The organism is Kordia sp., assembly GCF_050633145.1.
Taxonomy (GTDB): domain Bacteria; phylum Bacteroidota; class Bacteroidia; order Flavobacteriales; family Flavobacteriaceae; genus Kordia.
This window is the reverse complement of sequence record NZ_JBOEFY010000012.1, coordinates 1-115,343: the sequence shown is the minus strand read 5'-3', so window position 1 is coordinate 115,343 and position 115,343 is coordinate 1. Positions and strand designations below refer to the sequence as shown.

The 115,343-nt window shown below is 33.4% G+C and carries 112 protein-coding genes, 3 tRNA genes and 2 pseudogenes (1 of these 117 running past the window's edge); 58 read left to right on the top strand and 59 right to left on the bottom strand.

The genetic code is table 11. The annotated features are described in order from the left end of the window. From ACRBBL_RS06655 to ACRBBL_RS06595, 13 genes are all read left to right on the top strand, one after another. Positions 1-74, top strand: the end of a protein-coding gene (locus tag ACRBBL_RS06655) for a cytochrome C oxidase subunit IV family protein (protein WP_431368239.1). 325 nt of this gene lie to the left of the window's left edge; 74 of the gene's 399 nt are visible here — the last part of the coding sequence; the start codon falls outside the window, past its left edge; it ends in the stop codon at positions 72-74. 299 nt (positions 75-373) lie between these two features. Beyond that, complete coding sequence (locus tag ACRBBL_RS06650; RefSeq protein WP_431368238.1) at positions 374-1,072, top strand: hypothetical protein; 699 nt, start codon at positions 374-376, stop codon at positions 1,070-1,072. A gap of 4 nt (positions 1,073-1,076) precedes the next feature. After that, positions 1,077-1,781, top strand: coding sequence for an SCO family protein (locus ACRBBL_RS06645; protein ID WP_431368237.1), 705 nt, complete (start codon positions 1,077-1,079; stop codon positions 1,779-1,781). An 8-nt stretch (positions 1,782-1,789) separates the two neighbouring features. Beyond that, positions 1,790-2,350 carry a DUF420 domain-containing protein gene (locus ACRBBL_RS06640; protein WP_431368236.1) on the top strand — a complete coding sequence of 187 codons (561 nt, stop codon included), beginning with the start codon at positions 1,790-1,792 and terminating at the stop codon, positions 2,348-2,350. Then, positions 2,350-2,583 carry a hypothetical protein gene (locus ACRBBL_RS06635; protein WP_431368235.1) on the top strand — a complete coding sequence of 78 codons (234 nt, stop codon included), beginning with the start codon at positions 2,350-2,352 and terminating at the stop codon, positions 2,581-2,583. The genes ACRBBL_RS06640 and ACRBBL_RS06635 overlap by 1 nt, the downstream gene beginning before the upstream one ends. 132 nt (positions 2,584-2,715) lie before the next feature. Then, entirely contained in the window at positions 2,716-3,417 is a 702-nt protein-coding gene (locus ACRBBL_RS06630; RefSeq protein ID WP_431368234.1) for an ABC transporter ATP-binding protein, read from the top strand. Then, positions 3,410-4,642, top strand: coding sequence for an ABC transporter permease (locus ACRBBL_RS06625; protein WP_431368233.1), 1,233 nt, complete (start codon positions 3,410-3,412; stop codon positions 4,640-4,642). The genes ACRBBL_RS06630 and ACRBBL_RS06625 overlap by 8 nt, the downstream gene beginning before the upstream one ends. A gap of 19 nt (positions 4,643-4,661) precedes the next feature. Next, positions 4,662-5,921: an ABC transporter permease gene (locus ACRBBL_RS06620; RefSeq protein ID WP_431368232.1), complete on the top strand. Its 1,260-nt coding sequence runs from the start codon at positions 4,662-4,664 to the stop codon at positions 5,919-5,921. 36 nt (positions 5,922-5,957) lie between these two features. Beyond that, a complete protein-coding gene (locus ACRBBL_RS06615) occupies positions 5,958-7,115 on the top strand; it encodes an efflux RND transporter periplasmic adaptor subunit (protein WP_431368231.1) in 1,158 nt (385 codons plus the stop codon). 24 nt (positions 7,116-7,139) lie between these two features. Then, the gene (locus ACRBBL_RS06610; protein WP_431368230.1) at positions 7,140-8,573 is read left to right on the top strand and encodes a TolC family protein; all 1,434 of its coding nucleotides are present in this window, start codon (positions 7,140-7,142) and stop codon (positions 8,571-8,573) included. Positions 8,574-8,657: 84 nt separating this feature from the next. Next, positions 8,658-9,335 carry a tRNA (adenosine(37)-N6)-threonylcarbamoyltransferase complex dimerization subunit type 1 TsaB gene (gene tsaB / locus ACRBBL_RS06605; protein WP_431368229.1) on the top strand — a complete coding sequence of 226 codons (678 nt, stop codon included), beginning with the start codon at positions 8,658-8,660 and terminating at the stop codon, positions 9,333-9,335. After that, entirely contained in the window at positions 9,332-10,012 is a 681-nt protein-coding gene (locus ACRBBL_RS06600; RefSeq protein WP_431368228.1) for a hypothetical protein, read from the top strand. Before tsaB ends, ACRBBL_RS06600 begins: the two co-directional genes overlap by 4 nt. Positions 10,013-10,024: 12 nt before the next feature. Next, positions 10,025-10,471, top strand: a complete 447-nt coding sequence (locus ACRBBL_RS06595) for a hypothetical protein (RefSeq protein ID WP_431368227.1) — start codon at positions 10,025-10,027, stop codon at positions 10,469-10,471. 138 nt (positions 10,472-10,609) lie between these two features. Here the strand turns inward: ACRBBL_RS06595 and ACRBBL_RS06590 are convergent, their stop codons facing one another. The 4 genes from ACRBBL_RS06590 to ACRBBL_RS06575 all read right to left on the bottom strand — a co-directional run bounded on the left by ACRBBL_RS06590 (position 10,610) and on the right by ACRBBL_RS06575 (position 13,257). After that, complete coding sequence (locus tag ACRBBL_RS06590) at positions 10,610-11,446, bottom strand: mechanosensitive ion channel family protein (RefSeq protein ID WP_431368226.1); 837 nt, start codon at positions 11,444-11,446, stop codon at positions 10,610-10,612. Between the two features lie 150 nt (positions 11,447-11,596). Beyond that, complete coding sequence (locus ACRBBL_RS06585; protein ID WP_431368225.1) at positions 11,597-11,968, bottom strand: DUF1304 domain-containing protein; 372 nt, start codon at positions 11,966-11,968, stop codon at positions 11,597-11,599. A gap of 103 nt (positions 11,969-12,071) precedes the next feature. Then, positions 12,072-12,272, bottom strand: a complete 201-nt coding sequence (locus ACRBBL_RS06580) for a dodecin family protein (protein ID WP_431368224.1) — start codon at positions 12,270-12,272, stop codon at positions 12,072-12,074. A gap of 79 nt (positions 12,273-12,351) precedes the next feature. Continuing rightward, positions 12,352-13,257 (bottom strand): NifU family protein, encoded by a 906-nt coding sequence (locus ACRBBL_RS06575; RefSeq protein ID WP_431368223.1) that lies wholly within the window; start codon positions 13,255-13,257, stop codon positions 12,352-12,354. Positions 13,258-13,690: 433 nt separating this feature from the next. Between ACRBBL_RS06575 and ACRBBL_RS06570 the strand changes: the two genes are divergently transcribed. Continuing rightward, positions 13,691-14,695: a PorP/SprF family type IX secretion system membrane protein gene (locus ACRBBL_RS06570; protein WP_431368222.1), complete on the top strand. Its 1,005-nt coding sequence runs from the start codon at positions 13,691-13,693 to the stop codon at positions 14,693-14,695. A 77-nt stretch (positions 14,696-14,772) separates the two neighbouring features. Here ACRBBL_RS06570 and ACRBBL_RS06565 read toward each other — a convergent pair whose 3' ends face one another. The 3 genes from ACRBBL_RS06565 to ACRBBL_RS06555 all read right to left on the bottom strand — a co-directional run bounded on the left by ACRBBL_RS06565 (position 14,773) and on the right by ACRBBL_RS06555 (position 18,142). After that, on the bottom strand, positions 14,773-15,612 hold the full coding sequence (locus ACRBBL_RS06565) for a toxin-antitoxin system YwqK family antitoxin (protein WP_431368221.1): 840 nt from the start codon (positions 15,610-15,612) through the stop codon (positions 14,773-14,775). Positions 15,613-15,865: 253 nt separating this feature from the next. Continuing rightward, the gene (locus tag ACRBBL_RS06560; protein ID WP_431368220.1) at positions 15,866-17,038 is read right to left on the bottom strand and encodes a VWA domain-containing protein; all 1,173 of its coding nucleotides are present in this window, start codon (positions 17,036-17,038) and stop codon (positions 15,866-15,868) included. A gap of 87 nt (positions 17,039-17,125) precedes the next feature. Continuing rightward, positions 17,126-18,142 (bottom strand): SIMPL domain-containing protein, encoded by a 1,017-nt coding sequence (locus ACRBBL_RS06555; RefSeq protein WP_431368219.1) that lies wholly within the window; start codon positions 18,140-18,142, stop codon positions 17,126-17,128. A gap of 208 nt (positions 18,143-18,350) precedes the next feature. Here ACRBBL_RS06555 and ACRBBL_RS06550 point away from each other — a divergent pair, with 208 nt between their 5' ends. From ACRBBL_RS06550 to ACRBBL_RS06540, 3 genes are all read left to right on the top strand, one after another. Next, positions 18,351-20,588 carry a tetratricopeptide repeat-containing sensor histidine kinase gene (locus ACRBBL_RS06550; RefSeq protein WP_431368218.1) on the top strand — a complete coding sequence of 746 codons (2,238 nt, stop codon included), beginning with the start codon at positions 18,351-18,353 and terminating at the stop codon, positions 20,586-20,588. Then, the gene (locus ACRBBL_RS06545; RefSeq protein ID WP_431368217.1) at positions 20,589-21,320 is read left to right on the top strand and encodes a LytR/AlgR family response regulator transcription factor; all 732 of its coding nucleotides are present in this window, start codon (positions 20,589-20,591) and stop codon (positions 21,318-21,320) included. A gap of 168 nt (positions 21,321-21,488) precedes the next feature. Further along, a complete protein-coding gene (locus tag ACRBBL_RS06540; RefSeq protein ID WP_431368216.1) occupies positions 21,489-22,016 on the top strand; it encodes a gamma carbonic anhydrase family protein in 528 nt (175 codons plus the stop codon). Here the strand turns inward: ACRBBL_RS06540 and murI are convergent. Then, positions 22,013-22,792 (bottom strand): glutamate racemase, encoded by a 780-nt coding sequence (murI, locus tag ACRBBL_RS06535; protein ID WP_431368215.1) that lies wholly within the window; start codon positions 22,790-22,792, stop codon positions 22,013-22,015. The genes ACRBBL_RS06540 and murI overlap by 4 nt on opposite strands. Before the next feature lie 223 nt (positions 22,793-23,015). On the opposite strand from murI, the gene ACRBBL_RS06530 reads away from it, so the two are divergent. After that, positions 23,016-24,170, top strand: coding sequence for a hypothetical protein (locus ACRBBL_RS06530; RefSeq protein ID WP_431368214.1), 1,155 nt, complete (start codon positions 23,016-23,018; stop codon positions 24,168-24,170). 65 nt (positions 24,171-24,235) lie between these two features. Here ACRBBL_RS06530 and ACRBBL_RS06525 read toward each other — a convergent pair whose 3' ends face one another. From ACRBBL_RS06525 to ACRBBL_RS06495, 7 genes are all read right to left on the bottom strand, one after another. Then, entirely contained in the window at positions 24,236-24,748 is a 513-nt protein-coding gene (locus tag ACRBBL_RS06525; protein ID WP_431368213.1) for an OmpH family outer membrane protein, read from the bottom strand. A gap of 44 nt (positions 24,749-24,792) precedes the next feature. Next, positions 24,793-25,677: an OmpH family outer membrane protein gene (locus ACRBBL_RS06520; RefSeq protein ID WP_431368212.1), complete on the bottom strand. Its 885-nt coding sequence runs from the start codon at positions 25,675-25,677 to the stop codon at positions 24,793-24,795. Between the two features lie 47 nt (positions 25,678-25,724). Next, positions 25,725-28,346, bottom strand: a complete 2,622-nt coding sequence (gene bamA / locus ACRBBL_RS06515) for an outer membrane protein assembly factor BamA (protein WP_431368211.1) — start codon at positions 28,344-28,346, stop codon at positions 25,725-25,727. A gap of 7 nt (positions 28,347-28,353) precedes the next feature. Then, positions 28,354-29,094: an isoprenyl transferase gene (locus ACRBBL_RS06510; protein WP_431368210.1), complete on the bottom strand. Its 741-nt coding sequence runs from the start codon at positions 29,092-29,094 to the stop codon at positions 28,354-28,356. Positions 29,095-29,114: 20 nt separating this feature from the next. After that, the gene (locus tag ACRBBL_RS06505) at positions 29,115-29,783 is read right to left on the bottom strand and encodes a DUF6089 family protein (protein WP_431368260.1); all 669 of its coding nucleotides are present in this window, start codon (positions 29,781-29,783) and stop codon (positions 29,115-29,117) included. Positions 29,784-29,901: 118 nt separating this feature from the next. Then, complete coding sequence (locus ACRBBL_RS06500; RefSeq protein ID WP_431368209.1) at positions 29,902-30,786, bottom strand: NAD kinase; 885 nt, start codon at positions 30,784-30,786, stop codon at positions 29,902-29,904. Between the two features lie 3 nt (positions 30,787-30,789). After that, complete coding sequence (locus ACRBBL_RS06495) at positions 30,790-31,446, bottom strand: acetoin utilization protein acuB (protein ID WP_431368208.1); 657 nt, start codon at positions 31,444-31,446, stop codon at positions 30,790-30,792. Positions 31,447-31,541: 95 nt separating this feature from the next. Between ACRBBL_RS06495 and ACRBBL_RS06490 the strand changes: the two genes are divergently transcribed. The 11 genes from ACRBBL_RS06490 to ACRBBL_RS06440 all read left to right on the top strand — a co-directional run bounded on the left by ACRBBL_RS06490 (position 31,542) and on the right by ACRBBL_RS06440 (position 42,669). Beyond that, positions 31,542-32,258, top strand: a complete 717-nt coding sequence (locus ACRBBL_RS06490) for a pyridoxine 5'-phosphate synthase (protein ID WP_431368207.1) — start codon at positions 31,542-31,544, stop codon at positions 32,256-32,258. Beyond that, entirely contained in the window at positions 32,258-33,028 is a 771-nt protein-coding gene (locus ACRBBL_RS06485; protein ID WP_431368206.1) for an alpha/beta fold hydrolase, read from the top strand. Before ACRBBL_RS06490 ends, ACRBBL_RS06485 begins: the two co-directional genes overlap by 1 nt. A gap of 127 nt (positions 33,029-33,155) precedes the next feature. Further along, positions 33,156-34,409, top strand: coding sequence for an OmpP1/FadL family transporter (locus ACRBBL_RS06480; RefSeq protein ID WP_431368205.1), 1,254 nt, complete (start codon positions 33,156-33,158; stop codon positions 34,407-34,409). A gap of 19 nt (positions 34,410-34,428) precedes the next feature. Beyond that, positions 34,429-35,943, top strand: a complete 1,515-nt coding sequence (locus tag ACRBBL_RS06475) for a G-D-S-L family lipolytic protein (RefSeq protein WP_431368204.1) — start codon at positions 34,429-34,431, stop codon at positions 35,941-35,943. 231 nt (positions 35,944-36,174) lie between these two features. Next, positions 36,175-37,503, top strand: coding sequence for a trigger factor (gene tig / locus ACRBBL_RS06470; RefSeq protein ID WP_431368203.1), 1,329 nt, complete (start codon positions 36,175-36,177; stop codon positions 37,501-37,503). A gap of 79 nt (positions 37,504-37,582) precedes the next feature. Continuing rightward, positions 37,583-38,275: an ATP-dependent Clp endopeptidase proteolytic subunit ClpP gene (clpP, locus tag ACRBBL_RS06465; RefSeq protein WP_405298978.1), complete on the top strand. Its 693-nt coding sequence runs from the start codon at positions 37,583-37,585 to the stop codon at positions 38,273-38,275. Positions 38,276-38,304: 29 nt separating this feature from the next. After that, a complete protein-coding gene (clpX, locus tag ACRBBL_RS06460; RefSeq protein ID WP_431368202.1) occupies positions 38,305-39,537 on the top strand; it encodes an ATP-dependent Clp protease ATP-binding subunit ClpX in 1,233 nt (410 codons plus the stop codon). A 25-nt stretch (positions 39,538-39,562) separates the two neighbouring features. Further along, entirely contained in the window at positions 39,563-39,724 is a 162-nt protein-coding gene (locus tag ACRBBL_RS06455) for a hypothetical protein (RefSeq protein WP_431368201.1), read from the top strand. A 131-nt stretch (positions 39,725-39,855) separates the two neighbouring features. Continuing rightward, positions 39,856-40,560 (top strand): LytTR family DNA-binding domain-containing protein, encoded by a 705-nt coding sequence (locus ACRBBL_RS06450; protein WP_431368200.1) that lies wholly within the window; start codon positions 39,856-39,858, stop codon positions 40,558-40,560. Between the two features lie 118 nt (positions 40,561-40,678). After that, positions 40,679-41,956 (top strand): serine hydrolase domain-containing protein, encoded by a 1,278-nt coding sequence (locus ACRBBL_RS06445; protein WP_431368199.1) that lies wholly within the window; start codon positions 40,679-40,681, stop codon positions 41,954-41,956. 173 nt (positions 41,957-42,129) lie between these two features. Beyond that, the gene (locus tag ACRBBL_RS06440; RefSeq protein ID WP_431368198.1) at positions 42,130-42,669 is read left to right on the top strand and encodes a hypothetical protein; all 540 of its coding nucleotides are present in this window, start codon (positions 42,130-42,132) and stop codon (positions 42,667-42,669) included. Positions 42,670-42,740: 71 nt separating this feature from the next. Here the strand turns inward: ACRBBL_RS06440 and ACRBBL_RS06435 are convergent, their stop codons facing one another. Next, positions 42,741-44,372, bottom strand: a complete 1,632-nt coding sequence (locus tag ACRBBL_RS06435; protein WP_431368197.1) for an OmpA family protein — start codon at positions 44,370-44,372, stop codon at positions 42,741-42,743. Positions 44,373-44,563: 191 nt separating this feature from the next. Beyond that, a complete protein-coding gene (locus tag ACRBBL_RS06430; RefSeq protein ID WP_431368196.1) occupies positions 44,564-46,078 on the bottom strand; it encodes a GH3 auxin-responsive promoter family protein in 1,515 nt (504 codons plus the stop codon). A 133-nt stretch (positions 46,079-46,211) separates the two neighbouring features. On the opposite strand from ACRBBL_RS06430, the gene ACRBBL_RS06425 reads away from it, so the two are divergent. After that, on the top strand, positions 46,212-47,006 hold the full coding sequence (locus ACRBBL_RS06425) for a DUF2797 domain-containing protein (RefSeq protein ID WP_431368195.1): 795 nt from the start codon (positions 46,212-46,214) through the stop codon (positions 47,004-47,006). A gap of 533 nt (positions 47,007-47,539) precedes the next feature. Here the strand turns inward: ACRBBL_RS06425 and ACRBBL_RS06420 are convergent. Both ACRBBL_RS06420 and ACRBBL_RS06415 read right to left on the bottom strand, forming a co-directional pair. Then, positions 47,540-50,188 (bottom strand): AsmA-like C-terminal region-containing protein, encoded by a 2,649-nt coding sequence (locus tag ACRBBL_RS06420; RefSeq protein WP_431368194.1) that lies wholly within the window; start codon positions 50,186-50,188, stop codon positions 47,540-47,542. A gap of 79 nt (positions 50,189-50,267) precedes the next feature. After that, on the bottom strand, positions 50,268-50,996 hold the full coding sequence (locus tag ACRBBL_RS06415; protein WP_431368193.1) for a queuosine precursor transporter: 729 nt from the start codon (positions 50,994-50,996) through the stop codon (positions 50,268-50,270). A 180-nt stretch (positions 50,997-51,176) separates the two neighbouring features. On the opposite strand from ACRBBL_RS06415, the gene ACRBBL_RS06410 reads away from it, so the two are divergent. Next, a complete protein-coding gene (locus ACRBBL_RS06410) occupies positions 51,177-51,338 on the top strand; it encodes a hypothetical protein (RefSeq protein WP_431368192.1) in 162 nt (53 codons plus the stop codon). A gap of 80 nt (positions 51,339-51,418) precedes the next feature. On the opposite strand, the gene sppA is transcribed toward ACRBBL_RS06410, so the two are convergent. Both sppA and ACRBBL_RS06400 read right to left on the bottom strand, forming a co-directional pair. Then, on the bottom strand, positions 51,419-53,185 hold the full coding sequence (sppA, locus tag ACRBBL_RS06405; protein ID WP_431368191.1) for a signal peptide peptidase SppA: 1,767 nt from the start codon (positions 53,183-53,185) through the stop codon (positions 51,419-51,421). Between the two features lie 309 nt (positions 53,186-53,494). Then, positions 53,495-55,153 carry a serine hydrolase domain-containing protein gene (locus ACRBBL_RS06400; protein ID WP_431368190.1) on the bottom strand — a complete coding sequence of 553 codons (1,659 nt, stop codon included), beginning with the start codon at positions 55,151-55,153 and terminating at the stop codon, positions 53,495-53,497. 373 nt (positions 55,154-55,526) lie between these two features. Here ACRBBL_RS06400 and folK point away from each other — a divergent pair, with 373 nt between their 5' ends. After that, positions 55,527-56,648, top strand: coding sequence for a 2-amino-4-hydroxy-6-hydroxymethyldihydropteridine diphosphokinase (folK, locus tag ACRBBL_RS06395; RefSeq protein ID WP_431368189.1), 1,122 nt, complete (start codon positions 55,527-55,529; stop codon positions 56,646-56,648). 321 nt (positions 56,649-56,969) lie between these two features. On the opposite strand, the gene ACRBBL_RS06390 is transcribed toward folK, so the two are convergent. Beyond that, the gene (locus ACRBBL_RS06390) at positions 56,970-57,500 is read right to left on the bottom strand and encodes an RNA methyltransferase (RefSeq protein WP_431368188.1); all 531 of its coding nucleotides are present in this window, start codon (positions 57,498-57,500) and stop codon (positions 56,970-56,972) included. 119 nt (positions 57,501-57,619) lie between these two features. On the opposite strand from ACRBBL_RS06390, the gene mutS reads away from it, so the two are divergent. The 4 genes and pseudogenes from mutS to ACRBBL_RS06370 form a co-directional block, all read left to right on the top strand. Beyond that, the gene (gene mutS / locus ACRBBL_RS06385) at positions 57,620-60,193 is read left to right on the top strand and encodes a DNA mismatch repair protein MutS (RefSeq protein ID WP_431368259.1); all 2,574 of its coding nucleotides are present in this window, start codon (positions 57,620-57,622) and stop codon (positions 60,191-60,193) included. 124 nt (positions 60,194-60,317) lie between these two features. Then, positions 60,318-60,390, top strand: a tRNA-Gly gene (locus ACRBBL_RS06380). Positions 60,391-60,405: 15 nt separating this feature from the next. Then, positions 60,406-60,489: transfer RNA gene (locus ACRBBL_RS06375), tRNA-Leu, on the top strand. Positions 60,490-60,582: 93 nt separating this feature from the next. Next, positions 60,583-60,714, top strand: a pseudogene (locus ACRBBL_RS06370) (transposase); the annotation flags it as partial. Between the two features lie 178 nt (positions 60,715-60,892). Here the strand turns inward: ACRBBL_RS06370 and ACRBBL_RS06365 are convergent. The 4 genes from ACRBBL_RS06365 to ACRBBL_RS06350 form a co-directional block, all read right to left on the bottom strand. Then, positions 60,893-61,225: a hypothetical protein gene (locus ACRBBL_RS06365; RefSeq protein ID WP_431368187.1), complete on the bottom strand. Its 333-nt coding sequence runs from the start codon at positions 61,223-61,225 to the stop codon at positions 60,893-60,895. A gap of 9 nt (positions 61,226-61,234) precedes the next feature. Further along, complete coding sequence (locus tag ACRBBL_RS06360) at positions 61,235-62,350, bottom strand: UvrD-helicase domain-containing protein (protein ID WP_431368186.1); 1,116 nt, start codon at positions 62,348-62,350, stop codon at positions 61,235-61,237. Then, positions 62,347-63,987 carry an ATP-dependent nuclease gene (locus tag ACRBBL_RS06355; RefSeq protein WP_431368185.1) on the bottom strand — a complete coding sequence of 547 codons (1,641 nt, stop codon included), beginning with the start codon at positions 63,985-63,987 and terminating at the stop codon, positions 62,347-62,349. The genes ACRBBL_RS06360 and ACRBBL_RS06355 overlap by 4 nt, the downstream gene beginning before the upstream one ends. 415 nt (positions 63,988-64,402) lie before the next feature. Continuing rightward, complete coding sequence (locus ACRBBL_RS06350) at positions 64,403-64,861, bottom strand: JAB domain-containing protein (RefSeq protein ID WP_431368184.1); 459 nt, start codon at positions 64,859-64,861, stop codon at positions 64,403-64,405. Between the two features lie 250 nt (positions 64,862-65,111). Between ACRBBL_RS06350 and ACRBBL_RS06345 the strand changes: the two genes are divergently transcribed. Together ACRBBL_RS06345 and ACRBBL_RS06340 are read left to right on the top strand one after the other, a co-directional pair. Further along, positions 65,112-66,656 (top strand): hypothetical protein, encoded by a 1,545-nt coding sequence (locus tag ACRBBL_RS06345; RefSeq protein ID WP_431368183.1) that lies wholly within the window; start codon positions 65,112-65,114, stop codon positions 66,654-66,656. Between the two features lie 7 nt (positions 66,657-66,663). Further along, a complete protein-coding gene (locus ACRBBL_RS06340) occupies positions 66,664-67,266 on the top strand; it encodes a DUF6705 family protein (RefSeq protein ID WP_431368182.1) in 603 nt (200 codons plus the stop codon). Positions 67,267-67,315: 49 nt separating this feature from the next. On the opposite strand, the gene ACRBBL_RS06335 is transcribed toward ACRBBL_RS06340, so the two are convergent. Together ACRBBL_RS06335 and ACRBBL_RS06330 are read right to left on the bottom strand one after the other, a co-directional pair. Further along, on the bottom strand, positions 67,316-67,732 hold the full coding sequence (locus ACRBBL_RS06335; RefSeq protein ID WP_431368181.1) for a hypothetical protein: 417 nt from the start codon (positions 67,730-67,732) through the stop codon (positions 67,316-67,318). A gap of 367 nt (positions 67,733-68,099) precedes the next feature. Continuing rightward, positions 68,100-69,740 carry a recombinase family protein gene (locus ACRBBL_RS06330; RefSeq protein WP_431368180.1) on the bottom strand — a complete coding sequence of 547 codons (1,641 nt, stop codon included), beginning with the start codon at positions 69,738-69,740 and terminating at the stop codon, positions 68,100-68,102. Positions 69,741-70,214: 474 nt separating this feature from the next. Here ACRBBL_RS06330 and ACRBBL_RS06325 point away from each other — a divergent pair, with 474 nt between their 5' ends. Beyond that, positions 70,215-70,478: a type II toxin-antitoxin system ParD family antitoxin gene (locus tag ACRBBL_RS06325; RefSeq protein ID WP_431368179.1), complete on the top strand. Its 264-nt coding sequence runs from the start codon at positions 70,215-70,217 to the stop codon at positions 70,476-70,478. A 30-nt stretch (positions 70,479-70,508) separates the two neighbouring features. Continuing rightward, on the top strand, positions 70,509-70,790 hold the full coding sequence (locus ACRBBL_RS06320) for a type II toxin-antitoxin system RelE/ParE family toxin (protein WP_431368178.1): 282 nt from the start codon (positions 70,509-70,511) through the stop codon (positions 70,788-70,790). A gap of 4 nt (positions 70,791-70,794) precedes the next feature. Here the strand turns inward: ACRBBL_RS06320 and ACRBBL_RS06315 are convergent, their stop codons facing one another. The 5 genes from ACRBBL_RS06315 to ACRBBL_RS06295 all read right to left on the bottom strand — a co-directional run bounded on the left by ACRBBL_RS06315 (position 70,795) and on the right by ACRBBL_RS06295 (position 73,919). Then, positions 70,795-71,196, bottom strand: a complete 402-nt coding sequence (locus ACRBBL_RS06315) for a hypothetical protein (RefSeq protein ID WP_431368177.1) — start codon at positions 71,194-71,196, stop codon at positions 70,795-70,797. Continuing rightward, complete coding sequence (locus tag ACRBBL_RS06310) at positions 71,193-71,930, bottom strand: N-6 DNA methylase (protein ID WP_431368176.1); 738 nt, start codon at positions 71,928-71,930, stop codon at positions 71,193-71,195. The genes ACRBBL_RS06315 and ACRBBL_RS06310 overlap by 4 nt, the downstream gene beginning before the upstream one ends. After that, entirely contained in the window at positions 71,914-72,834 is a 921-nt protein-coding gene (locus ACRBBL_RS06305) for an ArdC family protein (protein WP_431368175.1), read from the bottom strand. Before ACRBBL_RS06305 ends, ACRBBL_RS06310 begins: the two co-directional genes overlap by 17 nt. A gap of 73 nt (positions 72,835-72,907) precedes the next feature. After that, positions 72,908-73,339, bottom strand: a complete 432-nt coding sequence (locus ACRBBL_RS06300) for a single-stranded DNA-binding protein (protein WP_431368174.1) — start codon at positions 73,337-73,339, stop codon at positions 72,908-72,910. A gap of 262 nt (positions 73,340-73,601) precedes the next feature. After that, the gene (locus ACRBBL_RS06295; RefSeq protein WP_431368173.1) at positions 73,602-73,919 is read right to left on the bottom strand and encodes a hypothetical protein; all 318 of its coding nucleotides are present in this window, start codon (positions 73,917-73,919) and stop codon (positions 73,602-73,604) included. 288 nt (positions 73,920-74,207) lie between these two features. Here ACRBBL_RS06295 and ACRBBL_RS06290 point away from each other — a divergent pair, with 288 nt between their 5' ends. Further along, positions 74,208-76,082: a hypothetical protein gene (locus tag ACRBBL_RS06290; RefSeq protein WP_431368172.1), complete on the top strand. Its 1,875-nt coding sequence runs from the start codon at positions 74,208-74,210 to the stop codon at positions 76,080-76,082. Between the two features lie 50 nt (positions 76,083-76,132). On the opposite strand, the gene ACRBBL_RS06285 is transcribed toward ACRBBL_RS06290, so the two are convergent. Continuing rightward, complete coding sequence (locus ACRBBL_RS06285; protein WP_431368171.1) at positions 76,133-76,474, bottom strand: type II toxin-antitoxin system PemK/MazF family toxin; 342 nt, start codon at positions 76,472-76,474, stop codon at positions 76,133-76,135. Further along, entirely contained in the window at positions 76,475-76,696 is a 222-nt protein-coding gene (gene mazE / locus ACRBBL_RS06280) for a type II toxin-antitoxin system MazE family antitoxin (RefSeq protein ID WP_431368170.1), read from the bottom strand. Positions 76,697-76,840: 144 nt separating this feature from the next. On the opposite strand from mazE, the gene ACRBBL_RS06275 reads away from it, so the two are divergent. Further along, positions 76,841-77,638, top strand: coding sequence for a hypothetical protein (locus ACRBBL_RS06275; RefSeq protein ID WP_431368169.1), 798 nt, complete (start codon positions 76,841-76,843; stop codon positions 77,636-77,638). Here the strand turns inward: ACRBBL_RS06275 and ACRBBL_RS06270 are convergent. Then, complete coding sequence (locus ACRBBL_RS06270) at positions 77,635-78,084, bottom strand: hypothetical protein (RefSeq protein ID WP_431368168.1); 450 nt, start codon at positions 78,082-78,084, stop codon at positions 77,635-77,637. The genes ACRBBL_RS06275 and ACRBBL_RS06270 overlap by 4 nt on opposite strands. Beyond that, a complete protein-coding gene (locus ACRBBL_RS06265) occupies positions 78,081-78,458 on the bottom strand; it encodes a hypothetical protein (RefSeq protein WP_431368167.1) in 378 nt (125 codons plus the stop codon). Before ACRBBL_RS06265 ends, ACRBBL_RS06270 begins: the two co-directional genes overlap by 4 nt. A gap of 609 nt (positions 78,459-79,067) precedes the next feature. Here ACRBBL_RS06265 and ACRBBL_RS06260 point away from each other — a divergent pair. Next, a complete protein-coding gene (locus ACRBBL_RS06260; protein WP_431368166.1) occupies positions 79,068-79,673 on the top strand; it encodes a tyrosine-type recombinase/integrase in 606 nt (201 codons plus the stop codon). Between the two features lie 230 nt (positions 79,674-79,903). Here the strand turns inward: ACRBBL_RS06260 and ACRBBL_RS06255 are convergent, their stop codons facing one another. The 6 genes from ACRBBL_RS06255 to ACRBBL_RS06230 all read right to left on the bottom strand — a co-directional run bounded on the left by ACRBBL_RS06255 (position 79,904) and on the right by ACRBBL_RS06230 (position 85,044). Next, a complete protein-coding gene (locus tag ACRBBL_RS06255) occupies positions 79,904-80,353 on the bottom strand; it encodes a hypothetical protein (protein ID WP_431368165.1) in 450 nt (149 codons plus the stop codon). 26 nt (positions 80,354-80,379) lie between these two features. After that, positions 80,380-80,802, bottom strand: coding sequence for a hypothetical protein (locus ACRBBL_RS06250; protein ID WP_431368164.1), 423 nt, complete (start codon positions 80,800-80,802; stop codon positions 80,380-80,382). Between the two features lie 69 nt (positions 80,803-80,871). Beyond that, positions 80,872-81,639 carry a hypothetical protein gene (locus tag ACRBBL_RS06245; protein ID WP_431368163.1) on the bottom strand — a complete coding sequence of 256 codons (768 nt, stop codon included), beginning with the start codon at positions 81,637-81,639 and terminating at the stop codon, positions 80,872-80,874. Positions 81,640-81,697: 58 nt separating this feature from the next. After that, positions 81,698-82,414, bottom strand: coding sequence for a hypothetical protein (locus ACRBBL_RS06240; protein ID WP_431368162.1), 717 nt, complete (start codon positions 82,412-82,414; stop codon positions 81,698-81,700). A gap of 14 nt (positions 82,415-82,428) precedes the next feature. Beyond that, the gene (locus ACRBBL_RS06235; protein ID WP_431368161.1) at positions 82,429-83,631 is read right to left on the bottom strand and encodes a hypothetical protein; all 1,203 of its coding nucleotides are present in this window, start codon (positions 83,629-83,631) and stop codon (positions 82,429-82,431) included. Positions 83,632-83,766: 135 nt separating this feature from the next. Further along, the gene (locus tag ACRBBL_RS06230) at positions 83,767-85,044 is read right to left on the bottom strand and encodes a hypothetical protein (protein WP_431368160.1); all 1,278 of its coding nucleotides are present in this window, start codon (positions 85,042-85,044) and stop codon (positions 83,767-83,769) included. A 165-nt stretch (positions 85,045-85,209) separates the two neighbouring features. Here ACRBBL_RS06230 and ACRBBL_RS06225 point away from each other — a divergent pair, with 165 nt between their 5' ends. Next, the gene (locus tag ACRBBL_RS06225) at positions 85,210-85,929 is read left to right on the top strand and encodes a hypothetical protein (RefSeq protein WP_431368159.1); all 720 of its coding nucleotides are present in this window, start codon (positions 85,210-85,212) and stop codon (positions 85,927-85,929) included. A 3-nt stretch (positions 85,930-85,932) separates the two neighbouring features. Here the strand turns inward: ACRBBL_RS06225 and ACRBBL_RS06220 are convergent, their stop codons facing one another. The 5 genes from ACRBBL_RS06220 to ACRBBL_RS06200 all read right to left on the bottom strand — a co-directional run bounded on the left by ACRBBL_RS06220 (position 85,933) and on the right by ACRBBL_RS06200 (position 91,246). After that, entirely contained in the window at positions 85,933-86,244 is a 312-nt protein-coding gene (locus tag ACRBBL_RS06220) for a hypothetical protein (protein ID WP_431368158.1), read from the bottom strand. Positions 86,245-86,375: 131 nt separating this feature from the next. Then, positions 86,376-89,102, bottom strand: coding sequence for a MobF family relaxase (gene mobF, locus ACRBBL_RS06215; RefSeq protein ID WP_431368157.1), 2,727 nt, complete (start codon positions 89,100-89,102; stop codon positions 86,376-86,378). Positions 89,103-89,123: 21 nt separating this feature from the next. Beyond that, complete coding sequence (locus tag ACRBBL_RS06210; protein WP_431368156.1) at positions 89,124-90,656, bottom strand: type IV secretory system conjugative DNA transfer family protein; 1,533 nt, start codon at positions 90,654-90,656, stop codon at positions 89,124-89,126. A 21-nt stretch (positions 90,657-90,677) separates the two neighbouring features. Next, positions 90,678-90,962, bottom strand: coding sequence for a hypothetical protein (locus tag ACRBBL_RS06205; RefSeq protein WP_431368155.1), 285 nt, complete (start codon positions 90,960-90,962; stop codon positions 90,678-90,680). Between the two features lie 11 nt (positions 90,963-90,973). Then, positions 90,974-91,246 carry a helix-turn-helix domain-containing protein gene (locus ACRBBL_RS06200; RefSeq protein WP_431368154.1) on the bottom strand — a complete coding sequence of 91 codons (273 nt, stop codon included), beginning with the start codon at positions 91,244-91,246 and terminating at the stop codon, positions 90,974-90,976. Between the two features lie 141 nt (positions 91,247-91,387). On the opposite strand from ACRBBL_RS06200, the gene ACRBBL_RS06195 reads away from it, so the two are divergent. Continuing rightward, positions 91,388-92,029: a hypothetical protein gene (locus ACRBBL_RS06195; protein WP_431368153.1), complete on the top strand. Its 642-nt coding sequence runs from the start codon at positions 91,388-91,390 to the stop codon at positions 92,027-92,029. Positions 92,030-92,174: 145 nt separating this feature from the next. Here ACRBBL_RS06195 and ACRBBL_RS06190 read toward each other — a convergent pair whose 3' ends face one another. Next, the gene (locus ACRBBL_RS06190) at positions 92,175-93,395 is read right to left on the bottom strand and encodes a phage integrase SAM-like domain-containing protein (RefSeq protein ID WP_431368152.1); all 1,221 of its coding nucleotides are present in this window, start codon (positions 93,393-93,395) and stop codon (positions 92,175-92,177) included. 407 nt (positions 93,396-93,802) lie between these two features. On the opposite strand from ACRBBL_RS06190, the gene ACRBBL_RS06185 reads away from it, so the two are divergent. The 3 genes from ACRBBL_RS06185 to ACRBBL_RS06175 all read left to right on the top strand — a co-directional run bounded on the left by ACRBBL_RS06185 (position 93,803) and on the right by ACRBBL_RS06175 (position 95,982). Beyond that, positions 93,803-95,491 (top strand): helix-turn-helix domain-containing protein, encoded by a 1,689-nt coding sequence (locus ACRBBL_RS06185; protein ID WP_431368151.1) that lies wholly within the window; start codon positions 93,803-93,805, stop codon positions 95,489-95,491. 86 nt (positions 95,492-95,577) lie between these two features. Further along, positions 95,578-95,775 (top strand): hypothetical protein, encoded by a 198-nt coding sequence (locus ACRBBL_RS06180; RefSeq protein ID WP_431368150.1) that lies wholly within the window; start codon positions 95,578-95,580, stop codon positions 95,773-95,775. Between the two features lie 24 nt (positions 95,776-95,799). Next, on the top strand, positions 95,800-95,982 hold the full coding sequence (locus ACRBBL_RS06175; RefSeq protein WP_431368149.1) for a hypothetical protein: 183 nt from the start codon (positions 95,800-95,802) through the stop codon (positions 95,980-95,982). Between the two features lie 749 nt (positions 95,983-96,731). Here the strand turns inward: ACRBBL_RS06175 and ppk2 (ACRBBL_RS06170) are convergent. The 8 genes from ppk2 (ACRBBL_RS06170) to ACRBBL_RS06135 all read right to left on the bottom strand — a co-directional run bounded on the left by ppk2 (ACRBBL_RS06170) (position 96,732) and on the right by ACRBBL_RS06135 (position 103,310). Continuing rightward, positions 96,732-97,517 carry a polyphosphate kinase 2 gene (gene ppk2, locus ACRBBL_RS06170; protein ID WP_431368148.1) on the bottom strand — a complete coding sequence of 262 codons (786 nt, stop codon included), beginning with the start codon at positions 97,515-97,517 and terminating at the stop codon, positions 96,732-96,734. A gap of 3 nt (positions 97,518-97,520) precedes the next feature. Next, positions 97,521-98,372 (bottom strand): polyphosphate kinase 2, encoded by an 852-nt coding sequence (gene ppk2 / locus ACRBBL_RS06165; RefSeq protein WP_431368147.1) that lies wholly within the window; start codon positions 98,370-98,372, stop codon positions 97,521-97,523. Between the two features lie 135 nt (positions 98,373-98,507). Further along, positions 98,508-99,686: an acyl-CoA dehydrogenase family protein gene (locus ACRBBL_RS06160; protein WP_431368146.1), complete on the bottom strand. Its 1,179-nt coding sequence runs from the start codon at positions 99,684-99,686 to the stop codon at positions 98,508-98,510. A 102-nt stretch (positions 99,687-99,788) separates the two neighbouring features. After that, the gene (locus ACRBBL_RS06155; protein ID WP_431368145.1) at positions 99,789-100,502 is read right to left on the bottom strand and encodes a tRNA1(Val) (adenine(37)-N6)-methyltransferase; all 714 of its coding nucleotides are present in this window, start codon (positions 100,500-100,502) and stop codon (positions 99,789-99,791) included. A 2-nt stretch (positions 100,503-100,504) separates the two neighbouring features. Continuing rightward, complete coding sequence (locus tag ACRBBL_RS06150) at positions 100,505-101,014, bottom strand: GTP cyclohydrolase (protein WP_431368144.1); 510 nt, start codon at positions 101,012-101,014, stop codon at positions 100,505-100,507. 12 nt (positions 101,015-101,026) lie between these two features. Then, positions 101,027-101,554, bottom strand: coding sequence for a ribosome maturation factor RimM (rimM, locus tag ACRBBL_RS06145; protein ID WP_431368258.1), 528 nt, complete (start codon positions 101,552-101,554; stop codon positions 101,027-101,029). A gap of 69 nt (positions 101,555-101,623) precedes the next feature. Continuing rightward, positions 101,624-102,127 carry a 30S ribosomal protein S16 gene (locus tag ACRBBL_RS06140; RefSeq protein WP_431368143.1) on the bottom strand — a complete coding sequence of 168 codons (504 nt, stop codon included), beginning with the start codon at positions 102,125-102,127 and terminating at the stop codon, positions 101,624-101,626. A gap of 121 nt (positions 102,128-102,248) precedes the next feature. Then, positions 102,249-103,310 carry a lactonase family protein gene (locus ACRBBL_RS06135; RefSeq protein WP_431368142.1) on the bottom strand — a complete coding sequence of 354 codons (1,062 nt, stop codon included), beginning with the start codon at positions 103,308-103,310 and terminating at the stop codon, positions 102,249-102,251. A 134-nt stretch (positions 103,311-103,444) separates the two neighbouring features. Here ACRBBL_RS06135 and dnaE point away from each other — a divergent pair, with 134 nt between their 5' ends. Together dnaE and ACRBBL_RS06125 are read left to right on the top strand one after the other, a co-directional pair. Continuing rightward, a complete protein-coding gene (dnaE, locus tag ACRBBL_RS06130; protein ID WP_431368141.1) occupies positions 103,445-107,827 on the top strand; it encodes a DNA polymerase III subunit alpha in 4,383 nt (1,460 codons plus the stop codon). 127 nt (positions 107,828-107,954) lie between these two features. Continuing rightward, positions 107,955-108,614, top strand: coding sequence for an HAD family hydrolase (locus tag ACRBBL_RS06125; protein WP_431368140.1), 660 nt, complete (start codon positions 107,955-107,957; stop codon positions 108,612-108,614). A 67-nt stretch (positions 108,615-108,681) separates the two neighbouring features. Here ACRBBL_RS06125 and ACRBBL_RS06120 read toward each other — a convergent pair whose 3' ends face one another. Together ACRBBL_RS06120 and ACRBBL_RS06115 are read right to left on the bottom strand one after the other, a co-directional pair. Beyond that, positions 108,682-109,008, bottom strand: a complete 327-nt coding sequence (locus tag ACRBBL_RS06120) for an ArsR/SmtB family transcription factor (RefSeq protein WP_431368139.1) — start codon at positions 109,006-109,008, stop codon at positions 108,682-108,684. Next, entirely contained in the window at positions 108,998-109,423 is a 426-nt protein-coding gene (locus ACRBBL_RS06115; protein ID WP_431368138.1) for an SRPBCC family protein, read from the bottom strand. The genes ACRBBL_RS06120 and ACRBBL_RS06115 overlap by 11 nt, the downstream gene beginning before the upstream one ends. A gap of 382 nt (positions 109,424-109,805) precedes the next feature. On the opposite strand from ACRBBL_RS06115, the gene ACRBBL_RS06110 reads away from it, so the two are divergent. The 8 genes and pseudogenes from ACRBBL_RS06110 to ACRBBL_RS06075 form a co-directional block, all read left to right on the top strand. Further along, complete coding sequence (locus ACRBBL_RS06110; RefSeq protein WP_431368137.1) at positions 109,806-110,213, top strand: carboxypeptidase-like regulatory domain-containing protein; 408 nt, start codon at positions 109,806-109,808, stop codon at positions 110,211-110,213. Between the two features lie 26 nt (positions 110,214-110,239). Next, the gene (locus tag ACRBBL_RS06105) at positions 110,240-111,256 is read left to right on the top strand and encodes a transglutaminase domain-containing protein (protein ID WP_431368136.1); all 1,017 of its coding nucleotides are present in this window, start codon (positions 110,240-110,242) and stop codon (positions 111,254-111,256) included. A 176-nt stretch (positions 111,257-111,432) separates the two neighbouring features. Further along, positions 111,433-111,753: a thioredoxin gene (gene trxA, locus ACRBBL_RS06100; RefSeq protein WP_431368135.1), complete on the top strand. Its 321-nt coding sequence runs from the start codon at positions 111,433-111,435 to the stop codon at positions 111,751-111,753. Positions 111,754-111,940: 187 nt separating this feature from the next. Then, positions 111,941-112,870: a DUF58 domain-containing protein gene (locus ACRBBL_RS06095; protein ID WP_431368134.1), complete on the top strand. Its 930-nt coding sequence runs from the start codon at positions 111,941-111,943 to the stop codon at positions 112,868-112,870. An 86-nt stretch (positions 112,871-112,956) separates the two neighbouring features. After that, positions 112,957-113,030, top strand: a tRNA-Asp gene (locus tag ACRBBL_RS06090). 321 nt (positions 113,031-113,351) lie between these two features. After that, on the top strand, positions 113,352-114,590 hold the full coding sequence (locus ACRBBL_RS06085) for a hypothetical protein (protein WP_431368133.1): 1,239 nt from the start codon (positions 113,352-113,354) through the stop codon (positions 114,588-114,590). A 113-nt stretch (positions 114,591-114,703) separates the two neighbouring features. Continuing rightward, positions 114,704-115,072, top strand: coding sequence for a BlaI/MecI/CopY family transcriptional regulator (locus tag ACRBBL_RS06080; protein ID WP_431368132.1), 369 nt, complete (start codon positions 114,704-114,706; stop codon positions 115,070-115,072). Then, positions 115,069-115,343: pseudogene (locus ACRBBL_RS06075) on the top strand (M56 family metallopeptidase); the annotation flags it as partial. The gene ACRBBL_RS06080 and the pseudogene ACRBBL_RS06075, both read left to right, overlap by 4 nt.

Genomic DNA, 115,343 nt, shown 5'->3' with positions numbered 1-115,343 from the left:
TGTTTATCTTATTACAAGAAGGAACATATATTGAAGGTGTAAAAACAAATGGATATATAAAGTGGAATTTTTAAAATGACACAAAACATATAGAGGAAAGGCAGTAATTAATTACTGCCTTTTTTTATACATGAATTTTTAAAGAACGAATTAAGCTAGTAAAAAAAACATCAACTTCTATATCATATCTAAAACAACAGATGTTAATTCTTGCTGAAAAGCAATCAAAAAATAAAAAAAACGAAAGATTATAGCTGTAAATAGCGAATCGATTTTTATTTTTGCACTAAGAAAATTTTAGCAGAAAAAAACACTGAAAATCAGCTACTTTGTAATTGCTAGATCACTGACTTATAAACATTAATACGCACAGATGAAAAAAAAGGCCATTTTAGGAATTTTATTCTTATTACCTATAACAATCGTATTAATTCTCCTGTTTACGAAGCACAACTATACGCCGCTTCCTGTTATTAAAAATAATGTAGCCGAATTGGTGAATTACAAATCTTATGAAGAGAAAGACACAATTCAATTTGATGAAAAAATTACCGTTCTAGGATTTTTAGGTGCTAGTGTAAAAGAGAGAGGTTTCAATATATTAACGCTCAATCAAAAAATATACAAGCGCTTTAGTGGCTTTAAACACTTTCAATTAGTAATGCTTGTGCTACCTGGACAAGATGAAGAAATAAAAAGCTTAAAACAACAAATTAGCCGTTTTGCAGACGAACTTAAATACTGGAACTTTGTCATTGTAGAAAAAGAAGAACTTGAACGTATCTTTTATGGATTAGAATCTCCGTTACAATTGGACGAAAATTTGAGTTCTGAATATGTGTATGTTATTGATAAAGATAAAAACTTGCGTGGGCGCTTTGATGATCGATCAAAAGTTGAATTGCGTGAAGGTGGAGTAGCGCCATACATGCTCTACGGTTACAATACAGCGATGGTTTCAGAACTTTCAGGTAAAATGACGGATGATATTCGAATTCTATTTGAAGAATACAGAGGGAAATCTAAAAGTAAGGGATCAGACAAAAGAAGAGAAAAGGATTTGAAAAAATAAAGCAATGCAAAAAAAGAACTATTCATATATTGGAATCGCGTTTATCATCTTGGTTTTTGGAATTATATTCATTCCTAAAATTGTAGACAAAATAAGCAAAGGCGAAACAACCGAAAAAGATCGTTTGAATATTGTCGGAAAAGAACGAAATTCAAAACTAAAATACCTCAAAATTGAAGGGAAAGCGAAAAGTGTTCCTGAGTTCTTATTTACAAATCAAGACAATTTACAAATTTCAAATCTAGACTTTAAAGGGAAAGTAACCGTAATGGAATTCTTCTTTACAAGTTGTCCTACAATATGTCCTGTAATGAATAATAATATGCGTCTACTAGACGATGAATTTCATGAAAGAGACGATTTTGCTATAGCTTCATTTACGATTGATCCAGAAACAGACACACCGAAAAAATTAAAAGAATATGCAGAACTTTACGGTGTAAAATCACTCAACTGGCATTTCTTAACAGGTGATTTAAAAAAAATACACGAACTCTCAAACAAAGGATTCAACATATTTGCAGGAATCAATCCAGAAGTGGCTGGCGGATTTGAACATCAAGGTTACTTTGCTTTAATAGACAAAAACGGATTTATTCGTTCGCGTAATAACGAGCAAGGAAGTTTAATGGTGTATTATCAAGGAACAGAACCAGCAGAAGTAGAAATGCTAAAACAAGATATTAAAAACTTACTAGAAGAAGAATAGTAAAACCTATGGAAGCGACAAACGACATTGAAAAGAAATATAAAAAGTTAATCATTGCACTATCTGTAGCAATTCCTGTAGTAGTTGCTATCTTATTCCGTGTAAAACTAGAAGGTGTAAAACCATTAACGTTTTTACCACCAATATATGCAACCATTAATGGGATTACAGCAATTGTATTAATAGCAGCTGTAATTGCTATCAAAAACAAAAAAGTAAAACTGCATGAAACTTTAATGAAAATATGCATTGGACTTTCTGTAGCATTCTTGGCAATGTATGTAGCGTATCACATGACTTCTGAATCCACAAAATTTGGAGGAGAAGGATTTATCAAAGGAATCTATTTATTCATCTTAATTACACATATTGTATTAAGTATCGCTATTATTCCATTGGTATTAATTACTTATGTAAAAGCACTAGCAAAGCGTTTTGATAAGCACAAAAAAATAGCAAAAATTACCTTTCCAATTTGGTTGTACGTTGCAATAACAGGAGTTGTTGTCTACTTGATGATTTCTCCGTATTATAAAACAGCTGAAGAATTATTAAATGCCGCTCAATAATGAAAAAGAAATATAGTGTCTTACTTATTTTAGTTTTTTTGGCGGTACTTCCGTTAGATGCGCAATGCGCCATGTGTAGAGCTGTATTAGAATCGGAAGAAAATGTATCTCAAGCCAAAGGTGTCAATAATGGAATTGTATACCTTATGGCAATTCCATACATTCTTGTGGCGCTTACAGGATTCTACTTGTACAAAGTGTACAGTAAGAAAAAGACAGTGAAAAAAACATAATTTTTTGTAACGAAATCACGTTTAGGTAGTCTTATATATAGTTTTATCAATCAAAAATAAGATTAACAGAATATTAATAACACTTGTAGCCGCAAATATGTAATATTGTGTTAAACTAATACCTAACCAATTATGATTCAAATCGAGGAATTGCACAAGTCCTATCGAATGGGAAGTAATGAACTTCACGTGCTAAAAGGAATCAATCTTGATATAAAAGAAGGTGAATTTGTATCCATAATGGGTTCTTCAGGTTCAGGGAAATCTACTCTACTAAATATTATTGGAATGCTTGATGAAGCCGATAAAGGCTCGTATGTCTTAGATGACGTTCCAATCAAAAATTTAAGCGAAAAAAAAGCAGCTATATATCGTAATAAATTCTTAGGATTTATTTTTCAATCTTTCAACTTGATCAATTATAAAAATGCAGCCGAAAATGTTGCGTTGCCATTATACTATCAAGGAATTCCGCGAAAAATTAGAAAAGAAAAATCATTATACTATCTAGAAAAAGTTGGACTTGCAGATTGGGCACACCATTTGCCAAGTGAACTTTCTGGTGGACAAAAACAACGTGTGGCAATTGCGCGTGCGCTGGCTTCAGAACCAAAAGTATTACTAGCCGATGAGCCAACAGGAGCATTAGATACCAAAACGTCTTACGAAGTGATGGACTTTCTTCAAGGCATTAATGATGAAGGGAAAACCATTCTTGTAGTAACGCATGAACATGATATTGCCGATATGACAAAACGTATTGTAATGCTGAAAGATGGTGTCATAGAAGAAGATAAATTTGTACAACAAGTAAGAGCTTCGGAATATGTTTGATTTAGACCGTTGGCGGGAAATATTACAAACAATCAATAAAAACAAGCTAAGAACGCTTTTGGCAGGTTTCACGGTAACGCTTGGAATTTTAATTTTTACCGTTCTCTTCGGAATGGGAAATGGTCTCAAAAACACATTTTACGAAGCGTTTCAAGATGACGCACAAAATACCATCTTTATAGAGCCTGGTTTTGCTAAAAAACCATTCAAAGGTTTCAAAAAAGATAGACTCATTGAATTTGAAAATGAAGATTTAGAATTCCTAAAAGAAAAATTCTCAGGACGTATTCAGCATATTACAGCTCGTGTTTACAAAGGAGTCGTGGCAAAATATAAAAGTGAATACGGAAACTATACGGTGCGTGCTGTGCATCCATCACATCAATATTTGGAACAAACCGATATCGAAAAAGGACGTTATGTTAATGAAAACGATATCAAAACAGATGCTAGAGTTGCGGTAATAGGTCGTTTGGTTGAAAAAGATTTATTTGGGACAGAAGATGCTGTTGGGAAATATTTCAGCATGAATAAAATCGTGTATCGTATAGTTGGAGTATTTAGCGACAAAGGTAGTGGCGATCGAGAGGAACGTACAATATACACACCTGTAAGTACAACGCAGCTTATCCATAAAAACACCGAAAAAATTGATCAAATCAATTTAATGTATGATATAAATATAGGAGCTGCTGGTGCCGATAGACTTTCTAAAGAAATAGAAAGAGCATTAAAAAAGAGACACAATATTGCCCCTAGCGACCGAAATGGTATCCATGTTGAAAATAAAGTTGAAGACCTGAATGATACATTGCAAGTTGCCAATGTGTTACAAATCATAGTACTCTGGATTGGGATTGGGACGTTACTTGCGGGTGTTATCGGAATTAGTAATATAATGGTATATATCGTAAAAGAACGTACCAAAGAACTCGGAATTCGAAAAGCATTAGGAGCAAAGCCAAGCGCAGTAATTGGGATGATTTTACAAGAAACCATTGTGGTTACGCTCATATTCGGATATATTGGACTACTGATTGGAAATTTTGTGCTCAACTCTATGGGAGACAAATTGAAAGATTGGTTCATTACCAATCCTAGTGTAAGTCAAGGGACAATTATTGCGGCAACAATCATTTTGGTTTTATCAGGATTAATAGCCGGATATATTCCTGCAAGAAGAGCTGCTAGAGTGAAACCAATTGTAGCATTAAGAGACGAATAAAAAAGAACCAAGAAATACAATGAAATTTATATTTACAAGAGATACTTGGCAAGAAATTTTCGGAACAATTCGTAAAAACAAACTACGAACTGCAATTACTATTATTGGTGTTTTTTGGGGGATTTTACTTTTTGTAGCATTGCAAGGAGCTGCAAAAGGAATGGAAAATGGATTTGACGATCGATTCAAAAACTTGGCAACAAATAGTATGTTTTTGTGGTCTGAGCAAACAGGAATTCCGTATGGAGGTTACAAAAGAAATCGTAGAGTACGTTTAGAACTTAATGATACCTACAGAATTACAAATCAAATAGAAGGTGTGCAATTTGTAGCGCCACGAAATGCCAAAGGAGTTTTTGGTGATCCACCACCATTAGTTATAAATAAATTGAAATCTGGAAACTATAAAATATTTGGTGACTATCCAATTATTGATAAAGTATCAAAGAAAAAACTAAGGAAAGGACGTTTCTTAAATCAAAAAGATATTCAAGAGAATCGAAAAATATGTGTCATTGGAGAGCGTATTGAAAAAGAACTCTTTGAGGAAGGTGAAAATCCAATAGGGCAATATATTAGAATTAGTAATATTTACTTTCAAGTAGTTGGCGTGTACAAAAGGAATAATACAGATTTTTTTGAAAGAGATAACTCGATATTCATACCATTTACCACATATCAAAAAATATTTAATACAGGAAATAGAATTGGTTGGATGTTAATTTCTGGTTATCCTGATGCGGATATTGTAGCGATTGAAGAAAAAGCAAAAACATTACTAAAAAGAAAATATACAGTACATCCAAATGATGAGCGTGCTTTTAGAACAGCTAACTTTGGAGAAATGTTTGGTAAAATAACAGGTTTTGTCAAAGGATTAAAATTTACGGCTTTAGTTGTAGGAATCGCAACAATTTTAGCAGGAGTTATTGCCATTGGAAATATCTTATTAATTACCGTAAAAGAACGTACCAAAGAAATAGGAATCAGACGTGCATTAGGTGCAAAGCCAGGAGAAATTCGTGGGCAAATCATCTTAGAATCTGTATTTTTAACACTAGTAGCAGGGCTTTTAGGAATGACCGTTGGCGGATTATTATTATCATTTTTAAATGATTTTGCCAAAAATTGGGATTTCCCATTTCTGAATCCAACAGTAAGTTTGCCATACATCGGATTTGCTATTGCCATTATGGTCATATTAGGAACATTAATTGGGTTGATACCGGCGCAACGTGCAGTAAGTATACGACCTATAGAAGCATTACGAGAAGAATAAGAACATCAATCATATATTAAATAAAGAATTAAAAAAATGAAAAAAGTTTTAAAAATCCTATTATTAATTATACTTCTAGCAGGGGCATTTTTTGCAGGATCATACTTTGTGAGTTCAAATGAAACCAATATAGAAACCTTTGAAACTACAACAGCATTTAAAGCTACAATTATTGAAAAAACAGTAGCAGCTGGAACAGTAATTCCTGAAGACGAAGTGGAAATAAAACCACAAATCTCTGGAATTATTGAAAAAATATTTGTGGAAGAAGGTGATAAAATAAAAACAGGAGATTTGATTGCTCAAATCAAAGTTGTGCCAAATGAACAATCATTAAACAGCGCCAGAAACAGAATCAAAAATTCGAAAATTGTATCAGATAATGCTAAGGTTTCGTTCGATAGAAATAAAACACTTTTTGACAAAGGAATTATTTCTAGTCAAGAATTTGAACGTGCCGAACTTTCATACAATCAAGCAAAACAAGAAGTACGTAATGCGCAAAGCGACTTGCAAATCATCAGAAAAGGTTCTGTAGGTGGTTCTGCTGCAAATACAAACATTAGAGCAACTGTATCGGGAACTATCTTAATTATTCCTGTAAAAGAAGGAGACCAAGTAATTGAAAGTAATACATTCAATGCAGGAACAAGCATTGCTACAATTGCCGATTTAGGAAAAATGATTTTCGAAGGAAAAGTAGACGAAGCAGAAGTTGGTAAGTTGCAACCAAATACAGAACTTACTGTAAACTTAGGAGCAATAGAAAATAAAGACTTCGCTGCAAAACTAACATTTGTTGCGCCAAAAGGAGTAGAAGAAAGTGGCGCTGTGCAATTCAAAATAAAAGCAGATGTAGCTTTAGATGATAATTATTTTATAAGAGCTGGGTATAGTGCCAATGCAACTATTGAATTAGGAAAAAAAGATGATATCTTAGTCCTCGATGAAGGATTGCTTAGATTCGATTCTAAAAATGATGACAAACCGTATGTTGAAATAGAAATTGGTGATCAAAAATTTGAGAAAAAATTCATTGAAGTTGGAATCTCGGATGGAAAAAACATTGAAATCCTTTCTGGTTTAAAAGAAGATGATAAAATCAAAATTTGGAACAAATACGCTGTTAAAAAAGAAGATAAGAAAAAATCTGAAGGAGAAGATGACGAAAGTGAAGACGAAACAAACGATTAAAACCGAAATATTATAACCATCAACATGAAAAAAGTTTATATACTCATACTACTTATTGCGGGGACAATAAGCACTGTGCAAGCACAAAAGAAATGGACACTCAAAGAATGTGTCGACTATGCATTAGAAAATAACATTGCTATCAAACAAGCGCAATTAGATAGGCAAAACACAGAAATAGATAAGAAGGATGCAGTTGGAAGTTTTTTGCCAACATTAAATGCAAATACTTCACACTCCTGGAATATAGGTTTAAACACCAATATTACTACAGGTGTTTTACAAAACCAAACCACTCAGAATACATCTGCTGGATTGAGTATGAATGTGACCTTATTTGATGGTTTGCAAAATGTAAATAGATTGCACAGAGCAAATTTAGCATTGCTAGCAAATCAATATCAGCTAGATGATATCAAAGACAATACTTCATTACAAGTAGTACAAGCATTTTTGCAAATCCTTTTCAATAAAGAATCATTGAAAGTATTGAAAACTCAGTACCAAGTAACAAAAGAGCAATTAGATCGTACAAACGAATTGGTAAAAGAAGGTGTTTTGGCGCCTGGTGAAGTATTAGAAATTGAAGCGAATATAGCTACACAAGAGCAACAAATTGTAAATGCAGAAAATACATTACGTATCTCTAAAATATCATTGGCACAACTTTTATTATTGAATGATTACGACAATTTTGATATTGCAGAAGGGAACTATATGATTCCTTCAATAACAATCATGAACAATACACCAAAGCAAATTTTTGAAAAATCATTAGAAGTACGTAATGATGTGAAAATTTCTGAAACAAGTATCAAATTAGCAGAATACGACTTAAAAATTGCACAAGGACAAAGATATCCAACACTTTCAGGGTTCTATAGCTTTAATACCAGAGCAAATAATTCAGATATCTTTGCAGGACTTGCTCCAAATACAGAAGAGCCACTTAGTCAAGTAGGTTTTGTGCAAGGAACTGAAACACCTGTATTGAGAAGGAACTTTATATCGCTTTCGGAAAAGTCAGATGCACTATTTGAACAGTTTAATGATAACAAAGGGCATTCTTTCGGATTACAACTGAGCATTCCAATCTTTACAGGATTTAGAATCAGTAATGGTATAAAACGTTCTAAAATTGCTATTGAAAGGGCACAATATAACTTAGAGCAAACAAAAAATAACTTAGAAGCAACGGTAAATCAAGCGTACAATGATGTAAAGGGCGCTTTAAAAGCGTATGAAGCTGCAGAAAAGACATTAACTTCTAGAAAAGAAGCACATCGATATGCTACAAATCGTTTTGATGAAGGTATTATGAACTCATTTGATTTTAGCCAGTCAAAACAACGTTTAGAAAGTGCTGAATCGGATGTAATACGTACTAAATACGATTATATCTTCCGCTTAAAAATATTAGAATTCTACTTTGGATTGCCACTTACGGATTTGAACTAGAAATAAAATAAAACACATAAAAAAGCATCAACACTTTCCATAAGGTTGATGCTTTTTTTATTTTTGTCAAAAATTAGCAATCCAATGGCGATACGATTATACATAGAAACTTCTACAACGAACTGTTCGGTGTGTTTGGCAAATGACGATGCGGTTTTATATTTCAAAGAAGAAAACGACAAAAACTACTCGCATTCAGAAAAGTTACACGTATTCATCAAAGAAGCCTATGAAACTGCACAAATTCAACCAGCAGATGTAGATGCTGTCGTAGTAGGAAAAGGTCCAGGATCGTATACAGGATTGCGTATTGGTGTGTCTACGGCAAAAGGGTTGTGTTTTGCTTCTGATGTAAAATTAATGGCGATTGAAAGTCTAGAAATTTTAGCACGTGCTATCGCTGTGGCGGATGGAATCATAGTTCCGTTATTGGATGCGCGTCGTATGGAAGTATATTCGGCAGTATTTGATGATACATATACGCAAATCAGAGAAACAAAAGCAGAAATCATTACAGAAGCTTCTTTTGCAGAGGAGTTAGTCAAAGGAAAAGTACATTTTATAGGAAATGGAGCAGAAAAATGCAAAGGTGTCATTACTCATGAAAATGCTGTTTTTTATGATGAAATTTACTTTCCGTCTACTCAAAAAATGATTCCAATTGCTATGGATAAACATCAAAAAAACGATTTTGAAGATGTCGCTTATTTTGAACCGTATTATTTAAAAGATTTCGTGGTTACGAAGCCAAAGAAAAAATGAGGAATCTAACTGTAATTTTACTAGCATTACTATGTGTAAGTTGCTTTCTTATTACCGATTGGAATATTGAATTATGGGAACAAAAAATTGAAAATTCTAATTATTCAATCTGCAAATTTGATGCTTGGGGAGGACGCGATTCACATGTTTCTGGAATGAAACTAATAAATTCTGCAGAAGGTTTTAAACAAAGTGATGTTATGAGCGGACATCAAATCTCATACCTTACTTCAATTCCTAGTAAACACAAAATCGACGGAGTATTTAGAAATAGAATTGGCGCCAGAGAAAAGCCATTCCCTAAAATTAAAAATGCCAAAATTAATATAAAAAGCTACGAAGATTTTAATACAGTAAATACAAAATGTTTATATAAAGGCTACCAGTTTAAGTCGTTTAAAGAAAATAGAAATAGTATTATCTTTTATTCAAATGAGTCTGTATTTGTTGATGGAAAAGATTATGATGAAATTTCTATTCCGAAAGGAAACATCTATATAATGACCGATAAGACTAATGCAATTGTAAAAAGAATCACTTGTGAAGAAGTTAAATTTGTTAAAGATTCAGTTACCGGAGAAGTAAGAGTGTGCATAGATACAAAGTACTTTGACCCAATCAATGAAATAAAATTATCAGAATTCACAGATTATGGAATTTATAAACCTGTAAAGTAAATTTCCCCAAAAATGTTATTCAAGAAAAAACATAATCTCGTTATTGAAAAGCCAATCCATATTGTTAGAGGTGAATTGAAGTCACCAACAGATAAAATAAATATCACAGAATTGAGCGAAACGAAATTACACGGATTAATGAAAAACAAATACGGAAGCGGACTTGATATAATTTCAGATATTCGTTTAACAGCCATTTCGTCAAATAAAACAGCTGTAAAAATTAAAAACAAATTTGATTTGTATACAAACCTTTTTCTAATTGCAACGTTTATAGTACTTTGGGGAGTTTCAATATATCAATTCATAAACGGAGCGGCGTTTTTAAGTTTTGAACCGATGATGAAATTAGTTTTTCCAATCATTGGCGCTTTAATCGCAAAAATTTCTTTTGATATATATGACAAGCGCATCCTGAAAATTTATACTGCGTTATTAACGAACAAAGCACCGAATTAGAAAAATAGAACATACACTAATGATTTAAAATCTATTTCAAATAAAAAAACGACATCAATGATGTCGTTTTTTTGTACTATTTTATTTTGTCTAACAGTCTAACAGTCTAACAGTCTAACAGTCTAACAGTCTAACAGTCTAACCTTCTTTCTGTATTTCAACACTATGTGGATAAGGAATTTCGATTCCAGCAGCATCTAAGGCAACTTTGGCATCTTCTAAAATATCAAAATATACATCCCAATAATGTTCCGTTTTTGTCCAAGGACGAACTGCAAAATTTACCGAGCTATCTGCCAATTCAGAAACATTAACTGTTGGAGCTGGATCTTTTAATACTTTGTCATGAGCTTCCATAATTTTCATCAACACTTCTTTTGTTTGTTTGATGTCTGCATCATAAGATACACCTATTACGTGATCTACTCTTAAAACTCCTTCCGCTGAATAGTTAATGATGTTTCCATTAGATAAAGTACCATTTGGAATAATTGCTAACTTATTTGTTGGCGTATTTAATTGTGTAGTGAAAATTTCAATTTCTTTAACCACTCCAATAACACCTTGCGCTTCAATTAAATCACCAATTTTAAATGGCTTGAAAATCATGATTAAAACACCACCTGCAAAGTTTGATAACGATCCTTGTAGCGCTAAACCAATTGCCAAACCAGCGGCACCAATAATAGCAGCAAACGAAGTAGTTTCTAATCCTAATTTAGAAGCAACAGCAACAAACAATAAAATTTTAAGTACCCAACCGAGTAGGTTTCCTAAAAACTTTTGTAAAGTTGCATCGATACCACGTTTTTTCATGATCTTTCTCGATACGCGCACAATCATTTTTATAACAAATAAACCAATGATTAAAATGGCGAGCGCGGCAACTATTTTCAGTCCGTAGTCCACAATAATTGTTTCAAAATCAAAACTCCCAAACCAACCTGTTTCAGTAGTTGTATTTTCTTCTTGCATAATATTAGATTTTTATAATGATGCAAAATTAAGAAATAGGATGATTTCAAAATAGATTTATAGCTGAATTTTTAAGCATTCCACAAACAGTAAAAAAATCTGTTAACTGACATTTTTTACTGTTTAGAAGTTTAATAAATACTCTTTAAGTTAGCTCTTAAGAAACATTCGTGTTAAAATAACTGCTAAAGTTAAAAAAGCTGGTGTTCCTTGTACAATTAAAATGCGGTTACTTTTTGTAGAATAAGCACCATAAAGTGCAGCAACACATACGCAAATAATAAAAAATAAACTTACCGAAATATCTTTGGTGTATAAAGACCAAAATAATCCTGCGGCTAAAAAACCGTTGTACAATCCTTGGTTTGCGGCAAGTGTTTTAGTCTCTTCGGCAAAGTCTTTTGATTTTAATCCGAAGGTTTTTATACCTTTTGGAGTTGTCCACAAAAACATTTCTAAGACTAATATATATACATGCTCAATAGCGACAAGTGCAATAAGGATCGTTTCTAAAGTTTTCATAGGTAAGTTTTATAATTTTTAAAAAGATATGGAAAATCTATGAGTATAAAAAAAAGCGTTATCAATTGCTGATAACGCTTTTTATATATGATAGGTGTTTTTGTTAGTTTACTTGAAACGTAAGTTTTAAGTTTACGCGGTACTCAACTACAGCTCCGTTTTCAACGATCGCACTCTGATCTTGAACATAAACTGATTTAATATTCTTAACTGATTTAGAAGCCTGTTTTACAGCTTTTGCAGTTGCATCTTCCCAACTTTTCTTTGAATTTGAAAGAACTTCGATAACTTTCATTACTGCCATGATATTACGTGTTTTTAAAGGTTAAATAATAATTTAGACCTTCAAATTACGGCAATTCTTTCAATTATAAAAACAAGATTTATCCGTTAATTGCAACAACTTCGTTAATCTGTCCTTTTAATAGGCTCTTTAACGTATTTTCAATTCCACTTTTCAATGTCAATGTAGAAGAAGGGCAACCACTGCAAGCTCCTTGTAATACTACTTTTACAACTTTAGATTTTGGATCGTATGAATCGAACATAATATTTCCTCCGTCACTCGCTACTGCTGGTTTAATATATTCTTCTAAAATATTCACAATTTCTTTTGAAATATCGTCTAAGGCTTCAAAGCTTTCTTCCGAAAGTTCAATTTTTTCTTTCTGCTCTACTGGAATATCTTTTGAAATGACTTCTTTTCCTTCTTGAATATAATTGCGGATAAATTCACGAATTTCCATCGTAATATCATTCCATTCAACCATATCATACTTCGTGATTGAAATATAGTTTTTATCTAAAAAGACTTCTTTTACAAACGGAAAGTGAAATAATGACTGTGCAAGTGGTGCATATTTCGTTTCGTCAATATTCTTAAATTCAAAAATACGCTCAACCACTTTTTTATTAGCAACAAACTTCATTACTGTCGGATTTGGTGTGCTTTCCGCATAAATAGTTACAGGAACTACTTTTTGTGGTGTAGCAGACTCGCTAATCACTTCTTTTCCACTATTAATATATTCTTGAATTTGTTCAGAAACTTCTTCCTGTACATCTTCCCAAGAAACAATATTGTAACGCTCAATTGCAATAAAATTTCCTGAAATAAAAATTGTTTTTACAAATGGCAAGTAAAATAATTGCTGTGCTAAAGGAGAATCCTTGGCGTCGTCAATGTTTTTAAATTCATAACTATTGTGACGCGTAAGAAACGTGCTAGCTTCAAACTTTATAATTGCGGGGTTGCTTGTTTTCTCTATACTTATAGTAATACCACTCATGGGTTTATTTTTTTACAAAAGTAACCATTATCGTTGTATTCTGTAAATGGAGTGAGGTAAATTATTTGATTCTTGAGGTCAGTTTCAAAGAAATTTATTTTTTGTGTTAAAATAATTAATAAATAATTACGTTTTTAATAAATTGACGCCTGAAACAAAACCGTACTGAAAACTCATTTTTATAAAAATGAAAATCTAGAGGAAAACATCAATAATAAATTTAGATAAGCATGACATACTTATCAAATAATTTATATATTTGACCAAATGTGTGGCATTTTACGCTATGGAAACGCCTATTTTAATGGAGTATTGCATATAACTAACTGAAACACAATGATTAAAAGCCTCGTTATCAAATAATAAGTTGCATTGAATCTCGATACGACTCATACTCGTGTCGATTATTTTTTACACAAAAAGATAAACACTAATGAAATTTAAAAAATACTTAGCTATTGTTGCCATGGCATTTGGAGTACAGTGCTCTTTTTCGCAAGATGGACTTCCTGTTTATGTAGACTATCTTTCTGATAATTTATACCTAATTCATCCTTCAATGGCTGGAGCATCTAATGCTTCTAAAATTCGATTAACAGCTAGACAGCAATGGTTCGACGTAGATAATGCGCCATCATTACAAACCTTAAGCTTTAATACTCGCGTAGGAGATAAAGTAGGAGTTGGAGCTATTTTGTACAACGATGAAAATGGTAACTTTTCGCAACAAGGAGCATATTTAACCTTTGCATACCACTTATTACTTTCAAGAAATACAGTAGATTTAAATCAATTATCTTTTGGAATTAGTACAGGGTTTACACAAGGAACTTTAGATGAAACTGGTTTTGACATTATTAACAATCCAGATCCTGCAATTTTAGGAACAGAACTAAATACTACATACTTTAATGTAGATTTTGGAGCATCTTATTATTTCTTGGATTTCTATGCTCACTTTACAATTAAGAATGCATTGCCAACGAAAAGAGATTTATTTTCTCAAGAATTTGAATCAAAAAATCAACGTCGTTACTTAGCATCTGCTGGATATACATTCGGAGAATATGGTGGCGATTGGAAATACGAGCCATCTTTTATGTTTCAATACACCGAAGAAACACAAGAATCTTCTATTGATGCAAATATTAAAGTATATAGAAGCTTAGAATTCGGTTCTGTTTGGGGAGGATTATCATATAGAAGAAGCTTAGACGGAGCAGAATTTGTAAATGGTACACAAGTAGACAATCAAAAGCTACAATATATTACACCTTTTATCGGAGTAAATTATAACAAGTTTATGTTTGCATACACGTATTCGTACCAAGCAAACTCTTTAGTGCTTTCTAATGGAGGTTTTCACCAACTTACTTTAGGGTATGACTTTGGAAGTCAAAGAGAACCTTACCACTGTAACTGTCCTGCAATTAACTAAGACATACACAAAACAATATATACGAAAGGCTTGCAAAATCATTGCAAGCCTTTTTCTTTTGAGTATAATTATAATGTTTACTTCTTGTATTCTGTGTTAATAAGTCTGTCTTTGTCCCAAGATTCTATTTTAGTCATTTCTCCTGCGCGATCATAATAGTGATGCTTTTTAACGCGTTCTTCATCAATATATTCGCCTTCATATTTCTTATGACCGTTGTCATAAAATTCTTTGTATACACCTTCTCGGAAATCGTTTACAAGTTCTTCGCTGATCTTTAAAAAACCGTTAGGATAATATTCTTTGTAAATTCCTTTTTCATTAGAAGAATCACTGTCAGTCACTCTTTTGATGCTTTTTATAGTTGAATCATCTCTAAACTCAGTTTTTGTATAGGAAACAACTTCGCGACCACTATCTTTATTCTCGTCGTACACATAGGTATATTGAATTAATATTTTTAAAGTGCCATTTTCATGATATTCTCTTTCTGTAATTAAACTCCCTTCATGATAAAACTCACTGTGTTTTAATATTCCATCTGTACGATAGGTTATAAAATTTCCTTGCTTAAAACCACAATGATAATTAGAAACAAATTTTAAACTTCCATCTTTGTAGTAAAAAGTCCATTTTCCGTGTTTTCTACCTTCTAGTACTTTATTTTTCAGGTTATAATATACACTAACACAACGTATTTTAGATTGAAGCATTTTAATATAGTTGGTGTCATATTCACACTTTTTGTATTGCATTTTCGATTGTATTTTTCCGTTTTTATAATACTGCGTAAATGTGCTATCCAATGTATTATTCTTTACAAAATACCTACTAAGAATTTCTCCACTGTCATAATATGTTGTGACAGGTGTTTGTGCAAATACTAGGAATGGAACTAATAAACATAAATATTTCATGTGTGTAGTAGTAAAAAAAGTTTGGTGTTAGCTTGTTTATGTGGAGAACTAGTTCTTATAAATGTCAAATCGAGTGCAGTCGAGATTCCATAAAAACAGTTCTGTTCTTTAGTTTCTCGACTGCACTCGAAATGACAATGATTAATTCTAACTCAAGTTAGATTTTCGTAGCGTCTAAGAAGTCTAAAAGCAACGCGAGTCCAAGAGATTCCTGCCTGCGCAGGAACAAGTCTAACCGCGAAGCGGTCTAAACCTACCATGTATAATTTTTACGAGCAGCCTGTGTTTTAATAGCTTTAATCATAGCGCTTTCCAAATCGTCTTTACCTTCTTTTTTATTCTCTTTAGAAATGTATTGTTTGCGTTTTGCATTCAGTTCACGAATATTACGTTGAATATCTTTTCGTGCTTTTTGTTGCTTTTTTACATATGCTAGAATTTGATCTTTAGACTTTCCTTTCAACTCTTTTGGCAATTCTTTCTCTGTCAATTCTTCTAACTTTACAGAATCGTTAGCAATTCCGTCTACCAAATCCCAAGAAGAATTTGTGTAAAAACCAGAACTTTTCGAAACAGCTCTATCTACAGCAATTTCTTCATTAAGAGAATTTGCATTAAAATCCTGCGTTGCTTGATTCATCATTTTAGCTTCTCCTTTTCTCCCGTACGCAATATATGTCTTGTTCAATTGCGTGTTGTATTCCATGATTTTCTTATCATAAGGAGTTTGTACATATACAATATTTCTATTGTGTGCAATTGTCATATAATCACCTTTTCCTTGTACTGCGCCATCTTTCCACATTCCAGAAATTCCTTGCTCGTAGTTTCCACAAAAAACAGTATTAATCACTACATCTTTCTCACAAGCATTGGTAATAGCATCTTTGTAGTTTACATTTCCTTGTGTAAAAGGTTCGTTTCCTGCAATAAAAAGCATTTTCAAATCTTTAGGATTGTTTCCCCAATTTAATTGGTCTAGTGAAGTTTGAATTACATGTCCGCAAAACTCACTTCCGCCACGTGTAGTCAATGAAAATAACTTTTCAGAGATCTCATCTAAATCATTACTAAAGCCTAATACTTGTCTAATGTATCCTTCTTCAGATGGTAAATTGTCGTTTCCATACTCGTATAAAGCAATTTCTAATGCTGGTTTTTCACCACCACATTTGGCATACGATAACTCATTAATAATTTCCCATAATTGTGCTTTTGCTTGATGAATTAATCCATCCATACTATTGCTAGTATCTAACAATAAAGCAACTTTAATCGTGTTTTTTGGTTTTGCTTGTAGAATTTTACTGTCTACAGTAGTCTCCATTTTTGCTTCACTCAACAAATCAGTATCTGCTTTTGTGTTTCCTTTGCAAGACATTACAATTAGTAACGCACTTGCTAATAATACATGTAGTGTTTTCATCTGTTTCTTTTTTTTGAATGCTGTTACTTAGCAACGTCATTCGTTTTTAAGTTCAATATTTTGTTTATTCGGTTTTATGTTTGATGATTAGTTACTAGTTTTTAACTCTTTTACGTCAATTTTACCATCTGGCGAAATCACATAATATTTATGTTCGGTCTTAATTTCGGTTTTTGGAGCTTGTTTTTGCTCTTTTGGTTTAGGTGAATACACCAGTTTAATTTGCATACCAACCTGAACTACAGGTTCTAAAATGGCAGGATTCAATACAATATCATAATTCTCAGTAGAAACTGGCTGATAGTAATATGAAGTCTGTTTTTTGGCTTTGGTTACGCCTTTATTTTTCTTTAATGCCTCAAAAGAAACGCTATTATACGCTTGATAGTTTTGGTAAAAATCTTTTGGGAAATAACAATACTTATCATCAGCCATCACAACGTTATAATCAGATAAATCAAAGCCTAAAAGTTTGTAGTATTCTTTTTCTTCTTTAATTAATGATACTAATGAGGTTTGTAGCTTTTTGTAAACTGCACGAATGTCTTCAATAAAATAATCTACTTTAACTAAGTTGTAAATTTCGTTTGCAGCACAAGCCGCTAAAATTTTCTCAAACTGCTGTGTTTTCTTGAACCGAATGTGAATGTTTTGTTGCAATTCAAAACCTTTAGGAACTTCATTGTACTTAGTGCTAAACAGTTTTTTCTGTACTTCAATTTCATACACAGGAACAAACGAAATAACATCAATAGCGATATCGTCTTTTTTAATTCCTGTTGCAATTAACTCTTTGCGAACATTATCAATACGTTCATTAACTAACTTATGTGTTTCTTCGGCTGTTGGACCAATTTGTGAAACATTAAAAATTGCCGTGTACGAACTTGCTTTGGCATTATACAAAGCGTGTACATCAATTATAATGGAAGAACTTGGATTTACATTCCTTCGGTGCTTTGGAGATTGTGGTCCATACACTTGCGCATTTCCAGTAGCAATATTCTGCCTAGAAATCTGAAGATTTTGATCGTAATTCCCTTTGTGTTGTGCAAAAATAAACTGGGTAAGTAGTAAGCACAATAAAAGATTTATTTTTTTCATCTGGTTTTTAATTTTCTCTAAAAGTACCCGCAAAGAAATCCGAAAAAAAACAGGAATGAGTTAACAATCGAGTTGAGTGAGTGAACCGATTCTTTTCGTGAGAGAAACAAGTAAAAATTAGCTGAAAAGTGCTGAAAAACTAGGTTTTAGAGCAGTGCGCATTTTAGTATATCAACGAAAGTGCGTAAGTTTATCATTCTTAATGAAAATGATGAAAAATAAGCTTACAATAATATTTGTGTTTTTATGCTTGATTTCTTTCCAAGATATTGTTTCCCAGAACAAATCGAATGAACAGAAAGAAGTTGCTGCTTTTTTTATGGTGCGAGGAGAAATTAGAGGTAGAGAAAACCGATCGCCAGTATCTGACGCTACCATACGCGTAGTTGGAGGAGAAGTAGTAAAAACAAATGCCTTTGGTCGTTTTACGATTCGAACGCGTGTGGGCGATCAATTAGTAATTGAACATCCTAGTTTTGGAAAAGAGTTTCATGAAGTTTCTAGTGATGAATCTATCGTTATTTTGGTAGATGGCTTTGATGAAGAAGAAAAACAAGAAAATAAATCCCTCGGGCGCAAAGGAAAACAAAAATCGAACTTAGCACAACATAAAATAATGTTGGACTCTGCTGTTTCATTCAAAAAGAAAGACATAGAAAAAAGTATTCAATTCATAGAAAGAGCACTTGAAAACTTATATGATTCCAACGATGAAAAGCAACTTTCAGATTCGTATGAAGTATTAGGTGATATATATGTGTATTGGAAACAATACGATTTGGCAATTAGTAATTATAAAATTGCACTCAATGCGTATAGTACAATTCGTTTATTGATTTCGCTAGGAAAAACACAATTGCTCAATGCAGACTATGATGAAGCTATAAAAACGTTCAAACGAATTCTACGTAATAGCTTATCAAGATACCAACAAATAACAGTTTATGAAGGTTTGGGCGATGCATACAAAGCCTTAGGTAAATATGATATTTCACTCGAAAATTACAATAAAAGTCTAGAAATTTCAAAAACAGATTTGATTGCACCAAAAATCACAGATTTAAATTCTAAAATAGCAGATAATTATGCTGCTTCTGGAAAAACGAATCTTGCAGAAGGCTTTTATACTAATTCTTTGAATTTAGCACAAAATCAAAACTTAAATCGCGCTATTGTTGAACAAGATCGCGTGGCCGATTTTTACAATTCTAACAGTTTATTTGACAAAGAAATTGAATTGCGTAAAAAGAACTTGGAAGATTTAGAGAAATCAGGTTCTGATACACAAGTGGCTAAAGGACCTTTAAAAGATTCTGTAATTGTAAGCTCGCAACGAATTAATTATAAAATTGGAAATGCATTTTTACAACAAGAAAAATACGATGAAGCACTTCCGTATTTTAAGAAAAGTGCTTCTGAGGCCAATACAAAAGAAGATTTAATTGTTGCTAAAGACGCAACTCGAAAACTGTCGGAAACACTAGAATCACTTGGTGAATTTGATGCGGCACGAACAACTTTTCAAGAATATGTAGAATTGGTAAACGAATTGACTTTACGCAAAGAACAAGAAATTTCACAGGCAAGTCGTTTGCTGAAAAATATTCAGGAAAAACAAACGCGTATCATGAGTTTGGAAGCTGATCGGAAGTTTGAGCGTTCGCGAACTGATAGTTTTAAGCGAGAGCAATTGTTAGTGGAGGAAAGTAATAAACGCCAATTGTACACCATCTATTCGCTTATTTTCGGAATGATTTTACTAGCGATCACAATTTATCTTTTGTATCGAAATAGTAGACAACAAAAATTAGCAAATAATTTATTGGCATTAAAATCGTTGCGAACACAGATGAATCCGCATTTTATTTTCAATGCATTAAATTCGGTAAATAATTATATAGCGTTGAATGATGAACGTAATGCAAATCGATATTTATCTGAGTTTTCTACTTTAATGCGTACCGTTTTAGAAAATTCTGATGAAGATTTCATTCCATTATCAAAAGAATTGGAACTCCTTGAATTGTATGTGCGATTAGAACACATGCGTTTTCAAGATAAGTTTGACTATACAATTAAGGTAGATGAACAATTGAAAGTATCTGACTTTCAAATTCCGCCAATGTTATTACAACCATACATAGAAAATGCAATTTGGCACGGACTGCGTTATAAAGAAGAAAAAGGAACATTGAATATTTCTATTTCGGCGAAGACCGAAGAAATGCTTGAAATTATAATTGAAGATGATGGAATTGGTCGCAAACGTTCTATGGAATTAAAGACAAAAAATCAGTTACGCCAAAAATCAAAAGGTATGGGGAATATCAAAAAACGTATTGCCATATTGAATGATATGTACAAAGATAAAGTAGATGTTTCGCTGTCGGATGTTTTTGAAGATGGACAAGGAACTAAAGTTATACTAACGCTTAAAAAAGACTAAATGCAATTACAAACAATTATTGTAGAAGACGAAGAAATTAGCAGAGAAATTCTAAAAAAATATGTTGCAAAATACTGCCCGAATGTAAATGTAATCGGAGAAGCTTCTAATATTGAAGATGCACTTATTTTAATTCGAAATAATGAATTGGATTTGGTGTTTTTAGATGTTGAAATGCCTTTTGGAAATGCGTTTGACTTATTAGAAAAAGTTGGTGATCGCTCGTTTGAAACCATTTTTGTAACGGCCTACGATCATTATGCAATAGAAGCATTAAACAGTCATGCATCGTACTATTTGCTAAAACCAATTTCTATTGATGAGCTTATCAAAGCTGTCGATCATGTGGTTGCTGTTAAAAGTAAAGAAGAGCGCATGGAAGATGCGGTATTGACAACCAATATTGAAACCATCAATGGGAAAATAACCATTCCGCAACAAGATGGTTTTGAAGTATTGAATGTGGCTGAAATAGTATATTGCAAAGCAGACGATAACTATACGGAAATCTATATCAACGATTCTAAAATTGTAGTGAGCAAAACGTTGAAATACTTTGAAGAAGCATTGAGTAAATATCCGTTTGCACGTGTACACAAATCGTACTTAGTCAATGTCAATGAAGTTGTAAAATACCGAAAAGGAAAGGGCGGAAGTGTAGTTTTAAGTAATGGAAAAGAAGTCTTGGTTTCTTCAACAAAAAAAGCGAATTTGCTGTCGTATTTTAAGTAGTATGAACTTGAACTTGAACTTGAATTTGAACTTGAATTTGAATTTGAATTTGAATTTGAAAATGTTTGAAACGTCATTGCGAGGAGTTTCGACGAAGTAATCTGTTTCTTATTAACAAACAACCAAAAGCGCAGCGACCCAACACCCAACACCAAATACCCAAAAACCATGATTCTAAAACCTGTAAACGGAAAACACCCGCAAATTGGAAACGATTGTTTTATTGCTGAAAATGCTACTATTGTAGGCGAAGTAACCATGGGGAATCAATGTAGTGTATGGTTCAATGCGGTCATTCGCGGAGACGTGCATTATATAAAAATGGGTAATAAAGTGAATGTGCAAGATGGCGCTGTAATTCACGCTACTTTTCAAAAATCACCAACAACTATTGGGAATAATGTTTCTATAGGACATAACGCAATTGTACATGGTTGCACTATTCACGATAATGTATTGATAGGAATGGGAAGTATTGTTATGGATGATTGTATTGTGGAAAGTAACAGTATCATTGCGGCTGGCGCTGTAGTGACTAAAAACACGCATGTAAAATCGGGAAGTATTTATGCTGGTGTTCCTGCCAAGAAAGTAAAAGATATTAGCAATGAATTAATCTCTGGAGAAATCAATCGTATTGCGGATAATTATGTGGAGTATTCGAGTTGGTTTAAAGAAGATGAATCTGACGATTAAAAATTGAGAGCTTCAACCGTAAAATCATCTTTCAAAATATCTCTTAAAATTTCAGGTTTTCCATTGCTATAAAAAATGCAATCTCCAACATTTGTATTTGATGCGCATAATTTATGTTGTGCTAAAATGGCTTGTGTTTGTTTGGCAACAGCAATTCCTGAATCAATAATAGTTACATGTTTGGGAAGCAGCGTTTGTAACTTCGGAATTAAATAGGGATAGTGACTACAACCTAATACCAAATAATCAATATTTTCGGCAATCATTGGTGCTAAGTACTGTTTTAGTAGTTTTTCCATTTCTGGAGAATCAATTGCTCCGTTTTCTATTAAAGGTACCAAACCTTCACCAACTTGTTCGATGACATTAACGCCACTAGCGTACAAATCGGTTGTTTTATGGAACAATTCGCTTGAGAGTGTTCCTTTGGTTGCTAAAATGCCGATCGTGTTGGATTTCGTCTGTAAAGCGGCAGGTTTAATAGCTGGTTCGATTCCAATAAATGGAACATCATAATTTTCACGTAAATAGCGAATCGAGTTCGTAGTTGCAGTATTGCAAGCTACCACAATAAGTTTACAACCTTTCTGGAGTAGTAAATCGGTATTCTTAATGCTAAGTTCTGTAATTTTTTCCTTTCCCTTTGGTCCGTAAGGTGCATTTTTACTATCGGCTAAATAAATTGTGTTTTCGTGTGGCAGGAGTTTGTGAATCTCTCGCCAAATCGAAGTGCCGCCAACACCAGAATCAAAAATACCAATAGAGGAATTGCTCATAGTTGTAAAAATAAGTAAAAAAATAGCGTTGTCTAAATGATTTATAATTGTAGCTATAATTTTTGATAAAATCGTGAAATAAACACAATATCTCACGAACAATAGTACTTAAAGCGATATGTGTAGCTTTTTTTTGATTACAACCTCATCAAAAAGTAGTGTTGACTCATTGGTTGTTTTCTAAGAGGAAATGACGCTGTATTTTGCAAGCAAAATATGAATTATGAGTCAACGTTACTTTTTTTTGTTGGGATGTTTCTTTGTTGCATTATTTTTAAAAGCACAACCAGGACCGCGTTATGTGAATTTGAATGATGGAATGGGAGATATTACTATTATTGATAGTACCACAAATCTATCGCGGATAGCAATGTTAAAAAAGCATAGAAATCTTCGTATAGATATTGCGCTTTCTGAAATTCCAGTGGAGTTTAAAGATTTTATACATACAGAATCTCTTACGATTGGTACATCTGCAGATTTATCAAAACTTGATCTTTATTTTCCGAATTTAAAACATTTGAATATTCTTTATAGCAAAAGAAAACATTTCACAAATAAGAAGTTTCAATTTGATTCTTTGCAATCTTTGTTTGTCATGGATGCGAAAAATTTAGAAAACTTAGACGCTTTTTCAGATTGTAATACGATAGAGAAGATAAAGATTCGCGGTACGCCAAATTTGACTCGTTTTCCAAAGTTTCATAGAAAAAACAGTATTAAGGAATTAGAAATTGATCACGGAATAACATTTCGAAAAAAGGATGCTAAAAACTATCTGAATAATGTGAAGCGACTTTCTAAACTAGAGAAATTGATTTTGGCGAACATTTATAGTTTGACAGAAGTGCCTTCATATTTGCCAAAATCGATTCAATATTTAGAAATTAATAGTTGGGCATTGCACGATCATACCACAAAAATTAAAAGTTTGAAACATCTTAAAAAATATACCAATTTAAAATTTTTGAAGTTATATGATATCGAACTTGATTCAGTGAAAAATACTTTTCCAGAGCTTTCCTTAGAAAGGTTGTACTTAAATGATGTAACTGGTTTAACAGATATTTCTTGGGTTTTTTCTTTTAATTCTATTGATCATTTAGAATTGAGAAATTGTAATGGAATACAAACAATTCATGCCGATTGGAGAACTGATGTTGTTTCTAAAATAGGAATCAATGGAGCTAGCAATTTAACTTCTATAGATTCGTTATTTTACTTAGATAACTTAAAGTTTTTAGAAGTTCGAAATTGTTCAAAATTAGTATTGCCAAGTACAGACATCATGTATAAAACGCCGCATATTATGCTGGCTGGTGTTGGATATCATTTGTATAAAGAAAATGGAATTTGGGAGAAGATATCATATTATTAAAATTGAAGCATAAAAAAACCGCCTATTAGGGCGGTTTTTTTTATAGGGTATTCTAAAGTAGTTTTTTACTTGATACCTAATTCTTTCTTAACAGAATCCATTAAGTTAGTTCCGTCAGCAAGTAATAAACCTGAACCTGGTGTTTCATCAAGTACATAGGCAAATCCTTGTGCTCTTGCTACTTTTTGAATTGCAGCCAATGCTTTTTCTTGAATAGGCTTTGTTAAGTCAATATATTTTTGTTCTGCTGTTTTTTGAGCAGCAGCTTGAGCTTCTTGGATACGTGTTTCTAATTCTGCTAATTCTTTCTTTCTAGAATCATTTTCAGCATCTGTTTTTCCAGGAGCTTCATTTGTGTACTGAGTTAATTTATTTCTGTATTCGGTTACAGAAGCTTGAATATCTGCACCTAATGATTGTTGTAATTTGTCAAACTCATCCTTAGCTTCTTTCATTTCCGGCATTGCGCTAATCAATTGTTGCGTATTAATGTGAGCAACCTTTGTCTGTGCATTTGTAAAACTTACCATTCCGAAAAATAGTACTGCAATTGCAACTAGCTTTTTCATTTGTTTCATGATTTTCAATTATTTACTTTAAGTGTTATTTATATTAATTGTTGTTATTTTCCGTCACCGGCACCACCGCTTTCGCCGTTTTCTTCGTTTTCTTTCTTTTTCTCTTCCTGCTTCTTTTTGCGTTCTTCTTCTCGTTTTTTACGCTTTTCTTCAGCAGCTTTCTTTTTTGCTTCACGTGCTTCGATGAGCTTTTTACGTTTTTCTTCGTACGCTTTTTTCTTAGCTTCACGTTCTTCCAAACGTTTCTTTTTACGCTCGTCTAATATTTTTTGACGTTCAGCTTTCTTTTCTGCCGCGGCTTGTTTTTTTGCTTCTACTTCAGGATTAGGCTCAGAATCTTTATCTTCAAATTTAGATTTCTCGTTCTTTTTCCTGATTTTCTCTTCTTTACCTTTACGTTTTTCATCTCTATTGATCACACGTAACACTTGATCACTTATGTCAAACTTCTTTGCAGAGAAAAGCATTACTACATCAGCTGATTTGTCAAACACAAAATCGTAACGTTTCTTTTTTGCGATATCTTGAACTGCGGTTAACACTTGGTCTTGAATAGGTTTTACCATATTTTGACGTTGTGCCATTAAACTTCCAAAAGGACCAAAACGATCTTGTTGGTATGTTTGTAATTCTTGTTCTAAGATTTCTATTTCTTCTTCACGCTCGTCAACCAATTCTTTGGTTAGCAAAACACGTTCCGCACTTAGATTTTTTTTCATTTGATCTATTGCGTTTTGCTTCTTTTGAATTTCGTTTTTCCAGCGTTGTGCTTTTGCTTCTAACTGTGTGTTTGCTTCTTGATATGCTGTTACGTTTTCTAAAATGTATTCCATATCAATATAGCCAACTCTTGCACCATTTACACGTTGTGCGTTTACGGTAGATAATGTGAGAAGCATTGTTAATAAAAAAAGAACTTTAGTTTTCATGTCTGTCGGTTTGTTAATAGAAAATATCGTGCCAAAATTTAAATTACTTAAAATTGCTGTCCGATAATAAAGTGTGTTTCCCATCCGTTTCGTTGCGTAGTTCCTGGGATTGGATCAAATCCATATCCAAAGTCAATACCTAACAATCCAAATGCAGGCATAAATATACGTAATCCTGCACCAGCCGAACGATTTAAGTCAAACGGACTGTATTCTTTAAACGAATTAAATGAGCCACCTGCCTCTAAAAATGCTAACGTATAAATAGAAGCTGTTTGCTTTAATGTAATCGGATAACGTAACTCTAACGAAAATTTATTGTAAATAGTACCTCCATCTATATTAGAAAGTGATTGATTTGGATATCCACGCAATGCAATTGCCTCTCTACCGTCCAAACTGAAGTTCCCTAATCCGTCTCCACCAACGAAGAATCTTTCAAAAGGAATGATTCCTCTATCGTTGTTATACGCTCCTAAGAACCCAAAATTAGCTTCTGTTTTTAGGACTAATTTATCAACTACATTTTGGTACCAAGCACCTTTAAATTTAATTTTATAAAATTCTAACCATTTAAATTTTTCTTGATCAACTTTTCCTCTGTCTGTTATAGAAACTTCTCCTGGTTCTAATGTTGGACCTAAATTTGCTGGTTCACCCGGCGCTCCTGCATTTGCATTTAAGAAGTTTCCATTTGCATCTTTCAGCTGAAAATCTTCTTGATTTTCTAAATTTCCATAGTCTACGTTATTAAACAGCGAATAAGGTAAGGAAAGTTTTGCACTTACGGAGAATTCTGAACCTTGCATTGGGTAAATTGGGTTTGGACCCGATGAATTTCTCGATAAGGCAACTGTGTATGAGAAGTTGTTTGAGAATCCATCACCAAAGGTAAATAAACCTGTGTTATAGTTCTTTAAGTTGTAATGCTGGAAGCTTAATGCTTGCGATAATACAAAATAATCATCTGGTTCAGCTAAACGTTTTGCCAATCCTACAGATAATCCTGTAATTAAAAAACGTCTGTCTTTGTCAGCACTGTTTGTTTGCGGATTGAATAAGAATTGTACTGTATGTGATAAAGAAGAAGTAAACTGTACTGGTTTTTTTCCTCCTAACCATGGTTCTGTAAATGAAAAGCTAAACGTTTGGAAAAATCTACTTGCTTGCGCACGTAACGCTAATTTTTGTCCATCACCAGTTGGTAAAGGCTTATATGCATCACCATTAAATAAGTTTCGAATAGAGAAGTTATTAAAAGATAGTCCTAAGGTTCCAATGAAACCTCCACCACCATAACCACCTTGTAGTTCTATTTGGCTTCCTCCACGTTCTGCTAAGCTATATTCAACATCAACAGTTCCACTGTTTGGGTCTGGATTTTTGATTTCTGGTTTGATTTGCTCTGCATCAAAGAATCCTAATTGACCTAATTCACGAATGGTACGGATAATTTTGTCCTTACTATATAATTCTCCTGGTTTTGTTCTGATTTCACGATAAATAACGTGATCGTTTGTTTTTTCGTTTCCAACTACAGAGATATTGTTGAAATATGCTGGTTTTCCTTCAATGATACGAATTTCGAAATTGATAGTATCATTTTTTGCTGAAACCTCAACAGGGTTGATATTTGAGAATAAATACCCGTTGTTTTGGTATTGATTTGTTAAATCTTGCGCGTCAGGATCAGTTTCGTCAGCAATACGCTTTTCTAATAATACTCCATTATACGTATCCCCTTTTTTAATACCTAACAAACTGTTTAACTGTCTGTCTGTGTAAACAGTATTTCCTAAAAATGTAATATCACCAAAGTAATATTTATTTCCTTCTTCAAGTGCAATATCAATATTTAGAGTATTGTCTTCATTCCAGCTAATTGAATCGCTTACAATACGTGCATCACGGAAACCATTTTCCTTATACTTTTCAATAATAGAGTTTAAATCTTCCTTGTAATCTTCAGGAATCAACTTTGAAGATTTAAAAATACGGAATAGGAATTTTTCCTTCGTATTTTTCATAGCTCTACGTAACTTCTTGTCTTTGAATTGCTTGTTTCCTGAGAAGCGAATATTTTTGATTTTAATCTTTTTACCACGATCAACATTTACAATCACTTTCATGTTGTTTTTAGCATTGTCTGTAGTATCTGACTCAGTAACAATATTTACTTTCGTGCGATAAAACCCTTGTTTTTTATACTTGTTTTGGATGTAGTTTTTAGTGTTTGCTAAGAAACTTTCGGTAACTTTCTTTCCTTTTTTAAGTTCGGTTTCTTTGATTACCGTAGCAGCTTTATTTTCTTTTAAACCACGAACTTCCACATTTGACAATGTCGGTAATTCTTGAATGTTTAACTCTAAGAATACTTTATCACCTTCAATACGTTCTATATAAAAGTTGATATCGCTAAAAAGCTCTAATCCCCATAATTTTTTAATAACTGCACTAATTTCTTCTCCGGGAACTAAAATTTCCTGTCCTTCACGTAATTGAGTGTACGTAATAACGGTTTGTTCGTTATAACTTTTTAATCCAGTAACCTTAATGCCGCCAATAGTGTATTTCTTTCCTTTATCAAAAGTAGTTTCTTGTGCATACGAGGTAATACTGCAAAACAGTATTAATAATAACAATAATGATTTTAGGTATTTTTTCTGCATTAAAATTCTAATTAATTTGTTCGCTTGTTTTTCCAAATCTTCGTTCTCTATTTTGATAATTAATCAACGCTTCATATAAATTTTCCTTGCTAAAATCTGGCCATAATACGTCGGTAAAATATAGTTCAGCATATGCAATTTGCCATAGCAAAAAATTACTTATACGGTGTTCTCCACTAGTACGTATAAGTAAATCTACATCTGGTAAATTTTGCGTGTAAAGATGCTGATTAATAATGGATTCGTCAATAGATTCCAAAGAAATTATATTATTTTTAACTTTATGACATATTTCTTTAACAGCATTTTTTAATTCTTCTCTTGAACCGTAGCTCAATGCCAGTGTTAATGTCATGTGTGTGTTATCTTTAGTCTTTTCGATAACCTCAAACAATTCTCTTTTGGCTCTTTTAGGGAGTGTGTCCAGAGAACCAATGGCTTGTAGTTTTATGTTGTTTTTTTGAAGGATTTTAAGTTCTTTTCGTAAAGAAGAAACTAGTAAACGCATCAATGCTTCTACTTCTAGTTTTGGGCGATTCCAATTTTCAGTAGAGAAAGCATAAAGTGTTAAATTTTTAATACCAAGTTTGGCACAAGTTTCTACGGTTTGTCGTACAGATTTAGTTCCATTCTCATGACCAAATACACGAAGTCTTCCTTTTTGTTTTGCCCAACGACCATTTCCGTCCATAATAATGGCTAAATGTTGCGGCAAAAAGTCTTTCTGTATTTTCTCCTCTAAACTCATTCGTGTTTTTGCTTGCTACACTAGTAACAATAACAGGGTTTTTTTCCAAAAGTATAGGTTAGGGTAATTCCCGTAAACATATACCAATCGTTACTATTTATATTTCCAAACTTCAAATTGTCAAAATCTTCTTTATCATTTACTGGATTGCTTCCATCTATATCATCCGTAAAAGTATATCGAGCGCCAATTTCTAAACCTAATACCCATTTATCTGAAATGGTCATTTTATATCCTAATGCCATCGGAATAGCAAAAGTATTGTCATCTCCATAAGAGATAATTTTACCATCATCCAAAAATAGTGTGTCATAGCCAAAATATGAAACACCTGTATATAAATATGGTGCGCCTTGCGCATCTGTTTCGTGTAAATTAAATTCCCAAAAAGTAAATTCAATACCTAATGACAATTCAGTAATCGTATTTGTAAACTGTAATCCTCTTAGATTTCTTGACGGATCATCAGAATTAATATCTTTTCCTTCTAATAGTGTTCGTGTGATAGATGCTCTAAACGAATGTCTTTCACTTCTATTCCATTTATATATAGCTCCATACGCCAAATGGTTTGGATTAATATACTGTGTTGATCCCACATCACCAATAAAATTACTATAGCCAATGTACCCTCCAATTTCGTGGAGTTGTGCATTCATAGTTTGGGCTAAAGTAAAACCAACCAACATTATAACGAGTCTTCTCATAGGTATCAAAAGTTTGCAAATATAGTATTCTCTTTTGTTATAGGCAATTCATAAAATAAACCTATGGCTTTTAAACATAATTTGCAGGGTTTTATTGCTCTTAATTTCGTTTATCTTCGCCCCAAAGAAGTTTTTTTCGAAGTGTTTTTAAGAAACTCTGCCCTTTAAGCTCTACAAGCTTTACTGTAAAAGGGGCTTTTTTGATAGTAATCATGCTATTAATGTTTACAGTTGCAATTCGAGAATCTAAAGAAATAAGATGTTTGTCTTCACGACCAGACACTTCTAGTCTAATGGTAGTATGATCGGGGATTACTAATGGACGCGCATTTAAGTTATGTGGCGCAATTGGTGTTAATACAAAATTATTATTATTTGGTGTAATTACGGGGCCGCCACAACTTAGTGAATATCCTGTAGAGCCAGTTGGAGTAGCTACAATTAATCCATCTGCCCAATATGAAGTTAAATATTCATCATTTAAATGTGTTTTTACCGTAATCATGGAAGTGGTATCTTTTCTGGCGACAGTAACTTCGTTTAAGGCAAAATTCATTTCTAAAATATCTTCATTAGTGGGAGAAGTTTCAACCGCAAGTACACTTCTTTCAATAACAGTGTATTCTTTTCTAACAATTTTAGCAATCGCTTCTTGAATTTCTTCTTTTTGAATAGTTGCTAAAAAACCAAGTCTTCCTGTATTTATTCCTATAATAGGAATGTTTAAATCTTGTACAAGTGTGATGGTTCTCAAAATAGTTCCATCGCCACCAATACTAAAAAATAAATCGAATGATTCGTCTAAATCAGCGTAAGATTCAAACGTTTTATAGGTTTCTTTTACCTCAATTTTCTCTGAAAAAATCTCATAGTATTTCTTTTCAATATAAATATCTACTCCGTATTGCTGTAAGTTGTGCAGCAAATACGTAATGTACTCTCCTGAGTTTTTGTGGTAAAATTGACCGTAAATACCAATCTTCATGACCTAAATGTTCAAGTATTTATCTAAATAATCCGAACGTTCTTTTAAACTTCGCATGTAGCTGTCTTCCGCAAATTCAGAAACAATATTATAACTATACCTTCTAAAAGATTGTACAATTTCGTTTAAACCTGCATTGCTCAACTTCATCGTTACTTGTACTACATCACGTTCCGCTTTTGAAATAAATGCACCTAACAGACGCGCATTGTTCGATTCTACAATTTGACTGATTTCACTAAAAGAATAATCTTTAATTCCTTTTTCAACAATTAAAACACTCCCTAACTCATGTAAAAAAGGAGTTTTGTTAAAAATACTAATGATATCATTTAACTCATAATAACCTATATAATCGTTCTTCTCATTTAAAATAGGCATAATGTTCGATGAGTTTTGCGCAAACGCTTCCAAAACATCGATCCAATTGGTTTGAGCGCGTACAAAAAACTGTTCCAGTGCATAGCGACATTCGCTAATAGGTTTTTCAGCATCAAAACAATGTGAATCTGTCTCAGACATACATCCTAAATAGACTCCGTTTTCGGTAATAGGAATGTGCGAAAATGTAAGTTTATTAAAAACCAATTGCGCTTCTTTTACAACATCATCAATAGATAATGGTGTAACGTCATTCAATATATATTGTGCAATATTCATAGAACAAAAGATTTGAGGGCGCAAATTAATTAAAAATAACTACTTCTAAGCATGCTAACTTTGTATTTTTGTACCCAGTTTAAAAATATAACGCAATGACAACTAAACTTAGTGTAAACATAAATAAAATTGCCACATTACGAAATTCTAGAGGTGGTGATGTCCCAAATTTAATAAAATTTGCAAAAGATGTACAAGAATATGGAGCACAAGGAATCACAATTCATCCAAGACCAGACGAACGTCATATTCGTTACCAAGATGCACGCGATTTAAAACCCATTGTACATACAGAATACAATATTGAAGGAAATCCAATTCAAAAGTTTATGGATTTAGTATTGGAAGTAAAGCCAACACAAGTAACTTTAGTGCCAGATGCAGTAGACGCAATTACTTCAAATGCTGGTTGGGATACGATAAAGCACAAAGATTTCTTAACAGAAGTGATTACTGAGTTTAAAAATAACGGAATTCGTACTTCAATATTTGTCGATCCTGTTATAAAAATGATTGATGGAGCTAAAGCTGTTGGAACAGATCGTATTGAATTATACACGGAAGAGTTTGCACATCAATATAGTTTAGGGAATACAAAAGCCATTCAGCCTTACATTGATTGTGCAGTGCAATCAAACGAATTGGGAATTGGAGTCAATGCAGGGCACGATTTAAGTTTAGATAATATTGAATTTTTTGCCAAGGAAATTCCTGGTTTGCTAGAAGTGTCTATTGGTCATGCGCTAATTGCAGAGTCATTATATCTAGGTGTAGAGAATGTTGTCAATATGTATTTAAACAAATTAAAATAATGATTTTACATTCTAATATTGTTGGGAGCGAAGGAAAGCCGTTGTTAATTTTACATGGTTTCTTGGGAATGTCTGATAACTGGAAAACGCTCGGAAAGAAATTTGCAGCAGCTGGTTTTCAAGTACATTTAATAGATCAACGAAATCATGGACGTAGTTTTCATTCGGATGAATTTAATTATGATCTCCTTGCGGAAGATGTAAAACGCTACTGCGAACATCATCAGCTAGATCGTATTTCGTTAATAGGACATTCTATGGGCGGAAAAACGGCAATGTTGTTTTCTGTCAACTATCCAGAAATGCTTGAAAGACTCATTATTGTTGATATTGGGCCAAAATTCTACCCAACACATCACGAGCAAATACTGGCTGGCTTAGTTGCTATTCAAAAAGAAACACTTACTAGTAGAAGTGCAGCAGAAGACATCATGGAACATTATGTACCTGATTTTGGCACACGCCAATTCTTGCTTAAAAACTTATTCTGGCAAGCAGACAAAACATTAGGTTTACGTATCAACTTGGAAGCACTTATTGAAAATGTAGAAGAAGTAGGAGAACCATTGTCTAATTTTGCTTTTTATGATAAAGATACCTTATTCTTAAAAGGAGATAAATCGGAGTATATTCTTACAGGTGATGAAGAAACAATACAGCAACACTTTCCAAAAGCAATTATTCAAGAAGTGTCAAATGCAGGACATTGGTTACACGCTGAAAATCCCAAAGAATTTTTTGAAAAATCCTTGCTTTTTTTGAATTCTTAAGAATTACTTTAAATTTACTATGAATGCATAATAAATTCGTTTAATCCTTGTATTTATCATAATTTATGCTAATTTTGATGCTTTAATTTTACGAAAAATTAACCTTAAATCAACATTTTTATTTATTATGAAGAAACTATTATTGGTACTGACCATGGCATTTTCGGCTTCGGTAGTATATGCTGGAGGATATAGAGTCGGAGTACAAGGTCATAAGCAATTGGCAATGGGACATACGGGAGTTGCGGTTGTAACAAGTGCGGAATCAGCATTTTTCAACCCTGCAGGTCTAGTATATTTAGATGGGAAGCTTAATGTATCACTAGGAGCAGCAGCTGTGCTTTCAAATACATCATATCAAAACAGAGAATTTGGGTATTCAGCAGAAGCTGACAATCCAGTTGGAACTCCATTTTATGCGTATGGAGCTTATAAAATTAACGATTGGTTGTCTGCAGGTATAGCAATATATACACCTTACGGAAGTAGAGTAGAATGGCCAACAGATTGGGAAGGATCACACTTAGTAAACAATATTGAATTATCAGCAATTTTTGTTCAACCTACAATTTCGATCAAAATATCTGATAAATTAAGTGTTGGTGGTGGACCAATATATGTAACAGGAGCTGTAAACTTTAATAGAAACTTATCTAGAAGTTTATCAGATGAAGCTGGAAATCGTTCTAATGTAACAATTGATGCTTCTGGAATCAATGCTTGGGGTTATACAATTGGAGCTATGTTTCGTCCAACGGAAGATATTAACTTAGGATTTAATTATCGTTCAAAAATTAATATGGATGTTGAAAGAGGTGATGGAACGGCAGATTTTGAAAACTTGCCAGGAGCTTTAGCAGCAGGTTTTGCTGATGGAGACTTCACAGCATCTTTACCATTGCCAGCAGAATTAACGTTTGGAGCTTCTTTTAAGCCAGCAGACAAATGGTTAATTGCTTTTGATTATACAAGAACATTTTGGGATGCGTACAAATCATTAGATGTACAATTTTTCAACTCAGCAGGATTGTCAAGAAACCCAAGAAACTACAAAAATTCATCTATCTACAAAATTGGAGCACAGTATGAAGCTTCTCAAAAAGTAACTGTTAGAGCAGGATTTTACTTTGACGAATCACCAATTAGAGATGGATTCTTTGCGCCAGAAACGCCAAGACCAGATTCAGTAAACTTTACAGCTGGTTTTTCGTATAACTTAAATAGTAGATGGGCAATTGATGCCTCTGTATTATATGTACATTCAAATGAAATTGATAATTCGTATAATAGCTTTGTAGAAGCAGGACAACGTTTATCATTTGAAGGAGAGTATAAATCGAATGCTTTAGTAGCAGGAATTGGAGTATCGTACAAATTATAATATCAAAGAGCAGAAAAAAATGAAAAATAATATAAAATATATAGCAGTATTAGCGTTAGGATTATTTGCTTGTGAACCAGAATTTGATAATCCAATTGACGAAAGCGGAACGTATACAAGTGGATCGGCAGACTTTACAACATTTGTTGCAGTTGGTAACTCACTAACAGCTGGTTTTCAGGATGGAACTGTATTTAGAAGCGGACAACAAAACTCATTTCCAAACATCATGGCAGAGAAATTTGCTTTTGCTGGTGGAGGAGCATTTACACAACCATCATATGATGATGATGTAAATGATTCAGGAGGATTCTTATTAGCAGGAAATCCATTACCAGGGTTTGATACGCGTTTGGTAATTGACGCAAGTCAAGGAAGACCAGAAAACCTAAATATAGCACCTACTGCAGAAGTATCGTCATTGCAGCAAACTGCATACAATAACATGGGAGTTCCAGGTGCAAAATCTTTTCACTTAGGTTTTCCGGGATACGGAGATATTAATAACTTAGCAATCGGAGCAGCAAACCCTTACTATGTAAGACATGCAACGACATCAAATGCTACAGTAATTGGAGATGCAACTTCTTTAAATCCTACGTTTTTTGCACTTTGGATAGGAAACAATGATATCTTATCATATGCGACTTCTGGAGGAGTAGGAGTTGATAGAACAGGAAATCCAAATGTATTATCTTATGGATTTAACGATATTACAGATCCAGGTGTATTTGCATTTACATACCAAGCTTTAGTTGATGCCTTAACGGCTAACGGAGCAAAAGGTGTGGTAGCTACTTTACCAGATGTAACATCTATTCCATACTTTACAACAGTTCCTTACAATCCAATTCCAATGGATGCACAAACTGCAGCGCTTGCTAACGGTGGTTATGCAGGGTATAATGGAGGATTGCAATTTGCAGCAGCAAATGGTTTAATTACAGCATCGGAAGCGGCGCAAAGAACAATTTCATTCTCTGCAGGTCAAAATGCAGTAGTTATAGTTGATGAAGACTTGACAAATCTTACTGGATCTGGAATTCCAAGCTACAGACAAGCAACAATAGATGATTTAATGGTATTACCATCTTTAGGATTCATCGGAACCTTCGCGGAGCCAGGAAATCCTGCTTCTATAAATGGAGTTGGAGTGCCTTTAGCTGATAACTGGGTATTAACTGCTACAGAAATTCAATTGGTGAGAAATGCTAGAACAGCATACAACAATACAATTGTGGCTATTGCAGCAGCAAATGATTTAGCAGTAGCAGATATGGCAGTTAAATTAGAAGAATTAGTTTCTGGTTTGCGTACTGCTGATGGGCAAATTTATACAAACAACTATTTTGATGGATCTAGCGATGCAATATCTACAGCAGTATTCTCTTTAGATGGTGTACATCCAAACTCAAGAGGTTATGCAATTGTTGCAGACGAATTCATTAGAGTTGTAAATGAAAAATATGGTGCTAATGTACCAAGAGTAACTGCAGGATACTATCCAGGAGTTACTGTAGTTCCAACGAACTAAAATGATACAAAATACATATAGAGAAAAGCACTGAGAAATCGGTGCTTTTTTTATGTGTAAAAGTTTCAAATAAAATGAAAATCAATACAAAAAAACTTCCTCATAAATAATATGTATCAAAATTTCTGTAATTGCAGTAAAAATAAACTGATACACAATTGTTTAAAAACTTGATTCGCTTTTAAAAATAATGTACTTTTGCAAGCCAATTTTCATATCACAATTAAGAAGATGAATATAACAAGAGAAAATATAGATGCACTTAATGCAGTTGTTACTGTAAGCATTGAAAAAGAAGATTACAGTGACAAAGTGACTAAAATCTTAACAGATTACAAGAAAACAGCAAATATTCCTGGTTTCAGAAAAGGACACGTTCCTATGGGATTGGTGAAAAAACAATACGGGAAAGCAGTATTAGTTGATGAGGTAAACAAACTTTTACAAGAAAGCTTAAACAAATATTTAGTAGAAGAAAAACTTGATATTCTTGGAAATCCATTACCAAGAATGCAAGAAGAGTTTGACTGGGACGCAGAATCTTTTTCTTTTGAATTTGAATTAGGTTTAGCGCCAGAATTCAATGTAGACTTACAAGAAAATGCCATTACACAATACAATATTGTTGCTGATGACAAAATGATTGACGGACAAGTTGAAAATATTCGTAAGCAATACGGAAAATTGATTAGTCAAGATGAGGTAACTGAAGAATCTGAAGTAACTGGAATCTTTTCTAACGAAGAAAAAGAAATTGAAAACAATGTTACTTTCTCTTTAGATAAATTAAAAGGAAAAAGAAACCTTAACAAATTTGTTGGAGCTAAAGTAGGTGATACGTTAACACTAAAAACAAAAGGATTATTTAATGACGATCATGATTTAATGAACTTCTTAAAAGTTGCTCATGATGATGCTCATGATTTAGATATTGAAGTTTCTTTCAAAATTAACGAAGCAAACACAAGAGAATTGGCAGAATTGAACCAAGAGTTGTTTGACAAGTTATTCGGAGAAGGAAATGTAACGACATTAGATGAAGTAAAAGCGAAGATCAAAGAAGATGCTGAAAAGCAATTTGTACAGCAATCTGATCAACGTTTATTAAATGATGTAACTGAAGGTTTAATTGAAAACACAAAATTCGATTTACCAGCAGATTTCTTAAAAAAGTGGATTCAATCTGCAGGTGAGCAAGAGTTAACGTCTGAGCAAGCTGAAGAAGAATACACAAAATCTGAAAAAGGATTGCGTTACCAATTAATCCAAGATAGATTGGTAAAAGACAACGAAGTTCAAGTTCAGTTTGAAGATTTAAAAGAATTCGCGAAGCAAATGATCAAAGTGCAAATGGCACAATTTGGACAAATGAATCCTAGCGATCAAGAGTTGGAAGACATTGCAGCTAGAATTTTATCTAACCAAGATGAAGTTCGTAGATTAACAGATCAGTTGTTAAGTCAAAAACTATTAGATCTTTTCAAAGAAAAGGCTAAGCTTGAAACGAAAGAAGTTACTTACGAAAACTTCGTTAAAGAAGTATACGGAGATAGTCATTAAGAAATAAAATACTTATATTTAAGGCGTTAAAAATATTATTTTAACGCCTTTTTTAATCAAAAAAATACCAAGACACGAAATGAACTATAAAAAAGAATTTCATAAATACGCGACTAAACATCACGGTATCAATAATATGTATTACGACAAAATCGTAAGTCGTATGTCTCCATCGGCATTTTCAAACCCTGTAGGAATGACTCCTTACATTATTGAAGAACGCCAAATGAATGTAGCGCAAATGGATGTATTTTCTCGTTTAATGATGGATAGAATTATCTTTTTAGGAACAGGAATCGACGATCAAGTAGCAAACATTGTACAAGCGCAGTTATTATTCATGGAAAGTGTAGATTCGTCGAAAGACATACAAATCTATATCAACTCTCCAGGAGGTGGCGTTTATGCAGGTTTAGGAATTTATGATACAATGCAATTTATAAAGCCAGATGTAGCAACAATCTGTACAGGTATGGCAGCTTCAATGGGAGCAGTTTTACTATGTGCAGGTCAAGCAGGAAAACGTTCTGGGTTAACACACTCAAGAGTAATGATTCACCAACCTCTTGGTGGCGCACAAGGACAAGCGAGTGATATTGAAATTACAGCAAGAGAAATCTTAATATTAAAAGAAGAATTATATAAAATCATTTCAAAACATTCAGGACAATCATACGAAAAAGTATATGATGACTCAGATAGAGATTACTGGATGAAAGCTGACAAAGCTAAAGAATACGGAATGATTGATGAAATACTTGTGAGAGAGTAAACCTCTGTGCAAGTCAACAATATGAAATAATGGCGAAAGAAGAATTAGAATGTTCATTCTGTGGTAGAAAAAAACCAGAAACCAATCTGCTAATTGCAGGTTTGGATGCACATATCTGCGATAGATGTATAGAGCAAGCCCATGGCATTGTTCTCGAAGAATCAAAACAGTCGAGCAATGATGAATTGTCGTCTGAATTGGTACTTCGTAAACCAAAACAAATCAAAGCCTTTTTGGACGAATTTATTATCGGACAAGGAGCTACAAAAAAAGTAATGTCAGTTGCTGTATACAATCACTACAAACGATTGTTGCAAGCGCCAACAAATGATGATATTGAAATACAAAAAAGTAACATCATCATGGTTGGACAAACGGGAACAGGAAAAACGTTAATGGCAAAAACCATTGCACGTATGTTAAATGTTCCGTTGGCAATTGTCGATGCAACAGTGCTTACAGAAGCTGGTTATGTTGGAGAAGATGTAGAAAGCATATTAACACGTTTGTTGCAAGCGGCAGACTACAACTTGGAAAAAGCTGAGCGCGGAATTGTGTTTATTGATGAGATTGATAAAATTGCACGTAAAAGCGATAATCCATCCATAACACGTGATGTTTCTGGAGAAGGTGTGCAACAAGCCTTGCTAAAACTATTAGAAGGAACTGTGGTAAATGTTCCGCCAAAAGGTGGAAGAAAGCATCCAGATCAAAAATTCATCGAAGTGAATACGGAGAACATCTTATTCATTGCTGGTGGAGCTTTTGATGGTATTGACAGAGTTATTACGCGTAGATTGAACATGCAGGCAGTTGGGTATAGTGCTTCCAAAGATGAAGAAGCAATTGATACAGATAACTTATTGCAATACATTATTCCGAAAGATTTAAAAGATTTTGGTTTAATTCCTGAAATAATTGGACGTTTACCTGTATTGACACACATGAATCCGCTTGATGCAAATACGCTAAGAGCAATTCTAACAGAACCTAAAAATGCAATCATCAAACAATACAAAAAATTATTCTCTATGGATAATATTGAGTTTGATATTACAGAAGGTGCGTTGGAATTCATCGTGGAAAAAGCAATTGAATACAAACTCGGTGCGCGTGGATTACGTTCGTTATGCGAAACTATCTTGACAGATGCAATGTTTGACTTGCCAGGATCGGATGAAAAAGAATTGAAAATCAGTAAAACATACGCTGAGAAAAAGCTATCGAAAGTAGCGATCAAAAAATTGAAAGCAGTATCTTAATATAGTTTCTATATAAGAATAGCTTATGATATATAAAATTGCGATATCATCATTACTTATATCAGTTGGAATTGCCAGCCTTGCGTATGCATTTGGTTGGATTCAATTCAGTACAGTAATTGTGATGACTATTTCTGGTGCAATTGGAGGCTTAGTAGCTTTTCAATCTGCTAAAAATCATAACTAGTTTACGCAAATAAGCTTTAACATATGCAAATGCAAAATTTTTACATCCAATCAATAAAAAAACAATTATTGATTGGATTTTTTATTGGTTTTTGGCTATTTCTATTTTTCTACTACATAGAACCTTTTGACATGTACCAATTACCGCCTAAAGATCGCATATTTGCTGTCTTTGGTTATACAGTTGTTGGAATAGTAACTTATCTTATGACCATTCCTATTCAACGGTTATTATACAAGCTTTCGGGAAGAAAATGGACATTGCTTCAAGAAGGACTCTTTGTGTTATCGATGCTCGTGATTTCTGGTGGAATTGGGTATTTATTTTTCAAATTCGTATTGCTTGCAAATGATCCGTATGCGCACACTTTCTCGTACTTCTTTTTGCAAAATGTAATTCCAACCGTATTTCTCATTCTTCCTGTAATGATTTTTTTGCGATGGATGTTTAGTGATAAAACGGTTACAGAGATCGTTGTAACAGAAAAAGAACCTACGATTGTAGTCAAAGGTGAAAACAAAGCAGAAGTTTTACACTTAAAAGCATCTGAGTTGGTGTATATGGAATCTGCTAACAATTATGTAAAAGTATTTTATCTGTTAGAAGGCGAATTAAAAAACGAACTCTTTCGAAACAAAATATCTGTCTTGCAAAAAGAATTTCCGTTCTTATTAAAAACACATCGTTCTTTTTTAATAAATCCAACTCATTTCTTAGAGTGGAAACGCGAATCTTCACAAACAATCTTACTATTAAAGCCAGGAGTTACAGAAATTCCTGTTTCCAAAACTTTCAAAAAGGCATTGGTAGAAAAATTCATTAATCCCGCAGAATAAACCGTTCGCCATAGCGGAAAATTTTCACCACTCAAATCGATTCATTCGCCACAAATACTTGTAAACACTGAGGAAATGTTAGAATATTGAACTGTCAAAACAAACTAAATAGTTCATTATGCAAAACAAAATATTCAAAGTATTCGCCCTAACATTATTAGTAATTACTGCTTTTTACTGTGAAAGTTGTACAATGGTTTACAGAACTATTGCACACGGACAAGCAGATGTAACCGATCATGAATGGCAACCAAAAGTTATTGTTGAAAAAGGAACGGATGATTTTGTATTTGCTGCTAAAACTGATACAGAATTAGCGTCTTTTTTAGACGAAAGTTTAGAAGGAAGTAATACGAATGCATTCATGGTAATTAGAAATGATACAGTTGTCTATGAAAAGTATTTTAATAAGTATGATGAAAACTCATTACACACTTCTTTTTCAGTAGCGAAGTCATTTGTATCTGCTTTGGTTGGAATTGCACAAGAAGAAGGATTGTTAAACGAAAATGAGCCGATTACAACGTACTTACCAGAGTTATTGAGACAGAATAAGGATTTTGAGAAAATCACCGTAAAACACTTGCTAAACATGCAAAGCGGAATCAAGTTTGACGAATATCCAGTCTTAAATCCATTTACAGGAATGGCACGTTTATATTATGGAACCAACATTCGTTCAAAAATCACTCATGGAATGACGATTGAAGAAGCGCCAGGACGTTTTAACTACCGTAGTATTGATACGCAAGTATTGGGTGTTATCTTGGAACGTGTAACGGAAATGCCAGTAGAAAAATACTTGTCAGAAAAACTATGGAAGCCACTCGGAATGACGTCAAACGCAACTTGGTCTGTAGATAGCGATCGCAAGAAAATGGTAAAAGCATTCTGTGGAATCAATGCTACAGCAGAAGACTTTGCAAAACTTGGAAGATTGTACTTAAATGGCGGAAAGCACAATGGTGTGCAAATTGTTCCAGCTGCGTGGGTTGCAAAAACAAACAGCGGTAAAAAAATAAACGCACACTTTGGATACAAAAACAAATGGTGGACAAGTTCTCACTACGATGTTTTTGAAACAGAAGCAGAAGGAAAAGCGTATGCAGCAGCAAACAATAAAGAGTTTATAAAAACCAAAAAACTGAAAAACGGTAAATACGTAGCACACTTTCAAGGAGATGATTATAGTGCATTGGGAATCCTTGGACAATATGTATATGTAAATCCTGCAGAGAATATTATTGTAGTTCGTTTGGGAGATTCATGGCGCAACAAAAGATTCTATCTTTCAGAGCTAATCTACACGTATGTTGGAAATGGACGTTATAAGAAAATGTTGCCTAAAAAAGAAACAGCAGCAAAGACTAAAAAAAGATCACTTGTGAGAAAATAATCATCATCATCATCAATCAAATACGTTTATTAAAAAGTCCTGAAAAGGGCTTTTTTTAGTTTTTAGAAGTAGATTGATAGTATCATATGATACTATCAGCTAGTTTTGTATCTTGATTTATAGCGAATAATGAGTAATATAGTCTCAGTTCAAATAAAAAAATAAAGCAGCCATTGAAAACATCAAAAGAAACTAAAATTAAAAACTACGAAAAGCAATTGCATGATTTAGTTGGAAAGTCAATTGTTGCTGTAGATTATTATGAATTAGTATATGAAGAACCGCTTTGGGATGAAGATGAATATCATAGTTTAGATTATGGACTAGAAATTATTACTTCTGATGAAAATCGTTATTATTTTATTTGGGGAAAAGAATTCGAGCAGTTTGATGTGAAATTTAAAAAAGGTGATATCCTAAAAGAGTTTGTTTCGGAAATTTCATTTAATAAATACAATGTGACAAATAATGTAAACTGGAAAGTGTTAATAGAAAAAGAAATTAAAGATGTAAAAACTATTTGGTCTTACAGCACTTATAAAGGACGAAAAGAAAAATACTATTACCCACAAGAAATCATCCTAACATTTGAGAATGAAAAAGAAGTTATTATTTCTGCCTTAGAAATTATAGATCGTGATCCTTTATTTATGAAAGATCATATAAGTGTATTTTTTGATAAGAAAGTATTTGAGAGGCTTACAGAGGTTTAAAAACTTCATTAAATTAAAAAAGGAACGCAAACGCGTTCCTTTTTTTGGGCAATATCAGTATTATTTACAATTTACTCCACGATAATGAACTCGATTCTACGGTTGGTCTCGTGTTGTGCTTCTGAACATTTTGATCCACAATCAACTAAAGGTTGTGATTCTCCAAATCCATTAGAAATTACGCGGTTAGCAGCTACTCCGTTTTCTAATAAGTAAGCTCTTGCAGCAGAAGCTCTTTTGTTAGACAACTTGTTGTTGTAGTTTGCTCTTCCTCTGTTGTCAGTGTGCGCGTTAATTTCAATTTTCATATTTGGGTTCTCATTCAATACATCTACAATCTTGTTTAAAGATAATGTAGACTCATCTTTAAGAATCCATTTGTTGTAATCGAAATAGATGTTCTCTATTTTGATCATCATTTTTTCTTCTTCTACTACGATTTCAGCTTTTGCCTGTGGCAATTTAATTGTCATCTTGTGCTTGAAATCATCACCTCTAAAAGATTCAAATTCTTCATCAGTTTCAATGAAACCGTCTTTAGAAGCGTGTAATGTATATGAGTTATAAGGAATTACAGTAGTTGTAAAAACTCCTTTATCATCTGTAGTAATCTTTTCAACAATACGACCATAAGCATCTACTACAGTAACTGTAGCATTTGGTAAAATCATATTTGTTTTAGAATCTACAATTGTTCCTTGTAATAATTGTGTTGTCTTTTCTCTCTTAAAATAGTAGATATCATTTCCACCTTTTCCACCTGCACGGTTTGAAGTAAAGAATCCAGAGTTAGATTGATCCATCATAAATCCGAAATCATCTTCTGTACTATTTAAAGAACTTCCCATGTTTATTGGGAAATTGAATTTTCCATCAATAATTTTACTTTCAAAAACGTCCAATCCACCTAAGTTATAGTGTCCGTTAGAAGAAAAGTATAAAGCGCTGTTGTCTCCCATGATATATGGAAATCTTTCGTCTTTATGTGTATTAATTTCACTTCCTAAGTTCATTGGCTCAGAATATGTTCCGTCTTCGTTAATAGTAACAGAAAATAAATCATATCCACCTTTAGAACCTGGCATGTTTGATGAAAAGTATATTGTTTTGTTATCTGGAGATAATACTGGATTCTCGATAGCGTATCCTTCTTTGTTAAATGGTAACATTTCAAAGTTTGTCCATTCGTACTCAGGCATTTCTCCTTTGAATATTTTTAAGTTGTGAACTCCGTTTTCTTCAACACTTCTTGTAAAGAAAACAACATTTTGAGCATCAGTTAAAGCAACTGAACCTTCGTGGTTTCCTCTAGTATTGATAGATCTAGAAAAATTCACTAAGTTTTTAATGTCTCCTTTAGTATTTAAATCACCACAATATAAGTTGTGAAATCCAGTGTTTGTGTTTTTATCCATCTTCCCGTAAAATGCCCCAATTTTTTTCGCAGAAGAAACAATCACTTTATCTCTAAAGAATGCAGTTGCATGCTCTGAATACTTTGTGTTAATGTTAAGATTTTTGAATTCGTACATAAATCCGTTTGGATCTAAAGCTTTGATCGCTCGGTTTTCTATGTCTTTAGCTGCTACATTGCTGTAGGTTTCACTAGTCTCAATCGCTTCTGCCTCTGGCCCTTGTGCAGTTGCGAAAGTTACTGTGAACAGTGCTAAAAGAATTAGCACCGCAGGTGTAAACTTTCTCATTTTAAAATTTGGTATTGTACTATTGTTAATAATCTGATAATGTAAAGATAAAGCGAGAATTAAGTTCCTTACGTTTTTTTAGACAAATGACATGAATATCCGATAAGGAGTATAAAAGGCTGAAACTACAGAAAAAAAACAGGTATTTTCCCCTATAAAAAAGCTAGTTGCTTGATAATGAAAGATTAGAACTAGGTGTTCATTTGAAGTAATTCATCTAAATATAAACGCTGATTTGAGAGTCTAGGAATTTTATGTTGGCCACCAAGTTTGTCTTTCTTTTTTAGCCAATCGTAAAATAATCCAGGACGTGCAACATTTAATTTAAGACTGTTTAAAGTCATATTATTAAAACGTTTTGCTTCGTAGTCTGAATTGATGTTTTGAAGCGCTTCATCCAATAGAAAAGCAAATTCGTCAATATTTTCTGGTGCTTTTTTAAATTCGATAATCCATTCATGAGCACCTTTTTCACCATTGTGCATAAAAATAGGACCAGCCGTATATTCTACAATTTTAGATTTTGTAGCGACGCAAACTCTTCTTAATGCATCTTCGGCATTTTCAATAATTAATTCTTCACCAAAAACATTGATGTGATGCTTTGTTCTTCCAGTAACTTTTACACGATATGGATCAACTGAAGTAAATCGTATCGTATCGCCAATCATATAACGCCACAAACCGCCGTTAGTCGTTATAACAACTGCGTAGTTTTGACCAACTTCAACGTCCGATAATGGAATTACTTTCTGATCTGGTGTATGAAATGTATCCATCGGAATGAACTCATAAAAAATTCCATAGTCAAGCATAAGCAACAATTCATCAGAGTTGTTTCGATCTTGAATGGCAAAGAAACCCTCAGAAGCATTGTAAATTTCGTAATACTTAAAAGTATCGCTCGGCAATAAATTTCGATACTGCTCTTCATACGGAGCAAAACTTACACCTCCATGAAAATATGCTTCTAAATTTGGCCATACTTCAAAGAGGTTTGCTTTTTGAGTTTGTTCTAAAACTTCATTCATTAAAACAAGCATCCAAGATGGAACACCAGCTAAACTTGTTACATTTTCTCGTAAGGATTCTTTAATAATGGCATCAATCTTAACTTCCCAATCGCCCATAAGCGAAACTTTGCTACTTGGCGTACTGCTAAATTCTGCCCAAAGCGGTAAATTATCAATTAAAATTGCAGACAAATCACCGTAATATGTTCCGTTTTGTTCATACAATTCTTTGCTTCCGCCCAAGCGCAAACTTTTTCCATTAAATAATTGCGCACCAGGATTGTTGTTCAAATACATGCACAGCAAATCTTTACTCGCCGCATAATGACAGTATTCTAAAGAATCGTCACTTACAGGAATAAACTTACTTTTTGCATTGGTTGTTCCGCTCGACTTTGCAAACCATTTAATTGGTTTTGGCCAAAAAATATTTGATTCTCCTTTACGAGAACGTTCAATCATAGGTTGAATGTCTTCGTATGTTGTAACGGGAATACGTTCGGTAAAGGTTTTGTAATCGGTAATTGTAGTAAAATCGTATTGTTTACCAATTTCTGTTTTTTTTGCCGTACTCAATAAATTGACCAATAGTTCTAATTGTACCTCGTTTGGGTTTTTCAAAAAATGCTCTATTTGAGAGATGCGTTTTTTCAAAAACCAAGAAGCAATAGAATTTACTAATGGTATCGGCATGATGTATTCAGGTTATTCGGTTGTGATTTTAGTTGTTAAAATATGGCTACTCGCGAAAAGTTTTTTACTTTCGTTAACGCTTTTCTTAAGAAGTAAGCATACTTTAAGTGAATAAAAATAGCAAAAATCTTTAATGATGTACAAAGGTGTTTTAACAAAAATGCAAACAGAGTTCGGAAATCCGATTCAATATTACCTAAATTTTGAGGATGATTTCCTGAATATGAATCAATTACTTAATAAAACACTGACTTTAAATTTTGAAGAATTTGAATGCCTAAATTGTCATTTAAATAAACAAATTTACCGTCAAGGGTTCTGTAAAAGCTGTTTTTTTGAAATTCCGACGGCTGGCGATTGGATTATGAGACCTGAATTAAGTACAGCACATTTAAATGTTGAAGACCGCGATTTGGAATATGAGAAAAAAGTGCAATTGCAACCACATATTGTATATTTAGCATTATCGAGCGAAGTAAAAGTTGGTGTCACACGAAAAGGGCAAGTTCCAACACGTTGGATAGATCAAGGAGCAGTAAAAGCAGTAGAAATTGTAGAAGTTCCAAACAGATATTTAGCAGGAATTACGGAAGTTGCATTAAAATCTTTCGTGACAGATAAAACGAATTGGCGAAAAATGCTTCAAAACTTAAATGAAGATGCTGATTTGTTAGCTAAAAAAGAAGAGCTTCAACAATTTATTCCAGAAGAAGCAAAAGAATACTATTTACCGAATAGAGAAGTGGTCGAATTGGATTTTCCTGTGCTTTCATATCCTGAAAAAGTGAAAAGCTTAAACCTCAGCAAAACACCAAATTTTGAAGGTGTGCTAAAAGGTATTAAAGGGCAATACTTAATTTTTGAAGATAATACGGTTTTTAACGTACGCGGAAACGAAGGTTTGGTAGTGAATTTGGGGATTAAATAGATTTTTAATTGCTAGTAGGAAGCTTTATAAATTGCTTGTATTTTTTTAGAATTTCAACACAAATAAGAAACACTAAACGATGGGTAGAGTACAGTCGAGAACCTTAGGAGGATTTCTTTTTTATTGAATCTCGACCATACTCCGTACTTATGTTGAAATATTAGTCGTTACAAGGGTCACATTTATGTTCTTCAGCGCTCATAGAGCAATAAAGAGTAACAAAAGTTCCTCCTTTTAAGCTGTTAGCGTCGTTGTTTGAAAGATTGGAAATGGACTTTTTGGTAAATTTCAATAAGTTAAGATTCTTTTTTTTCATGATATAATTTTTTGATTAGAGCCAAAAATTATAAAAATGAATTATGAATTATTTACGGGAATACCATACTTAACATTTAAATTGAAATTGTTTTGTGAATCCATAAAAAAAACTTGCCACGAATTCACGAATTGTTTCATTTTGTAAATCATTAATTCAACGGTTATTTTGAAACCTCTCAATACTCACTACTAACACCTCAATACTTTCTAAAAACCTAATTCACCGAATCCTTTTTCTTCTCAGTTTCCTTCTTCTTTTTACGCTTGTTAAAAATTCCTAATTCGTTAATAACACTCTTTACATCTTTAATAGTAGAATTTGGTGTGGTAACCGTAGAATCTTTTTTCTTGTCATTTCCTAAAATTCCATCCAAAAGTCCATCAATTTTATCATTCCCTGTTTTAATGTTTCCTAAGGCTTCTTGCGCTTTAATTTTTATCAATTTCGCAGCTAAATCTTTAGTGGCACTTGCTAAATCGGTTGTGAAATTTGGACTTGTAAAGTTTCCGCTAATCTTTGTAGATACAGGAATAGAAATGTTTTTGGCTTCTTCCGATTTTATCTGCGAAAGCAAACTCGTAACTTCCGAACCTAAGTATTTTGCAGGAATCTGAAATGTAGCATTATAGTTTAACGATTGATCGAATCCGTGACTTCCGTCAACCGTAATTTCAATGTCTTTATAATTAAATGAAAATGGTTTTACGCTTACTTTTCCATCATCAAAAGACAACTTTGCTTTAATGTCCTCAATATCTATTTTATTCAAATCAATAAAAGTGAGTTTGTCATTAATCGTATTGAAAAAGTCAATATTGCTAGATTTTAAAGTAGTCGTGATTAATTCCGCGAAAGCGTTCCCAGAAATCGTAGTAAAATTAGGTGTGTAACTTTGACTTAAATCACCTTTCAACGAAATATTTGTGTTTAATTTTCCGTCTAAAGCTTTTGCTATTGGTGCAATGGTTTGAAGTAACTCTAATCCATTAAATGATTTTGATAAATCGAATGAATCCATGCCTAAATCCATGGCAAATGTCGGTGTCTCTTTTTTTGTTGAAACCAAACCGCTCATGGTAATCTTTCCATCAAAAACATCGGAAGTCACATTGTCTAAAATTGCTTCTCCATCAACTAAAGATAAATTTCCTTTTACATTATTTAATTGAATATTATCGTAAAATACCTTTTTTGAATTTACATTGATATTACAATCTAAAAACGCAGGAATTTTTAGTGCTTCTCCTTGTGTTACTTCTGTGTTCTGATTTTCGCTTCCTTCCTCGCTTGCTACCATAAAATCACTTACGTGGAATACGTCTGAATTCACATTGAAATCTCCTTTGAGTTTATCTTCATTAAACAAAAATCCGAGTAAATTTTCAATCTTTCCTGTGGCGTTAAAGTCACTTTTTCCGCTTTTTGCATCAAATTTTCTAAGTGAAATTCTTCCAGGAACAAAATCAATAGCTGCTTCTGAAATTGCTAACGGATTTACAACATCTTTTGAAGAAAATAAGAAGTCAGTCACCTTTAGGTTTCCAGTATTTTTAATACGTTCATATTTTTCGTTTTCGATGGCGTTCATGTCAAAATTCGTTGTCAAATTTGCATCTAAAATTCCGCTCAACTCTTTGTTCAATTCAATTGGATATGCCTGCGAAATGTTTCCTAAATTCAATTTCCCTTTAATTGTTGCATTCACTTTCGGATTTGTAGTAAGCTGTGAAAGTGTTCCGTTTCCACGGAATGTATCCTGATCAATTTTAAAAGCGAGATTGTTAATCTTAAGATGTGTATCTGCTGTTTTTCCAGTTGTGTTTTTTAATTGCGCATCAATATGGATGTTTTCTACGCTCTTCGGCAAATCGGGATATTTGAAAGATGCATTGTTTGAAACAACTTTAATGTCAATTTTAGGAATATGTGTTTCGTCAACAATCCCTTTAATTTCTCCTGAAACTTCAAAGTTTCCTGTCGTTTTTACATCTGAAATGTTTTTTGCATACGCTTCAGGAATGACAGCTAAAAAGTTTTTAAAATCGGAAGAAGGCGTTTTTAATTCCAAATCAATTTCCTGTGAATCTGGATTGATTTTCACAAAGCCATCAAACTTTAACGGCAACTGATTGATTAAAGCTTCATTTTCTAAAAAAGTATATTTTCCGTTGACTAGATCCATACCAATCAACGCATCTAAAGCAATTTGCTGTTTGTTGATATAGTGCATATCATCTAGTGCAAACGAAATAAGGGCATTTGTGGTCGTTTCCAGCTCAGAGGTTTCCAATGAAAAATCGCCAAAACCTTCATGTTGTAAATTTTCCACAGTTAAAAAAGTCTTCCCTTTAGCATCGTGGTATTTGATGTCGGTATTTAAAATATGGTAATTGTCTATTTTTAACTTAAAATTGGATGTTTCTTCGGTAGCTTCAGTCGTTTCTGGAGTTTCACTCGGTTTTGCAATATCATAATTTGCGTTTCCTTCTTCGTCAACTTTAATATTAATTTTTCCATCGTCAATGGTAAAACTATAAATTTGAATAGCTTCATTTTCACCTTTAAAAAGTTCGCCAATGCCTGTAGTTACTGCAACTTCTTTTCCGTAAAAAAGTGTGTCATTTTCAAAAGGTGCATTGTTTATTACTTCTACATCGTGTAATACGATAGAAGCTTTTGGGAAATTTCGAAAAAAACTAATATCAGCATCTGTAAAGTCAACACGAGCATTTATATTTTCGTTGATGCTTTCCTTTACCATTGCAATAATTTTATCCTTAAAAATATAAGGAGTCGCTATTAAGGCAATGATGAGAATTAAGAGTGTAATTCCAGTTCTTTTAAGTATTTTTTTTACTTTCATGACTTCGGCTTTTGCTGCTTCCAATAACGTGAAATATAAAAGGATCACTGTTAAGAAGTTGGTAAAGTTTCAGATATATTTATTTTACTGTTTCTTCAGTATAGCTATCTAAGTCTATCTCTTCTCCAATTTTCAAGCCAAAACGTTTTCTAAATGCATAAACTATCAAATATAAAAATGGCGTATCAACAAAAGCGACAAGTATTTTAAAGATAACACCACTTGCAATTAATCCTAAATAAATATCCCATGGTAAAATTTCAAAAACACATAATAATGTTATGACAGAAAAAGTGTCAATAAATTGAGATGCAAATGTGGAAAAGTTATTTCGTAGCCATAAATGTTTCCCTTTGGTAAGTTTTTTCCAATAATGATATAATTTAATATCAATAAACTGCGCAAAAAGATAAGCAAGCATAGAAGCTAATACAGCCAATGGCGCATTTCCAAAAACAAGATTGAAAGTGTCATCGCTTACGCGTGAATCGGGCAAAGCAGGTGCATATTTTGCAATATAGATAACTCCTAAAGAAAAGAATGAAGCAAAAATCCCTGCTATTACTACTTGATTGGCTTTCTTTTTTCCATAGATTTCTGAAATGGCATCTGTAATTAAGAAGGTGAGTGGATATGGTAACAATCCCACGGAAAGTTTGAATAGTTTTTCACCAAAAATTTCCATATCAAAAGGATACCAATAAATAAACTTTAAAAAAATTAAGTTAGATACAACTAAAGATGTAATGAATAGTGCAGCAAGATATAGGTAAATTTTGCTGGCTAGTTTTTTGTCGGCTACTGTCATAAAACAAAGATACTAAACTTACAGTATAATATTTAAAACTACTAAAAAGCAGGTGTTTAACTAACAGTCGTAATTTATATATTACGACTCGTAATTTATAAATAGTTGATTATAAGTGTTTTGTTTCTGTGTTTTGAGAGTGTAGTTTAGCCTCAATATTAATCACAAAATCTTATTATTATGAAAAAAAAGAATTTAAAAAACTTGAAGCTTAACAAGAAATCTATTTCAGCTATCGATAATTCAACTAAAACTAAAGTAGTAGGAGGATCTCAACATAGAAACTGTGATCATCCAATTTCTATTATATTAGGTGGTGGATCTTACTGCTGGTGTTTATAATACATTATAAAAAAGCTATTATAAAAGAGCCTTTCCATTTTTGTGGAAAGGCTCTTTTTGTTTTATATAAAAAAGTAGGTTTATTTAATTTCTATTTCATACGGTAATAACAATTGTGGACCTTCCATTTGTGTAAGTTTCTTCATTTTTTGTAATAACAAATAGTTTTTATCACCCAATTCTTCTCGTAGTATATCTTCTTTGGTTTGAATGTATCCACCCGTATATTGATTTATGATACTCTGTAAATCTTTTTCATATACAGGTAATTCTAAAATTTCATATTCTGAAATGTCTGCCGCAGTTGCCGCTGCTTGTAATGCCATATCCAATCCGCCAATTTTATCGACCAATCCTATTTTTACAGCATCGTTTCCTGTCCAAACACGTCCTTGTGCTATGGAATCTACAGCTGCTTGTGTCATGCCGCGTCCGTCAGCTACACGTTGTGTAAACAAATCGTAAATGTCTTCAATACCTTCTTTAATTAATGCACGTTGCTCGTCTGTCATAGGTTCAAACACACTATATTCTACCGAATTTTTGTTCGTTCCAACTTGTTCTGCATTAATTCCTAAATCTTCTGCTAACTTGTGCATGTTTGGAATGGTGCCAAAAACACCGATACTTCCTGTAATGGTATTCGGTTCTGCAAAAATTTCATCTGCATTACACGCAATATAATATCCGCCAGAAGCTGCCAAATCTCCCATAGAAACAATAACAGGTTTTACCTTCTTGGTCAATTCAATTTCTCTCCAAATCAATTCGCTGGCCAATGCGCTTCCTCCAGGAGAATCTATACGCAATACAATAGCTTTTACCTCATCGTCTTCTCTAGCTTCTTTTAGCGCTTCATTCATTACACCTTGTCCAATGATGGTTTCATCACCTTCGGTATACATAATTTGACCTTGCGCATAAATTACAGCAATCTTTTTATTTGTGAAGCCTGTAGCTTTTCGTTGTCCAGTGTATCTGGCATATTCGTAAATATCAATTCTATTTACAAGTGTGTTTTTTCCTAATGCGTGTTGAATTCCACTTTCATATTCGTCTTCATATCCTATTTTATCAATCAGTTTCGCTTCTAAAGCGCGTTTTGCAGTTCGCCCAGCTAATTCATCTGCCAACACATTTAATTCTGCCGAAGAAATATTTCTGCTTGCGCTGATTTCTTTTCGCATTTCGTCCCAAATTGACTGTAAAAACACTGAAATTTGCTCTCTATTGGCTTCACTCATTTCCTGGCTGATGTAGCCTTCAACAGCACTTTTATATTTTCCATGACGAATTACTTCCATTTTTACGCCGTATTTCTCTTGAAAATCTTTGTAATACATTCGTTCCATTGCCAAACCTTTAAAATCTAATCCACCAACTGGGTTTAGGTAAATTGTATCTGCAACAGAATTTAGATAGTAATCTTTTTGAGAATAATAATCTCCGTAAGAAACAATAAATTTCCCCGATTCTTTAAATGCCACTAAAGCATCACGAAGTGCTTTGGTTTGTGCCATTCCTGCACTAATAGAATTGTTTTTTATAGAAATCCCTTTAATTTTTTTATCATCAATGGCATAGTTGATTGCATCAATAATATTGAACAATCCATCGTATTCTGGTGTATTTGGGTAAAAAGGTACTTTGCTGTAGTCAAATCGTCCGCCGTAATCATCAATAGGCTGACTTAAATCCAATTCTAGTACTGTATTTTTCTTTACAGTTACCAGCTCGTCATCAGAACCTGCATTGACGAAAATGAAGAGGAATAAGATTAAAAAACAAAGGGCAACAAAAATGATCATTCCCACAATAGTGGAAAGAACGCGTTTAAAAAATTTCATAGCGTATATGTTAAAGGCTTTTTTGCAAAAATATCTATTAATTGTCTAATTAGAAAGTAAGTGTGCTTTTAAGTGTAAACGTTACGTTTTTTGTGAAATTATTGGGAAATACTTTCTGGATGAAAATAAAAATGCACTTTCTTTATTTCTGCAATTCGATCTGTATATGTTGACTTCAGTTGGAGGGAAGTTATTTTAATTTTGATTAATGTGCATTACGTTCGCTAATTTTTAATTAGCTACAACAGTTTTATGTATGTTGATTGATTACTTTTTTACTATCACTATCGTAATAATACTATGTTGTTGTTAGTTGTTTTTTTGAAATTTTAAATTTTTCACTCTACCAGAGTCAAGTTCAAAGCCGGAAACTTTAGTACCTGTTCTTTGAAACCTTACTAATCCTAATTGCATGGTGAATTGGTCAATTTCACTTAATGTACACTCCATTGATACTTGTTTGTCTTCAACACTTGCTTTTAAAACACCATTTTCAATTTTGAAACTATAGGTTACATCAAGTTCTTTGCTATGAAAGCTTCCCGTATACTCATCTAAATTAATTTTTGAAGAATCAATCTCCTTCTTTCTTTGAGCCTTTGTCTCTCTGCCGCCTTGAAAGACGATAAGTGTTTGTGTCTGATTATCTTTAAGATTGGTAAAGGTGAAGCTTATATCTTTTTCTCCTGGAATTTGAAACGTATTCCCTTTTAACTTGCTAATATTATAAGTTGATTTATTCCAATTCTGAAGCACATTTAATGAATCGTTTTTAATACTTAAGCTTGCTGTAACTCCAGATTGTATTTCATAGGTTCCAACCAATTGTTTCAATTCAAATTCTTGTTCAGGTTCACTAATATTGGTTTTATTGTCATTCTTTTCAACTTCCTCCACAAGTTTATTTTTTAAAAGAATATCAGCAACTTGATTTGCCTTTCTTGACGGATCAGCATCTGCTCTGTTGGCAAATATTGCAATAGATAATTTTTGTTCTGGGAAACGCAATAATTCTGCTCTAAAACCAACAAAAGCTCCTCCATGTCGTATCGTTTTTAGCCCTTTGTAGTTGCCTATTATTAAACCAGCAGCATAATCAATAACTTCTCCATTGTTTAAAACACCTTGTTGAGTCATCATATTCCAAAACTCTTTGCTTAAAACACTAGATTCATAATAGGCATCATCCCATTTTTTTATATCGTTGATCGTAGTAAATATTCCTCCATCACCAATCATGCCTAGGGTTGTCATGCTAATTTCATAATCATCGTTATTCCGCGGAGCATAACCAGAAGCTCTATTTTTTACAATTCTCGTATGATCATCATGAAAATGTGTGTTGTTCATGCCTAATGGTTCAAAAATTTCTTTCTGAGCAAACTCTGCCATATTCATAGCAGCTACTTCATTAACTATTTGTCCTAATAACCAATATCCAGAGTTGCTATATAAATGTTCTTCTCCTGGCGCAAAATTTAGATCAGATTGATTTACCAACCATTTCATAAGATCATCATCGGTATAAAAGTCATCGTTTTCTAATCCTTTTAAATAGGCTAACTGTAAATAGTCTCTAATTCCACTAGTATGGTTTAACAAGTGTTTGATGGTAATTTTTTGAGCATACTCTGGAAAATCAGGGAAAATGCTCTTTAAATTGTCATCTAAGTTTAGTTTCCCTTTTTCTGCAAGAAGAATTATGCATGCAGCTGTAAATTGTTTTGAAGTTGAACCAATTCTAAAAACTGATGATGCAGAATTTGGAATATCATATTCCATATTTGCCATACCATATCCTTTGGCATAAATTAATTTTCCATCTTTAATAATTCCCAACGCACAACCTGGTGCATCTGCTTTATTCCATTCAGTAAAAATGCTGTCTATTTCTTGACTTTCTTTTATCTGTCCGAACGAAATAATTGAAAAGGAGCAGAGTATTAATAAGAGAAAATGTTTTTTCATGATTCTTTTTTAGACACTGTATTAGTCACAGTTATTATTTTATTTTTTATCTGTAAGATGAATTGTCAGCTCTTTCATTCAATTGGTGGAAACGTATCTATAACAAACATTCTTGTTATTTCTATGATAGCTAACATGTAATTGTTATTAAAACTACAATAATCCTATTCAAAGTCAAAGTCGCCCAAAGGGATTTAACATTTTAATATATTTAAGAACATTTTTGAGGTTCAAAAATCCTTAGCAAAAAAAATCTGCTAAACTGTGAGAAAGGAGAAAACCACTCTTAAATTTTATATTGAACTCACGTTATTTTGACTATCTTTGGCGGGGCTATTTTTAGCCTTACAAACGTATTTAATTGCATCCAAACTTGTTACACACTACATATATCTCTATTGGAAGTAATGTTGGCGACAAACGCGCACATTTACAAAACGCAGTCCAGAAATTGTCTGCTAAAATTGGTCGTGTTGTCAAAATTTCACCTATCTACAAAACACCGTCTTGGGGTTATGAAGGAAGTGATTTTTATAATGCTTGCTTGTGTATAAAAACTGCCTTGTCTCCAAAGGAAATGATGACGGAGATTTTGGAAATTGAAGTGTCGCTTGGTCGTATACGAAGTAATAAAAAGGGATATCAAGATCGAATTATTGATATCGATATTATTTTTTGTGAAAATATAGAATTGCAAACAAATTTGTTAGTCTTGCCACATCCGTTGGCACATGAGCGAAAATTTGTCATGCAACCATTGTGTGATATTGCACCGAGTAAAATTCATCCAACGTATAAAAAAACAGTTTCACAATTAAATGAAATGATTCCTGCACAAAGCATAGAAAAAAGTGAGGAATTTTTGGAGAATCCGAATGGTAAAAAAGATTTTTCTCGTTTTAATTATATTGCCATAGAAGGGAACATTGGTGCGGGAAAAACTTCGCTAGCCACTAAAATTGCAAAAGACTTCAATGGAAAATTGATTCTAGAACGTTTTGCAGACAATCCGTTTTTGCCAAAGTTTTATGAAGATAACAGTCGCTATGCATTTCCGTTAGAAATGTCGTTTTTGGCAGATCGATATCAGCAAATTTCAGACGATTTAGCGCAATTAGACTTGTTTAAAGATTTCATTGTGTCCGATTATGACGTTGTAAAATCATTAATCTTTGCAAAAGTGACTTTGCAAGCTGAAGAATATAAGTTGTATAGAAAGTTGTTTGATATCATGTACAAGGAAATTCCAAAACCAGATTTGTATGTATATCTCTACCAAAACACAGAACGTTTGTTGCGAAACATTAAAAAACGTGGACGCGATTACGAACAAAAAATTCCTTCCGAATACTTAGATAAAATCAATAACGGATATTTAGAATTCATCCGAACACACAAAGACTTAAACGTGAAAATTATTGACGTTTCTGATTTGGACTTTGTTGCGAACTCGAATGATTATCAGAAGATTGTAGCGGAAATTAATGAAGCGTAGGCTTCGACTCCGCTCAGCCTACTTTTGGATCGCTTCGCTTTTCTTTTAAACACTTTATATTTAAAATTCAACATGTATACTTTAGCATTTCTACGCGTCAGTTCGAGTGAATTTGTGGAACAAATTAGTGTCGAGAACAGTTTCGAAAACAAATTTGTATTGTAAAAACCAGTACTTCTCGATAGTTCTGTTGAGCGCACTCTGTTCGCAAAGACGTTGTGTAGGAATTTGAAATTCAAAAGTTCGTCTACCAAAATACAAACATACTAACACATGAGTAAGAAAATCTAACAGCGAAGCGGTCTAACAGGCAAAGCGAGTCTAAAAACGAAGTTTTGCAAACACATCCCAAATAACAACGCCAGCACTCACAGAAATATTTAAAGAATGTTTTGTGCCAAATTGCGGAATTTCTAATACATAATCACTTGCAGAAACTACTTCTTGTTGCACACCTTTTACTTCATTTCCAAAAACCAATGCATAGGTGTTTCCTGTTGAAGGTTTAAATTCATTCAACATTATAGCATTTTCAGCTTGTTCAATTGAAGCAATTTTCACATTGTTTTCTTGCAATTCTTTCACAAGTGCCAATGTATCTTCACGATGTTCCCAAGCAACTGATTCTGTAGCGCCCAAAGCAGTTCGGTGAATATCTTTATGTGGTGGTTTTGCAGTAATTCCACACAAATAAATCTTTTCAACCAAAAAAGCATCACTCGTTCTAAAAACAGAACCAATATTATTTAAACTGCGAATATTATCAAGAATGATAATAATACGTGTTTTTTCAGATGATTTAAATTCATCAACACTTAATCGGTTTAGTTCACTATTTTTAAGTTTTCTCATAGGTAATTCGTGAGATTTCCTTGAATTTAATTAAATTCGCAATTCAACGATTTCTGCAAAAATAACACTAAAAAAAGTAAACTTTGGCAAAAAAAAGCGCGAAAAAAGTAACTCCTTTAATGAAGCAATACAATGGTATTAAAACCAAGTATCCAGATGCTTTGTTATTATTTAGAGTCGGAGATTTTTACGAAACTTTTGGAGAAGACGCCGTAAAAGCGGCAAATATTTTAGGAATTGTACTCACACATCGTAATAATGGTGGCGATAATGTAGAACTCGCAGGATTTCCACATCATTCATTAAATACCTATTTGCCAAAGCTTGTAAAAGCGGGTGAACGTGTAGCAATTTGCGATCAATTAGAAGATCCGAAACAAACTAAAACCATTGTAAAACGTGGTGTTACGGAATTAGTTACGCCTGGAGTTGCTTTTAATGATGAGGTGTTACAAGCCAAAACGAATAACTTTTTATGCGCTATTCATTACGGGAAAAAACTCTTAGGAATTTCTTTTTTAGATGTGTCTACGGGAGAATTTATGACTACGCAAGGTTCCGCTGAATATATTGATAAGTTATTGCAGAACTTTAAACCCAGCGAAATTTTAATTCCGAAGCAGAAAAAACTCGAATTTGCAGATACATTCGGGGCAAATCATCATGTATTTTATTTGGAAGATTGGGTTTTTAAAGCCGATTTCGCCGAAGAAAAACTTATTACACATTTTGATACAAGTTCGCTGAAAGGTTTTGGTGTAGAAGACTTAAAAGAAGGAATTATTGCTTCTGGAGCTGTTTTACACTACTTATCGGAAACAAGACATAACAAATTACAACATATAACTTCCATTGCTCGTATTGCAGAAGATGCGTATGTGTGGATGGATCGTTTTACAGTGCGAAATTTAGAACTGTACGCTTCAACTTCATTCAATGCGATTACCTTGTTGGATGTTATTGATAAGACAATTTCACCAATGGGCGGACGTTTGTTAAAACGTTGGTTGGCATTGCCATTAAAAAATAGTCAAAAGATACACCAGCGACATGAAGTTGTAAATTATCTATTGAAAGAATCTAGTGAATTGGAAAAGATTCAGCATCACATCAAACAAATTAGTGATATTGAACGCTTAATTTCTAAAGTTGCTACAGGTAAAATCTCGCCAAGAGAAGTTATTCAACTAAAAAATTCGCTCGAAGCCATCATTCCAATCAAACAAATTACAAGTAATAGTGCAAACGAAGCTTTGAAAGTAATTGGTGATACGATTCATGAATGCGAATTGCTTCGATCTAAAATTAAAGAAACCTTAAACGAAGAAGCGCCTGTTAATATTTTAAAAGGAAATGCAATTGCAACAGGTTATTCTGATAAGTTAGACGAGTTGCGTGGTATTGCGTTTTCAGGTAAAGATTATTTGGATAAAATGTTGGAGCGCGAATGTAAAACAACTGGAATTCCGTCCTTAAAAATAGCTTCAAATAATGTGTTTGGTTATTATATAGAAGTAAGAAATACACACAAAGCGAAAGTGCCAGAAGAGTGGACACGAAAACAAACGTTGGTAAATGCCGAGCGTTATATTACGGAAGAACTGAAAGAATACGAAACAAAGATTCTTGGTGCTGAGGAGAAAATTGCGCAAATAGAACAAGAGTTGTTTGCCGATTTAGTTATTTGGATCAATCAATATATAAAAGCTGTGCAGCAAAATGCACATATTATTGGGAAGTTAGATTGCTTGTGCGGATTTGCAACGTTAGCGAAAGCAAACAATTATATATATCCACAAATTGACGATTCGTATGATTTAGAGATAAAAAATGGACGTCACCCAGTAATTGAGAAGCAATTGCCAATAGGTGAAAGTTATATTGCAAATGATCTGTATCTCGATCGCGATGCACAACAAATCATTATGATTACAGGACCGAATATGAGTGGTAAATCTGCCATATTGCGTCAAACAGCATTGATTGTACTCTTGGCTCAGATGGGAAGTTTTGTACCTGCAGATTCTGCGAGAATCGGTTTGGTCGATAAGATTTTTACCAGAGTAGGAGCAAGCGATAATATTTCTATGGGTGAATCGACCTTTATGGTTGAAATGAACGAAACGGCTTCTATTTTGAATAATATTTCGGAACGTAGCTTAGTGTTGTTGGATGAGATTGGTCGTGGAACAAGTACCTATGATGGAATTTCGATTGCGTGGGCAATTTCAGAATATTTACATGAACATCCATCACGTGCAAAAACTTTGTTTGCCACACATTATCATGAATTGAACGAAATGACCGAAATTTTTGATCGTATCAAGAATTACAATGTGTCCGTAAAAGAATTGAAAGATAATGTTTTGTTTTTGCGTAAACTGGTCAAAGGAGGAAGCGAACATAGTTTCGGAATTCATGTGGCTAAAATGGCTGGAATGCCGCAGCAAGTCATTCACAAAGCAAATAAGATATTAAAACGTTTAGAAAAATCGCATTCTAGTGAAGAGCTTGCAGACGATTTAAAGCAAGTTGAAAATGATATGCAATTGAGTTTTTTCAATATGGACGATCCGTTATTGGAAGAAATCAAAGAAGAAATTCTCATGACAGACATCGATACATTGACACCTGTAGAGGCGTTGATGAAGTTAAATGAAATAAAACGTATGTTGGTGCGTCAAAAAAAGTAGTTGATTTTGAGTTGATTAAAAAATAATTTATTCTTTTTCTTGAAAACGCTTTGGTATTTGAAGAAATGTTTTAAATTTGCATCCGCAATACAGTAGTAGTGTTGCACGTTCATTAAAATAAATTGCGAAAATAGCTCAGCTGGTAGAGCGTAACCTTGCCAAGGTTGAGGTCGCGGGTTCGAGCCCCGTTTTTCGCTCAATATAATATCCACGCTCGAGTGGTGGAATTGGTAGACACGTTGGACTTAAAATCCAATGGCCTTTGGGCCGTGCGGGTTCAAGTCCCGCCTCGAGTACACTAGAAAAGCCGAAGTTTTATACTTCGGCTTTTTTTATTTAGGTACAACATAGGTACAACATTTTGCTTAATCTAAAAAAATGAAGAATATGGGCTTTGTAAAGTCAATACCAAATGTATCAAGCAAGCTAACAAGGTCATGCACTTAGCAGCTATTGCATATAACTTAAAGAAATACCTGAAATTCATAAATAAAAAGGTTAAGAGTGGAGCAAAATCACTCGGCTTCATTTTTTTCAGAAATAAAGCTACTATATAATGGACTTATCTTGATTGTAAGAGCCTTGAATTTTAGGATTATAATAGTTTACCATAGAAAGTTCTTCAAAATGGCTAAAAATCATTCTGTTTATATGAAATTAGGGACTTGTGCAACGGTTACTGTTGTTGTCCTCAGTTTTCTAAATAACCGAATATTTTTTATAATTTAAATACATTAATGATGTAGCAAAAAGAATTATTAATGTAATTAATACTGTTGAGATCTCTTTAGAAAATATTGATAAGTATAACAATATTGCACTTTGAATTATAGGTATATAATCAGCATAATCTGCTTTTTCACCCAAATCATTCATAAAGCCACCTCCGATAACTTCATTAGCAAAACGATCCCAGTCTACAAGAATTTTTCCATTTCTGGCTTGAAAAAAGCCTTTTTCTTTAAGCGAGGATTCATACTGTGCAAATAACTTAAAAAAAGAAAATGCTAGTTGGTCTAATTGTTTACTCATATTAATTTTTTAGGAATTAGGATCGTAAATAGGCAATTCTTTGATCTTTTTGATATCACTATCTTTCAATATTATTGCGACACTTTGCTTCGCCCTGGTTAAAGCGACATACAATTTTGCTCTTGCAGCTTTTGAAATATCGGAATTGTGATCTTTTAACCACTTTATCATTGGGCCAGAAGGGTAGATAACTACTCTTTCCCGCGTTAGTCCTTTAGATTTACCAAAATTGAGCACTTGACTTACTTTACTGACTTTAGTTCTGATACTGTCTCTTAATTGAATTGCGTCGTATTTTTTAAGGTACGAGTCTACATGTTCTTCGTGTAAAATAAATAAGCCATTATGATCGGTGATATCTTCGTTGCCAGAATTACTCTTTGGCAAATAAGGATAAAGAAGATTAGAGTAATCACAAATACTTTGAGGGCATCTATAATTAATGGTAAGAGATGTAGTATCCGTTTCGATATCTAGCTTGCTATCTTCAAAGAAGTTCAGAATTTCTGACTTTACGTATTTTTTATTTTTCCTAGAGTTATTGGTTGAGTATATTGCTTGTCTTGGATCGCCAACTAAATTAACATCTATTTTAGCTTTAAATAAATAATCCAATACTTCTAAGTCATAGCCTGCTAAATCTTGCACTTCGTCAATATAAATAACATTAAAACAGCGAGACAAGCGGTCAAAAACTTTCCCTTTAGATGAGATGTTACACCTTATTACAAGTTGAGCTAACTTATCCGAGTATATTTTACGTGCTGGACTGAAATAGAATTTTTCAAAATTATCTTCGCCCCAGTAAATAGGAAATTTCCCTTTTTTTGATCTCAACCCAGATCTTCCATTGACAAGTAGCATTCCTTTTGTATCGAAAGTAAACAGACGCCCTTGATAGGGTTTTACACCGTGAGAAATTAAAAATGAAAACCAAGTTTGGACAAATATGTTTTCTGGAATACAGCCATTTTTATCAATTATCTTTTGAAAAATTTCTCTCTCACATGCTTCGGTAAAAGTGGTAATTAAAACTCTTTTCCCTTGAGACGATTTTTCAATAGCATCATTAACTATAAAAGTGGTTTTTCCTGCACCTGCTGAGGCAATGATGAGCTTATTCATATAATGGCGTCTAAGATGTATTGAGGATATTTAATAACATCTTTAGTTTCAAATATCTTTAAAGCGCATTCCGTCTTATTGCCCCTCATATATTTATGAAGATCATCGGTTTTTTGATAGTCTGTACCTAGGATTTTATTTAAAGAAACCAGACCATTTTCTTTTAATATTTTTGGTTCTAATGTGTTGTAGTTAAATGATTTTTTTCCAATTTTTAAAGTGCCAGAATCCACAGTGTTGTCATAGCAAATCTTAATATTTGGTTTCGCATTGCTACCAATGTATGCATCGTATTTTTTTGTAAGAGCTGCGATATTACCGTCGTTATCAGTAACAACACAAACAGGCTGTTGTAATTTTTCTGCAATTTCAAGAAACCTAAGAAAAGAAACACCTACAGAAATTACCTCTATTTCATCTTCAATGGGTAATTTACCTTTATTATTATCTTGATATGCTTTTTGAACAACCAATTCGTCAGAATCTCCTTCAACCAAGATTGCTTTTTTGCAAAGCATCAACCTTAATGTATCGTAGCCAGCAATCTTCTCAAAAAATGTCTTAGTTTCAGGAGATAGAGCGTCGAGTTTCATTGTCTTTTTATCATTCAATAATATCAAATCAGCAAGTCCAAGCTTATTTGCTACAAAACTGTTATGAGTTGTAACTATGATTTGTTTGCTAACATTTTCGTCTTTAATGGTTTTTATTAGTTGATTTAGTTTTGAGTGTGACAAGTGATTTTCTGGTTCTTCTAATAGGATGACACTTGCTTCCTTGGCTTTATCGTGAGCAAGAGCCAAATTCGTTTTAACGATGCTCTGCTCTCCTTTTCCTATAAAATGAAACGGAATATTATCAAGATATGTGGTTAGTCCAGTTTCCCATGCATTCTTAGAAGATAACTCTACTGAAATTTTGACTTCTTTATTAGAGATTTTGCCTGCTACACTTATCTTCTTATTAATTGCGTCGATTGATGAATCTCCCATAAAATGTTCTTTCATTTTTCTATGAGATTGGGAAACACTTACTATTTCATCTTCAGAAAGTAAGTCCTTTACTATTCTTCCGATATAAACATCTGAACCATTCTTGCTTCGAGAACTAGAGGAATCAATGTAGGCAGATTTTAAAGGTATATTTCTTGCAGTAATTGGATCCCTTGAAAAACTTCTCCATACAACATGATAATATTCAATCGGAATTGTCTTAACATCACCACTCTTTAGTAGTGATTCATATGACGATTTATAAATATCGTTAAACTCGATACTAAATGAAATACCACTACAACCAATACTATCACTATTTTTATCACCTTCAAGTAGAACAACTTCTGCACCACCATTGATATAAAGCTCTATCTCAATACTTGGGGGAGGTAAGGGTTTGCCGAGTTCTATACTTTTAATATAATCACTTATAGCTATTTCATTAAATAAATATTGCGAAAGTTCATAACGCATATATCTACCTCCATACATCCCAGTTAAAGCTAAATTTATAGCTTCAAGGATAGTTGATTTACCTGCTTCATTATCTCCTACAATAATGTTTAACCCAGAGTTTAAGTGAATGATAAACTTATCTTTAAAGCCTTTAAAATTGTTAATAACTACTTTTGTAATTTCCATGTTGATCCACTTAAAATTTTACTTCTATTATAAGTATAATATATAAAAAAACACTGTACTTTAAATAATATCTAATGATAACTAACCTAAAGCATTTCGTTTTTTTGGATAAATTAGCACTCTAATCTTTTACAGCTTCCACAGTTGCTATGTGAGCAGTGATTACAAGCGTTTTCTCCTCTATACATTTCTGTTTTACATTTACAGCATTTCCAAGCGCGTGATGCTTTAATTGTTTTCTCTGTTGTTATCGATATTTCTTTAACTAATGTTTCCATGTCTTTTAATGATTTATCTAAAAATAAGAAACGTGATGCAATAATCCTTACGGCTTTCCGTATTGCGATATAGTTTTTGATATGAACAAAAAAACAGACTATTTAAAGCCTGCTCTTATGTTGTGTAATCAATCGTTCTACATCATATTCTCATCTGCAAAACTGTAATAGTTATCTTCTGTAATAATAAGGTGATCGATGAGTTTGATGTCTAGCATTTCGCCAGCATTTTGTATTTTTTTCGTTATAGCTTTATCTGCGCCAGATGGTTTTAATGTGCCAGATGGATGATTGTGTACCATTATCATTGCGACAGAATTTGACAATAATGCGGCTTGTAATACAACCCTAATATCAACCAACGTACCTGTTATTCCTCCTATGCTTATAAGATAATAGCCTGTTATACGATTAGAATTATTGAGATAAAGCGCGTACATGTGCTCTCTGTGATTGATCTGTTCGATTGGAAAGAATTTACGAATGCATTCATTTACCTGTCGTGAGCTTGTGATTTTTTCAAGTTCAACATTTTGTTGTTTAGTATAATGAAGTTGAATTTCTCCGATTAGATTTTTTGAATTTGTGATTATCATGTGTGCCAAATTTTAGTGAGACAATTATTTGGCAAGCAAACAATCTTGAAAAGCGTACATAACACAAGGGTTTCGCTTACGAAACCCTTGTGGTTTTACGCCAAGATTAGCTTTGACAAAGAATTGGAGAAACGGATTTGGGCAACAGAAAAGATTTTAAAAACAATAGGAGTATTACGCTTATATGAAATATTACAAGGAAGTATACTTTTTTCTTATATTTGAACGTTTAAAAATAAACATTAAATAAATGAGCCAAAAACAAAAGTATATCTTTTGGGCGCTATTTCTAACGGTTGGAATGTTCTTTAATGCCTGTCAAAAGGATTATGTTGAAGATATTCCAAGTGAAAGTGACCTTAAAGATTTTCCCTTCACATCAAGACTTATTGCAAAGAGTGAATATCAACAGAACCAAAATCTTGTTGGTCGTTTGCAATCTTTTACATCCGTAAAAGGTGATCAACCAATTTTTCAGAAAGACCATTATGATGCACAAAATGAGATCACAGTTCATACAAATCAAGCCAAGTATATAGAATATGCGAATGGCAATTTACATTCCTACACATTCAAAATTTCACGCACAGATTCGAGCGAAATTGAAAACCTGACCTTAGCTTTAAATGCAGATACGGGTGAGTATGATGCCTATTTGGTACAGTATGTGTTAGATGATACGCAAACTGACGAGTTAATGACGTACAATCATATTAGTACATATTACAGCGCAAGCATAACGCCGCTTGAAGGTGATTTTTCAGACCTTTTGAATAAATCAACTGGGCAACCTTGTGATTATCAAATAACGACTTACCACACAATTCCAATAGGTACGACGTATGAATTTCAAGAGGGTGATACATGTGATCATCCTCCGGGGAGCGAAGGTGGTACATGCTACGTATATACAGTGATTGAAATTATTTGCCCCGAAGATGTGCCAAATATTGATCCCAATACATCTACTGGTGCGGTTGATAATAATAATTCAAGCGATAATACAAGTACAAGTGGTGGCGGCGGAAATAGTAATAGCGGAACAGATAATGATCTACCAAACGATCCAGATGTTGTGACTCAACCATTTTTTGATCTAAATGAACAAAATGACCTTAATAAATTAAGAGAAATTTCTGCAACACCTATTATCAAAGCAAGATTGGACGATTTTAGAGCAAGAGTTAGTACTGATTTTCTAGAAAGAGCAAGTGAGTTTAGAACTCAAGCAGATGGTACTTATTATGAGCATCAAATATCACAAGATTCGTTAGAATTTAGTGGTTCGCGTTTTTCTGCGCCATTGACGAATTCAAAAGTACGTGTGCATTTGCATCATGATAATGTGAATGCTGATGGCGAAGCTATAGCGCCGGTACCAAGTGCGGAAGATGTGTTTGGTATGTCAGATTTTTTCAAAGAAAAAGTCAATTTTAATGCCAGTGACAGTTTGGATATAGTTTCAATTGTGGTTTCAAGAAGAGATTTATACGCATTTAAAATTAGAGATGCAGAAAAAGTTTCTAAATTTAGAGAAGATTTAGATAGAATTTTTATAGTTGATGGAGATCCCAAAAAGTATAGTGAAATTCTTGAAGAAGCATATAAAAAAGATGTCGAAAATAGGGTAGTCAAATATTGTCAAAGTCAAGGCGGTTGTTCGCCAGCGCTTGAAGAGGCGGTATGGGAAAGTTATTTTTTACAGTATTTACAGCGACTAGATAGTGGACTTAGTTTTTTCCGCGCATTTCATAATCCTCAAACCGATACCTACGATTGGCAACCTTTAAATTAAATAAACTATGAAAAAAATAAATAAAACAATAAGGATTACAGCTATATTATCCTTGCTCTTTTGTGCTTTTATGTCCGCGCAAAATGAGGTTATTGTTCCATTAGAAGAACAATATTCAAATATATATACAGATGATCAAGTGATTTATTTCAAAGATGTCAATAATACATTGGATAAATATGTTGGTACATGGAAATATGAAGATGCAAATCACTTTTTGCAAATACAAGTAACAAAAAAAGAGCATGTTTCTAAGGGTGTTCCGGGTTTGTATAATAATCCACACTTTGAAGATTACATTTCTATAGATATGCTATATAAATATAATGGCGTGACTAAATATACCTATCAAAATACATTAATGCGGGGTAATGCCATAGAAAGCGCAAATTCAGTAGAACTTATTTATAATGAACCAAGCCTTACTAGTTGTTACAGGAAAAAGCAGGCTGATTTATTATTACAATATGTTTCCAGCGGGTTTAATACACAATTGATATGGACTAGAACAAGACGTTTACCAAATGGTCTTTGGAAATGTCCTGATGGAACAGAAATAGACAATTCAGATTTTTTAATTCCTGCAAACCTTACACTAACAAAACAATAACAAAAGCCACTCATTCGAGTGGCTTTTTGTATTAAGCGTTTTTGATTTTTTACAATTCAAACTCCATGAGTTGCTTTTCAAGTTCAGCTTTTCGCTCTTCTAACGTTTGTTGGAGCGTATTAGCCACTAGCATGATTAAATTGCTATTTGTCGTCTTGAACTCAATTCCGCTAGCATCGATAAGGGAGAAAGAATTTGATCCTCCTGTGTTGTAATTGAAGCGTGTTAAGCTTGATAAAGTTTCTACTAAACGTTCTCTTTGACTAGCAACCCCTTTTAATTTTTCTAGCCGATGAATACGCTCATCAAGATTTACAGGTTGCTTTTGTGGTTTAGCCTCTGGTTTTTGCGCTGTTCCATTTGTGGGTTTGGTCGCGTCCTGCGCTAATTTTTTTGTTACTGTGCGCTTTACTACTGTTGTTTCTTTTTTCGCGCTTCCATTTTGTTTTACTGCTGTTGTTGCCATTTTGTTAAAGTTTAAATTATTAAATTGTTTTCGTGCTTTGGCGGATATTGTGGCAATCGCCAAAACATGGCATTGATTGCGGTGGTGGCTGGATAAGGCAAGGCATTGAGGTTATTTTTTTAATAGAAAAAATGTTCCAATCCCAACGGGTTTAGCCTTGCAAGCGGGCAAAGGCGAACGCTAAATTTGCCAACTGGTTTGCCGATTTGACCACAATAGACAATGCATGATTTCAATGGATTTAAGCTTTTAATTCATTCCACAGACACGTGAAATGGTGTCTAAAAAATAAGCAACAAACTATGTAGCCGTTTTGACTATTGAATGCAGAATGCTTTAAAATCAGCACCACTTTCCATGAGTATGCCTAAAAATCATCCATAACTATTTTTGAATTTGGATTGACTGTTTTTATAAAATTCTCTTCTACTAGGGAGGATATATCAGCAGGATTAGTTCGTAGACTGTCTACTAGGGCGCACCATTGACTATCATCAGTGCATTTGATGAACTGGTCGAAGGGTTTTTTCATTGTATAACAAAGGGTTGCGCCTTTTAAATTTAGGTTCGAAAACATGAAATTTACGAGTCTTCGTTTTTGTTCAACAGTCGAACCTTTAAATAAATCATAAGCTTGTGAGGCAAGGTCAATAAGGGATATAAGTGTTTCTTTGAAATTATCGTCTCCATTACGATTCTCTTTTAATTGTAGATCAATTTCATCCAACCTTTCTTTTAGAGCTGTTTTCTTTCTTGTAAAATCGTCACTGTCAATTATGCGTTCAAGTAATAATTCCATCAAAGAATCAAGCTTTACTAGAATGGAATCTTGTTCTTTGAGCAATTCCTTACGGTGTCTGCGCACAAACTCACGTTCAGTATAATCAACTTCACGGATATATTTGATAACGTTTGCAAGTTGTGGTTCAGGAATAGTGAGTTTTTTGAATACTTCTTCGACTTGTTCCAGTACTTTTTCTTCTCTGATCCACATTTTTTTATCAGGATTATCGGGATTCCAACATACCAAATATGTCCATTGCGCCACTTTACCGCTTTTATAGGTTCTTTTCTTTGTATCTGCGGTAACGGTGCGTCCTGTCGTGGCGCATTGTAATAAGCCTCTGAATACAAATTCTTTTGAGGCATATTGAAAAGGTTTTTTGTTCCACCCTTGCATCACAGCTTGGCATTTATCAAATATTTCTTTTGATATAATAGGTTCATAGCGGTGAGGATAAAGCTGTCCCTTTATGCGCATTTTTCCGTGATAAAAAGGATTATTTAGGACTTTATGAATATATGATTTTTTTAAATGAGACTTTTTCCCTCTTATATTTCTTAAATCCCATTTTTTGCAAAGGATTTCCATTTCAGAGAGCGTTCTACCACCTTCTGCGTAGGTCAAAAAAAGCTTTCTAATCATGGGGGCGCGATCTTTATCAATGATGATATTTGATTTTCCGTTTTCATCGCGAATATTAAGATATCCAACAGGCGCCGCGCCGCACCATTCACCAATACGTATTTTATGCTCTTGCGAGCGTTTTACATTGTCTCTCATGCTGTCAACAAAAGATTGAGCCATCATAACACTCATGGACCACATCATACGTTCGTGCGATGTAGAGGTTTGATGAATGATTTGATTTTCAGTGTTGAAATGAAGTTCTAATCGCCCTTCTTGAATTAATCCATCCAGCATAGGGTATTCACGAAATGACCGTTGTAATCTATCAACTTTATCAGAAACCAGAGCAATAGGCTTTTTTTGTTTTTTGATGTAGGTAATCATCTCCATAAATTTTTTGCGATCACCTACTGTTGAACTTTCCGTAATTTCAAATGTATTTAGGATTTGTAGATTCTTACGAATGCAATAGGTTTCTAATCGATGTTTCTGAGCATCGATAGAGTAGCCGTCTTCTTGTTCTTTTGAAGAGACCCTAGCAAGAATGATAGCACATTTTGCTTCTTTTCTTTTAGGAAAATTAATCACTGTGTTCATGCTCTACATTGTACATTTTATCACGCTTGATCTCAAGTAAGGTTTGCATGAAACCAATGAAATTACGAGCGGCTTTATGAGCTTCGCAAGGATGAATTTTATGCTCATAAAGTGTATGCATATCAGTCACTATATTGTCATATTTCTTATCACATGACGGCTTTTTGGTATTGGACATTAAGTCTTTCTGTATGTGTTTTTGGGAAAAGTGGGAAAGTCAAAAAGGGTTCATATGCGGTTCATGAACCGTAAGAATTTCTAAGGGGATACCCTCTTAGACGTGATGTCTGTCAGTTAGTTTTTTTTGAAGGAAAAGTAAGTTGAACCGTTTACGGGATGAAGCTTTAGATTTTAGTATAGTGCTGGATAGAAGTGATTTATTAACATTAATTAGGTTTAAGAAGATTGAAAAATAATACTAAGTATTGTATAGTTATTATTAGGGTTTGAATAAGTTATTAAAGGAGTATCCAGATGACGAGTATTTCAAAAAATGTAAGTTTTTCACTAGGTGAGCATGATCGCTCATTTATCCAAAGCCAAGTTGAGTATGGTCGTTTTGGAAATCGTACTGAAGTTGTTAGAGCTGGATTAAGGCTTTTAGAAGACTATGAGAATGGACAGCGTTTAAAGCGTTTGCGCGCTGAAATTACAATGGGCGATGATGATGTTAGAAAAAATCGTTTAACGCACTACGAAAGCGCAGAGGCTTTGATGAATGATATAATAGCTGATTAAGGAGATTATATTATTCAACCGTTACAATTAGTGTTAACAGACACCGCAAAAAATGATCTTAGAAATATAAAGGATTACATTACGCAAAGTAGTAATAAAGCGGTAGCACAGGGTTTTATCAAAGAACTTTCGAATAAGCTTAAAACACTTTCTGATAATAGTGTTCAAGGCTCCCCGCGTGATTGGGTTAGTGTTGGCTTGCGTGTCTTCGTGTATAAAGAACGCTGTTTCTATTTTCGTATAATAGATAATAAAATGATTGTGCTTCGTATTTTAAATGTAAAACAAGATGTTACAGCACAAATTTTTTAGGTGTTTAGTCAAACAAGTCTGGCTGCTGATATAAAAGCTCATTTATATATTTAAGGTTAGAAAATTCATTATAGATATGATTTTTTTTAAGGCTGATGGCTACATGAACGCCTTCGCATGTGGGCTGATGATTTTTAGGCAGTTTGTTTCTGTATCTGTGTAGTGCTAAGGCGCATTCACGATAGCGGTTGATATCACGTTTTAGATTTATAATAGTTTCAGATTTTAAAGCTTTAAGCTTATCGCTTTTTCCAAAATATTTTTTAATGGTATCTCGCCGATACCCTCTGTAATCAGATGCGTTTGCTTCGTTCCAAATTTCTTTTATAGATAAAACTTTACCGCCTAAAACGTAGTGCCAAGGATGGCCAGTACTGTAAGTCATTTGTTTAATTCCTATTTTCAAAAAAACGTAAGTTGATCGCCTGAAAATTTGATTTCATCAGGCTCTTTTGATTTTAAATCAATATCCTTCCGCACGGGTGGTGTAGACCAGATTTGAGATTGTTCTGCTTCGATTGGTGCAATTCCGATACCGTTTGTATTGATATGCCAGCCTCCGTAAAATTTCATTGAAAGGCTGTTCATCCATGCGACTTCGCCGCGCAGACCATTCATGAAGAAATTCAGGGTTGCCATTTTTGCGCAGGTGTTTGAATTGTCGGCTCCAAAAAAGTAATTTTTTGGATTGAGCTTCGCGCCGCTTAATAATAAACGCCCAGAGCCGCAAGCGGGATCATGAACACGCTTGTTGAATTCTCCATCGTCACCACTAAGCTGCATTTGCGCCATCATGTCGCAAATTGGTTCGGGCGTAAAATATTGCCCGTTTTGACCTTTAGTAATGTCTTGCATAAAGAACTCGCCCAGAATATCAGAGTACGGGTTTTGCGCAGCGTTAAGCTGTAAAATACCAATTGCCTTTGCGAACTCATTCAAGTTCTCACGTGCGTAGGGTTTGATCGTGTTCATATATAAGGCTTCGTTATCCTCATCTTTATCGCGCAACTGGCTTTGAAGATTTGTGCGGTGAAAACTGCAAATTGACATTGTTAAAAGATCATTAAAAACTTTGGAAAGCTCGAACTTTCGCCCCATACCATGCATGATTTTAGAAAATTCATTAAAAGAATGTTTCATAGTTTTGCGCCTCCACATTTAGATCATTCAAATAATCGACTGACTTCATAGCTTGCGCAGCGGCCTTAAAAACATGTGTTTTGTCGTTTTTAAGAGCCTTTAACCAAGATTTGATATAGATAGCATGATCAGGCGCTTGGGTCTGCGAAATGCCATATTGTGCGCATAAAAACGCCGCGCCAAGCTCGGCTATAAGTTCCTCAAATGCATAACTGTTTTCGTTCGTTGTTAAATCATCCCATGCTCTATTGAGGCGATGCTCCGCGCCCGTCCAATGGGTTAGTTCATGAAGCAGTGTTGAATAATAATTTTCTGTGGCACTTGCATTTTTTGTGTCAAGAAATGAGGCGGTGGGCGGCATGTTGATGCAATCTTTTTTCGGGCTGTAATATGCGCCGTTTTTATTGCCTCGAATATCTGCGCCCGTGCCTTTGCAAAATGCATCGACTAAATCTATGCGCCGAACTTTATCAATTTGTGACGGCAGTGAACCGCCCGTGTAATTGTAATTATCGACCTGATTGGCATTAAAAACGCTATAGGTTCTAAGCAACGGAACTTTATGTTCTTGGATATTTCCGTTTGCATCTTTTTCGGAATTTATAAGCGTTTTGTAGAAAATTATGCGGCTGCCTTTTTCACCTTTTCTGACATTTGCACCGGCTTCTCTCCATTGATTGAAGGTCGCCCATTCATTAGAAGTGAAGCCTTTTGATTCTTGATTAAACCAGAGCGAGAGAATATTTACGCCTTGATATTGATTGCCTGTGGTGGGGTTTTCAGGTATGCCTTGCGCGGCGAGTCCTGCAAAAGGTGGTTCATAGTCATCGATACGTACCGTTTCTAAAAGCCCTATGATTTGATCGGTAATTTGTTCGCGGATATCTGTTTTTTGTGAAGTCATTTTTAATGCTCCTATTGTTGGAATGAAAAAAGAAACGGAAGCAGAATTATTTATCTGCTCCCGTAAATGGAAGTTAAGGCGCGGTTGGATTGGGTTGATTTTCGCTCTCGCTTTTTTGTTTTTTTAATGTGACTTGATAGGCAAAAGTTGTGGTTTCTGTTTTGCGGTAGCCCTCGGGCGTGTCAAACCCTTGCGTCGCGTCTTCACCTTTGAAGTAAACCCAATCACCTTTTTTAAGAGATTTTGCGGTTTCAAATGCGTCCGTTAAATTGCTTGAAACAAGCGCGCCGAAATAATTGACGTTTGATTTTACTTCGCCGTCGCTGCCTAAAAATTGCTTGTTTGCAGCAATTCTGAACTTAACGAATTTACCATCAGCAATGGTTTGCGCATCTTGCACTAAACGCCCAGATTTCATAGATATATTGGTGTCCGCAAAAAGCTTTTGTTCCTCCTGATTTGTTGTAGTTGAGGTTTGGTTTTCAGTTTTTGTGTTGTTTGACATTTTAATATCCTTTCATGTCTTTGGTTTTCGGTTCTTTGAAGCACTGCACCAAGCGTTAGCGCGGTGGGGCGCTTGCATAAGAACCAATGGTTACAATTTTATGGGTGTGCGAAGGCCTGGCCTTAAAAAACGAGGGGGATCACCTGATTTTTTTTCAGATTGATATAATCAAATAATAAAAAAATTGGGGATACGGTTTTTAAGCTCGTGAGCGTTAGCGAAGCCTTAGCCGAGTGAGGGCGAAGCCCTTAAAAACATAGGGTTAGCAGAACTGGCGCAGTGTTTCGGCGGCGGTAAGGATTAAATCTATGTTTGGGATTTTTTCACCTTTGGTGAGTTGATTGAAGATGATCAATGAATAGCGATCAAGTGCGGAAGTTACATCTGGAGATTTATAAAGCTCGGATAAATTCAAGACCGTATAGAACATACGCGCCGCTTCAGAGCAGAATGTAAAGATGGTTTCTCCGTCTTTACTAAATTCAATTTTATCTTCGATTTCAAATAGATACTCAGGGTTTTTAAATAACTCAGACGCAATATGGTTTCTGATATTGTTGTAGAAAATATGATGACTCATACTCAGTCGTTACCTTTCGTTTTGGTTTGGAAAAAGTTTCTGACGTAAATCGCTACGTCATGAAGCTCGGTTTGATAGTGATTGGTTTTTGATTGGTCAAGAAAAAGAATAAAATGTGTGCATGTGTATGCGTAATTTCTAATATAGAAAGAGATTTTTGCTGTTTTCTTAAATATATCTTTGCTTTACGGGAAACCACAAAGATTACGTTATCAATTTTTGTAGTATTGGTTAAATGTTAATACCAAATTTTTTTGATCGATTTATTTACGCTAAAATTCTACAGCCATGATAACGAAACTTACCTCTCTATCTTTTTTACTGTTCTTATTTATTCATTTTAATATTAATGCTCAATCAAAAAAGAATGACTCTTTAAATCAAACACAAAACAAAGGTTTAAAACAAGATAATAACAACAATGATAATAATACTGATGATTTAAGACTTAGCAATCTTGACCCCCGTCAGTATATCGAGATTTATGAGATCAAAGGAAAAAAGAAAATACCTATTTGGTCTTATCAACAAGACGCTATGACCGTAAATCAGGAAAGAAAAATTCTTGATACTAAAAGTAAAATCAAAATTGAATTTTTAAAAGAGCAAATTGTTCAAAATTTGGATTTTAAAGGAACTATTTCTATTGAAGGAAAACTCGTTAGTAGAACAGGAGCAGAAGACCCTGTTGAAGTTCTGCCCTATTCTAGAATAGGACAAGAAAAGACGAAAATAGGTATTACAAATCGTCCACCTAAAGAGATTGCTACAGTTTTTGTAAACTTAATTATTGAATGTTTAAAAACTAATAAGAAAATTTCTGAGACACAAATTACTAATTCTAAGTATGAATCACCTATTAAACGGTTAAAGGAATATATTGGAGAACTTTCTTTGGATATTACGGATGAAGAAGATTATGAATACTATGCACCTATATTTTTCAGTATAGATTCAGACCCGCCAGACATTGGTAATAAAACAGAATTAGAAAAATTTAAAGCAATATTGAAGGCCTTTGAAAAAGTGGACTCAAATATAATTAATAATTATCCAGCTATTTTTATTGATGCAAAAAAATTTAAGGCTAATGAACCTGAGATTGACAAAAAAAATTTCATGGCAGGATTAAATATTTTTCTTCAAAGGGTACTCGAAAAAGCCAAATTAGAAAAAAGTTCTGATTTTTTAATATTCAGAAGTAAAATACGTGATTTTAATTCCAGTCTTAAAATAATATTAAATTATATAGATTATTTTAAAAAATCTGGTGAAGAAGCAGAAGATGCTTTTCTTTTAACAATTAAACTTGATCATATAGCCTTAGATAGAATCGAAAATAATCTTAAATTAATATCAGAAGATTTAACAGATTATTTATTAAAAAACACTGATTCTGTAGGTAAAGTTGATTCAAGGGTTGAAGCGAAATATATTCAAGCTACGAGTGAGATACAAAGATTAACTCAAATACAAGGCACCGAAATAGGTGAATTAGAGCAGTTAGGTTATTTATTTGATAACAAAGCTTACAGTGCAAGTGATGCTAAAATAAAAAAAGAAGCGATTGATATACTATCTCTAGCTGCAAGCAAGATTATTTATAGAGAATTAGATTATGCTACGATAGATTTACAAAAAGAGCGAGGACAAGAAGGAGATTTCTTGTATATGTACCTAGTTCTTGAAGAGAGTGAACGTCGATCAGGTAGTAGCAGTAATATAATTCAAAAAATACTACCCATCGGTACTTATGAATTAAGAAATACTGAATGGGAGGTCAAAGTCGCGGATTCTTTTCTACTCGTTCATCGTATAAATGAACCATCTCCTGAAAACGATAATTCACTTTCTCCAAGTAATTTTAAAGGTGCAGCAGGAATTTCTTTATTATTAACTTACCGAGGAGATGGCGAGTTGAAAAACAAGTTTTTTAATTTTTTAGAACCTTCATTTGGAATTAATGTATCTTATCTAGATTTTAGTACTGAAGATGATATTGAAGTTGGTGCAGGGTTAGTATTAGGTCTTTTTAACAATAAGATTTTTTTCACTACGGGAATAAATCTGAATAGAACTGGAATTGGTGAATCACGTCCTATGTATTGGGGTGTTGGATTTAGTTTTGCGAACTTAATAGATAAACTGTTAGTTAAAAACTAGCTGAAATTCAAATACTATAAGACATATATACAGTGTGTTTGAAATCTTATTTAACAGTAAATACTAAACACCAACTCGATTTTCTCTAAAATTAGGGCATAGAATTTTTCTTCTAATATTCCCTGTTTGTTATCAATTCGTGAAATATCAACGGCACGTATTTGCTTTAAATTAATATGGCGGTCTTTATCAAGTCCATTTTTCTTGCTTGGTTTGATATTAACAACGAATGGCCAGTCACGATGATGCGGTAGAATTGGAGCAACAAGGACTGTTCGGCTAGATTGATTAATTAAATCCGATTGTAAAATGATACAGGGGCGTTTTTTACGTGTTTCTGCGCCTTTTGTTGGGTTTAAATCCACCCACCAAATTTCAAATTGCTTATACATTTACAGACCATCCGAAAGCGTATTGTGCCATTTATCCAGCTCTTCTTGATAAGCGATATCGCTAGCTTCTTCTTCGTTAGCGCGCAATATATCCTTCTTCAACTGTCTGTTTTTTTCCTTTTTCAGAAGTTCATTTATATAGGCGCTTCTATTGTTATGAGCTTTCGCTAACAAAAAACTATAAGCTTCTTGATCTAATGTAATGGTTGCACGGTGCGTCATTTATCATACTCCTTTTTTAATTATTGTATCATACGATATCGTAATATTCAATGTCTTACTAAAGATTCTGATATGCACTAACCATTCCTTAACGCTTATATGAGACAATTGAAGTAGTAAATTCAAGATACGAGCGGTGGGTAAGTGGCAGAAACAGAGCATTCCGAATATCTTAAAAAAATAGATCACGACTATTCTGTGCGTGGTGAGACTGAGCAAATTGGACGTATTGCCACCGCCAATCATCAGCATGGAAATTCCGCTAAATCCCACCTTCAAAAACGCAGGAAACATGAACGGGAATTGCGGCATATTTTGGAGGCGCAAGATGCGCTTGAGCGTTTTGAGCATATCCTTGAGCAATTAGAAATCTACCTTGATGAATTAGAAGAGATGCAGCGTCAATCAATTGAGGCGCAAAGCCTGATTCATACGCGCGATATTGAGGGCAGTAAAAAATTCTTGATCGAATATCACAACCTTGATCCCGATGATCTGGCGGTGATGAGTGACAATGAAATTGTCGCCGTGATGATGAATATTGAGGGACAAAATCAAGATAATATTGCGCGTTTAAAATCAGAGATTAAAGACCTCGCACATGAAGCGTACTTGATTATGGGTGAGCATTTCGATGCGAATAATCCAGATCATCAAGCGATGATGAATAGATTAGAAGCGATGGAAAACCGCGCCGAAAATCTGAATACAGATTTTGATACTATTGTTGAAAATATTCATGTTGAAACGCATGGAAAATATTCAATCCTTGAGATGAAAATGGAGCAAAGCGCCAAACGCAATCTATTTTCAAAATCAGAAAGTATTTCAGATAAATTTAACTTACAAGCACTTGGTGACAGTGATTTAAACCAACAGCATGAACAAGAATTACAAATGTCAAACAGTACAGTTCAAAAACCTATTGGTATGAACCTCTAATTATTTAAAGGAATATTGTTTTTTTTACGATAATATTTAGTGAATAGATCAATGTTATTCCCTATTGTTTTAGGTGAAAATACAGACAAGGCATTGTCAGTTTCATATCGCAATCCATTGATAAAAACCCTTGTGACAGTTGGTCCTAATTCATCTGATTCTTGATAAAAAACAACCGTTTCAGTTGGATAATTGGTGTATTTAGGATTTTTAAATCCCGCCTGTAGAAGCTGTGCATATTCCTTGGCGGTATATTTCTCAGGCTCATTTTTTTTACCTTTTCCACCTAAAATAAAAAGTACAAGTGCATTATTTTTTACTGAATATGTTACCGCTGCACCATATCCACCTTCACGTACAGGCGGATTTAGGGGATCATTTTCCTGTGCGTATGTGTTGAGTGTCATGCACATAAAAACACATACGACCACTATGATTTTTTTCATGATTTTTTCTTTTTATTTTTTCTCAGTTCTGAAATCAATGTTGTGATAATGGTTATGACCACGCCAATCACACCAAACGCAATCGTGACTGCGAGTACTTTTCCTATTGTACCTAGTGCGCTTAGACCAAAGCTGGCGAATAAACAAATCTCATTACCAACAACGATATCAAATGGAAGGCCGCAGCCTTCGGTTGTGAATGTTAAAAAGCCAAAAAGAAATAGAAGAATTACAACACCTATTGCACCTAAACATCCATTTCGGCATCCTCTATCTTCTTTTTTTGCCTGTTCTCTTTTAAGTCGTCTTAGCTTTGCTTTTTCTTCTCTGGTTAATTCTTCATTATTTGTTTTTTCACTGTCTTTTTCTTCCATGACATTTGTATTTATCAATGAAACACACCGAATAAAGCGAGTATTCCCACTATCGTAAAAATCCAAAACCAAAGCTCCATTCTAATCCAGAACAAAGTGCTTAAATGCACAATTTCAACAGGTTCGCCCATATGCTTTCTGTATGCTGATTCATAAGTTTGCCTGTTCCAAATTCTGCCCATGATAAGACTGAACAACGCCGTGGCAAAAGCTGCGATAGCGACTGTGGCTTTATCATCAAACGTAAGCGGCGTGAGAAGCACTAGACACAAAAAAATTATAAAGAAGAATCTAGGAATCCATATTCCTCTTCCTGACCAAACAACCATAGTGATTTATTTTAGTTAAAAATGTATGCCGTCGCTGTAAAACAAGCTTAAAAGCATTTTTTTTGGAGAAATTTATAACTGCATTGCTGAACTTGTCCGAAAATTAGATATACTCGGACATCGCGGGTAGATTTAGCGGGGTTTTCAATGAAAAATGCGTGTGTTTTTACAACTTTGAGATAGTATTTTTGTTAAAATTGAGAAAAATCGCACTTTTTGTTTGAATATTTGACCGAATATATCTAATAATAAGACAACTATAATTAAACCCCCAATAGCTATGTATAAATCTACCATCTCGCTACATGACCATAACGGTCAACGAAAATATTTAAATCAAGCAGAGCGTTTACGTTTTTTCGCAATCACAAGGTCACGCCCCGTTCATATAAAGTTGTTTTGTCAGCTGCTTTATTTTACGGGTGCGCGCATCGCTGAAATTCATAATTTGCGTGTTGATAATCTCGATTTTTCAAATAAAACCGTTGTGCTGGAAACGCTAAAAAGGCGAAAGCGCGGTATTTATCGTGAAATTCCATTGCCTGATTTTTTACTGGATGATTTAAACAGCTACATAAAATTTAGAGGTGAAAAACAGCCGTTTCTTTGGAGTTTTTCACTGCGCAGTGCATCGCGGCATATAAAAGATATTATGCTTGAAGCAGAAATTTTAGGAGCGCGTTCCTGCGCGCGCGGCCTCAGACATGGTTTTGCTGTAAGAGCCGTAAATAAAGCACCAATAACAACCGTAAAGAAATGGCTCGGTCACAGCCGTTTAGAAACCACCGCGATTTACCTTGATGTGATCGGCGCGGAAGAACGCGAGATTGCCAAGAAAGTTTGGGAAATAGAAATAGGAGAACCATTAAATGTCGCATGTTCATAAAAAATTACATGATTTAGAAAGTAAGTTAATCCAGATCATCGGGCTGATGGCGGCTCTGCAAGAAACAATGCCCGATGGTAACGCTCATAGCTGTGTTGCGAATGAATTGGAGCTACGACTGAAGGAATTTCATGATACGTTTCAGGAGGCATGGGAAGAATTATGTGAGTAATTTATATTCATCTTATTTGTACTGTCAACATTTTTTCTGCTGGTGAATACATGGGTGTTTATTTATCCATGTCGATGTCTTTATTAAATTGTTTTGATAAGGACACATCTTTCTTAACGGTTGTTTCTTTTTCTTCTTCAAATTCATGTTTTAGTAATCCTCTTAATTTTGAATTGGAGAAGTTTTTGGCTGCGGTATTGCCGTGCTCTTGGTAAATGCCTTTAGCGAATATGAAGCGCTTATGAGTAACTCTAATATTTTTTTCTTCATATATACGATCAACATCATGCACTGATTTTTGATGTAGTCCTGCACGCTGCCCCATTGAATGATAGAGCTTTGATTTGTTACGATCGTCTTCGTTTTTTTCAACGTCTTTTTTATTTTCTGCGCGAAGCTTTTCAATTTCAAAAGCATGTTCTGGCTCTTTCGACAGCTTCGCCATATTTTCCATTCTTTTGTCTGCTTCGTGTGGTTCTAAATTCTCCTTATTGTCTTTTGAGTCCATAAATTCTGTGTGTTTAGATATTCATATTAAAGTTCCTCTTCTGAAATTTCGGTTGATATATTTTTACCTTCGATGGTTATCGCACTGATAAAAACGTCATGTTCTTCGATATCAATGCCAGTGATGCTTTCTCGAACATAAAGTAGTGTCTCATTATTGATATGATTTTCGATGATGCTCAAACCCTTCCCAAATATGCTGATGTGAATGCCGTAGGATTTAATGATGAGTTTTTCTCCCGTATAAATCAGCACGGGTAGCAAGCTGTATGGCAGAGAATAATAGCTTCCATCTTTCAATATCACCCGAAAGCGTCTTATATGTGCTTCACCATTTGATACGGCATAGGTTTGATCACTACGTAAAAATTCAGCTGACCAGCCGTTGGTGGAGGCATCAAAATATCCTTTGAAGCTATCCGATAATGATGTTCCTTTTTTGAATTGCATGATGATTGGTTAGGCACGCAGCTAAACGTGCCTGTTGTTTTAAGTTAGATGTATTATTTATTTACATGTTTAGGTAGATAATGGTGTGCCTGAACCAGCTTGAATGAGTTCTAATTTTTTTAGTGTCGCTTCTCGGTTTGCAAATTGAATAGATATTTCGCTAAATGCCATAAATCCAAAAAATGCGGCAGCGTATAAATCGTATTGGCATAGGGATATTGCTATTACGATTAATAAAATACATTCAATAGGTCCTTCGATGAATTGTCTGCACGGTTTAAACTTTGTGATTTTGTATTTTTTGCAAAGCCACTTTAAACCAAGATAAATTCTAGATGTTCCACGGCTTGATAACTCTGTCATATTCGTTTTTCCCAAAAGCATTTTTACAATATTGATGCTTGATGATAGGATCACCAAAACACAATAGCATTGAAGAAAAGCTGAGTTAGTATCCCATACGAGCATATCTAAGATTTCATCGCTGCTTTTCCATGACATGCTGATAAAAATATATGGTATGCCAAATCCAGTTAGTAAGAAATGAATATGCTCTGATTTATATGAAATTAAGTAAAGACAGGATATAGTAGAAATAAATAAACCAAATTGATTAATACCAGGTCTATCTCTGAAAACGCTGCAAAAGCAATAGTTGTAAATACCTTTTGCAAGTACAAACCATTTCAGAAGTAACATGATGAGTGCGGCTTTATAATTTCTAAACAATATGCTGAAAAACTTACTATCTCTGATAGCTGCGTAAATAGCGTAGTCTCCAAACTTGCATTCCGTCTTTACAGTCTTTACGGTTTGTTTTTTCTCTTTCCCTTTCATGATTACGGTTGGTTTTGGTCAAAGCGCCCTAAATGGACGCTCTGACTGTTGTTTTTAGTTAAAAGGATGCCTTGATTTCTGTATTAATTCCTTTGCTGATTAAGTACTTTTTCCACCATCTTGTTGCCATAATTCCTATTTCTGTATAACCTCTTGAGATAAGGCATATTTCAGTATTTTCAGGTGTTTTTGACCATGCAAGATCAGTTTCAAATTTTTCTACAATTTTATCATAATTAGTAAGTATATCGGATGGATTATTTCTGTAATTTGTATACCAATTATCGACTCCACTACTTTCAATAAAATCAGACCAAATGACTACATATCTTTTTTCAGCTTTACTTTTTAAGCCTGTGTGAACAATGTGGTGAATATTACGATAGATATTTGATGCTCTTTCTTCGTTCTTTTTTTCTGAAATTTTTGTAATAAGATTAAGAGATTTTGATAGAAAAACCTTGATGTCTTTATAGCGATCTAGTTTTGAAGTTTTCCAAGAATTATAGGGTTTTAATTCTGCTGTAAAGTACTCTGGATTTCCTGTTTCTCCTGTAGTACATACTGTGAAACTCACACCATATTTAGAGTTCATCAAATCCAAAGGCTTGATAATACTTAATAATACTTTTTTTCCACTAAAATTAGGAGCCTCAATTAGAGTACTACTAGAAGTGTCTTTAACTAATAGAATGTCTACTATTTGAGCTAGAATTACTTGTGGTAAAAACATAATTACCATAATAATTGACGGGAATGAAGTTTTAGTTTTCATAATTTATTGTTGTTTTATGCTTGGTTAGAGTAAATTTTTTTGACATCAGCAATCATTAATTTTTCAAGATTTTCTAATGATGTAATGTCCTGATCTCTTTGTGGTACTAATTGGGATTTTTTTAATTGAATTGCTTGTGCTTGTTTTTTCAGACGCTGGATTTCACTGGTTCTTTCCTTTTTGGCATTTGCTCTTAATTTTTCTTGAAGAACTTTTTTCTTACCAGTATTTTTTGCAATTCTTTGTTTTGTAGAATTGAGCTCGTTTTGAATTTCTTTAATCGTATCAAATGGCAATAATTTTGTTTTGTACTGTTGGTATTCATAACCAGTTGCCGCAGATAGAATAAATAAAAAACAAATAAAACCTGCTCTTAAAAGATCCGTTCCGATTTCGGAATCATCCTCTATTTGTACTTCAAATAAATCATCTGTGATTTCAGTAGTTGCAAATATGTTGTCATATTTTTCTTCTTGCTTTAAAGCAGCGTTTTGACCAATAAATACAATTGACAACAAAAAAGCTCCAGTAACAATATAGGTTTTTGCCATTTTAGAATTTTTATTTGCTAAATGACTTCCAATTTTATGAGCGACCCAAGAATCCAATAAACCAAAGATTGCGCTAATAATAATTGCTGCACTTGAGCTTCCAATGATCATAGAAAAAAAGTTTCTGTTCAAACTGTATCCTATGAAAACTAATACGACAGCAAGTATGATAACAAAGAATTTGATCAGTTTTACCTTATTTTTGTCTATGATAGGTTTTTGAGGATGATCTTCTTCTAATAATTCCGTTTCGCGAGTAAGCTTTGGAACATTATTACTATCATTTTCAATTTCTCTTTCTAGATCGTTTACTTTTTGAGCATTTTTTGAAGAAGATTGTTGAATATCACTTTCCACATTTTCGTCGAAATTTTGTTCTCGATCCTTTAACTCTTTTTCAATATTGTCTAGTTCTTGAGTAGAAGATATTTCCTCATCGGCATAGTAAGCTTTTGAAGTGCTTTTCAAATTTTCAACTTTTACCTTTGCAGTCTTAATTTGCTCTTCTTCCGAAATGCCTTTTGCTTTTGCATTGATTGCATCCTTACGGTTTTTTTTACGAAGGTCTTCTTCTGACTCTCGATAATATTTAACTAGATCAATGGATGGTTGAGTGCCTAAATGAATGTCTTTCAGTAATCCTAGGCGTTTAAGTAATTTTTTCATCACTACGATTTTTTAGTTAATAAATATGTTTTCGAGTGCTCATTAATTAACACTCTCTACATATATATTCTAGAAAACCGATTTTATTAGCTTTGAAAATTCACTTTTTTCAAAAAAAATGTTTTTTTTGGTAATTTATAAGGAGAATTGGAACAAATAATCTTTAGATGCTTTCATGTAATTTGCAACTTCGGAAAGTTCATAATCTTTAAAATTGATATTAATAGGTTTACGATTTGCATCTAACAATCCACGAAGCAGAGATGGAAGATTTTTGCGATCTTCAACAAATATTACTGCGGGTAGTTTTTTTAGTACCCTAAAGTATATTTCCATGTATACACCAGAATTTCGTTTCTCCAGACTTTTAGGAAGTAATCCGATGTAATGGGTAGCATTTATGTGCTCACGAGATTTAAAAAATAGATGCCTATCATCTTTATTTATTTTATCGAAACTATCATATTCAGAAATTTCACAATAAATATTGTTTTCATGAAAGTTGTAGTCTTCAATTAATACTTTAATTATACTGTCAGTTATATTTTTTAAATAATCGAAGTCTTCACGCTCTTCAATAAAACTTACTGGGCAGGATATATGAATTTCTTGCTTATAGTTTAAATAGCCGCTGTGTTTAGGTTTTTGATTTATAATGAAATTGTCAATACTTCGTCTTGATTTAGATACATATCTGGTTAGATAATTAAAAGCCAAATATGCTGGATTAGTTGGAACACCATCTGGTCCGATATTCATCTTGATGGCTTCATCATATATTCTTTTAAATGAAAGATTATGATTTGAAGGTAACTTTGCAAAAACTTCGAGAGTTGTAAAAGACGATCTACCTCGTATCGCTTTTGCATCACAAGTCATAAATGAGAAGTTTTCTAATAAAGTAGCTTCTTTATCGTCTGAAAATATTGAAAAATAGTCTATTTTGTAGTTTGGATTTGTCTTAACTTGTATACTTAAGGTTAGATCAGTATTAATGGTCAATTCACCTTTATATTTAAAATCATCAGAATCTCTTAATGCTTCAATATATGTTTCATCAGAATATTCTCTTTTCTTCTCTTTAAATTCCCAAATGCATTGATACAATCTTCTATCTTTAGTGAAGCAATATGAAACCCAAAAACCTCCATCTTTTAGGATAGTTTTTTTAATGTTTGTTAAAATAGGTTTTCGCAACAGGTAATCATCATAAGATGTAAATTCACATTTTGAGGCAATATGATTTACTGTTCTTTTAACACCATCAAAGTTGTTAAACAAATTGTGGTAGGTTGTAGGTCCAATATCAAAAATCTTTCTAAAGTCTTTTATTTTTTTTTCTGGATATTTTCTGTGCAATTGTGAGTTGAGCAATCTTATATATTCAGGATCAATTTTATGTTTTTCTTCCATTTCGTTTTAAACTAGATGTTTAAATTTAACTATTTTCGGTGAAAAAAAATATAAAACGGCGATATAATTTGTTCTTTTGAAGAGTTTATTCAAAAATTGTAGGATTATTAACATATAATTAGTATATTTCAGATGATCAACTATTTAATTCATAGTGTTTTCTAAATGAAAAACTACAACAACCATACCAAAATAGAATCTTTAAAGCATCAAGAAATTCTCAAGGACATTATAAATGATGGGAGTTTGACAGGTGTCTTGTGGGATTTTATTTTATATCGATGTAACTATGACCATGATCTTGCGAAAGATTTACTCCAAGACTGTTTGCTAGAAGTGCTATCTAATATAAATATTAAGAATAAAATACTAAACGTAAAAGAATATAAAAACGATCCTATTGATGTGTGTATTAAAAGATATGCAGGGAAAATAGCCAATAATCTTACTTGCCAATATTTTAATAGTAAGTATTACAAAAATGAAAAAAAATCTGAGAAAGATGATTTTTACAAATTGCAAGAAGACCCTTATACTGCATTTGATATGTTTAGAGTTGAAAAAAACACAGATATTTCAATAGATATAATTTGCAAAGGATTTGAAGGAGTATTGACTGAAAAGAGATTGTTAATACTTACTATGCACTTAGAAGGTAAGAGTTATAAGGAAATTTCTATTGCCGCAGGGATAAATGTTGGTGGCGTTGGAGAAGCTCTAAGCTCAATCAGAGAAAATAATCAAGACTACCGTTCGAGTGTTATATTTTTTGAAAAATATGGTAATAATATATCAAAAAATAAATTAATGTATGTTGCAGAATTGTTAGGAATTGGTAAAATCAATATCTTTAGGTATTATAATAGTTGGTTAAAAAACTTCTAAAACCTAAATTTCTTTTTTAATAAAGTTATTATAAATTTTTCGAGAGTTAGCAATTGCATCATTTCTTTGCATCCTCAATGATCCCATACCGTTTTTAACTTCTAATTCAATAAGAGGATCCAATATTTTTGCTTGGCTAGAGTGAGAATCTAGAATCTCCTCTATATTACGTTTGTTTTGTTCTGAACATTTATGTGGTTCTTCATTCCACACAGTGTCTTCGATATAATCGATTAACCCATCTTGAAATAAGATACTTTCGGGATATGAATCAGGTTCTTCTTCAAATATCTCTGTTAAGGTTTTTTTCTGCATTCTTTTTTTTGCAACCACTCTATTTTTCTTGGAAAGACGAGGCTTTGTTACCATTTGTATTTAAATTATAATGTTAGTAAGATAAGGTTTTTTCTATATTAAAGTCAAGTGTTCCTTGAAATTTATTTTATTTATTCAAGTGATTTTCCTTGTTCTTTTGTATTTTTTAGCTGTTTTTTTGAAGCTTTATCTATAGTTTGCCTATAGATTTTCTTCTTTTTCTCCAGCTCCCTTCTTCGTTGTTCTTCCTTACTTGCAATTTCTTGTGCGGTTTGGCGCCTATTGGATTTATGGATGGATGATTTAAGTGCATCACGGTCACTTGTGAAAATGGTGGCTTTTTCTTTACCTCTGGAAACTGACACGTAAAAAGATTCCTTCGATGCACCGCCAAAAGATAAATCAGACATTGAAACATAAACGTGCTGCGCATCTTTGCCTTGTGAAGAATATGAAGTTTCACAATAAGCGTGTTTATAATGACCATTATCTTTTTGAATGATCTTACCGTTGCTGAGTTTTAAATCACCAGTTCGGGTAAAACCTTCAATGTTATAAACCATTCCGTTATTCATTTTTGAGCCTTCAATAGTTTCAGAATTTTGTGTAAGTCTGATTGAATCGCCTTTAGCAAGCTGTGTTTTAGTTTTTTTATAGACATTATAATTATGTGGTTTTTGATGGGGTAGGGGTAGAATTTCTCCTGTATCGGTGTCTTTGATTTGAATAGGTTGATTGGGTTTTGATGGTAGCACTTCATAAGGTTTAGCGGCTTTATATCCGCCCTTTTGATGATTGATAAAACGGATGATTTGATTGTCATTATAAAGCTTTGTATCTAGCTTTTGACTGTCGGTAAAAGAGAGATTTTTAAGTGTGGTAAATTCTCTCTCTTTTCCTTTAATAATACCTTTCTGTTTTAATTTGTGACGCACGACGTTGTTAATCATATCACCTTCATTGTGGGTGGGGGATATGATAAGCGCCGATTTCTTGGATTGAATAGAATTTATATATCCATCAGCGATTGCCTCGATGCGTTTGTCATGCTCTGGGATTTCCTTGATCGCATTCATTTTTTCAAGTGCTTGATATCCTTTTCGGATTTGTCCATTGGCGAGCAATTCAACCGCTCTTTTATATTCATTTGGTTTTTGACGAACTATCTTGTCAATGCGTGCGGTTTGCAATTTTGCCTTTTGTTCGAGAATGCGCAGCGCGTCTCCAAATTCAACCGAATTGTGCTGGGCGATGTCTCCAGATAATATTGTCTTGGCGTTATATTTTTCGCCAAGTTCCAAAAGCTGCGTCATAGTTTTTACACCGACCATACCTGCTTCATCGACCAATAGAATATTATTTCTTAATTCCTCCTGCTTTTTTTCATTGATTAAAAACCCTGCAATTGTACCAGATTCAAAGCCTTTTTTAGTGAGTTGTTTTGCCGCCTGTGATGAAGGTGCGAGTGCAATGAGCTTTTTGTTTTTTTGCTGAACGGCTTCATTGATTTCAATAAGGGATGATGTTTTTCCAACGCCAGCAAAGCCTTTCAATATATTCACTTGATCGAAAGAATTTAGTAGTTTTTGAATAGCCGCTTGTTGCTGTTCATTTAAAAAACCTTGCTTGATTTTATAGTTTTGATGAATAGGGGAGACGGAGGATTTCCCTTGCGTGGCAAGACGGATCATATGTTCTTCAGCGCGCACCATTTCATGTGTTGTGATGTAGGTGACACTATCAATGTCGGCGCGCAGGATATTTTCACGGGCGTTAAGTTCGACTTGAACATGTTCAGGTAATAAGTGGCCGTATCCTAAAGTTAGGGCCTGAGCCAATACGCGTTTTTCTTGATAAGCGGATTGTCTTTCTTCAAAATGTGCAATGGCTCTGTCAATTGCATCTTTGACGGTGATTGGTTTTTCCTGTAGTTGCGGCGTATGTTTTAGAGATTGTAGATCGCTTAATTCTTTTTTAGATAAACGATTTTTCCAATGCTTTAACAATTCATTTTCACTAATGGTTTTGGCTTTGGAGTTACGCGATAATGCGCCAAGTTTCGCTTTGGATTTAGCATCAGTGATGTTTTTCTCTTTTGCAATTTTGTCAATCGTGGCTGTACGGTTGGAAAATTTTTCAATCAATTTTCTTGATATGCCTGCAACTTCATAACGCGTATCATTACGCTCAATAGAAAAACCGATCCTTTGTAATTCCTTTGATAAATATGTATGATATATAGCTTCATAGTAATTTGCCAATCTATGGATATTTCCAATTTCAAAAGCTTGAAAACGTTTTTTCTCGGCGTTCCATGTCACGTTTGGAATGAAGCAATGTGTGTGCAATTGTGGATCAGATATAAATTCGGTTTTTCCGTCTACTAAGATTTCACTCGGTCTGGAAGTAAAATGATCAAAGGCGGCATATATGATATTGCCTGTATTTTGATAGACCCTTTCATCGCCAATATTGGCTTGTGTCTGTGCATCAGCTTCTACAGCTTGCATAGCCTTTTGATAGGCATTTTGATGTGCGCGCAGAATATCTTTATCACCTGTTAGTGCATATAAAATAGATATAGATTTGGTGGCTGAGAAAGTTAAATCAAACCCTGCTCTTCTTTTTTCTACATTACGAACGGTCAGGCGTTTTTGTGTATTTGGGTTTATATTAGAAACCAAGTTAGCAAACACATTTTTCTCAACAATTTTTCCGCCTAAATTCAAAAGCTTTGCCGCTTTGCCAGACCATACTGTTTTGATGTCACCATCCAGATAATAACCCTCACTCGACAGACCATTGGTGAAATAGTCTGTCGCCGCCATAGAATTATGCGAGCGCGTGATGGTAAGCATGTTCTGATTTTAATCTGTGATTTATTTTTGTTTGAATGTCGCCAGGGCGTAATTATCTTGATCTTCACCCCATAATTTACCCGCCTTGAAAACAACGGCTTCAACTTCGAAATTATTGATTTTACGTCCAGTCTTTAGTGTTGTGAAATCATCGATTTCTACTTTACGTCTGCGCTCTGACCGCTGAGTTTTACCTTTTATTTTAGCATTTCCATCGATATTAAAATTATCTATATTCATCCAATGTTCACCGATCATATCGCTCGCCCATTTATTGGTATCGTAATCTGAATTACTGGCGAAATATTTTAGGTTCATATTACCGAGCAAGCTTTTGGTTCTGGCAAGTGCATTATTACTCCCCATGACCTGAATTATGCCGTTGAGGTTTTGCGTTATATAAACGGTTGCGACCCATGAACTTCTAGCGGTGGCTTGGAATAAAGCATCTTTAGATGGATAACAGAAATTTTGATATTCATCGACGAAGAACGCTACTGGCTTTGGGTCATCTTCTTTTGAAACATCTCTGCGCTCCATCGCAGATTGAAATGAAATTTTGTAGATAGAACTAGCTATTGTACCAGAGAATCCAAATTCTTTCACTGAAAAATCGACTATAACGACGCTTTTATTTTTAATGATATTCTCAGGCATTAAATAAGGACTTAACCCTTTAGAGAATTGATTTTTTAATATCCCGTCAACCAAGAACGGTTCAATAATTCCTAGTGCAGATTCAATAATAATTGAGCGTGTTTTTTCAGATAAATTAGCAAATTCTCTTTTCCAATATTGAAGTGTAATCGAAAGATCATCTGTTAAGTTTAGCTTGTCGCAAATTTCTAAAAGCTTAACAAAATAATTCCCTTCAATCATTGCAAATAGGTTTTCCTGTGCATTCTTCTTATCCTGTTCGGGAATGTTTTCCTGTGTCGTGATTTTTGACTTTATTTTATCATAAAGCTCGATGTCTTCACTTGTTAGACTATCAGCAATAACTCTTCGGATGTTGTAAATATCAATATTTTGATTTGTGAATTTCAAAAGTGAGATGGTTCTGCTGATCAGTCTACGCAGCGAATTATCCCAAAATTTTTCATCATTTTGACTACTACCTGATTGTAGAATACGGATTTGCTCATTCAAATTTACAAGCATATTTGAGGCATTAAAAACATCACCGGCACCTTCGCCGTCACGCTTCATTTCGTAGTCCAGAAAATTAAATTGTAAGTCGTTATCTCTATCGAATAAAATAAGATCATCAGATCGCCCAGCGTCTTGCGCATATTTAATCCATCGTTGCTTTTCATCTTTCTTTGCGCACAAAACACAGAAGGAAAATCCTTGTTTCAGCATCGCCATTGCAATATGACGCGCAGGGCCACTTGTTTTCCCACTGCCCGTCGAACCTACTATTAAGGTTGACTCAACCGCATCCGCCCAAGTGATTTCGGTATCGGTGCCTGGCACTTCATATAAAACCGTGTCTAATTTACTGTTAAGATCGTTTGGCGCGTCTGAAGAAGTTCTTTTACTGAAAAGCCCCATAAATATAATTGGTTTAAAGTATTATTCTCTATCCATGTCTTTATCTTTGGATTTGTCGTGAAGATTTAACTCATCCTTATATTTGTTCCTTAACTTATTAAAGGTGAAGTTTTTGGATTTTACCTTCCTAAGTTCCGCTTCCTTTTGCTCAATACCGTTCAAAAATCCAGTTTGGAAATCTTTTTCACTATCAGGGAATTTTGTTTGGCTTAAACTAAGCGCAAGTGTTGGTTTATGTTCTCGCAAAACATAACCTTTGTTAAATCCTTCTATAAATTGCTGTGAAGGCTCGTTGATTTCTTCCATAGATGTGAAATTTAAAAGGTGTCTCTAGCGTTTTTTTCTAAATAGTCTTCGATTGATAAACGATCATATAAAATGATCTTTTTCTGCGGCTGGCTATATCGTATTTTTCCTTCATTGCGCATATTTAAAAGCGTGGTCTTTGAGGTGATCCGAAGCATCTGCATCGCCTCACTTCCCGATATCCATTTATCAAGCCGCGCAACAGGCACTTGCTCCTGCACCCGAGCTACCACTTCATCCAATAACGCATGAAATGCTTTGTCTTCTAGGCATATTACTTCCATAGTAATAAAGATAGTGTTTTAAGAATTGTTAATTAACTTTTTAAGTTAAAACTCTTTTTAATATAGGAAATTACGTAAATTTATTTACTTGTAAAGAAGTTGTATAAGCAATGAATTATTTAATTAGTAAATAAAATAAAAATGGAGGAATTAGATGATATACTTGATGATATGTCTAAGAAAATAAGAAAGGTGTCCGATAAGTATTTGGATCTTACTATTATTAAGTATCTTAAATTTGATAACTATGATGGTTTGAAAGAAAAAGCATTAAGTTTTGACCCTGACAATGCTTTTGACTTATGGAAGGCATTCATAAAAAGTTTACAAAAAGATTTAAAAAAGTTTATTGAAAAGGTCTTAGGTCAATGTATTTCGGATTTTGATTTTAAAAAACCTTACCCAAAAGAATTATATGTAAATCATTATAAGCTTACTGTAAAAAAAGATACAAGTAAAACTTTGAAAAAGTTTGAAAAAGTAATTCATGTATTTGATGAATGTTTGATGAATTTATATAATTTCATGCATGATAATTCTGGCTGGGAAGGTCAAATAAATGTAGTTTTTGATTTTCTATCTAATCCGTTAGAGGGTCTGAAGTATCTCATAACTAATGATACTAGATATAGCGACGAAGAAAAAAAGTTATTAAATGAGTTATCCAAATGTGCAAGAAGAATTGATTCGTTGTATGAAATTTTACTTAAAGATATTGAAGAGTCGTATAAAAAAACCACAACTGAACTAATTATTAACTTAAAAAAAATAGGTGTTGAATAACTCCTTTTTACAACTTTTTCAGTCTTAATTTAATTAAGAATTCAGAAGCATGTCAGCGTATCGTCAGCTTCTTTATGTATGTAATTCGCTTTATAACCAAATACAGTTTTTAGGTCTTCATGGAGATAATTAAAAAAATCTATTTTTAGTTTCCAAAATTCACAACTTTATCCAGTGCTTCGTCAAAATCTTTATGAATAAAGTTTGCTTGGTAATTTATTGTTGTTGTTATAGACGAATGACGGTAAAGTCTTTGCAGTGTCTGGATGGGGATATTGTCACCGGAAATGTTGCCGAATGTATGGCGTGCAATATGCATGGTAAGCTTTTTGTTAATCTCAGCTTTTTCGGCAAGGCGGACTAGGTATTTGTTAAACTTTTTTGTCGCGGTTTTTGTCTTTGCTAAAACATCTTGTAGGTTTTTAAGATCAGCTTTTTTCATCTCTGGAAAAATAAAATCATGCGGTCTTTTTTTGTCAACTTCGTAAACAGCGAGGATAGGAAATATTTTCTTTGGCAACTTTAGTGAAAGAATTTTTTCGTTTTTATTCATGCGATAATGCAGTCGTTCATCATGAACATCACTCCATCTTATTTTTAAAACATCAGCAACGCGCATACCAGCAAGATAAAAGCTAAACAGCCAAACATTTCGAGTGTGTTGTTCTTGCGTCGTAAGATCGGTGAGCATTTCAATGGCTTCAACTTCACGAGCTGATAGTCCAATTTTTTCAGTTTCAGGGTATTTTATTTGAATTTTATCACGTCCAAAAGGATAAAATTTACGCTCAATAACACCCATTTTTATGGCGCGATTATAAAGCGTACGAATAACCACAAGCGCATTCACGATAGAGCGTTGAGAATTGCTTTTTTTTACTTTTAAAAAAGACATGAAGCGTCTTAGAAATTCTTCATCGATTTCACGAAACTGTAAATCATTCGATTTTGAAAACTCTATAACATGATTAATTCTGACTTGATCAGATGCCATGCGTGTTAATTTATTATTTGTCTTTAACTCTTCAATATAGGCTTTTGCGATTTCATTAAAACTTTTCGAGCTTAACGGATTTGAGATTTGATTTTTAATTTGTTTAGAGGAAATAACATTATCGTTGGCTTGCAGATCAATCAGTGTTTTATGAGCTTCAGCAAGTTTGCTCGCAATCAAATTATTAAGACGCACAGAGTTCGGATGTGATTTTCGCACATTAGTCTTTTTTGAATCCCAATGCTTTTTATCTATGTAATGCCCTGTGTAAATAAATGTGGATTTTCTGTTTTTTGTAATCCGAATTGCGATGGGAAAAAGTCCATCTTTGTTTGGTTTATTTCTTAATGTTATCTTTATACTTGATGCCATATCATAGTTCTTTCATATAAAGATACGAAATTCAGGTACAACATAGGTACAACAAATAATGTTTTTATATGATCTTTTTTAATTCTTCTTGAATGGTTTTTTGAGTAAAAATGCTATTTTTCAGTACGTTTAGAGTCATATTGCATCAAAACACGTTGGACTTAAAATCCAATGGCCTTTGGGCCGTGCGGGTTCAAGTCCCGCCTCGAGTACGAAAGCCCTTCTTAATCTTTTTGATTTTGAAGGGTTTTTTTATGGAATACATTGTAGGTTATTCTTTCAAAATAAAAAAACACCCTATTAGATTATTTTTTTGAATAAAACACAGTACTTTTAAGTTTATGAAGCGATTGTATTTCCCTCTTATATTCTTCTTATTTACCTTTTGTATACAAGCACAGCAGCAAATGAAATCTGAAATAGATTCATTGCAACGTTTTACTGCAGATTCGTTGTATTCACTTGCTGTTTCAAATCAATATAAAAATCCCATACAAGCAAAAACGTATGCACTGGCATATTACGATAGAATTAAAAATCAAAGTGACGTCAAAAAAATATACAATGCTGCTTTTTTAAAGGCAGAGATTTATAGTGTATTAGGTCAAAAAGATAGTGCGCATATTTTTGTGGATGAGTCTATAGAAAAATCGTTAGAAGCCAAGGATGAGGATCATTATTATAATAGTTTACGTTTGAAAGGTAATATCTATTATGACACAGACTTGTACGGAGAAGCTGGTGCTATTTTCGCAGAACTGAATAAACTTGTTGAAAAGTCTAACGATATAAAAAAAATAGCTGATATACGACATAGTATGGCGCTTTTAAAAAAAGAAATTGGTCAAACTAAACAAGCGATAGAGCTTGCTAAAGAAAATTGGGAATTATACAGGCAAGGTGTATTAGATAAAAATGAACAACCTACAAAGTATATCAATACATTACTCAGTTTAAGTAATATATATTTAAACTTAGCGGGTACTTACAAAAATGAAAAAGTACACTACTTAGATTCTGCAGAGGTGTACAATGATACTGGTTTAAAAGAGAGTTTACTTAGTAAAGATTTTGAAGGACATTCTATTTTTTTGACTATGCGTGGTTTAATTGATCAAAAAAGAGGAAATCATGAAGAGGCAAGTAAAAGTTATAAAGAAGCAGAAAGTCAAATCAAAAAATTAGGTTTTCATAATCAGTTATCATTATTGTATCAGTTTCAAGGGAAAAATTATTTTTTAAAAAACGATATTGATAATGCAATTCATTATTTATTAAAAGTAGATTCAATTGTTTCAAAAAAGCACACAAATACCCCGTCAGTTAAAGAAACATATTTTTTATTGGCTAAATCGTATGGAAAGAAGAACAACATTAAAAAGGTGCTTCAGTTTTATAAAATTTTTGAAGAGAAAGTTGCTGAAAAGGAAGCTTTGGTTAGTAAAACTTCTCAATATTTATATGAGGAATATGATCTGGAAAAGTTTAAAAGTGAAATAGAATCACTTGAAAACCAGTCAGAAGAAGCGCAGTTTACATCTAAAATATTGATATATATATGTTTGTTGTTAGTAGGAGTGTCATTGATGGGATTTTGGTATTATAAAAAACGAGAACAAACATTAAAAAAGCGATTTAATTCCGTTTTAAAGGAATTAGCAGCTTCCGAAAAAATAAAAAATAATAGCAAAGAGAAGAACTCTCAAACCTACATTATCACTGATGAAAATATCAAAAAAATTTTAGAGGGCTTGGAGAAATTTGAAAACAAAGAGTTGTTTTTGCAAAAAAAATGCACACTAAATTATGTGGCAAAAAAAATCAATACAAATAGTACATATTTATCAAAAACACTTCAATCGCACAAGCAAAAAAAGTTTGTTCAATATATTACAGATTTGCGACTAAACTATGCGTTGCAGCGTTTAAAGAATGATACAAAGTTTAGAACGTATGATATCAAATCTATTGCAGCAGAACTTGGTTTCAATACGGCAGAGTCGTTTTCTAAGGCATTTAAAAAGCGCACAGGTATTTATCCATCATTTTATATAAAAAACCTCAATAAATTAAAAGAAGAAGAGGTAAATATATAAGTCGTATTTATATAAATACGATTGCTTTTCTTTGGAATGTCTTGCTTCATAAATTAGTTTTGAGTTAACATAAACTTTTTATTACTATGAAAAAATATAAAAAATTAAAACTAAGAAAACTTAGTATTGCACAATTGCATGAAGCTGTATCTGTAAAAGGAGGTTTCGATACTGAAGGAACCACTGGTGGAACTGTAACTGGACCAAAAACGAGAACTAGAGATCTTTCAAAGTTTCCTGAAGATTGCGAAGTGTTTTCTGTAATTGCAGCTGTTTGCCCATAATTTTACATAAACTTTTATTGAATTATGAAAAAACAAAGAAAATTAAATTTAAGAAAACTCAGTATTGCAAAACTTGATGCAGCTTTGTTTGTAAAAGGTGGTACAGATTCTGAAGATACAAATTGGACTGGTCCTAAAACGAGAACAAAGGTTACTCAGATACCTGAGGAGTGCATTATTTTATCGGAATTGATAGGTGTATGTTAATAATTATCTAACATATTCTATGGAATGCGTAAAATTAAATCTCTAAAAATTACGGTTTTTAGGGATTTTTTTGTTTTTTTAATTAATTTGAATAAAGTGTAAATCACTGTAAATTAATTTGTTATATTGTTGTAGATATGGAAACTTACTATAATTACGGTAAAACCGTAACAGAAGTAATGTTTTATCTTAGTCGCCCCACGAGATATAGTTTTAATTTAGCTGAAAACATATTGAGGTTTAGGGGAATCTCATTATAATAGTATTATTCTATTAGATAAAAGGGAGATCATTCTTGTGATTACTCCCTTTTTTTTTTAGTGTTGCTGAGGAAACTTAGAGAAATATAAAAGTTAGTTATATATTAAATTGAGAAATTAGGGGGTCTCATTTAGTAGTTAAAAATAACTTCCATAAACCTAAAAAGGGATTTCCCAAACTTTCTTTCTTCCAAAATATTCTCAAAAAAGACTACATAGATTTATATAGATTATCATTTTTTTTGGGCTTTAAACTAAACTTTTTTATTTAGAATAAATTAAAATAACTATATTTGTAGCCTAATTTATGAATGATTCTTATGTCTTTTTTAATTGCAATAGAAGATGTTCCTGTAAAATCAAAGAAGAAGAAAGTTAAAATTGCAGAGAACTTTAAAAGTAAGTGTTGTAAAAAATACAAAAAAGGAAAGAGCAAGCGTTGTAAACGTTGCCCTTGTTTTGATTTATTAAAAAAAGCTTGTTAATATTTTATTCAGATTTTTTAGTTTGATAAGGAATAAGCTTTAATATGTGTTCTATAGCTTCTATTCTAGCTTTTGACTTTCTGTTGGCCTTTATAACTATCCAAGGAGCAATCTTAGTATCTGTTTTTTTGAACATCTTTTTCTTGTAAGCAGTATACTCATCCCATAATTCCAATGCTCTTCTATCTACATTACTAAACTTCCACTTTTTAATAATACTAGATTTTATATCCTCAAAACGTTTGGCTTGTTCGTCTTTAGAGATAGAAAAATAAAATTTAATTAAAATAATTCCAGACTCAGTAATCATTCGTTCAAAATCATTTACTTGATTCATAAATACTTTGTACTCTTCCGGTGTGCAAAAACCATTTACAGGTTCTACAATTGCCCGGTTGTACCAACTTCTGTCAAAGAAAACAATTTTTCCTTCTTTTGGTAATTGATTGATGTAGCGTTGAAAATACCATTGACCAGTTTCTTCTTCAGTTGGCTTCGGAAGTGCAACTACTCTAAATTCACGAGGATTCAGATGTTCTGTAATTCTTCGAATAGCACCACCTTTTCCTGCGGCATCTCTTCCTTCAAAAATAATAATCACTTTTTTGTTATTCTCAACAACCCAATTTTGAAGTTTTATAAGTTCTTCTTGTAACTTAACTAATTGCTCTTCATAGATTACAGTTCTTAAAACCTTTGCAATAGAAGCGTTATCGTCTTTTAAAAATATTTTTAAACCCTTTTTAGAATTTAATTTTTTTAACCCTCTTTCTGTAATTGGTGTTCCCATAAGTTAATCAGCTTGTTTTGCGGTTCTGTGATAGCGTTGTACAATATTTGGATCTGGAATGATAAGTTGTTTGGAGTTGTTATTTGTTTCCTTGTAATTAAATCGAGAAAGAACATAGCGCATGCTTTCCAATCTAGCTTCTTTTTTATTGTTTGTTTTTATGATAATCCACGGACTAAAAGTTGTATGCGTTTTACTAAACATTTGTTTTTTATAAAACGTATAATCATCCCAACGGTTTTGTCCTTCTTGATCTACAGGGCTAAACTTCCATCTCTTTAATGGGTTTTTAAGTCTTGAAGTAAAACGTTTTTCCTGTTCTTCTTTAGTGATGGAAAACCAAAACTTAATAAGAATAACACCATCTTCGTAGAGCATGTGTTCAAACTCAGGAACCTGAACCATGAATTTTTGATATTCTGTATCAGTGCAGAAACCCATCACGGGTTCTACAACAGCTCTATTGTACCAACTTCGATCAAAGAAAACTATTTCACCAGGATTGGGAAGTTCTTTAATATAACGCCTAAAATACCATTGGCCGCGTTCAATATTGGTAGGTTTGGTTAATGCAACAATACGCATTGAACGAGGATTTAGATGTTCTGCAAAACGACGTATAGAACCGCCTTTTCCAGCTGCATCTCTTCCTTCAAAAATTATACATACGCGCTTACCAGTATCAGCAACCCATCGTTGCAAATCTACCAATTCGCCTTGAAGTTGAAGAAGCTCTTTTTCATACTGAATAGAAGCTAATATGTCTTGAACTTTTTTGTCATCTTCTTTGGTTTTAAAAAGTTGCAAGAACTCTTGCTTGTTTTTAAAATTTTGAAAATCTTCTGATGTTAACATAATTATTATTTAGTACAACTAATGTCGTGTTTTTTTCTAAATAAAAAAATGATGTATATCAGTTAAGTAATGTCATTTTTTTGCATAAAAAAAGGAGCGATTACCGCTCCTTTTCTTTAATTATTTATATTTTTTTTATTTGAAAGCGTTCAATCCAGTAACATCAAGTCCTGTAATTAACAAGTGAATATCGTGTGTTCCTTCATACGTAACAACACTTTCTAAGTTCATCATATGACGCATGATTGAATATTCTCCACTAATTCCCATACCACCTAACATTTGACGTGCATCACGTGCAATTTTTAAAGCCATATCAACATTATTACGCTTTGCCATAGAAATTTGAGCAGAAGTTGCTGTGCCATTTTCGCGCATAACTCCTAAACGCCAAGCTAATAATTGAGCTTTTGTAATTTCGGTAATCATTTCGGCTAATTTCTTTTGTTGTAATTGAAATTGACCAATAGGTTTTCCAAACTGAATACGCTCTTTACTATAGCGTAAAGCTGTATCGTAACAATCCATTGCAGCTCCAATTGCTCCCCAAGCAATACCAAAACGAGCAGAATCTAAGCATCCTAGTGGTGCCCCAAGTCCAGATTTGTTTGGTAATAAATTTTCTTTTGGAATTTTTACATTGTCAAAAATTAATTCTCCAGTTGCAGAAGCACGTAATGACCATTTGTTATGTGTTTCAGGTGTAGAAAAACCTTCCATGCCACGCTCTACAATTAATCCATGAATTCTTCCTTCTTCATTCTTTGCCCAAACAACGGCTATTTGGCAAAAAGGAGAATTGGAAATCCACATTTTTGCACCATTTAAAAGATAGTGGTCGCCCATATCTTTAAAGTTTGTTACCATGCCGCCAGGATTACTTCCATGATCAGGTTCTGTAAGACCAAAAGATCCGATCCATTCACCAGAAGCTAGTTTTGGTAAGTATTTCTGACGTTGTTCTTCGTTTCCATACTTCCAAATAGGATACATTACTAAAGATGATTGTACAGAAGCTGTAGAACGAACTCCAGAATCTCCACGTTCAATCTCTTGCATGATTAATCCGTAACTAATTTGATCCAATCCTGCACCGCCATATTCTGCTGGGATATAAGGTCCGAAAGCTCCAATATTTGCCAATCCATCTACAATTTGTGTTGGAAATTCAGCACGTTGTGCATAGTCTTCTATAATTGGAGAAACATCTCTTTTTACCCATTCGCGGGCTGCATCTCTTACTAATTTATGTTCTTCTGATAAAAGCTCGTCTAAATTGTAGTAATCAGGAGCTTGGAATAAATCTGGTTTCATCGATTGTGTTTTAATAGCATTTTAATACTCAAATTTACGGAATGTTCGCAAATAGAGTTAGCAAAAGTAATTAATGAAATCTCACAAAACAAAGACAAATTGTTATAATTTTAAATAAAAAGCTTTTGTCAGTGAAATGTAAGCTTCTGTATATTGGTGTCTTGAGGTTTCAATTACTAATTCTTCTATACGATTAGCTGTTTTTTTAAATGAAAAAGAAATCAAGCTACGTTTAAAATCTGCCTTCGAATTTCCTTTTACATGACAGGTTTTATATGGAAATAAATTATTGGCTTTCGCCAGATTTACAAAATGGTCATATTCTTTATACGGAATAATGGTATGGAAAGTTCCTGTTGGTTCTAACAAATGTGCAACGCCAGCAAGTAGTTCTTCAAAAGGTAAGGCATCTGTAAAACGTGCGGTATCACGTTGTGTATTCTCTGTTTTGTAATTTTCGGTATAAAACGGCGGATTCGAAACTATTAAATCGTATTTATCTTCAATCTCAGCAACAAACTCGTCCAAACCTGCATGGTAACAAAACAGTCGGTCGCTCCAAGGAGAGTTTTCAAAATTATCAACTGCTTGTTCGTACGCGTCATCATCAATCTCAATAGCATCAATCACTTCGGCATGACAACGTTGCGCCAATTGTAAAGCAATCAAACCTGTGCCAGCGCCAATATCTAAAATAGCAAATGGATTGCTTTCTACGGAAGTCCAAGCACCTAATAAAACGCCGTCAGTTCCAACTTTCATAGCAGTTTTATCTTGTTCAATAGTAAATTCTTTAAATCGAAAAGGTTTGCTCATAACTATAATTCAAGCGATTTAGTTCCTGAAATTTCAATTCCATATTGGGTAAGTGTATCAACTTTCTTCTGATTATTTGTCAACATCGTAATCGAATTCACATCTAAAGCCTTTAAAATTTTGGCTGCTGCCAAAAAATCACGCGCATCTTTCTGAAAACCTGCTGCTTCATACGCTGCTGCTTGTGGCATACCTTCACGCTTAAAAGGAATACTCTTCAATAACGCATAATGTCCGTTTCCTTTTCCTTCTTGTTCTAGCCAGATGATGATTCCGCAACCTTCTTTCTGAATCAATTGTTGTGCAATTGCCATTTCTTCTCTGCATTCACATTCGATACTATTAAAAATATGTGCATGAATACAAGAAGAATGTACTCTGCATAAAACATGTTCTTTCTCAGAAATATCGCCCATATAAAAAGCAATTGCTTCTTTTTGTCCATCATAAAAAAGTACTTCATGAAAAGTTCCGTACTTCGTTTTCAAATCAACTTCGGCCATTTTTATCATTGCGGAGTAGTTTTATTGTAAATACAAATCAATTAAGCCTTCAGGTGCTTCAATGTGAATCTTTTTATTCTCACGATCTACTTTAGTAATAATATCATCATTCATCGGAATCAAAATCTCAATCGATCCACGTTCAACTTCAAACAAAGGTTGTGATGTGGTATCATTTACACCAGTAATTGTTCCGACAGTTCCAAAAGAAGCATCTTCAATAGTAAAACCAATAATTTCATGGTAATAAAACTTATTGCCTTCTAACTTTGGTAAGAACTCTAAAGGTAAATACAATTCGCACTTCAATAATTGATCGGCATCTTCTTCGGTTTCAATATCCTCAAACTTCAAGCGCAACAAGTCTGACTTGTGCAAAGAGGATTTTTCAATAAAAAATGGTAGAAAATCACGTCCAAGTTTTATAAAAACAGCATCCAAATCATCGTATAAATCTGGTTGATCTGTGTCTAGTTTCGCAAGTAATTCGCCCTTAAAGCTATACTTCTTAACAATTTTCCCTAAATAAAAACAATCTTCAATTCGCATATCAATATCATAAAAAAAGCCTAGCAAATTTAGTATTTACTAGGCTAAAAATTATATGTAATCTATAATTTATTCTTCTTCACCTGCAGGAGCTTCTCCAGCATCTTCAACTGCATCTTCTACAACAGGAGCATTAGCAGCAATACGAGCTTCATTTACGGCTTTTTCAGCTTCAAAAGCTTTTGCTTTTGCATCAGCCTCAGCTTTCGCTAAACCTTCAACTTTACCTTGTACTGAACCTTCTTTCTCTGAAATCCATGCATTGAACTTTTCATCAGCTTGCTCTTCAGTTAAAGCTCCTTTACGAACTCCACCAAGTAAGTGATTCTTGTACATTGCACCTTTATAAGAAAGAATTGCTCTAGCGGTGTCAGTTGGTTGTGCACCATTCTGTAACCACTGTACAGCACCATCAAGATTTAACTCAATAGTAGCAGGATTTGTGTTTGGATTGTAAATACCTAATTTCTCTAAGTATTTACCATCTCTTTTTGCACGCGCATCAGCGGCAACGATCCAGTAAAAAGGTTTTCCTTTTTTACCGTGTCTCTGTAATCTAATTTTAACAGACATAAAAAATTAATTTGTGAGGTTCACGACCTCTATTATTAATGAGTTTGCAAAGATACTATTATTTTTTAATTTTCATCATATAGTTTGAACTGAAAATTAGATGGTTACAAATAGTAGTTATTTAAAAGAGTAAGCACACTGGATCTGTGATTTCGTAAGAATGTAAAAACGTAAGTTTTCCAGTGGAAGAATCTATACGAAAAACAGTAATGTTGTTACTGTATTGGTTGCCAGCTAGTAAAAATTTTCCAGTAGGATCTAGTGTAAAATTTCTAGGCCAATTCCCATGAACACTGCTATTTTGAATTTTAGTAAGCGTTCCAGTATTCAAATCTCTTTTAAACACTGCAATTGAATTTTCTCCACGATTTGATGCGTACACAAAACGTTCATCTTTAGATAAATGAATGTCTGCACAGCTATTCTCTTTTTTATAATCATTAGAAAGTGTGGAGTCGCTATCTATTTCTTGATAGCCATCTTTTGTTTTTTGAACAGAAGTAATTGAATTTCCATGTTCATTAATGATGTATAAAAACTCACCATTTTTACTGATTGAAAAATGTCGCGGACCATTCTTTTTATTCATACGTATGATAGAAGAGTCTTTTAAAATATATGATTTGTTATTTAATTGATAGTTGTAAACGGCATTTCTTCCTAAATCGGCAACATACAATTGATCTTTAAAAAACTGTGCAGAATGCGCATGCGAAGGCTCATTTTTATTGGTGTGATTAAAAACTTGAGATGCTTCGCTTAAGTGACCATCATTTAGTACGGAGTGAATGGAAACAGTTCCGCTAGTATAGTTTGAAACTACAACTTTTTCACCAGATTTGTCTATAGCAATATGACATGGATGTGCGCCATTTGCAGAAACTTTATTCAAAAAAGACAAGCTTCCATTTTTTTCAACCTTAAAGGAGGAAATCGTTCCATCTTTATCTTCATTAACACTATATACATATTTTTTATTAGGTGAATATGTTATGAAAGAAGGATTGCTTGAAGTGGCAACTAACTTTTTATTACTCAATATACCTGTATCGGTATTGAATGTAAGTTGGTAAATTCCTTCGCTATCTCCATTGGTATAAGTGCCCACAACTAGAGGAATTGTTGGCTTTGAGCAATTAATAAAAGAAAGTATTGCTAATGCTAAACAGAGTTTAAACTTCATGATAAAAACTTTAAGTTGCAAAATAGATAAAAAACACTGAAACATTGTTCATAACTGTTAATAAAAATAGACCTCACAAAAGCTAAATATTATGTAATTTTATACTTTGAATTTCCTCTACACAAAAGCAACGTATGTACTTAATATTTGATACCGAAACAACGGGATTACCAAAGCGATGGGATGCGCCAATTTCTGATACAGATAACTGGCCAAGATGTATACAAATCGCATGGCAATTGCACGATGAATTAGGAAACTTAATCGAACATCAAGATTATTTAGTACAACCAGATGGTTTTAATATTCCGTATGATGCCGAAAAAATTCACGGAATTTCTACTGAATTGGCTGCCGAACAAGGAATATCTTTGCAGGAAGTATTAGAAAAATTTAATGTAGCGCTTTCAAAAACGAAATTCATTGTTGGACAAAATGTTGGTTTTGATGTCAACATTATGGGAGCAGAATTCTACCGAGAAGAAGTTATTAATAACTTGCAAGAATTGCCTGTTTTAGATACCTGTACAGAAGCAACAGCGAGTTTGTGTCAATTACCAGGAGGAAGATTCGGGAAATTTAAACTCCCAACACTAACAGAATTACATCAATATCTTTTTGGAGTAGGTTTTGGAGAAGCACACAACGCAACTGCCGATGTGGAAGCAACGACGCGTTGTTTTTTAGAACTCATCAGAAGAAAAGAATACACGACTGAGCAACTTGATGTGTTGCCAGATTATTTTGAACGTTTTTCGGAAAATAATCCGCAGCCAATTGAAGTAATTGGTTTGAAGCACATCAACCTGAAAGCTGCTTCTGAAAAAATTAGAAAACGTTTAGCAAAAACACAACAAGGCGAAGGAATTTCTCAGCAAGAAATTGAAGAAAACCTAGAAGCTTTAAAAGAAGCACCGTTTTCACACTTACACAATCATTCGCAATTCTCGGTATTACAATCTACGTCAAGTATTAGCGATTTGGTAAAAGCCGCAGGAAAATATAATATGAAAGCGGTTTCCATCACCGATCATGCGAATATGATGGGCGCATTTCACTTTGTAAAAGAAGTCAGTAACTACAACAAAGGTATAAAAGCTAAAATAGCTGAAGCTGAAGAAAAAGGAGAAACTACCGATGCGGAAATTCTAAAACCAATTGTTGGTTGCGAATTCTTCGTTTGTGAAGATCATTTAGATAAAACCAGAAAAGACAACGGTTATCAAGTTGTACTCATCGCTAAAAACAAAAATGGGTATCACAATTTGGCAAAAATGTCATCTATTGGATATACAAAAGGATTCTACTACGTACCGCGAATTGACAAAAAAGTTATTGAGCAGTATAAGGAAGACATTATAGTTTTTACAGGAAACCTCTATGGAGAAGTTCCGAACAAAGTGCTGAATATTGGAGAAACACAAGCCGAAGATGCATTGCTTTGGTGGAAAGATACGTTTCAAGACGATTTGTATGTAGAAATCATGCGTCACGATCAAGAAGATGAAAATCGTGTGAATGATGTGTTGGTTAAATTGGCTAAGAAGCATGAAATCAAACTTGTTGCTACCAATAATACCTATTACATCGCACAAGAAGATGCAAACGCACATGATATTTTATTATGTGTAAAAGATGGTGAAAAACAAGCAACACCAATTGGTCGTGGTCGTGGATATCGTTACGGATTGCCAAATCAGGAATACTATTTCAAGTCGCCAGACGAAATGAAAACCTTGTTTAAAGATTTGCCAGAAGCAATTCTTTCCATACAAGAAATTGTAGACAAAGTGGAACCTTTTGTATTGGCACGTGATGTATTATTACCTGCGTTCGACATTCCAGAAGAATTCCAGTTTGAAGAAGATAAATACGATGGAGGAAAACGTGGGGAAAACAAATATTTACGACACTTAACGTACGAAGGTGCGAAAAAAAGATATGGTGAAATTACACCAGAAATTGAAGAACGACTCGATTTTGAATTAGCTACGATTGAAAATACTGGATATCCTGGATATTTCTTAATTGTAGAAGATTTTATTCGAGAGGCACGAAACATGGACGTTTCCGTAGGTCCAGGACGTGGATCGGCTGCAGGTTCGGTAGTTGCATACTGTTTATGGATTACGAATATTGATCCAATGCTGTACGATTTACTTTTTGAGCGTTTCTTAAATCCTGATCGTGTATCCATGCCCGATATTGATATTGACTTTGATGATGAAGGTCGTGGTCGTGTCATGCAATACGTAATTGACAAATATGGAGAAAATCAAGTAGCGCAAATTATCACCTACGGAACCATGGCAGCAAAATCATCCATTCGTGATACGGCGCGTGTGTTAGATTTGCCACTAAGTGATGCAGATAGAATTGCAAAACTGATTCCGAACACGAAATTGGCAAAGATTTTCGGAAAATCGGAAGCAGAACTTAAGCAAAAATTTAGAGCAGAAGAAGTATTACTCATCAATGAATTGGTGAATATTTCCGAGGAAGATGACCTAGCTGCGGAAACGGTAAACATGGCGCGTGTATTAGAAGGTTCGGTACGTAATACCGGAATTCACGCCTGTGGAGTTATCATTACGCCAGACGATATTACCAAATTCGTTCCTGTCGCCTTGGCAAAAGATTCAGACATGTACTGCACACAATTTGATAACTCAGTTGTGGAAGATGCAGGGCTGCTAAAAATGGACTTCTTAGGACTTAAAACACTTACCTTAATAAAAGATACCGTTAAGCTAGTAAAATATAAGCACGATGTTGAAATTGACATTGAGAATATTCCGCTTGACGATGAAGAAACATACGCATTATTCCAGCGAGGAGAAACAGTAGGAGTGTTCCAGTATGAATCGCCAGGAATGCAGAAGCACATGAAATCGCTTAAACCGACAACGTTTGCCGATTTAATTGCAATGAATGCTTTGTATCGTCCTGGACCAATGGAATACATTCCGAGTTTCATTAGAAGAAAACACGGAGAAGAAGATATTGAGTACGATTTAGATGCGTGTCAAGAGTATTTAGAAGAAACCTACGGAATTACGGTATATCAAGAGCAAGTGATGTTGCTGTCCCAAAAATTGGCTGACTTTACCAAAGGTGAAGCCGATGTCTTGCGTAAAGCGATGGGGAAAAAGCAAAAAGCCGTACTTGATAAAATGAAGCCGAAATTTATTTCGCAAGCTTCAGAAAAAGGACATGCAGAAGATAGATTAGAGAAAATTTGGAAAGACTGGGAAGCATTTGCAGCCTATGCCTTTAACAAATCGCACTCTACGTGTTATGCTTGGATCGCCTATCAAACTGCCTATTTAAAAGCGCATTATCCTGCGGAATACATGGCGGCCGTACTTTCCAATAACATGAATGATATTAAAACGATTACCTTCTTTATGGAAGAATGTAAACGTATGAAATTGGATGTTTTAGGTCCAGATGTAAATGAATCGTTTTATAAGTTTACGGTAAACGATCAAGGTGCTGTACGTTTTGGAATGGGCGCAATTAAAGGAGTTGGACATGGCGCGGTAAAAACGATTGTAAAAGAACGTTCGGAAGGTAAATATAAATCTGTATTTGATCTAGCGAAACGAATAGATCTTCGCGCAGCAAACAAAAAAGCGTTTGAAAATTTAGCCTTAGCTGGCGGATTTGATTCGTTTGGAGATACACACAGAGCACAATATTTCCACACAGAAAATGACAACGTTACATTTTTAGAGAAAGCAGTAAAATACGGATCAAAATTTCAAGAAAATAAAAACTCTGCGCAAGTAAGTTTATTTGGTGAAGCCAGTGAAGTACAAATAGAAGAACCAAAAGTTCCACCAGCAGAAGAATGGGGAACAATGGAAAAACTAGCGCGCGAAAAAGAAGTCGTAGGAATTTATATTTCTGGACATCCGCTAGATGATTTTAAAGCGGAAATGGACTATTTCTGTAATGGTAATTTGACTTATTTTTCTCAAATGGAAAACTATGTAAGTCGTGAAATATCATTTGGTGGCGTTGTGACGGAAGTGCAACACAGAGTTTCTAAAAACGGAAAAGGTTGGGCGTTATTCACGGTGGAAGATTATACCAATTCGCATGAGTTTAGAATTTTTGGAGAAGAATATTTAAAGTTCAGACATTTCTTTGTACCAAACTCATTCGTGTATATAAAGGCATACATAAAAGAAGGTTGGGTTAATCGTGATACAGGAAAAAAAGGAGATCCAAGATTGCAATTCAATTCCATGCAATTGTTGCAAGATGTTATGGAAACTGCAGCGAGAAAGCTAACCATTCAACTTGATGTAAATAAATTACAGGAGGAAAAACTTGATTTTATAAATGAAATCTTAGAAACACATAAAGGTGATAAATCATTGCATTTTACCTTATATGAAGTAACAGAAAAGATCAAATTGCAAACAGCAAGTAAAAAGAAAAAAGTAAATATTACTCAGGAATTGTTGGATGCATTGTCAGCAGAAGAAGTAAGGTATAAAATCAACTGATATGATTTAGATGTTAGTAATGAGAATTGAAATTTTTCAAAGTAAATATTGATCTCTTTCTTTGAAACGAAACAATTCGTGAATTCGTAATAATTTTTATTAGAATTAAAACCAATAAAACTAATCTATGAAAAAAGAAAATCTCCTCGTTTTTGATATAGATGGAACCTTGCTCGATAGTGAAAATGTACATCAAACAGGTTTTGTAAATGCACTTCATGCGATTGGAGTAGAGTTTGTAAATACCAATTGGGAAAATTATACACACTTAACCGATAGTTTTATTGCGAAAGAGAATTATGAAACTGACGTGAATCGTGGGTTTTCAAAACAACTAATGCAACGTTTTGAAGCTGAATTTATGAAGTTGATTCATGATTGTAATGTCACGCAAATTGAAGGAGCAAATGCATTTTTGCAAAAAATTATCAAGGAAACCAACTATGCAGTTTGCTTTGCAACAGGTTCTATGTTGTTGCCAGCAAAATTAAAACTAGATCGTGCTGGAATTGTGTACGATCAAGCATTGTTGGAAGCTTCTAATAATTATTTCACAAGAGAAGAAATTGTCAATTCCGCCATAGCGAAAGCAAAAAACTATTTCAACGCGTCAAATTTTGAACGAATTATTTCGTTAGGCGATGGAATTTGGGACGTAAAAACTGCTCAAAATTTAGGAATTGAATTCATTGGAATTGGCACACACAACCAAGAAAAATTAAAAGCTGTGGGCGCTGAAACTCATTTTGCTAATTTTTTAGAGTTTGACGAAACGATTCTGCTCTAAAACAGTGAAAAATGTCAAATCGAGCGCAGTCGAGATTCTATGAAAATTTCCATTAGTTTTATGTTATTTACGAATTCTTCCCGTCTAAATAATCACCTAAATTATCTAATGAATCATCCCAGAATTGCTCGTAAAATTTCATCCACTTATTAATTTCCTTTAGCGGTAGGGCATTTGCATTACAAAAACGCTCGCGACCTTTACTTTCAATATGAACCAATCCGGCTTCTTCCAATGTTTTAATATGTTTGGTAACACCTTGTCGTGTAATTTCAAATTGATTGCTAATTTGTGAAATAGACAAAGCCGAACTCGCAATTACTAAGGCATGAAAAATATCACGCCTTGTTGGATCTGCAATTGCTTTAAATACACGTGTGATTTTATCCTGCATGGACGTTTTCTTTTAAATAGGATAGTAATTTATTTGTACAATTATCCCAGCCACCATTAAAGCTTTCAAACATTGTAATTGCTGTTTCGCCTTCATATTTCGATATTCCAGAATGTTCTAAATATAACTTTGTGCCTTCGGGAATTGTCTCTAATACCCAACTCACGATAGTTTCTACATTTGTACCTTCTACTGTCCAAGTGTATACGAGTGTGTACGGATCTGCATTTTTCACTTCGCCCGTTATAGGAACACATCCTTCATCATTAGATGTAAATGTATACTGATAGCCTTTCTCTGCTTTAAAATCGGCTTTAATAAACCAAGTAGAAAGTTCTTGAGCGTTAGAAATAGCATTCCATACTGCTTGTATTGGATGCTTAAATACTTTTTCTTTTGTTATGATGTCTTTCATTTGTATGTCTTTTTTTATTTTTTGAATTTTCTTAGATTAAGAATTAATTATTGCGCAACTAATCGGTTGCTAATTTACGAATTCTTTTTTAAAAAGCAACTTTTTGGTTGCATATTGTAATTTTAACAGTTTTTAGAAGTAGAAATTCACTATTTTTATAGTCTATTTATGATATACTAGTCTGAAATTGAAAAAAATAAGGTATTCACTCATTCAAATAGAAGGTTTACTCAATCCAACTTTGAAGTGTACGTTTTGCGCGATACATTTGATAGTATACATTATATAGAATTGTAAAATGCGCTCGTGTGCTCGGTTATTTTAGCATACACTTATAGTGCGTATTTTCTATCTGAAAAGAACTAATTTAAAAAAGAAACAGATGAAAAGACAAGTAACATTTACACAAAAATTATGGTATGTAACCATTTTAATGGTTGCTGTATTCGCGTTTAATCCGATGTACGGACAATCTGGAACAACAACTTCACAGAACGGAAGAGTCATTAAAGGAACTGTAAGCAATCCGCAAGAACCTTTAGAAGGAGCAAACGTAATACTAAAAGGAGCAAACGAAGGAACTGTAACCAACAAAAAAGGAGAGTTTACATTTCCTGTAGCCTTAAAAACGGGTGATATACTATTGATAAGCTATTTAGGATACGAATCTATCGAAGTAAGAATAAAGGCAGATACAAAGTTTATAAAGGCTATTTTGTCAGATGAAGTAATAGAATTTATGGGAGCTGTGAATACCAACAAGCGTTACAAATCTAAACGTAAAAACTAATATAAATAACAGACCTTATTACCTCTGTGAAAATACTTTTAACACATATATTTTTATTCGTCTTTGTATTTCAAGCGAATGCTCAAATTTCTGATTTTCAAAATGTTTCTTTTGAAAAAGCAGACGAAATCGCACTGAAATACAAAGATGAAACATTACATAATTTACCAGATTTAGTTTATAAATTGACTTCAGAATTAGATACTGATGAAGAACGTTTTAGAGCTATTTTTAAATGGGTTTGTAGTAGTGTTGCCAACGATTATAAATTGTACACGAGAAACAAACGCAAGCGTCAACGTTATAAAAATGATAGCGTAAAACTGAATCAATGGAATACAAAATTTCAAAAAATTGTTTTCCGAAGACTGTTAAAAAACAGAACTACAATTTGTACGGGATATGCGTACCTCGTGAAAGAATTGGCAAATTTGGCCGATATTGAATGCGAAATGGTTCATGGATATGCAAGAACGAGTACAATGAATGTTGAAAAATTAGATACGCCAAATCATTCATGGAATGCAGTAAAACTAAATGGAAAATGGTATTTATGTGATCCTACTTGGGCAAGCGGTATTCCGAACCCAGAAACGTATCAATTTCAATTTGACTTTAATAGTGGTTTCTTTCTATCGGATCCAAAAATCTTTGCGATAAATCATCATCCTATAAAAGAAAAGTGGTTTTTGTTGGAAGGTTCAACACCTTCTTTTCAAGCATTTTTAGATGCGCCAATTATATATGGAAAAGCGTATACGTACTTTAGCGATCATAGCTATCCACAAAAATTGGAAAATGAAGTACAGCGAAATAAGAACTTTAACTTCAAGCTTCAACTTCAAAAAGAGGTGCAGAAAGAAGATATAAATTTGGTTATTGAAAGTAGTTTTTCAGAACGAAAAATACACCCTGAGCAAATTTCTATCCAAGAAAAATCATTATCAATTGACTATAAGTTTGAATATACAGGATATTACGATGTGCACTTATATATTAAAGAGGATTTAATTTCTACATATACTGTTGAGGTAACTCGATGAAAATCATTTAAAAAAATCTTTTATTGAGTTAAAACACAGTAATTCAATCTCATAATAAGAAAAATCAATCGAGACATAATCAAAACAAATACTTGTGATGTAAGTTTTAGAAAAATATTTGACTAATATTGCATAATACACAAAAAATAAAGTAGAATTTTAAAAAATATATAGTTATGGCATTAGAAATCACAGATGCAAATTTTGAAGAAATAGTAATGAACAGCGACAAGCCAGTATTGGTTGACTTTTGGGCAGCTTGGTGTGGACCTTGTAAAATGTTAGGGCCTGTAATCAATCAAATTGGTGAGGAATATGAAGGAAAAGCTGTTGTTGGAAAATTAGATGTAGATGCAAACCAAAAGTATGCAGCTCAGTTTGGAGTTCGTAACATTCCAACAGTATTAGTTTTCCAAAACGGAGAATTAGTAGGTCGTCAAGTAGGTGTTGCTCCAAAAAACACTTACACAGAAGTTATCGACAAGTTACTTGCATAGAAAATAATATATTTCGACATAAGAAGAGAAAGGTTTGGCAATACGCCAGACCTTTTTTGTTTTAATAAAATTCAACTTTAAGAAGCTTCTATCTCGCAAAAGTTAAAAACGTTATAATGATGTTGCGTCAGTCTTCCATAATAATATTTAATTGTACATTTATATCATAAACTAAAGAAAAATACTTGTGAATTTACAACAAGAACTCAATAAAACTTCCGGATTTAAAAATTTAGAATTGCTTGCAAAACAAGTTGTTGAAGGATTTATTTCTGGAATGCACAAAAGCCCGTTTCATGGCTTTTCTGCTGAATTTGCAGAACACAAAATTTACAATCAAGGAGAAAGTACTAAGCATATTGATTGGAAGTTATTTGCAAAAACAGACAAACTATACACTAAGAAATACGAAGAAGAAACCAATTTGCGTTGTCATATCATTCTCGACAATTCTTCTTCTATGCATTATCCTGAAGTAGAAACTCCATCACTTGACAGTTTGAATAAAATCGGTTTTTCGGTTTTGGCAACTGCTTCTTTAATGAATATTCTTAAAAAACAGCGCGATGCTATTGGATTAAGTGTCTATTCGGATAATTATGATTTTTACGCACCTGAAAAAGGAAGTGAACGCCATCATCAATTATTATTGAATGCACTTGATAAAACAGTCACTACAAAGCGAATTAATAAAAAAACGGATACATACACCTATTTGCATCAAATCGCGGAGAAAATACACCGTAGAAGCCTTATTTTTCTTTTTACAGATATGTTTCAGGATGGAGTAGAAGATGAAAAGTTATTTGAAGCCTTGCAGCATTTAAAATATAATAAGCATGAAGTTATTTTATTTCATGTATTCGATTCTGAAAAAGAATTAAATTTCGATTTTGACAATAAACCAAAACGTTTCATCGATGTAGAATCTGGAGAACATATCGATATTTATGCTGATACAGTTCAAGAAAACTATCAAAAAGCAGTTTCTGATTATTTTTTACAATTAAAAATGAAATGTGCTCAATATAAAATCAAGTATGTTGCAGCAGATGTCAATGAAAAATTTGAAAAAATTTTACTAACGTATTTAGTTGAAAGACAAAAGTTTGCGTAATCGGATAAAAAAAAGTTTGAATTTTTATTCAAATATGTTTGTATAAATGGAATTGTAGCGTATATTTGCAACCGCAATAAAGCAACGGTTTGGTAGTTCAGCTGGTTAGAATACATGCCTGTCACGCATGGGGTCGCGGGTTCGAATCCCGTCCAGACCGCTAAAATTGCAAGAAAGCTTCTCTTTAAGGAGAAGCTTTTTTTGGCAAAATGATTTAGTTGTGTTGTTTAAGGTAAATCCTTGATTTACCTTTGGTTTAGTAGTTAAACCAATGAAAAGCTTTCCTTTTTTCTTTACTGAAAATTGGGATGCTTTTTTATTTTTAGCGCAATTCAATTGTAAGAAATTGTCACCTCACAAGATTTTATACACTATATTTTCCTTCTACATTTAAAACTTCCTTATTTTTTTGAATAAATTCTAAAATTCTACGTTAGAATATTTGATGCGACCAAGAATTACATTGTTTTTATTTCTTTTCATGAGTATATCTTCTTTAACTCGTGCGCAAACGATCATGCATCCTGAAACTCTTATTCCACAACCTTATTATTATCATTCCTTTTTATATGGAGAGCCAATACGTGGAGACATTAAAAAAGTTGCTACTAAAAATTATACGTATGTATTTAATGAAATAGATTCAACTTATATTGAATATGAAAAATCAAATTTTGAAGAAGATGTTTTTGTAGCACTTGGTGAAGTGAATGAATATCATCAAAATGGTCAATTACTAAATAGGGGTTTTATAAATAAAGATGGTGCAATTACTAGCACAACTCAAAACACATATAATGAAAAAGGGAGTTTAATATATACTATCGAACCAACGAAAATATATGACAAAGAGACTCGAAAGCTCCTTCGGATACACAAAGAAGAAGAAAAAAGAACATATACGGATGTAGGAAAATTAAAAGAAGTTTGGTTAAAATCTTCGTATCAAGATGATTATTTTATCAAAGAGAAATATACCTATGTCAACGATACATTGCTTTCAAAATACGAGTCATTCAACAGTAATACGTTGACGCAATACAGAATTTCATGTAAAGGAGGTATGGTTGATACAGATTATGTTCGCTTGTACAGCTACGATAAAAAAGATAGATTGATAGCGGAAAAAACATACGCTTACGAATATGATTTTGATGAAAATAATATCAAAGCTATTACGGATAGAGATTTTTCTAAATACAAACTATCTAAAATTGTTGCGTATAAATACAATGACACAAATCAAGTTGTAGAAAAAGTTCAAAAGCATTTTGGAACGTATACTAAAGGAATTGTCAATACCGATATACTAGAATATGATGCTAAAAACAGACTTGTTCAGCACATATCGACAGAAAACAAAGGTCACGGCGACCTCAGAACCTATGAATACGATTTGAAAAGTGGCAAATTATCGAAAACAGTAAATTTTACTATTCAGATAAAAGACTCACAAATTATTTCACAAGAACTTCTAAGTATTGTTGAAAAGCAGCAAAAAGGTTTTAGAGCGCAACATTTTAAAAATGACAAAGTAGTAAGTGTAGCTTTCTACTCAGAATATGGAGATCAACTTCATATACAAGATTTTGATTATAAAAGCGAAAGTTCTTACCAATACAGCTATGACAAACACGGCAATTGGACCTCACGAATTCTACTTGAAAACGGCATTAAGAAAGAAAAAATTACACGCACACTAGAATACTACTCAGAATAACTTCATAAAAAAATAATCAAATTTAATAACTAAAAAATTAGTTCAAACTAAAATTTTAGTTATATTTGTTTCATAGAACTAAGAGTTTAGTTTGAAAATAATATAAATAGGATATGAAACAATTGACCAAAGCAGAAGAAGAAATCATGCAAATTCTGTGGCAACTAGAAAAAGCAAACGTAAAAACGATTATTGAAAACTTTAAGGGCACAAAACCTGCCTACAATACAGTTTCTACTATTGTGCGAATTTTAGAGTCCAAAGGGTTTGTTGGGTATGAAAAAGTTGGGAAAGGACATATATATCATCCGCTTTTAGCACAAACGGAATACAGTAATCAGTCAATTTCAAAATTGGTTAACGGTTATTTTCAAGGATCTTTTAAAAGTATGGTGTCGTTTTTTATGCAGAAAAATGATATCAATACTGCCGAATTGGAAGAAATACGTAAGGAAATTGAAAAAAATAGTCAGGAATCATGATTGTATATTTTATTCAAGTAGTTGCTTTTCAGTTGTTGTTTTTATTGAGTTATGACCTATTTCTCAAAAAAGAAACCTTTTTCAATTGGAACAGAGTATATCTTATATTTTCGTCTTTAATATCATTTCTGTTGCCTTTTATTAAGATTGAAAGCTTTCAGAATGTTGTGCCACAAGAGTATATTATATTATTGCCTGAAATTGTACTCACACCGCAAAAAGCAGTTGCTGCTATTGAACCTACTTGGAATTGGTTTTTAATTATAGGAAT

Bases quoted from the DNA above. Each gene is read 5' to 3' on its own strand.
- ACRBBL_RS06650 (WP_431368238.1), top strand. From the start codon at position 374: ATGAAAAAAAAGGCCATTTTAGGAATTTTATTCTTATTACCTATAACA.
- ACRBBL_RS06645 (WP_431368237.1), top strand. From the start codon at position 1,077: ATGCAAAAAAAGAACTATTCATATATTGGAATCGCGTTTATCATCTTG.
- ACRBBL_RS06640 (WP_431368236.1), top strand. From the start codon at position 1,790: ATGGAAGCGACAAACGACATTGAAAAGAAATATAAAAAGTTAATCATT.
- ACRBBL_RS06635 (WP_431368235.1), top strand. From the start codon at position 2,350: ATGAAAAAGAAATATAGTGTCTTACTTATTTTAGTTTTTTTGGCGGTA.
- ACRBBL_RS06630 (WP_431368234.1), top strand. From the start codon at position 2,716: ATGATTCAAATCGAGGAATTGCACAAGTCCTATCGAATGGGAAGTAAT.
- ACRBBL_RS06625 (WP_431368233.1), top strand. From the start codon at position 3,410: ATGTTTGATTTAGACCGTTGGCGGGAAATATTACAAACAATCAATAAA.
- ACRBBL_RS06620 (WP_431368232.1), top strand. From the start codon at position 4,662: ATGAAATTTATATTTACAAGAGATACTTGGCAAGAAATTTTCGGAACA.
- ACRBBL_RS06615 (WP_431368231.1), top strand. From the start codon at position 5,958: ATGAAAAAAGTTTTAAAAATCCTATTATTAATTATACTTCTAGCAGGG.
- ACRBBL_RS06610 (WP_431368230.1), top strand. From the start codon at position 7,140: ATGAAAAAAGTTTATATACTCATACTACTTATTGCGGGGACAATAAGC.
- tsaB (WP_431368229.1), top strand. From the start codon at position 8,658: ATGGCGATACGATTATACATAGAAACTTCTACAACGAACTGTTCGGTG.
- ACRBBL_RS06600 (WP_431368228.1), top strand. From the start codon at position 9,332: ATGAGGAATCTAACTGTAATTTTACTAGCATTACTATGTGTAAGTTGC.
- ACRBBL_RS06595 (WP_431368227.1), top strand. From the start codon at position 10,025: ATGTTATTCAAGAAAAAACATAATCTCGTTATTGAAAAGCCAATCCAT.
- ACRBBL_RS06590 (WP_431368226.1), bottom strand. From the start codon at position 11,446: ATGCAAGAAGAAAATACAACTACTGAAACAGGTTGGTTTGGGAGTTTT.
- ACRBBL_RS06585 (WP_431368225.1), bottom strand. From the start codon at position 11,968: ATGAAAACTTTAGAAACGATCCTTATTGCACTTGTCGCTATTGAGCAT.
- ACRBBL_RS06580 (WP_431368224.1), bottom strand. From the start codon at position 12,272: ATGGCAGTAATGAAAGTTATCGAAGTTCTTTCAAATTCAAAGAAAAGT.
- ACRBBL_RS06575 (WP_431368223.1), bottom strand. From the start codon at position 13,257: ATGAGTGGTATTACTATAAGTATAGAGAAAACAAGCAACCCCGCAATT.
- ACRBBL_RS06570 (WP_431368222.1), top strand. From the start codon at position 13,691: ATGAAATTTAAAAAATACTTAGCTATTGTTGCCATGGCATTTGGAGTA.
- ACRBBL_RS06565 (WP_431368221.1), bottom strand. From the start codon at position 15,612: ATGAAATATTTATGTTTATTAGTTCCATTCCTAGTATTTGCACAAACA.
- ACRBBL_RS06560 (WP_431368220.1), bottom strand. From the start codon at position 17,038: ATGAAAACACTACATGTATTATTAGCAAGTGCGTTACTAATTGTAATG.
- ACRBBL_RS06555 (WP_431368219.1), bottom strand. From the start codon at position 18,142: ATGAAAAAAATAAATCTTTTATTGTGCTTACTACTTACCCAGTTTATT.
- ACRBBL_RS06550 (WP_431368218.1), top strand. From the start codon at position 18,351: ATGATGAAAAATAAGCTTACAATAATATTTGTGTTTTTATGCTTGATT.
- ACRBBL_RS06545 (WP_431368217.1), top strand. From the start codon at position 20,589: ATGCAATTACAAACAATTATTGTAGAAGACGAAGAAATTAGCAGAGAA.
- ACRBBL_RS06540 (WP_431368216.1), top strand. From the start codon at position 21,489: ATGATTCTAAAACCTGTAAACGGAAAACACCCGCAAATTGGAAACGAT.
- murI (WP_431368215.1), bottom strand. From the start codon at position 22,792: ATGAGCAATTCCTCTATTGGTATTTTTGATTCTGGTGTTGGCGGCACT.
- ACRBBL_RS06530 (WP_431368214.1), top strand. From the start codon at position 23,016: ATGAGTCAACGTTACTTTTTTTTGTTGGGATGTTTCTTTGTTGCATTA.
- ACRBBL_RS06525 (WP_431368213.1), bottom strand. From the start codon at position 24,748: ATGAAACAAATGAAAAAGCTAGTTGCAATTGCAGTACTATTTTTCGGA.
- ACRBBL_RS06520 (WP_431368212.1), bottom strand. From the start codon at position 25,677: ATGAAAACTAAAGTTCTTTTTTTATTAACAATGCTTCTCACATTATCT.
- bamA (WP_431368211.1), bottom strand. From the start codon at position 28,346: ATGCAGAAAAAATACCTAAAATCATTATTGTTATTATTAATACTGTTT.
- ACRBBL_RS06510 (WP_431368210.1), bottom strand. From the start codon at position 29,094: ATGAGTTTAGAGGAGAAAATACAGAAAGACTTTTTGCCGCAACATTTA.
- ACRBBL_RS06505 (WP_431368260.1), bottom strand. From the start codon at position 29,783: ATGTTGGTTGGTTTTACTTTAGCCCAAACTATGAATGCACAACTCCAC.
- ACRBBL_RS06500 (WP_431368209.1), bottom strand. From the start codon at position 30,786: ATGAAGATTGGTATTTACGGTCAATTTTACCACAAAAACTCAGGAGAG.
- ACRBBL_RS06495 (WP_431368208.1), bottom strand. From the start codon at position 31,446: ATGAATATTGCACAATATATATTGAATGACGTTACACCATTATCTATT.
- ACRBBL_RS06490 (WP_431368207.1), top strand. From the start codon at position 31,542: ATGACAACTAAACTTAGTGTAAACATAAATAAAATTGCCACATTACGA.
- ACRBBL_RS06485 (WP_431368206.1), top strand. From the start codon at position 32,258: ATGATTTTACATTCTAATATTGTTGGGAGCGAAGGAAAGCCGTTGTTA.
- ACRBBL_RS06480 (WP_431368205.1), top strand. From the start codon at position 33,156: ATGAAGAAACTATTATTGGTACTGACCATGGCATTTTCGGCTTCGGTA.
- ACRBBL_RS06475 (WP_431368204.1), top strand. From the start codon at position 34,429: ATGAAAAATAATATAAAATATATAGCAGTATTAGCGTTAGGATTATTT.
- tig (WP_431368203.1), top strand. From the start codon at position 36,175: ATGAATATAACAAGAGAAAATATAGATGCACTTAATGCAGTTGTTACT.
- clpP (WP_405298978.1), top strand. From the start codon at position 37,583: ATGAACTATAAAAAAGAATTTCATAAATACGCGACTAAACATCACGGT.
- clpX (WP_431368202.1), top strand. From the start codon at position 38,305: ATGGCGAAAGAAGAATTAGAATGTTCATTCTGTGGTAGAAAAAAACCA.
- ACRBBL_RS06455 (WP_431368201.1), top strand. From the start codon at position 39,563: ATGATATATAAAATTGCGATATCATCATTACTTATATCAGTTGGAATT.
- ACRBBL_RS06450 (WP_431368200.1), top strand. From the start codon at position 39,856: ATGTACCAATTACCGCCTAAAGATCGCATATTTGCTGTCTTTGGTTAT.
- ACRBBL_RS06445 (WP_431368199.1), top strand. From the start codon at position 40,679: ATGCAAAACAAAATATTCAAAGTATTCGCCCTAACATTATTAGTAATT.
- ACRBBL_RS06435 (WP_431368197.1), bottom strand. From the start codon at position 44,372: ATGAGAAAGTTTACACCTGCGGTGCTAATTCTTTTAGCACTGTTCACA.
- ACRBBL_RS06430 (WP_431368196.1), bottom strand. From the start codon at position 46,078: ATGCCGATACCATTAGTAAATTCTATTGCTTCTTGGTTTTTGAAAAAA.
- ACRBBL_RS06425 (WP_431368195.1), top strand. From the start codon at position 46,212: ATGATGTACAAAGGTGTTTTAACAAAAATGCAAACAGAGTTCGGAAAT.
- ACRBBL_RS06420 (WP_431368194.1), bottom strand. From the start codon at position 50,188: ATGAAAGTAAAAAAAATACTTAAAAGAACTGGAATTACACTCTTAATT.
- ACRBBL_RS06415 (WP_431368193.1), bottom strand. From the start codon at position 50,996: ATGACAGTAGCCGACAAAAAACTAGCCAGCAAAATTTACCTATATCTT.
- ACRBBL_RS06410 (WP_431368192.1), top strand. From the start codon at position 51,177: ATGAAAAAAAAGAATTTAAAAAACTTGAAGCTTAACAAGAAATCTATT.
- sppA (WP_431368191.1), bottom strand. From the start codon at position 53,185: ATGAAATTTTTTAAACGCGTTCTTTCCACTATTGTGGGAATGATCATT.
- ACRBBL_RS06400 (WP_431368190.1), bottom strand. From the start codon at position 55,153: ATGAAAAAACATTTTCTCTTATTAATACTCTGCTCCTTTTCAATTATT.
- ACRBBL_RS06390 (WP_431368188.1), bottom strand. From the start codon at position 57,500: ATGAGAAAACTTAAAAATAGTGAACTAAACCGATTAAGTGTTGATGAA.
- mutS (WP_431368259.1), top strand. From the start codon at position 57,620: ATGAAGCAATACAATGGTATTAAAACCAAGTATCCAGATGCTTTGTTA.
- ACRBBL_RS06365 (WP_431368187.1), bottom strand. From the start codon at position 61,225: ATGAGTAAACAATTAGACCAACTAGCATTTTCTTTTTTTAAGTTATTT.
- ACRBBL_RS06360 (WP_431368186.1), bottom strand. From the start codon at position 62,350: ATGAATAAGCTCATCATTGCCTCAGCAGGTGCAGGAAAAACCACTTTT.
- ACRBBL_RS06355 (WP_431368185.1), bottom strand. From the start codon at position 63,987: ATGGAAATTACAAAAGTAGTTATTAACAATTTTAAAGGCTTTAAAGAT.
- ACRBBL_RS06350 (WP_431368184.1), bottom strand. From the start codon at position 64,861: ATGATAATCACAAATTCAAAAAATCTAATCGGAGAAATTCAACTTCAT.
- ACRBBL_RS06345 (WP_431368183.1), top strand. From the start codon at position 65,112: ATGAGCCAAAAACAAAAGTATATCTTTTGGGCGCTATTTCTAACGGTT.
- ACRBBL_RS06340 (WP_431368182.1), top strand. From the start codon at position 66,664: ATGAAAAAAATAAATAAAACAATAAGGATTACAGCTATATTATCCTTG.
- ACRBBL_RS06335 (WP_431368181.1), bottom strand. From the start codon at position 67,732: ATGGCAACAACAGCAGTAAAACAAAATGGAAGCGCGAAAAAAGAAACA.
- ACRBBL_RS06330 (WP_431368180.1), bottom strand. From the start codon at position 69,740: ATGAACACAGTGATTAATTTTCCTAAAAGAAAAGAAGCAAAATGTGCT.
- ACRBBL_RS06325 (WP_431368179.1), top strand. From the start codon at position 70,215: ATGACGAGTATTTCAAAAAATGTAAGTTTTTCACTAGGTGAGCATGAT.
- ACRBBL_RS06310 (WP_431368176.1), bottom strand. From the start codon at position 71,930: ATGAAACATTCTTTTAATGAATTTTCTAAAATCATGCATGGTATGGGG.
- ACRBBL_RS06305 (WP_431368175.1), bottom strand. From the start codon at position 72,834: ATGACTTCACAAAAAACAGATATCCGCGAACAAATTACCGATCAAATC.
- ACRBBL_RS06300 (WP_431368174.1), bottom strand. From the start codon at position 73,339: ATGTCAAACAACACAAAAACTGAAAACCAAACCTCAACTACAACAAAT.
- ACRBBL_RS06295 (WP_431368173.1), bottom strand. From the start codon at position 73,919: ATGAGTCATCATATTTTCTACAACAATATCAGAAACCATATTGCGTCT.
- ACRBBL_RS06290 (WP_431368172.1), top strand. From the start codon at position 74,208: ATGATAACGAAACTTACCTCTCTATCTTTTTTACTGTTCTTATTTATT.
- ACRBBL_RS06285 (WP_431368171.1), bottom strand. From the start codon at position 76,474: ATGTATAAGCAATTTGAAATTTGGTGGGTGGATTTAAACCCAACAAAA.
- mazE (WP_431368170.1), bottom strand. From the start codon at position 76,696: ATGACGCACCGTGCAACCATTACATTAGATCAAGAAGCTTATAGTTTT.
- ACRBBL_RS06270 (WP_431368168.1), bottom strand. From the start codon at position 78,084: ATGAAAAAAATCATAGTGGTCGTATGTGTTTTTATGTGCATGACACTC.
- ACRBBL_RS06265 (WP_431368167.1), bottom strand. From the start codon at position 78,458: ATGGAAGAAAAAGACAGTGAAAAAACAAATAATGAAGAATTAACCAGA.
- ACRBBL_RS06260 (WP_431368166.1), top strand. From the start codon at position 79,068: ATGTATAAATCTACCATCTCGCTACATGACCATAACGGTCAACGAAAA.
- ACRBBL_RS06255 (WP_431368165.1), bottom strand. From the start codon at position 80,353: ATGGACTCAAAAGACAATAAGGAGAATTTAGAACCACACGAAGCAGAC.
- ACRBBL_RS06250 (WP_431368164.1), bottom strand. From the start codon at position 80,802: ATGCAATTCAAAAAAGGAACATCATTATCGGATAGCTTCAAAGGATAT.
- ACRBBL_RS06245 (WP_431368163.1), bottom strand. From the start codon at position 81,639: ATGAAAGGGAAAGAGAAAAAACAAACCGTAAAGACTGTAAAGACGGAA.
- ACRBBL_RS06240 (WP_431368162.1), bottom strand. From the start codon at position 82,414: ATGAAAACTAAAACTTCATTCCCGTCAATTATTATGGTAATTATGTTT.
- ACRBBL_RS06235 (WP_431368161.1), bottom strand. From the start codon at position 83,631: ATGAAAAAATTACTTAAACGCCTAGGATTACTGAAAGACATTCATTTA.
- ACRBBL_RS06230 (WP_431368160.1), bottom strand. From the start codon at position 85,044: ATGGAAGAAAAACATAAAATTGATCCTGAATATATAAGATTGCTCAAC.
- ACRBBL_RS06225 (WP_431368159.1), top strand. From the start codon at position 85,210: ATGAAAAACTACAACAACCATACCAAAATAGAATCTTTAAAGCATCAA.
- ACRBBL_RS06220 (WP_431368158.1), bottom strand. From the start codon at position 86,244: ATGCAGAAAAAAACCTTAACAGAGATATTTGAAGAAGAACCTGATTCA.
- mobF (WP_431368157.1), bottom strand. From the start codon at position 89,102: ATGCTTACCATCACGCGCTCGCATAATTCTATGGCGGCGACAGACTAT.
- ACRBBL_RS06210 (WP_431368156.1), bottom strand. From the start codon at position 90,656: ATGGGGCTTTTCAGTAAAAGAACTTCTTCAGACGCGCCAAACGATCTT.
- ACRBBL_RS06205 (WP_431368155.1), bottom strand. From the start codon at position 90,962: ATGGAAGAAATCAACGAGCCTTCACAGCAATTTATAGAAGGATTTAAC.
- ACRBBL_RS06200 (WP_431368154.1), bottom strand. From the start codon at position 91,246: ATGGAAGTAATATGCCTAGAAGACAAAGCATTTCATGCGTTATTGGAT.
- ACRBBL_RS06195 (WP_431368153.1), top strand. From the start codon at position 91,388: ATGGAGGAATTAGATGATATACTTGATGATATGTCTAAGAAAATAAGA.
- ACRBBL_RS06190 (WP_431368152.1), bottom strand. From the start codon at position 93,395: ATGGCATCAAGTATAAAGATAACATTAAGAAATAAACCAAACAAAGAT.
- ACRBBL_RS06185 (WP_431368151.1), top strand. From the start codon at position 93,803: ATGAAATCTGAAATAGATTCATTGCAACGTTTTACTGCAGATTCGTTG.
- ACRBBL_RS06180 (WP_431368150.1), top strand. From the start codon at position 95,578: ATGAAAAAATATAAAAAATTAAAACTAAGAAAACTTAGTATTGCACAA.
- ACRBBL_RS06175 (WP_431368149.1), top strand. From the start codon at position 95,800: ATGAAAAAACAAAGAAAATTAAATTTAAGAAAACTCAGTATTGCAAAA.
- ppk2 (WP_431368148.1), bottom strand. From the start codon at position 97,517: ATGGGAACACCAATTACAGAAAGAGGGTTAAAAAAATTAAATTCTAAA.
- ppk2 (WP_431368147.1), bottom strand. From the start codon at position 98,372: ATGTTAACATCAGAAGATTTTCAAAATTTTAAAAACAAGCAAGAGTTC.
- ACRBBL_RS06160 (WP_431368146.1), bottom strand. From the start codon at position 99,686: ATGAAACCAGATTTATTCCAAGCTCCTGATTACTACAATTTAGACGAG.
- ACRBBL_RS06155 (WP_431368145.1), bottom strand. From the start codon at position 100,502: ATGAGCAAACCTTTTCGATTTAAAGAATTTACTATTGAACAAGATAAA.
- ACRBBL_RS06150 (WP_431368144.1), bottom strand. From the start codon at position 101,014: ATGATAAAAATGGCCGAAGTTGATTTGAAAACGAAGTACGGAACTTTT.
- rimM (WP_431368258.1), bottom strand. From the start codon at position 101,554: ATGCGAATTGAAGATTGTTTTTATTTAGGGAAAATTGTTAAGAAGTAT.
- ACRBBL_RS06140 (WP_431368143.1), bottom strand. From the start codon at position 102,127: ATGTCTGTTAAAATTAGATTACAGAGACACGGTAAAAAAGGAAAACCT.
- ACRBBL_RS06135 (WP_431368142.1), bottom strand. From the start codon at position 103,310: ATGAAGTTTAAACTCTGTTTAGCATTAGCAATACTTTCTTTTATTAAT.
- dnaE (WP_431368141.1), top strand. From the start codon at position 103,445: ATGTACTTAATATTTGATACCGAAACAACGGGATTACCAAAGCGATGG.
- ACRBBL_RS06125 (WP_431368140.1), top strand. From the start codon at position 107,955: ATGAAAAAAGAAAATCTCCTCGTTTTTGATATAGATGGAACCTTGCTC.
- ACRBBL_RS06120 (WP_431368139.1), bottom strand. From the start codon at position 109,008: ATGCAGGATAAAATCACACGTGTATTTAAAGCAATTGCAGATCCAACA.
- ACRBBL_RS06115 (WP_431368138.1), bottom strand. From the start codon at position 109,423: ATGAAAGACATCATAACAAAAGAAAAAGTATTTAAGCATCCAATACAA.
- ACRBBL_RS06110 (WP_431368137.1), top strand. From the start codon at position 109,806: ATGAAAAGACAAGTAACATTTACACAAAAATTATGGTATGTAACCATT.
- trxA (WP_431368135.1), top strand. From the start codon at position 111,433: ATGGCATTAGAAATCACAGATGCAAATTTTGAAGAAATAGTAATGAAC.
- ACRBBL_RS06085 (WP_431368133.1), top strand. From the start codon at position 113,352: ATGAGTATATCTTCTTTAACTCGTGCGCAAACGATCATGCATCCTGAA.
- ACRBBL_RS06080 (WP_431368132.1), top strand. From the start codon at position 114,704: ATGAAACAATTGACCAAAGCAGAAGAAGAAATCATGCAAATTCTGTGG.